The organism is Nocardia iowensis, from assembly GCF_019222765.1.
In the GTDB taxonomy this organism is placed as follows: Bacteria; Actinomycetota; Actinomycetes; order Mycobacteriales; family Mycobacteriaceae; genus Nocardia; species Nocardia iowensis.
In genome coordinates this window covers 1-115343 of the sequence record NZ_CP078145.1, presented here as the reverse complement: position 1 = coordinate 115343, position 115343 = coordinate 1, and the positions used below count along the sequence as shown (strand labels likewise).

Below are 115343 nucleotides of genomic sequence, written 5' to 3'. Positions count from 1 at the left end.
CGCGCGCTGCGGCGCGGTGTCGTCGCCGACGAACAGGCCACCCGCGGCGGGGATGAGGGCCTGAGCCAGGCGCTGGGAGTCCGCGTCGGGGATGAATTCGGTGTCGGCGAGAATCCAGAAGGCGCGCCAAGTGTCGGTCTCACAGGTCGGCAGGATCTCCGGGTCGACGCCGAGCAGGAAGCCGACGTAGCGCCAGAGCTGGAACACCGCGTCCTTCTCCTTGGCCGAGAATTGCAGGCCGAGCGCTTGCGCGCCGACGAGATTCGCCATGGAGAACAGGCCGAGGGTGCCGACGGTGAGCACCTGGTTGACCGGATGGTCCCAGGCCTCGTAGTCCCAGTCGGGGCGCCGGTTCATGCCCGCCCGCACCAGCGCGTGCATCAACCGCACCCGCAGCACACTCTTGTAGCCGACGGCATTGCGGTCCAGGCCGCCGGGTGTCGTCACGTCCAACCACCACTGGGTGGTTTCGGCGAGCCTGCGCGGTGCCATCGCGTCGAGGTCGCCGGTGCCGACCAGGGTCTTGTCCGCGCGGGAAGCGAGATAGCCGCCCATCAGGGCGAACATGCCCATCGCGATGCCACCCCAGACGCTGGTGCGGCCGACGACGCGGGCGCCACGGTCGATCTTGGCGCGGTCCAGCCAGTACGGGTCCGCCTCCACCTGTGCGAAGAACGCGGTCAACTCCGGCGGTGCGTCGGGCACGGCGTCGATGCCGCGTTCGACCGCGACCTCGAACATGCGGCGGCCCTCGCCGACGGGCAGTCGCTTGAACATCGCGACCATCTCGTCCGCGAGCGGATCACCCACCTGGGTGAACCGGCGGAACGAATCGCGCTGCGCGGCGGTGCAGCTCAGGTCGCCCGGCGCCATCACCGGCACGGCGTACTTGAAGGGAAACTCCGTGAACAACTGCGGAGTGGGGAGTTTCTGGTTGTCATGCGCCATTGCACTTCGCCCATCGGATCGAGGTTCGCGGTCGGCTCGACGTCGAGCACATTCTGACAAGACCGTCCCACAAAATCAGATATCTGGCAAGGATGTATGCCAGAATGACTCGGATGGCTACCACCTCGCGGTCCTACGGCGGCGTACCGATCGAGCAGCGCAGGGCGCGCCGTCGCGCCGCACTCCTCGACGCCGCGCAGGAAATCATCGGCACCTCGGGTTTCGCCAAGCTGACCGTCTCAAGACTGTGCACCGAGGCCAAGCTGTCCGAGCGGTACTACTACGAGAGCTTCGGCGATCTCGACACAGTGTTCAGCGAAGTGTTCGATCGGATCGTCGACGAGATCGGCCAGGCGGCGGTCACCGCGTTCGTCACGACACCCACCGACATCCGCGCCAAGACCAGGGCCGCCATCGCCGCCGCCATCGACCTGATCGCCGACGACCCGCGCAAGGCACGCATCGCCACCGTCGAAGCGCAACTGAACCCGGCGCTGCTGATGCGCCGAGCCGAAGTGATGCGCTCCTTCGCGGGCATCATGATGGCGGTATGCGCCGACGAGGTGGGCGCCGACATCGTCGAAAGTGCCGGCGACCAAGCCGAATTCGCCGCAACCCACCTCCTCGGCGGCCTCTGGGAAACCACCAACAGCTGGCTGACCGGCACCCTCCCCATCACCCGCGCCACCCTCATCGACCGCTCCACCGACCAATTCCTCCTCACCGCAAGCCATCTCATCGGCGTCCCCCTCGCCTAGCTCCGCCTTGGCCACCGACATCACTGCGGCGTTGACCGAGAAACGGCTCCGTGGTGTCCCGCTCGGCCGGTCGGACGGCTGGGGTGGTTTGGGCGGCGGTAGGCAGGGGCGTTGTTACTTCTGGTCCGCCGACTCGGCGGCTCTCGGGGGTAGCCAGGAGGGGGTCAACAGGGCGATCGGGAGCATGGTGGCGCCTAGTAGGGCGAGGATGGTGGGCATCGACCACCAGAGGGTGGCCAGGGCGGCGAAGGCGAATACGGCGAGGGAGACGACCTCGCCGAGTAGGCCGGATACCGAGGTGACGGTGGCTCGGGCCTGGCCCTCGATCGCGTCCTGGAGGCGGGCTCCGGCGACTACACCGGCGTTGTAGACGATGCCGTAGGAGATGCCGATCGCGGTGAATCCGAGGGTGGTGAGCACATAGACGGCGCTGGAACGGTGGGCGGCCAGACCTGCGATCATGGCACCACCGAGGAACAGGATCGCGCCGATGCCGACGGCGATCGCCATGGTGCGAGCGGACATGCGCTCGGTGCGACCGGCCAGCACCGAGCCCACCAGGGAGCCGAGCACGGTCAGGCCGACGAGCAGCGGCACCACCGCCGTCGCCACCCCTACCGACTCGGCGAGCAGCGCGAAGTACTCGTCGAAGGCCGTGATGCCGAACAGCAACGCACCGAGGAACACACCATTGCGCACCGCTCGCACTCGAATCGCTTCCGCAACACCGGTTTTCAACATGCTGAGGTATCGATCGAACGGGCCGGACCCGGTCACCGGGCCGGAGGGGCCGCTCAACTGGCCATGGAAACCGGTGGATAGTGCGTGGTCGCACGCCGAGACGGCTTCTCGCGACATGGCCGAGGAGCCGACTCCGGCAGCTCCGTGCCCCGTCGACAGGAACGAATCGCCCTCCCCTGCAACCTCTTCCAACTCATCGACGTCCACGGCGGATACCGCCTTCGGCGCACTGGGCAACGACATCGCGATCACCGTGTGCAACGCGGCGAAACCCACACTGCTCCAACCGATCAGCGCGTACCCGCCCCAGAGGTACAGCGGCGTACCGGCAACGATGCCGACGACGATGGCGGTTTCCGAGGCAGCCCGGGTGTAGCCGAGGATGCGGGCGTAGGCGCCCTGCTCGCCGCGGGCGACGAGGTCGTCGTAGAGGAGTGCCTCGAAGGTGCCGGACACCAAAGCGCCTGCCGTGCCCCACAGTACGAATCCGAGGGCGAAGCCGAGATAGGTCGGGGCAAGCGTCCACAGGGCGAATCCGCCCGTCAGCAGGACACCACTGAGGATCAGCAGAGCGCGCCGCGATACCGTGTCCGCCCAGGCACCGGAGGGCACCTCGAGCAGGAACGCGGTGGTCGACCAGATTGCGAACAGCGAGGAAATCTGCCCGGTGCTCAGCCCGTGATCGGCGAACAGCAGGGAGTAGAGCCCGTAGAACGGAATCAGGTCGCCGATGCTCTTAAAGAGCACCGCGCGAACCGTGAGGGAACGCAGCGAGTGAACTGTGCCGGTGTTACCCGTCAGCCGGGTGAACAGCCGTCTGACAGATCAATAGGCGTAGATGAGCAAGCGCATGTGGATCAGCATGCGCAGCCGCGCGGGCGGCGTCAAGCGTTTATCCGAGCGGCAGCCAGCCATTTGCGGCGTGCCTGGAATCGCCGTCGTCGAGCTCCCGGTCCGCGGCGCCTGGGCCGACCCGGCCGTGGTTCTCGTTGAGGTCGCTGATCAGGTCCGCGACCGGGTGCGAGTCGCTGTAGTGATAGCCCTGGGCGAGGGCGAAGCCGAGCTCGGTGAGCACCGCGGCCTGGTATTCGGTTTCCACGCCCTCGGCGATCACTTGGAGGTCGAGTGCGCTGCTCAACGCCGCGATCACGCCGAGCAGCGGCGGTGCCGGGGAGTCGGAGCGGATCGCGGCGACGAAGGACTGGTCGACCTTGAGGATGTCGCTCGGCAGCGTGGCCAGCCTGCTGAGCGAGGAGTATCCGGTGCCGAAGTCGTCGATGGCGATGCGCACGCCTCGGTCGCGCAGCGTGTGCAGGTTCGCGATGGCGGTGTGCGATTCGGCGGCCAGTTCGCTCTCGGTCACCTCGAGTACCAGTTGTTCGGCCGGCCAGCCGGTGCTGGCGAGGATGTTCGCGACCCGGTCGGCATAGCCCGCTTCGGCCAGTTCCAAGCCGCTGACGTTGACGTTCAGCGTCAGATCGAGCTGGGCGAAGGTCTCCTGCAGCCGGGCCGCGTCGGCACAGGCCCGGCGCAACACCAGCTCGTCCAGATCGGAGATGAGATCGTATTCCTCGGCGACCCGGATCAGTCCCTCGGTGGTGACATCCGGCTGCGCACTCGACGACCAGCGCAGCAGCGCCTCCACCCCGACCGCCTTGCCGCCGCCCTCGCTGAGGCTGACGATCGGCTGGTAGTGCACGTCGAGCAGGCCGCGGTCGATGGCTTCGCGCAACTCCACCGCAAGCGGGAGTTGCCGCGACGACTCGAGCACCGTCCGGTTGCGTCCGGCCTGCTTGGCCCGGTACAGCCCGACGTCCGCGCGACTCACCAGCAGCGAGCCGGATTCGCCTGGCTGCCATGAGGTCACGCCCGCGGAACAGCCGGTGGTGACCGCGGCGCGTAGTTGCTCGGTCAGCAAAATGGCGGCCTGCTCGGTGGTGTTCGGCAACAGCATCGCGAACGCGTCACCGCCGTAGCGGGCCAGCCGCTGGTCCGGCGCAAGCAGTTTCGACCAGGTGTCGGCGACCCGCTGCAACACGGCGTCGCCCGCGCGGTGGCCGAGGTGATCGTTGATCTTCTGGAAGCGGTCGAGATCGACCAGCACCAGTGCGAGTCCCTGGCCGGTGCGGGTCGCCTGCTCGATCGCCGAGTTGAGCGCGCGATCGAAGCCGCGCCGGTTCAAAAGCCCGGTCAGCACGTCGATGTCGGCTTCGGACGCCATCCTGGTCAGGATGCCGACGACCACGCCGACGCCGAAGGTCACGCCGGCCGGGATCAACCCGGACCACCACGGCAAGGCGGGATGCACGGGTCGCGCGGGGAGCACCCACATGCACAACGCCATGGCGAAGGTGATGTGCGCGGCGGCCTGCGACCAGGCGAAGAACAGTGCGGCGTCACAGGCGACGAACACATAGAACGCCGCGAGGCTGATGGCGCCGACGGTGTTCGGGAAGGCGTAGACCGCGATCGTCACCAGCACCGTCGCGACGGCGACGTACCCGTGGTGCACAGAGTGCGGCAGTCTGGGCCCCCAGGCGAGCAGGGTGAGCCCGAGCGCCAGCGCAATCGCCGCAGCCGTGCCGACCAGTGGCCGATTACCTTCGTCGCCCGGGGCGATCGCAGTAATCAGCAGACCCAGCACACCACCCATGACGTAGAACGCCCCGGTGGTCCGAGCCATGACCATAGCTGTCGCCAGCGCCGATGCCGCCCGCACCCGGGTTCGGGTATCGCCGCGCGCCCCGATTCCTCGCACGGGGAATAGCCTAGACACAACAAATCCCGGCGGTTGCCACATCCCGTGAATCCGGCATGGCGAACCGTTAGCTATTCACCAGCGCGAAACATTCGGGTTGCCAACGCGACTTGGCCACGGGTGCCCACATTCGACATTCGCGGGCAGCACCGCACCTTGTCCACAGGCGAAGCGCGGGTGCTTCGGACGCGCGGATGTCCGCCCACCGCCGGATGCGGTGCCGGAGGAAAACGCGGCCGAAGCGAAGGCCTACCGCGGCGGTGTCAGGACCTCGGTACCGACGAACGGCACCAGCGCGGCGGGCACGCGCACGGACCCGTCGGCCTGCTGATGGTTCTCCAGAATCGCCACGATCCAGCGGGTGGTCGCCAGCGTGCCGTTCAAAGTGGCTGCGATCTGGGGCTTTCCGTTCTCGTCGCGGTAGCGCACGGCGAGGCGACGGGCCTGGAAGGTGGTGCAGTTCGAGGTCGAGGTGAGTTCCCGGTAGGTCTGCTGGGTCGGCACCCATGCCTCGCAGTCGAACTTGCGCGCGGCCGAGCTGCCGAGATCGCCTGCGGCGACGTCGATGACCCGATACGGCACCTCGATGGCCGCGAGCATGTCCTGCTCCCAGCCCAGCAGCCGCTTGTGCTCGGCGTCGGCCTGCTCGGGGGTGGTGAAGACGAACATCTCGACCTTGTCGAACTGGTGCACCCGGATGATGCCGCGGGTGTCCTTGCCGTAGCTGCCCGCCTCGCGCCGGAAGCACGATGACCAGCCCGCGTACCGCTTCGGGCCGTTGCTCAGGTCGAGGATCTCGTCCGAGTGGTAACCGGCCAGCGGCACCTCCGAGGTGCCGACCAGGTACAGGTCTTCCTCGGCGAGGCGGTAGACCTCCGCGGCGTGCTGGCCGAGGAACCCGGTGCCCGCCATGATCTCCGGGCGCACCAGCACCGGCGGAATCATCATGGTGAAGCCGTTGGCCACCGCTTTCTGCGCCGCCAGCTGCAGCAGACCGAGCTGCAGCAGTGCGCCGTAGCCGGTCATGAAGTAGAAACGGGCGCCGGAGACCTTCGCACCGCGTTCCATGTCGATCAGGCCGAGCGATTCACCGAGTTCCAGGTGATCCTTCGGCTCGAAGTCGAATTCCGGTGGCGTGCCGATGGTTTCCAGCACGACATAGTCGGCCTCGCCGCCCGCGGGCGCGCCGTCCTGCACCACGTTCGAGATGGCGCGGTGCGCGGCATCCAGGTCAGCGTCGGCGGCGCTCTGCGCGGCCTCGGCCTCCTTGACCTTGACCGACATCTCCTGCGCCTGCGCGAGCAGCGCGGAGCGCTCGTCTTTGCTCGCCTTACCGATCAGCTTGCCCATCGCCTTGTGCTCGGCGCGCAGGTTGTCGGCGGTGGCCACCGCCGCGCGGCGGGCCGCGTCCGCCTCTAGCAGGGCGTCGACGAGGGCGGGGTCTTCGCCACGGGCGCGCTGCGAGGCGCGGACCGCGTCGGGGTTGTCCCGCAGGAATCGGAGGTCGATCATGGGCACTCAGCCTAATGGTCCGGGTATTGCCGTTTCACGCCGATATCCCAGGATGCGGGCCACGCGGCCGTCGGCGCGCGCATAGTTGGCTTGTGGGTACGACTTTCGACGAATCAGCTATCGACGACGCACTGGCCGAGCTGACCGCGGGCGAGAAGGTGTGGGCCCAGACCCCGCTGCGCCGCCGCCGTGAGCTGCTCGACGACATCCACACCCGAACCGGGCGCTTCGCCGGCGACTGGGTGCGGGCCGCGCAGACCATCAAGGGACTGGACGAGGACTCGCCGCTGGTCGGCGAGGAATGGATGTCCGGGCCACTGGCCGTGCTGCAGGCCACGACCGCGCTCGCCGCGACGTTGACCGCGTTGGAGAACGGGCGCAGCCCACTCGACGGTGTCGCGGTGCAGGAGGCGCCCGGCAATCGCGTCGCGGTGCCGATTCTGCCGGTGGATACCTATGACCGGCTGCTGCTCAACGGTTTTCACGGCGAGGTGTGGTTGCGTCCCGGTGTCGACGCCGATACCGCGCGGCGGCGGGCCGGGCTCGCTCAGCTCGATCCGAGCGCGACCGGCGGGATCGGCGTGGTGCTCGGGGCAGGCAATATCACCTCGATTCCACCGCTGGACCTGCTCTACGAGCTGTATGCGCACAACCGGGTTGTAGTGCTGAAGCTGAACCCGATCACCGATCCGCTCTTCACGGTGTTCGAGATGGTGTTCGCGCCGCTGTGCCGGCTCGGTGTGCTGCGGATCGTGACCGGTGGCGCGGACACGGGCCGCTACCTGGTGCACCACCCCGACGTCGCACACGTGCACATGACCGGCAGCGCGCACACCCACGACACGATCGTCTGGGGACCGGGCCCGGAAGGGCTGGAACGGAAGAAGGACAAGCGCCCGCTGCTGAGCAAGCCGATCACCAGCGAGCTCGGCGGGGTGTCGCCGACCATCGTTGTGCCCGGCGACTGGTCCGACGCGGACCTGCGCTACCAGGCCGAACACGTGGCGACCCAGCGGCTGCACAACGGCGGATACAACTGCATCGCCGCGCAGGCGGTGGTGGTGAGCAAGGAATGGGATCGCAAGGACAGGTTCCTTGCCGAGCTGCGCACGGCGCTCACGAACGCGCCGCGGCGGGCCGCGTATTACCCGGGCAGCGAAGCGCGGGTCGCGGATGCGCTGGCGGCCTATCCCGATGCCGACCAGGTCGGTGCGGGTCGGGTGCTGATCGAGCAGCTGCCGCTCACCGACACACCGCTGTTGCGTACCGAATACTTCTCGCCGGTGCTCGGCGTGGTCGAACTGCCCTACGAAGGGGGCGAATTCCTGCAGCGGGCGGTCGATTTCGCGAATGCCGAACTCACCGGAACGCTCGGCGCCAATGTGCTCGCCCATCCGAGAACCATCCGCAGGCTCGGCATCGCCTTCGACCGCGCCATCGAGCGGCTGCGCTACGGCGCGATCGCGGTGAACGCGTGGACCGGGCTCGCCTTCCTCGCCCCGCGCGCCGCGTGGGGTGCGTTCCCCGGCCACACCCTCGACGACGTGCAGAGCGGAATCGGTGTGGTGCACAACGCTTTCCTGCTCGCCGATGTGGAGCGCACGGTGGTGCACGGACCGTTCCGGCCCGCGCCGCGCTCGGTGCTGCACGGCGAGCCGGCATTGTCACCGAAGCCGCCATGGTTCGTCGGCAATGCCGCCGCGGCGACGACCGCACGCAAGCTGACCGAGTTCTACGCCAGCCGCAATCCGGCCCGGATCCCCGGCATCTTCCTCTCGGCGCTCCGCGGTTAACCGCACGGCTCCGGCGAAAACCGCAGGTCGGAACGGGTCGTGGCACCGCGGCTCGGAGACTGCCATGATGGATCGCGATGTCCCCCTCCGATCGTGCACCCGAGCCCGAGCCGTCGAGCCGGCTACCCAAACGCGGTATGCCGTCGCGCACCGGTTCGGTGCGGCGTGTGTACGACACGGTTCGGGGCGTATTCACCGGCGACACGGCCCTGCCCGCGCCGACCCTGCGCTGGGGGCTGCTGCTGGTGGCCGCGGGTGCGGTGATCGCCGCCTTGGTGACGCTGTTCGTGACCGGGTTCGAAACCGACAAGAAACTCGAGGCGCACAATCCCGGCTCGCCGAGCGCGCCGGTGGTCGACCGGGAGTTCGGCACCGCGGTCAAGGGTGACTGTCTGAGCTGGTCCAAGCCGGACCACTCGGATCTGGTCAAGGTGCGCTGCGAAAGCAAGCACATGTTCGAGGTCGCGGCGGACGTCGACATGAGCAAGTACCCGGGCAAGGAATTCGGGCCCGGGTCCCGGTTCCCCGACTCGCTGCGGCTCACCGAGCTGAAGGAAGAGCACTGCGTCCCCGCGGTGCAGCAGTACCTGGGCGGGAAGTTCGATCCGCGCGGGCGCTACATCGTCGGGTTGATGTACCCGAGCCCCGACGGCTGGCAGCACGGCGACCGCACCCTGCGCTGCGGGTTGCAGTACGCGGCGAGCGCGGGCACGCCGCCCTCGGTGGGCAGCGCCGCCGAACATGATCAGTCGAAGGTGTACGGGCCCGGCGTGTGCCTCGGCATCAACCAGAACCTGCCCACCGACCCGGTGGATTGCGCGCAGGCGCACGCGGTCGAGATCGTTTCCACCATCGACCTGAGCCAGCGGTTCCAGGGCGGGCCGCCCGCCAAGGAGGAGCAGGACAAGTTCGTCGAGGAAGAGTGCGCGCGGACCGCGGCGGATTACCTCGGCGGGCCGGATGTGGTGCGTAACAAGACGCTGACGCTGTTCTTCGACTATCTGGACGCGCGAAGCTGGCTGGCGGGCAGTCGCAAACTGGACTGCATGATCGGAAAGGGGGCGGACCGGGAAGGGTTCGCGCCGATCACCGGTTCCGCGCGGGGAGACATCCTGATCGACGGCCAAGCGCCGGTGCCGCCGCCGAACACCGGTCGTTCGACACCGACTCCGCTGCCCGGTGCGGCGCCGCTGCCGCCGCAGCCCCAGCCGAGGTAGACCGCGACGATGTCGGTCTCCATGTCCGAGGACCGGTTCGAGGAATTGGTCGGTGATGCGCTCGATCAGATTCCGCCGGAGCTGGCGCAGGCCATCGATAATGTCGTGGTGCTGATCGAACCGAGCAATCCGAAGGATCCACATTTGCTCGGGCTGTATCAAGGAATCGCACTTACCGAACGCGACAGCCACTACGGCGGGGCGCTGCCGGACACCGTGACGATCTATCGCGATGCCATCCTCGCCATCTGCGCTGACGAGAGCGAAGTGGTGGAAGAGGTGGCAATCACCGTGATCCATGAGATCGCACACTATTTCGGGATTGACGAAGACCGTCTACATCAGCTGGGATGGGGCTAGTCTTTACTCCAGCTGTATGAGTGCGGTTGCAGTTGGGGTGAGATCGGAAGAAACTTGGGGATTCGATGGAACCGATGGCCTGGCTGTCGCGTCCTATCACTCGAAGGGGGAATTCTCGTGGTTCCGCCCCATAGCCGCCACTAGAAGGAGTCGAGTCATGGTTGGCCACGTCCTAGTACAACCCGAAGTCGTCCTTGCTGCTGCCGCCGAGCTGGATCTACTCGCCGAACGGCTCGCCGCTGCCGCCGCGGTGACCGCGCCCGCGACGCACGTCGTCCCGTCCGGCATCGATGAGGTTTCGTTGCATGCCGCGAACCACCTCAACAGGGCCGCGATGACGCACGACCAGGCAGTCGCTCAGGGGATCCTGGAACTGCACCACGCCGCCGCAACGCTGCGCAGCCAGCTCATCACCCATGTCGGGGAGGATGTCGTCCGGGCTACCGGCATCAACGCCGTCGGCTCGACAATCGTTTAACGCCTGCGGGCATAGCAAAAACAAGCAAGGGGAGAAAGCATGACCGCAGGAATCACCGGGGTGTTCTGGCTGCCCCGTATGGCAGAGGGAAATTCCATCGCGCTGAACTCGGGCGCGCACGCCGTGCCCATCTCGGCCGCCGCCACCGCGTGGGGCGGGCTGACCGCGGCCTGGGTCGACGCCACCGCGACCGTCGCCCGCGTCATGGCGGAGCTGGGTGTCGGCATGCAGGGCATCAACGGCATCTCGGCACTGTCCAAGCTCACCGGCTTCATCGGCTGGGCCGAGCAGCAGGGTGTAATGGCGGCCACCATGGGCTCCAAGGCGGCGTCCAACGCGATCGCGTACACCGTTGCCTCGCTGGCCATGCCGAGCCTCCCGGAGATCGCGGCCGTCAACGCGGCGCGGGTCGCGGCGCACTCGACCGGCGGCGTGCTGAACGGCACCTCGGAAATCGCCGAGGCGGCCAAGGCCGCGCTCGACCTGCGCGCCGCGCTGACCATGGAGACCTACGAGGCGGCAACCAGCGCGATGGTGGTGACGCCCGGCGAGTTCGTCAACCCGCCCACGATCGCCAAAGGTGCGGGCACCGCTGATGCGGGTCAGGCCGATCAGACGTTCCAGAGTGCCAACGCCGATCCGGTGCAGTCCGCGATCGCGGCGGCAGGTGCGTTCGTGAACAACCCCGCCGTGGTCGGCGCCGCGACGCAGGCGGCGAATATCGCGGGTTCGGTGGCGACCACCGGTGTGTCCACGGTGGGCACCATCGGTTCGCAGGCGGTCGCGGCCGTCACCTCCGCGGCGGCACCCGGAATCACCAGTGCGGCACCGGCTGCCATGGTCGGCGGTGCCGGCCTCGCGTCCGCGGCCGCATCGGCGGCAACGCGGTCCGCGTCGTTCGGCCCCGGTGCCTCGGTGTCGGTCGGCAACGGCTCGCTCAAGCTTCCCGACGGCTGGGGCGCCGGGACGCCGGGCGGCGCGCCCGCCGCCGCTCCGGTCGTGGAGAACGTCTCGGTCAACCAGTCCAGTGCGGCGCCCGTGCGCGGCACCAGCACGCCGGGTAGTCCGTTGCTGGGCAACCAGGTTCGCGACGAGGACGACGAGTCCGAGCACAAGAGCCAGGACTACCTGCGCTCGACCGAGTACTTCAACGACGGCCGCTACGCCGCCGACGGTGTGATCGGCGCGGACCCCATCGGGACGGCTAAGTGACGGTGCTGGGTGCGGGCCGCGGCCCGTCGATGCTCGCGTCGGTTGTGCTGTCGCTCGACGAGATGCAGTTTCTCCTGGAGAAGCTGGAGATCGACGAGGTGCCCGTCGTGCTGGACGCACGCGGGCAATATGACAACGTGACCGATCACGATGCGGCGATGGCCGTGGCCGCTCAGTCACTCACCGATCGGGAACTCCTGATCGGTGACATGGTCCACCAGGAACTCGAAGACCGCCTGCGCGCGCTGTACCGACCACACTGGGTGGTCGCACTACGGCTGTTCGTAGAAGGTCACGCGAGCCGCATGTGTCTCGCGAAGGGCGACGATCTTGTCACCGTCGCTCTGCGCGGGCCGCAGTCCTACGTGATCGACGAGGCCGAGGACGACCTGCCCGGCCCGTTGATCGCGGCACTCGGCCCAGCCGAGCCACTCGATCTGACCGGCATGAACGCGCCGACCGAGCAACTGGTCCCGATCTTCGACGACACCGGCGACGCGGCCGCGACCGCCACCCGGCTGGCCAAGGTCGGCACCCCGCCGCGCGACGCGCAAACCCTTGCCTCGGCCATGGTGCAGATCCACTCGCACGCCGAGATAGTCGGCGTGGTGTACGGCGACGGCACCCGCGACGTCACCGACAACCACATCGCCGTGTTCAACACGCGTGCGGGACGCTTCATCGCCACCGCGAGCAAGTCCGACGACGGCGTGAAGTGGACGTCACTCAGCACCGGAACGACGGCACGGTTGCGAACGGCGTTGCAGGATCTGATCAGTGGGTTGCCGGAGCGGGAAGAGTTTCCGCGCAAGCCTGAACAGGTTTAGTACCGGCCTCGGCGCCCGCCTTCTCCGAAGAGCTCTTGCAAGGCAACCACAGCCAGTCGAGGACGCTGGAACTCTCACATCGGCTACCAAGCTGCGGAAGAGAAAATCGGGTACGGCACCCGACGTGCCCAGCATTATCAGGGAACACCTTCGGTAGCTACACCTTTCAGGGTTGGCCGTGGTAGGTGAACGATGGTGAGTGGAGACTTTCGGGACGGGCTCGAGTGGTCGCGCGGAGGCTGAGACCTTGGCTGGCGGGGCCTTTCGATCTCACAGAGTCTTTGTAAGGCACACAGAGGGCCTACGCCCTGTGAGGGGTCGGCACGCTCTGTGAGATCAACTGCGCGAAGCAGATAGAGGGCTGGCTGGGCCACCGGCGGTGCACTCGCGCGCTGAGGGTCGCTTGGGGTGGGGCGGGATGGGTTGGTGCTAGCCCATGGGGTCGTCGGAGGTGGGGGCTACGTCGTAGCCGAAGGGTGGGGTGAAGCGGCCCCAGCGGGTGCAGTCCCAGGTGCCGTCGGGGAGGGGGACCAGTTCGATGGTTTCGGTGTTGTCCAGGTGGTTGTTGGTGGTGAAGGGCGGGAGCACGTCGGCGAGGAAGCGGGAGACGAGGCGCATGGCGGCGCCGTGGTTGACCAGTAGGACGTCGCCGGTGCTCGACTCGGGAGCGAGGTAGGTGTCGCGGAGTTCTTCGATGACGGGTAGGAAACGGTCGAGCACGTCTTGGCCGGATTCGCCGCCGGGGATCCGCTGGTCCAGGTCGCCGTTGTGCCAGGCCCGGTAGACCCGCTGGAAGTAGCCGTGTGCCTCTTCGCTGTGCTGCCCTTCCAGGTCGCCGACCTGCACCTCGTGCAGGTTGTCGAGCACGGTGGCGGGCACGCCGGTTGCGGCCTCGATGTAGGAGGCGGTCTGCCGGGCCCGCAGCGCGGCGGAGCAGAACAGGACCCGCGGCGGGTTGAGCAGCGTTTCGCCGAACGTCTTCGCCTGTGCCGCACCACGTTCGGTGAGCGGCAAGCCAGGAACCTGGGTGTCGAGGAGTTTCGCGACGTTGCCTTCGGTCTCCCCGTGCCGGACGAGAACCAACTTGCCCGGGCCGATTTTTCCCTCGGTCACAGGTCCGCTACCCCCTTTCGAAGCTGGGTCAGCCACTCCACGGCGGCTTCGTCCGATGGCGGCGGCGTGCCGGTCGCCGAGGTCGCGGGCCACGAGCCGAGGAAGCGGATCCGTGCGGTGCGATGCAATGCCTTGAGCGCCTCGGCGACCGCTGTGTCGTCGATGTGCCCCACGCAGTCGAGATAAAAGCGATAGGTGCCCATGCCCGTACGGGTGGGCCGGGATTCGATCCTGGTCAAATCGATGCCGCGGGTAGCGAACTCGGCGAACGCGCGCATCAGGGAGCCGGGCTCGTTCGGCAGCTCCAGCACGATCGAGGTGCGATCCGCACCGGTCGCCGATGGCGCCACGCGCGGTCGGGTGACCAGCACGAAACGGGTGATCGCCTGCTCGTGGTCGGCCACACCGGACGCTAACGCCGCCAGCCCGAGCCGCGCACCGGCCAACGCGGTGGAGACCGCGGCATCGGCCTTGCCCGCCACCACATCCTCGGCCGCGGCGGCATTCGACGCCGAGGTGTAGGGCTGTGCGTGCGGCAGCTCCCGCGACACCCATTCCCGCACCTGGGCGGCGGCCACCGGGTACGCGGCCAGCGAGCGCACATCGGCCAGGCTGGTGCCAGGGCGACCCAGAATCGTGAAGGTCACCTCCAGCTCGGTTTCCGCCACGATCTGCAGCCGCGGGCCGATGGCAAGGGAATCGAGGGTCGCGGAGATCGAGCCCTCGACCGAACTCTCGATCGGCACCACCGCCCCCTCGACGTCCCCGGACCGGATCAATTCGAGCGCGGCCCCTTGACTGGGCGCGGCAACGCGCTCGACGGCCCCTTCGAAGGCCCCCGAGGATTCGAGTTCGGCAAGGGCCATCTCGGTGAAGGTTCCGGAAGGCCCGAAGTACGCGATTCGCGGCACGGTTACGACCTTACTTGCGTCCGCGACCGGCGCCCCCGGTATTAACCCGCCTCCCCCGCTCCACCCCACATTTCAGCGCCCGCCGTTTGCTTCGGCCCGCTGACGAACCAATCCTCGCGGGGCGGCATTGCCTAGCCGACTGCCGCTTTGGCGCGGGCCGGAGTCCACGTAGCCATCCCGTCTCGGAGGCACCACCCCACTCCGCCGACCCGAGGCAGCCGCGTCCCCTCTGCTGCGCGGCAATCAGGTGACTCCACGCCACGAGGGCACACCTCGGCTCAAATTAGCTGTGGGCTAGGGGGTTCAAACCACAGGTCAGTTCGTCCACGTTGTCGGTTTCGATGGCGAGGAGGACGGTGCGGAGGGCTTCTATCGCAGGCGGTTTCAGGGAGTTCAGGAAGGCGATGTCGGGGGTGGTCAGGGCGGTGTGGATGTCTTCGCCGCAGAGGGCGGCGGCGGTGGCGGCGACGATGGCCAGGGCGCGCTCGCCTGAGGAGGTGCGGGCGATGAAGCCGGTGTCGGCGTGGACGATGCCTGCGAGGAAGTCCGCGATGTGTTGGTCCGGCGCGTCGGCGTCGAGGATGGGCGCGGAATTGCTGGGGTTCGGGGGGCGCAGGAGGCCGTCGACGATGCTGCGCCGGGCGGGGGTCGTCAACGCTATGAGTACCGGTTCTCCGGCTGGTTCCGCTGCGTGCGCCACCGATCCACCGTAACAAGCGGGGGCGCTGTGGGGTTCAGCCGTGCAATGGGTGGCGAATTCTCAGGATCAAGGTGGTGTGAACGCTTGCGCTTGTTCTTCTCGTCACTTAGCTTAGGGTAACCTAATCGAGCGCCGAGCGAGGCGAACAGGGCCCGACCACGGAGGTTTGTATGCCGCGTCCGACACCCACCGTCGCACCGTCCACCGCTGAGCGGGTGCGCAGTGCGTGCGCGCACGCGGAACAGGCGGTGCTCGCGCTGCCGGGCATCGATCCGACGCCCGTCTCGGTGCATCACGTGCGTCAGTGCGGTGACGCGGTGATCGCGGTGCCGACCACGTCGGTGGCTGCGATCGTGACGGGGAACTCCCCGGACGCGGGCGCACCGGCGGTCCTGGAGCTCACCGATCACGCGCCGCTGCCGTTGCGCGAGCCGGTCCGCGCGCTGGTGTGGCTGCGCGGCTGGGTGCGGGCGGTACCGGCACAGGCGCAGCGCGCGCTGGCCGGCGAGGTCGCCAAGGAAAACCCGGATCCCGCCCTGCTCGACGTGGGACACACGGCGACCCTGCTCCGGCTGGTGATCAACTCCGCGGTGGTCGCCGACTCGACCGGCGCCGAATCGGTGAGCATCGACGAACTGCGATCGGCCCAGCCGGATCCGTTCTGCACCTTGGAATCCGCCTGGTTGCAGCACATGGACGCCGACCACGCGGACGTCGTCGCGCAACTGGCCCGCCACCTGCCGCCGCGCCTCCAGCACGGCATCGTGCACCCGCTCGCCATCGACCGCTACGGCCTCACCCTGCGCATCGAAGGCCGCGACGGCGACCACGACTTCCGCCTCCCGTTCAACGCCCCCGCCGACGACATCGAATCCCTCAGCCGCGCAGTGCGCCTGCTGGCCGGATGTCCCTTCCTCAACGGCCTGCGCCGCATCTGACACGCTCCAGAACTTGTGGTTCCCGCTCTGGCGATGATGTCACCGCAGATGAACGGCTTGCGCCACACCTGAGCACGCCGAACTTGTGGGCACCACCGGTGTGGGCAGCTCGGCTCAACGGCCCCACCAGCGTCCGCCATCCCATTCGTCCGACCGGCCGTCCGCCATCCCGTCCGCCTCGACCGGCCCGGCGTGCACCCGTCGCGCGCGACCGCAGCGGTCGGCCAGCACCGTTCAACTGCCTGCGGCCGGCGCGGTGCGCCAGCGGCCCTGGCGTTGCTGCGCCCAGCGGGGCACGGCGGATTTCAGCACTCCGCGGGTGGTGCGCGTGGTGGGGGCGAGCAGGGGCAATAGATTCGAGCTCATGCGTGGTGAGTCCGGGGCCGAGCGGGGCGAGGCCGAGGTGACGGAGCGGGAGCGGTTCGGGATCAAGCTCGAGATCGCGGTCGTGCTGGCGGTCACGTTCGGGTTGAGTGGGCTCAATGCGGCGCTGTCGTTGGTGGAGAGTGCGCTGGCGCCGGGTGGGGTCGGCGGGCGCACCGTCGCGCTGAATCCGTCTCGGTCGACGCAGTCCACCATCGATCTGCTGTTCCAGTTGCTGAGTGTGGCGCGGCTGGTCGGGTGGGCGGCGCTCGGTCTGTACCTGTTGTGGCGCAGTGGAATCGGGCCGCGGTTGATCGGCCTCGCGGCGCGACTCAGGTGGCGCGCGGATGTGCTGCCCGGACTGATTCTCGCGGCCATCATCGGGCTGCCCGGTCTCGGTCTGTACCTGGTCGCACACGCGATGGGGGTGAGCGTGACGATCGTGCCCGCGTCGCTCGGTGACCACTGGTGGCGATTGCCCGCGTTGATCCTGTCCGCCTGCGCGAACGCGGTGGCCGAGGAAATCATCGTGGTCGCGTACCTGATCACCCGGCTGCGCAAGCTCGGCTGGTCGGAGAACTCGTCGCTGGTCGCGTCGGCCCTGCTGCGCGGCAGCTACCACCTGTATCAGGGGCTCGGGGGCGGCCTCGGAAACCTGGTGATGGGCTTGATCTTCGGGCGCTACTGGCAGCGGACGAACAAACTGTGGCCACTGATTCTCGCCCACGCCACCATCGACACGGTCGCTTACCTCGGCTATACCGCCCTGCGCGGACACGTATCCTGGCTGCCGTAACTCCTGCAGGGGTACACCGCCTCACCTGCACTGATACCCGTCGGCCGCCGCCGACAAATCCCCGTGACACAACTGTTCCCCGCCGCGCGATAACAGCGGCGCAGCACAGGCGAATTCATAGCGAGTGCTCCGACGGATCGGCACCACGACCGGCGTACACGGCATTCGACGTACGCATGGCAAATGGGGATGACGGGTAGAGGCAGATCCGCCGCACGAGCACCCCGAACGACGACTGATAAGTAGAGTCTCAGTGATGAATGGCGACGACCCCCAGTACCGCGCGCGAATGCGCCGGGTGCCGCCGCCCGGCCCGCCGCCGGTGCAGCGTCCCGGGCCGCACCGGGCCGGTCCGCCCGGTGACCCGCAGTCGCCGTACATCGAGCCGACCCAGGTGCTGCGCCGCCGCGGTCCACAGCCACCGCTCGCGTACTCGCAGGTTCCGCCGGAAAACGTCGCCGCCCGCAGGCCGCCGCCACTCGACAAACCACGGCAGACCCATGCGCCGACGCAACAGCCGGTCCCCTACCGCGAAGGTCCGCCACCGCAGCAGCGGCGACCGTCGCGAGGTGCCCCACCTCCGCCGCCGCCCGGTCCCCCGCGCGGCGAACGTCCGGCCCGTGCCCCTCGGCCGCGCCGCAAGCGCCACTACTTCCGCTGGTTCCTGGTCTTGCTGCTGGTACTCGTGCTGGCCGCGGTCGGTGCGGTCATCCAACTCGATCGCTCGCTGACCCGCATCCCCGCTCTAGCCGATTACGCCGAACGCGTTGGCGATACGCCGGGCACCAACTGGCTGCTCGTCGGTTCGGACGGCCGCGCGGGACTGACTCCGGAGCAGGAACAGGAACTCGCCACCGGCGGCGAGGTCGGTCCGGAACGCACCGACACGATCATGCTGGTGCACGTCCCCAAATCGGGTAAGACCACGCTGGTCAGCCTGCCGCGCGACTCGTACGTCAGCATTCCCGGCAACGGCAGGGACAAGCTCAACGCCGCCTTCGCCATCGGCGGGCCGCAACTGCTGGTGCAGACCGTCGAGATCGCAACCGGCGTGCACATCGACCACTACGCGCAGATCGGCTTCAGCGGTTTCGCCGGTGTCGTCGACGCGCTCGGCGGCATCGATGTCTGCCTGCCTGCTCCCATCGACGATCCGCTGGCCGGGATCAACCTACCCGCGGGCTGCCAGAAGCTGAGCGGACCCGAGGCGCTCGGCTTCGTCCGCACCCGCGCGACCGCGCTCGCCGACCTGGACCGGGTGAACAATCAGCGCATCTTCATGGCCGCCCTGGTGAAGAAGGCGACCAGCACCGCGACTTTGGTGAACCCGTTCAAGCTGTGGCCGCTGGCCACCGGAACGGTGAAATCGCTGAAGGTCGACAAGGGCGACCACATCTGGCATCTCGCGCAGCTCGGCTGGGCGCTGCGCGGTGACACGGTGGCGACAACGGTGCCGATCGGCGGGTTCGACGATACCGCCAGCGGCAACGTGCTGGTGTGGGACAAGAACAAGGCGAGCCAGTTCTTCGACGCACTCGCTTCGGACCGACCGATTCCGGAGGACCTGCTGACGAGGTAGCGTCGGTCACATGCCGGACACCGATGCTCAGCCGTTCCCCCGTCTGCTGCGCGCACAGATTCGTCACGGATTCACCGCCGCCCAGCAGTATCTGGCGGCCGCCGTGTACTTCGACTCGAATCGGTTGCCGCAGTTGGCGAAACACTGCTACGACAAGTCGGGCGAGCAGCGCGGACACGCCTTGCGGATGGTCCAGTATCTACTCGACCGCGACCTCGACGTGCAGATCGCCGGGCTGGACGAGATCCAGTCGACCTTCGAATCCCCCGGTGCCGCAATAGCTTTCCTGCTGGAGACCGAGCAGAACCGCAGTAAGCAGATCTCCGGGCTCGCGCGCGCGGCCCGCGAATCGAACGACTATCTCGGCGAGCGCTTCATCCAATGGTTCCTGAAGGAACAGGTCGAAGACGTCGCCAGGATGACCACCGTGCTGGCCGTGATCGAGCGCTCGGCGGGCAACCTGTTCGACGTCGAGGACTTCCTCGCGCGGGAACTTCGCGCCCCGCGGCGCATCGACAACGCGACCCCGAGAATGGCTGGGGCGGCGAAGAATTAATTAGGCAATACTAGCCTCAATAAGGTTGCACTTGGATGACAGGCGCCTTGACCAGGGCTAATGTCACCTTTATGTCCAGCCATCCGGAGTCCCCACGCAGCAAATTCCACAGCCTGCTCCACGATCAGATCAGGCATGAATTCAATGCCGAGCATCAATACATCGCCATCGCGGTGTGGTTCGACAATGCGGACCTGCCCCAGTTGGCCAAGCGTTTCTATGCGCAGGCGGTCGAAGAACGTAACCACGCGATGATGATCGTGCAGTACTTCCTCGACCGGGATATCAGTGTCGAGCTTTCCGGCATCGACGCGGCCAAATCCAAGTTCGAGAATGTGCGCGAGCCGATCGCGCTCGCCCTCTCCCAGGAGAAGACGGTCACCGACCAGATCATCCAGCTGGCGAGCACCGCCCGCGAAGAGGGCGACTACCTGGGCGAACAGTTCATGCAGTGGTTCCTGAAGGAGCAGGTCGAGGAGGTCGCCAACATGACCACCCTGCTCACCATCGCCGATCGCGCCGGTTCCAACCTGTTCGATCTGGAAGAGTTCATCGCCCGGGAAATGAGTGGTCCCAGCGATGCTTCCGGTGCCCCGTCGACAGCGGGCGGATCCATCTGATCGGCATTGCCGATGGCAACAAACAGGCCCAGCTCTCTGATGAGCTGGGCCTGCTGCCGTTTATAAGAGTGCTTACTTAGCACTCATCGAACTGAACAGTGATGTAAGCATCGCGATCAGATCGGTCACGGTTTCCTCTTCCCTCGACGGTCGGTGAGACTGCCCTCACCGGCACCAGCTGTGGTGTCGCAGAGAACCTAGCCGAGCCGGGATTCGAGAGAAGTATTTTTCGCGAAATCCATCCGAGGAATTCTGCGCTCAGCGCAGGGTCACCTGACGCGACCGAAGGCCGTCCCGCGAGCGACGCTCGTCGGCGGTCAGCGGCGCGTCCGTAGCCAGTGCCTCGACCAGCCGGACGCCGAACTCCTTGGCGGGCTTGGTCCATTCCTCGGCGTGCTGTTCCGGATCCAGGTCGAAGACCGGAACCAGCACACCGTGCGTGCGGAACGAGCCCGCGAACCGGGAACCCTCGCCGAGGTGCAGACCACCGGCGGCGTGCAGGCGGGCCAGTGCCAGCATCAGGTCGTCCTCGTTTTCCGGACGGACCCAACGGATGTGTGCCTTCTCGCCGGCGTCCACCCACCACGCCGCGCCGACCGAATCCGGGCCGAGCGCGAGCCGCGCCGAGGGCATGATCGCCTGCTTGGCCTGCTCGATGGTCGCGGCGACCTGCGGGTCGGGCTGCACGCCCTCGGGCACCCACCAGTCGAAGTCCTGGTGCACCGTGAGATCCAGCTGCGCGCCCGCGTCGATCACGTCGGCCAGCCGCGGGCCGCCCGCCACGCTCTCCACCGACGACAGCGAGTCGCCCGGTTCGGCGGACTGCGTCCACAGGATGGCGGCGGCGAGGTCGGCACCCGGATCGGCGCCATGGAACTGCATCTGCGCGCCGACGAAGCCACTCGGCTGATCGCCCGCCCGCACCAGCGCGGCCACCGCACCAGGAAGCACCGTCGCGAGCACGACCTGGCGCTCGGCCGCGACGCCGGGTGCCAGCTTCAGCTCGGCGGTGGCCGACGGCACGAACTCGCGCAGCGCGACCAGATCGCACTCCGCGGCCAGCCCCTCGAAGGGACGCGAAACGGACTGGGCCGCCTGCTCCAGCGCCGCCTTCCGCTCGGCGAGACGCTGTGCCCGGTTCCCTCCGGGCTTAGGACTATTGCGCTTGCTCTTACCCACGGGGGGTCAACCTACATGGTGTGCTCGGCGGCACACCGCGCGCCACGGCGCCGAACCCGGCCGAAGGGTACTGCGGGGCAAGGTGACCGGGCGCGAACTCAGGCGGCGGCGAGCAGCGCCTTGGTGCGGCCCGGGTGATTCGTGGCGACCCAGCTGACGCCGAGGTCGGCGCACAGGCGTACGTCGTCGGGATCGTCCACGGTCCAGCAGTAGGTCGCGCGGCCCGCGGCGGCGGCCTTGTCGACCAGTTCGGGGTGGTCGCGCAGGGTCTTCACCGACGGACCGACGGCGGTGGCGCCGACCGTTGTCGCGGCGCCGCCACCGAGGTATCGCGATGATTCACCGAGCAGCACCGTCGGCAGCAACGGCGCGGCGCGGCGGATCCGCCAGACCGCGGTGGCCGCGAAAGACATGACCACCGCACGGGAGTGGTCGGCCGAGGCGGGGGTGGCGATGCCGAACCGTTGCAGTTCGGCGAGCAGCTTGTTCTCCACCAGCGCGCCGTACCGGACCGGATGCTTGGTCTCGATGAACAGCTTGGTCGGCCTGCTGCGCCAGTCGAGCACCAGGCTGATCAGTTCGCTGAGGGTGAGCACTTTGGCGTGCTCGCCGTCCGCGCCGAAGTCGAGGTCCTCGAGTTCGTCCAGGGTCATCTCGCTGACCAGCCCGGTGCCCGAGGAGGTCCGGTCGACGGTGCGGTCGTGCACGCACACCAGGTGCCCGTCCCTGGTCAGCCGGACGTCGCACTCGACGCCGTCCGCGCCCTCCTGTAGCGCCAATTCGTATGCGGCGAGCGTGTGTTCGGGGCGCGCCGCCGAAGCACCTCGGTGCGCCACGACGAACGGTGCGCGACTGCCCTGGCTCACTTGGCCATAACCTCCTCGTGCTCACGGTCCACTGCACCGTTGGAATCATCCGCGGCCCGCGCCTGCTCGCTGTCCGCGCGCGCCGCCCGGCCACCGGGCTGCACCGGCTCGATCACCGGCACGGCCGGGTCGACGGCGATCAACCAGCGCCGCGCGATCCTGCTGCGGCCGAGCACGTCTCGTTCCTCGATCGCGCGCATCATGGCGAGGGTGAGCAGCGCGACCGCGGCGGCGACCAGGTCGGTGAACGCGGTGAACAGCACCCCGTCCGCCTTGACCTGCAAGGACTCCGCGGTCCGCCACAGCAGCGCGGCCACCGCGACCACGCCGCCGAACACCCAGGCGGCCCACCAGATCCGGATCGCCCGCAGCGCGCGCGGATCACTGCGCTCGGCGACGATCTCGGTCAGGAACACCCCGGGCCACACCAGATTGACCACCGGAACCAGACAACCGAGCACCAGTGCCCGCACCGATCGGGGATCATCGCGACCGATCTTCCGGAAGGCGACCCGGCGCGTCTCGATCAACCAGCCGACCACCGCCAGCGCGGTCACCACTGCCAGCACCAGGGCGACCAGCGCGGCACCGATGACCAGCGCGTCGGAGCCGATCAGCACGGCGGGATGGATCAGCCGCGTGCGGTTGCGCAGCAGGAGCAGATAGCGCAGTAGTTCGGCGACGGCCGCGACCGCGAATACCGCGGCGGTGGCGATCAGCAACCGGGATGTCCACTGGGTCAGCCTGCCGAGCGGACGAGGAGCCTCGGCGGCGGGTCTGGGCGGCGGGTCGAGCAGCCCCCAGCGCGGAATCTGGGTGTAGCGCGGAGTTTCGCTGCCGACGACAGGCGGGGTGCTGACCGGGGACCTGCGCGCGCGATGGTCGGGCCTGCGCGCCACCCAGCGGTAGTTGCGCCGTTCGGCGGGTGCGTCGATGGGCGCGGGCGACAGCAATACGCCGCGGCAGCGCGGGCACCAGTGCATCGGGCTCGACTGCACGGCCCAGCGCGCGCCACAACGCGCACAAGGTTGTACGACCGTGCTCACCGTGCCTCCTTTGCGGCGTTCGCTAGTAGATCTTCGCCTGCTGGTCGCCGTCCGCGATCAGCGGGCGTCCCGCCTGCTGCCACGCAACCATGCCACCGTGGACCTGGATCGCGTCGAAGCCGATGTGCGTGAGGTATTCGACCACCTGGAGGGAACGACCGCCTTGCCGGCAGATGACGTACAGATCGACGTCGTAGTCCAACTCGTCCACCCGGGCGGGCACGTCGACCATCGGGATGTGCATCGCGCCCGGCGCGTGCCCGAGCTGCCATTCGTCGTCCTCGCGCACATCGAGCAGGATCGCCCGCGCGGCGTCGGCCGTGGTCGGCTCGCTGCTGTCGAATTCGCTCGGCACCGCGTCCACCGAGACCGAGGGAACATGGGGGCTCGTCACAGTTTCGATCCTGCCATGGGTGCCAGGGTGGGGTGCAGTTCCGGCCCGTGCTGCGGGCTTCGGCAGCTCGACATCGAGCCGGTACTTCAGGTATGTTCTGCGTCCCGGAACCCTGATCGGCGCCCCGCTCAGGGTCGGGATGTGCATATCTCCGACAGAGTTATCCACATAATCCACAACTTCATCCACAGGCTGCAGCTATCGGACAGCGCACCATTTTCAGGGTTTGACTATCAAAGTTACCCATCGGCTAACGGCATCCCGTGCCCCGCACCCGTTTTAAGGGTAGCTAACAGGCCGCAGGCAGATTTTCGGCGTGATCATGCGGCGCGAACGACCGATCCGAGACTCCCCTCCATCCATCCCGGAGCGGTCATTCGCCGCCGACCTCGAAACTCGCGGTGGTAGCGGGTTCCGATACCTACTTGGACGGCGCTGGGTCCCAATCGGTTCCATATAAAACGAGAACACTAGCGAAAAACTGAAATACTGGGCTCCACCGGTAGCTGTCGGTAGCCTGTGGCCATGAACGTGAGCAGGGGGCTACTCGACGGAATGGATACGGCCGGCCTCAATGTCGCTCTGTCCGAGGCCACGTGCCTCGGGCTGGAGGTCGACGCGGCGGCCGGGCAACTACGACTCGACCTAGAGGTGCTGACGCTTCCGGAGAACGGAACGCCCACCGAGGACCGCAGGGTCCAGGTCACCTTCACCGGGGTCGGCCGCGTTGCGGCGTCCCTGCGCATGCAGAACTGGGACGATATCGATCCGCAGGTCCTGCCCCTGCAACTGGACGGCCTGGACGAGGCGATCCGCAGCTTCGGCGGCGGCCGGCTGCACGGCTGGGAGTTCGTCGATATCGATGACAGCGGCTGGGCACTGTGGAGCGAGCTGCTCAGCTTCGACACCAAATTCGACGAGCACATCTGCGCGCACGTACTGGAGTTCTCCCAGGAGGAGGGCATCGACCCGCGCGAGCTCGACGTTCGCGTCTGGTTCGACAACGTGCTCATCCACGACTCGAAGGGGCGGGAGATCTCGCTGGCGGAGTTCATCGCGGGCGGGGCGCGCTGGTGGGCGGCGCACGACGCCGGCGACCCGCGGGCTACTCGACCGGGCGTCGCACCACCACTCTGAGCACGGACACCGATACCGCACAGCCGGGCCGACCGGATGTGCGGTATTTCTGTGTGTCAGGCGCCAAGGCCCGCCGGGCAGCTAACCCCGGTCGCGTGCACCGGACAGTAGCCACCGGGGTTCTTGGCCAGGTACTGCTGGTGATAACCCTCGGCGTAGTAGAACGCCGAAAGATCGGGCTGGCCGAGCGGTACTGGGTCCCCCGGTCGTTGCCCTGCCGCATGCCCTGGGTCGGGTCGTGGTTCTCCCAGAAGTGCCGCAGCACGCCCGGGTAGTCGATCACCGCGGGATCGAAGACGATCAGCACGGATTCGGTGTGGCCGGTCTGCCCGCTACACACCTCTTCGTAGGTGGGGTTCGGCGTGTAGCCGCCGACGTACCCGACCGCGGTCGTGTACACGCCGTCGAGCTGCCAGAATTCCTGCTCCGCGCCCCAGAAACAGCCCATCGCCAGCACGGCGACCCGCATGCTTTCGGGGAAAGGGGGATGGATCGAATGGCCGTTGACGTAGTGGGTATCCGGAACCAGGATCGGTTCTGCCCGGCCGGGTAGCGCTCGATCCCGCGCAACCATGACGGGCTTGGGGAGACGCAACCGCCCCACTAGTTCGTCGTACCACGACATGGTTCGATGCTACGCGTGAGGTTCGCGCCGGTGCCGAGGAAAGTTGGTGCGACGGCGCACCACCCACCAGGGTGAGCGCCCGCGCCGGAATGCGGGGGCATCAGGCCCGGTTGGAACCGAGCGGGTGTACGAATGATGGTTGGGTGTGCTCGAGACGGGCGCACACAGCCCGACATAGGAAGGGACATCGTGGCTGAGTACACGCTGCCAGATCTGGATTACGACTACAGCGCCCTGGAGCCCCACATCTCCGGGCAGATCAACGAGCTGCATCATTCCAAGCACCACGCCGCTTACGTCGCAGGCGCGAACACCGCGCTCGAGAAGCTGGAAGCCGCCCGCGAGAGCGGCGACCACGGCGCCATTTTCCTGTACGAGAAGAACCTGGCCTTCCACCTCGGTGGGCACGTCAACCACTCCATCTGGTGGAAGAACCTGTCCCCCAACGGTGGCGACAAGCCGGTCGGCGACCTCGCCGCCGCGATCGACGACCAGTTCGGTTCGTTCGACAAGTTCCGTGCCCAGTTCACCGCCGCGGCCAACGGCCTGCAGGGCTCCGGCTGGGCGGTGCTCGGCTACGACACCCTCGGCCAGAAGCTGCTGACCTTCCAGCTGTACGACCAGCAGGCCAACGTCCCGCTTGGCATCATCCCGCTGCTGCAGGTCGACATGTGGGAGCACGCCTTCTACCTGCAGTACAAGAACGTCAAGGCGGATTACGTCACGGCATTCTGGAACGTCGTCAACTGGGAAGACGTGCAGGATCGCTTCCAGCGCGCCGTCGGCCAGGGCAAGGGCCTGATCTTCGGCTGATCGCCCCGGGGCCGAACGGGCCCGCGCTCCCCGCCGCGATTCGGCGGTTCGGGGGCGCGGGCCCGTCGCATATCTACCGATCGTGCTCGACATCCCGACTCGGTCGGGACACGCCCGGGCCGCAAACCGGTCTCGGACCGTCCGCCCGACGATCCGCTGCGGGCCTGTGGGCAGGAACAACCGATAATCAGCCCATTTCCGCCGACCGACTGGCACTCTTTGGTACTTGTGTGCCAGGTGATTCGTGGTTCATCCTCGGAATCCACAGCGCGAGGACGGGCAATACCGCCCCCGGTTAGCCCACGGGAGGCACGATGCGGACGAATGGACCGATCGGCATCACGCCGTTCCATGCCCGCGGCTCGCTGCGCGGCTTCGTCGTCTCCGGCCGCTGGCCGGACACCACCAAGGAATGGGCGCAGGTACTGGTGCTCGCCGTCCGGGTGGCCACGCTGCCGGGACTGCTGTCCACCTCGACGGTGTTCGGAGTGCGCGAAGAGCTGCCGGACGATCCCGAACCCGGCACGGTCGGCTTGGTGCTGGCCGAAGGAACCGTGCTCGGTGACGAGGCGCTCGCGCCAGGGCGGTTTGCCGACCATGTGCCCGCCGCCCTGCTGATGCTGCATCCACCCTCGGAAACCCGGCCGTCGCTGCCGGAATGCGCGGGCGCCGCATCCGGGTGCGTGCTGCTGCCCGGTGTGCCCCATCTCGGCCTCGAGCACCGGGCCGCGTGGGCCGAGGCCGAATCCGACGGCACGGTCACCTCGCTGGTCAGCCGGGTGGGCCTGGACCCGATCAGCGATCCCGACACCGCGGTTCTGGCCATGCTGCTGGCCGCGTGAGGGTACCCGAAACTCTCGGCGCGGATCGCCAAACTTATTGTGCGCATTGCGATTTCGACAACACTCGGTTGGCACACCGAGCGCGGGCCGGGTAGAGTCGGTCGCAGCGAAGGGGAGTAGCCCCCAATTGCGCAGTCGACATACTGATCCGCCCTACCAGGGCTCGGGTCCGGCTGTGTGAACCGGAGCGATCCGGTGGGCGAGACCTTCGGCCGAGACAACTATTTCGTTGTCGGCCGGAGGCATACCCAGACTCCGACCGGCAGGCCGGAGACCCGGGAGAGCCGCGCACGTCATGATCGCCACCGTTTTGCTGAGTATCGGCATCGTCTTCCTCGCCGAGCTGGGCGACAAATCCCAGCTGATGGCGTTGACGTTCGCGCTGCGCTACCGGTGGTGGGTGGTGCTCGGCGGCATCGCGACCGCCACCGCCGCGGTGCATCTGATCTCGGTCGGCGTCGGCTATTTTCTCGGCTCCGCTCTCCCGACCCGAGCCATCTCGCTGGTCGCCGCACTTACCTTCCTGGCCGTCGGCCTCTGGACGCTGCGCGAACACTTCGGCGCGGACGACGAAGACCCCGCACCGAAAACGTTGCGCGCGAGCACCGCGCCGTTCTTCGTGGTGCTGTCCGCCTTCCTGCTCGCCGAACTCGGCGACCGGACCATGTTCGCGACCGCCGCGCTGGCCACCGACTACAGCTGGGTCGGCGTGTGGGTCGGCTCGACCATCGGCATGGTGGCCGCCGACGCGCTGGCCATCGGCATCGGCATCTTGGTCGGCAAGCACCTGCCGGAACGGGCCATCGGCATCGGGTCGGGCCTGCTGTTCCTCTACTTCGGCGCCGCGACGCTGCTGTCCACCGCCGCGCCGACGCTGAGCGGGCCGGTTGTGGCCGCGCTCGCCACCGTCGCACCAGCCCTGGGTGGGGCGGCACTGCTGCTCATCCGCGCACTCCGGGCGGGGCGTCCGGAAGTACAGACCGTCGGGGCACCGGACCGGCCGTCGTCGGTCGCGGCTGCTGGTTCGGAGCCTGGAGCTCGGCAGTAGTCCGCGCGACGGCGTCGTTGGGCACGGCTCCGCGACGACGTCCTTACGGGCTCCGATGAATTCGACCAGCAGCACGCGCTCGTCGCGCGGCCGACAACTGATCCACGGACGGCCTCTGTGAGCTTCGATCAGGTGAGCGGGTTCCCCTGTACCAACACGATCAGGCCGGGTCGGTCAGCGCATCCCCGTACAGTTCTCCGCCCCGGCGCACCAGATTCAGCAGCGGCGCCCGCAGCGCGAGCAGACCCTCCAGATCATCGGCCGCGATCCGGCCGGTCACCATGGCGCTGATCGCGGCGGCCAGGGTCTGGCAGGCGAAGCGCTGCTCGTCCGACTTCGCGCCGAGCACGTCGGCGATCAGGCCGACGAACAGTTCTTGCAGTTGCGCCCTGCGCGAGATGGCCGCCGACCCCACCGCGTACACCTCGACCAGGAACAGCCGCGCGCTGGCCGGATCGTCGACGAGGTGCTGGAGATAGGCCTGGAAGATCCGGTCCATCCTGGCCATACTGTCCAGCTCGGAACCCTCGGCGTGCCGCGCCGCGTCACTGGAGGCATCCGCGATGCGGCCGAGCAGGTTCTGCACGGCCCGCTCGTAGGCAGCCTCGAAACAGGCCTCCTTGGAACGGAATTGCTCGTAGAAGGTCTCCCTCGACACCCCGGCGCGTTTCAGGATCGCCGCGACCGACGTTCCGACATAACCGTTCTCGACCATCGCATCGGCCATCGCGATCAGGATGCGCTCGCGCTGCGAGGCGACCACTTGCTCGCGCGGCAGGCCGTGCCTACCGCGCGGGAGTTGGCGTGCGCTGGTGGCCGATTCAGTCATTCGTAGCTCCGCCTTCGCTAAGCTGGCCGCTCCATTTTGCGGGGTCGAGTCGGTTGGTCTGTTGTAAAGGGTGCCTCTTCACTCCGCGCGATCTCCAAGGCGCGCCGTACACCTCGGCGCAACGCGAAGCCGATCACCCGCTGAGCGATCGGCCGGAACGGCAGCACGACGGCCACCCACCAGGGCGAAACGACCTGGCGGCGGCGCCGGGCAATGGCCTTTTCCACCGAGTCGATGGCCGGTCCGAGCGGCGCGACGCCAGATACAGTGGCGCGGCCGATGATCGCGCGGGCCGCGGCGGTACCGAACCCGCGTGAGGTCATGTCGGTGTCGAGTTCGGCGAAGTACGCGACGCCGACCTTGGCGCCGGTGTGTTTCAGCTCGATGCGCAACGTGTGGCCGAGCACCTCCACTGCCGCCTTCGACGCACTGTAAGCGCCGACCAGTGGCAGGTTCACCGCGGCGGCGAGCGAAGAGACCAGCAGCGCATAACCGTTCGAATGACTGATGTGCGGTCCGGCCGCGCGCACCGTGTAGTACACGCCGAGCACATTGACCGCCAGCGTCTCCTCCAGCACCGCCGGATCGCCCCCGATCAACGGCAACTGCCGCGCCACGCCCGCGTTCGCCACCACCACATCGAGCCCGCCCAGCTCCCCCACCAACATCTCGACCACCCGATCCACCTGTGCCGCATCCCCCACATCGCAGTACCGCCAGGGCGCATCCCCACAATCGCGCGCCACCTCCCCCAGCAACTCCTCCTCCAACCCCAGCAACGCCACCTCGGCCCCACTGTCGTGCAACTGCCGAGCCAACGCCGCCCCGATCCCCCGAGCCGCCCCAGTGATCAACACCTTCCGCCCAGCCACCGACGCCCCCGAAAACAGCTTCATGCAGCGACGGTACCACCCAAGAACAAGTTCGTTCGCAAATACTTGCGCACTGCTCCGAACCACGGCGCGGGCCCGCCGAAATGGCCAGCTGCCTGCACGTTTTCAGATATAGCAAAGAGGGTTGACATGTAACGCAGATCACAGCGCGTCGATAGAGCCGTCATCAGCTAGATCACTTCTCGAAGAAGGCAACAAGATGACGCCACCGCAGGGTGAATACCCACCCCAGCAACCTCAGAACCCGATCTGGGCCAACCAACCACCGCCCGCAGGCGGACAACAGCCAACCCAACCCGGTCAGTTTCCGGCGGCCCCCGGGGCCGGATATGGGCCACCGCAAAAGAAGTCCAACGGCCGAAGGGTCGCACTGATCGTGCTTGCTGTCATTGTCGGGCTTTGCGGATTCAGCGCGGTCCTCTCCGCAGTAAACGGCGGAGACGACAAGAACACAGACAAACCATCCAGCACAGCGGCGGCTGTCCCCGGCACCAACGCACCCGGCGCACCTGCCGCTCCTCCGGCCGAGAACACTCCCGAGGCGCAGCCCGGACTCAATACGCCCGTCCGTGACGGCAAATTCGAGTTCGTTGTCACCGACGTCCAGACCGGGCTCAGCGAAGTGGGCGACAACCCGTATCTGCAGCGAAAGGCCCAGGGCGCGTACACGATCGTATCGCTCACCGTGAAGAACACTTCGAACAAGCCGCAGGGATTCAGCCCCAGCGACCAGTACCTGTTCGACGCGGAGAACCGCAAATTCGAGAACGACATGGCGGCCGCGATCAACCTACAGCCCGACACCAGCATGTATGCCGGCGTCAACCCGGGCAATACGGTTACGGCGCAGGTGGTCTTCGACCTGCCACCCGATGCGGTGCCGAGCTATATCGTGCTGCACGATTCGATGTTCTCCGACGGGGCGAAAGTCACGCTCCAGTAAGTGGCAGCGGGGGCGGGGCGGTGGTTCTCTCCGCGGTGAGAGGGAGGCCTCATGGGGTTCGTGGGTTGTACCCGTTAGGGTGCAATTGACAAAGGGCCAACTGGCTGTCACGAACGAGAGGACCATCGTGGAGATTTCGGGTTCCGCCGCCATTGTCACCGGAGGCGCATCCGGCCTCGGCGCCGCCACCGCCAAGCGTTTCGCCGAGCTGGGGGCCACTGTCTTCGGACTGGATGTGCCGCAGTCGATCGAGCGCGCGGGCGACAACGTGCCCGCCGGGGTCACCCTCATTCCGGCCGATGTCACCAGCAATGACGAGGTCAGCGCCGCCGTCGCGAAGGTCGTCGAGTCGGGCGCGCCGCTGCGCATCGTGGTCAACTGCGCCGGTGTCGGCTGGGCCGGACGCATCCTGTCCAAGAACGGCCCGCACGATCTGGAGCTGTTCCGCACCGTCATCACCGTGAACCTGCTCGGCACCTTCAACGTCATGCGCCTGGCCGCCGACGCGATCGCCAAGACCGACGCCGTCGACGAGTACGGCCAGCGCGGCGTCATCATCAACACCGCCTCGGTCGCCGCGTTCGAGGGCCAGATCGGCCAGATCGCGTACTCGGCCTCCAAGGGTGGCGTGCACGGCATGACCGTGCCCGCCGCGCGCGACCTGGCCCAATTCGGCATCCGCGTCAACACCATCGCCCCCGGCATCATCGACACCCCGATGCTGGCCGGTGTCACCGAGGAGTACCGCAAGGGCCTCGAGGCGGGCGTGCCGTTCCCGTCCCGGCTCGGCCGCCCCGACGAGTACGCCCAGTTGTCGCAGTACATCGTCGAGCACGACTACCTCAACGGCGAGACCATCCGCATGGACGGCGCGCTCCGTATGGCCCCGCGCTAAAAGCACGCGCTACGCACCGCGCCCCGTCAGCCGCATGCACCGGCTCGACGGGGCGCAGTGCGTTCAAACCTGGGGCTTGTGGCCGATGCCGAGGAAGGCTGTCGTCGACAGCGGGTGGTTCGGCCGGTAATGCTCGGCGAGGTAGGACTTCATCACGGCCACCCGCTCGCCCCAAACCCGCTCGCCGACGCTGCGACGCATGAGCACCAGGGGTGCGCTGCTGCGCACCATGGTTTCCCACATCTGCTCCGCGCTGCCGAAGGTGACGGCGGTCGAATGACGTTGGATGGACACGGCTTCGAATCCAGCCCGGCGCATCTCGGTCTGGAAGACCTCCGGGTTCTCCAAGCTGAGGTAATTGGGTTGCGGCTCTTGAATGCTCGGGTCGGCGGCGCGGAGGGCGCCGAACATCATCCGCATCAGCGGTGATTCGGCGACCGGCGCCCAACTGGACACCACGGCCGTGCCACCGGGACGCAGCACCCGGAACAGCTCGGCGAAACCCTTGATCCGCTCCGGGAAGAACATCAGCCCGAACATGGAGAAACCGGCGTCGAACCGGTCGCTGTCGAACGGCAGGGCTTGCCCGTCCGCCACGCGCGCCTCGATATTGGTCAACCCGGCGGCCTTCGCCGCGGTGGTGAGCCGCTCGATCATCGGACCGGAGAAGTCGATGGCCTGCACCTGCGCCACCTGCGGCGCGGCCAGCAGGCTCAGCATGCCCGTCCCCGCCGCGACATCGATGACCTGGGAAGACGCTGTCAGCGAGGCGAATTCGATGGCGCGATCGGAGAACGGCTGCATGATCGCGGGCGCGAATTCGGCGTAGCCGTCGGCGACGAGATCCCATGGCTCGGCGACGGCAAGGGGGTTTCCGGACATAAGCTGGCGATCCTTTCGATCGCCCAAATGTAACCGGTCCCTACCCCACCGGACCACCAACTCCGACGAATAACGCTGTGCGCGAAGACATTAGCAGCGCATGCCAGAAGGTAGCGAAGACCGAAGGCCACCCACTCATCGCTGAATGGGTGGCCTTCGATACGAACCTCAGAGCGTGCGGGTGAGCCGATCGGTCAGGATGTGCGCGAAACGCGCCGGATCCTTCAGCTCGCCACCCTCGGCCAAGACCGCTGTGCCGTAGAGCAACTCGGCGGTCTCGGTGAGCTCGGGCACCTTGCCCGCGTCGGCGTCTTCCTTACGCGTGTCGTAGGCGTCGCGCAGCCCGGTGACCAGCGGATGGGTCGGGTTGAGCTCGAGAATCCGCTTGGTTTCCGGCATCAGCTGACCGGAGGCCCGGTACATCCGCTCCAGCATCGGGGTGAAGTCGAAGACGTCACCGACCAGGCAGGCAGGCGAGGTGGTGAGCCGGTTGGTCAGGCGCACCTCCTTGACGCTCTCGTCCAGGGTCTTGCCGAGCCAGGTCAGCAGCTCGGCGAAGTCCTTGTCCTGCTGTTCGCGCAGCGCCTCGGAGGCCTTCTTCTCCTCCTCGGATTCCAGGTCGACCTCGCCCTTGGCGATGGACTTGAACGGCTTGCCGTCGAACTCGGGCACCGAGCCGACCCACATCTCGTCCACCGGATCGGTGAGGATCAGCACCTCGCGGCCCTTGGCCTTGAAAGCCTCCATGTGCGGCGAGCTTTCGACCTGCTGGCGGGACTCGCCGGTCATGTAGTAGATGGCGTCCTGGCCGTCCGGCATGCGCTCCACGTACTGGGCGAGCGTGGTGAGCTCGGACTCGGAGTGCGTCGAGGCGAACGAGGAAACCTGCAGAATGGTCTCGCGGTTGTCGAAGTCGCCGAGCAGGCCCTCCTTGAGGACGCGCCCGAATTCCTTCCAGAAGGTCTGGTACTTCTGCTGGTCCTCGGCGCCCTGCAGGTCCTTGATCGTCGACAGAACCTTCTTGACCAGCCGCTTGCGGATCATCTGGATCTGCCGGTCCTGCTGCAGGATCTCGCGGGACACGTTGAGCGACAGGTCCTGCGCGTCCACCACGCCCTTGACGAAGCGCAGGTACTCCGGCATCAGCTCTTCGCAGTTGTCCATGATGAACACCCGCTTGACGTAGAGCTGCACGCCGCGCTTGTGCTCGCGGGTGAACAGATCGAACGGCGCCTGCGAGGGCAGGAACAGCAGCGCCTGGTATTCGAAGGTGCCCTCCGCCTTCAGCGGGATGATCTCCAGCGGATCGTCCCAGGCGTGGCTGACGTGCTTGTAGAACTCCTTGTACTCCTCGTCGCTGACCTCGCTCTTGGGGCGGGTCCACAGCGCCTTCATGGAGTTGAGGGTCTGCTCCTCGAGGACGGTCTTTTCCTTCTTGTCCTCGCCCTCCCCCTCGGTGACCGTCCGCTCGACCTGCATGCGGATCGGCCAGGCGATGAAGTCGGAGTACTTCTTGACGATCTCCCGGAGCTTCCACTCCTGGGTGTAATCGAAGAGGTGGTCCTCTTCGTCGGCGGGCTTGAGGTGCAGTGAGACGGCGGTGCCCTGCGGCGCCTGGTCGAGGGTTTCGATGGTGTAGGTGGAGCTGCCCGCGGCCGATTCCCAGCGGGTGCCCTCGGTCTCGCCCGCGCGCCGGGTGGTCAGGGTGACCTTGTCGGCGACCATGAAGGTCGAGTAGAAGCCGATGCCGAACTGGCCGATCAGTTCCTCGGCGGCCGCCTCGGACTTGGCCTCGTTCAGCTTCTTGCGCAGCTCGGCGGTGCCGGATTTGGCGAGGGTGCCGATCAGGTCCACCACCTCGGCACGGGACATGCCGATGCCGTTGTCCCGCACGGTCAGGATCCGGTTGTCCTTGTCGACTTCCAGCTCGATGTGGAGGTCGGACGTGTCGACATGCAGATCCTTGTCCCGGAAGGACTCCAGCCGCAGCTTGTCCAGCGCGTCGGAGGAGTTCGAGATCAGCTCCCGCAGGAAGGTGTCCTTGTTGGAGTAGACCGAATGGATCATCAGCTCGAGCAGCTGATGCGTCTCTGCCTGAAACTCGAGTTGTTCGACGTGCTCTGTCACGACGCGATAGTACGTCGCCCGAAATCGGCTAGGCCAGGAACCTCGAGGTCGGCCCGGTCCGACATCCAGTCACGCAGCACCTGGGTGGCCCGCACGTCGTCCTCGTTGTACTCCAGCAACCGGGTGCGCTGGGACATATCGGGCGCGCCCTCGTAGCCGACGGCCAGCCGATACCAGCTCATCGATGCCTCGCCGCCCGCCTCGGCGTCGCGCCAGGCGAAGCCGGCTACCGGGGCGATCTTCTTGAGCCCCTTGCCGTTCGGGCAGATGAACTGATCGGAGACGGCCTGGAACATGTCCACCCACTGCGGCCCGTCGACGAACGCGCGCACCTGGTCGACCGTCGGCACCCCGGGTCGCCCGGCGAACCGGCGCGCCGACTCGTACAGCCACTTGTCCTCGGCGGTGCGCGAATAGCAGTAGGCGGCAAAGGTTTTCCCGCTCGCGGCAGCCTCGGCCCTGACCGTCATCAGCCAGGTCCAGAACTCACCGAAGGAGCGGCCCTCGTCCTCGGTGGGCAGCGGATCCCAGGTGACGAACGGGCGGTACACCCCGTCGAGCAGCGTGCCCCACAGGTAGGCGCCGTACTCCTGGAAACTCTCCAGGTCCACGTCCACTTCGACGTCGGCCCGCTGCACCTGGACCGGCGTCACCCGGCGGACCAGCGGCGCGCCCGCGATCCAGGCCCGCGCGGTGACCACAGCCTCGTCGAACGGGCCGTGCTGCCAGTCGTCGGGGTCGTCGCCCGCCCATTCGGCCAGGTCGTCGATGGTCTGCACACCGTGCCTGCGCAGCACGTCGGCCCGCGAGCCGGGCGCGACCAGGCTGACGTCGCGGTGCTCGATGAGCCAGGCTTCACAGCTCGGTCCCTCGATGCCGCGGGTCCACCACGGGCACTGCCGGCATTCGGGCACCTTCGACGGCACCGTCGGCAGCTCGCCGCGGACCACCGCGACCCGGTCCGCGTAGCGCTGGTCGTAATCGGCGAGCACCGGCCCGAGGTCGTGCACCAGGATGCAGTCGAAGTGATAGCCGATCACGCCGCCGACCAGTGCCGGGCTCGCCATGCCGTGGCGCTGCAGCATCCGGTACAGGTGCGCGAGGCGCTGCTGGTCGCGCGGCTGCTGGCGCAGCTTGCGGTGCCGGTCCGGTTTGGGGTTCCAGTGGAACGGGTCCGAGGTGGTCGGGTGGAAGTCGGCGGGTTCCGGGTGACGCGGGTCGGTCACCTTGTGGTTCACCACGATCACCGGGATGTACCCGCCGCGATCGAGGTCGCGCAGCAGGATTTCCGAGCCGCCGCGCCTGCCGGTTTCCGGTTCCTGTGGCAGCAGCCCGCCCCAGATGTGTTGCACGCCAGCCGCACACGCCCGCATGGTGGCCTCGGCCCGCTCGGCCGCGCGCAGCGTGGGATCGATCACCACCCAGCCGTCCGGATCCGCCGCGATCAACGCGTCGCGCACCCGCAGCCGGTGCGCGGTGGCCGCCTCCCGGCGCTGCCGCACCCCGGGATCCTCGGTGACGCCGAGCAACGCCCCCGGATGGGCCGCGTCCAAGTGCAGCCGATGACGGCAACCGATCAACGCCCTGGCATCGATGAAAGGGGTCGGCGCATCCGCGACGCCGGCCGGCCGTTCGACGGCCATGCCGTTGTGCTTGCGACCTTCCCGGTCACCGATGCCCGAATCCACGCTATGCAGTATGGTCCCTCCCCCCGACAAACCCACGAACCCCGTGGGCACGGCCGGGTTCGCTCGCTGGTGTCACGGTCCACCCGATAGGGTAAGGACAAACCGTGTGACATGGGCGGACGGGCTTTCCCCGGCGTCGTACTGCCATGGCAAACCAGCATGACGGAGGGCCTTCGATGGGGTTGTTCACGAAGCGCAAGCGGCGTCCGAGCCGCAGGGCCGAGGCGAAAGCCCTCAAGCACAAGGCCGCTTTGGAGGCCAAACTGGTCGCCAAGAACGACCGCAAGGCCCGCCGCGCGGAGGCCCGCACCCAGCGCAAGGTGGCCAAGGCGCAGATCTCGGCTTTGCAGGCGGAGGAGAAGGCCGCGCTGAAGCTGGCCGCCAAGGCCGAGCGTGACCTGTTCAGCGCGGGCCAGGTGAAGAAGTATCTCGGCGTGGCCCGGGTGCTGATCCCGGTGCTCGCGCCGCTGGCCTACCGCGGTGCGACCTACCTGCGCGCGCAGCTCGACACCCGCAAGGCCCAGCAGCTCGGCATCGGTATCGAGCAGCTCGGCGACTTCAGCGGCCACGGTGCCAAGCTGCAGGCCCGGATCGCGAATACCGAAGCGGCCCTTGCCAAGGTCGGTGCGCAGGACGGCAAGGACAAGGGCGAGACGCAGAAGTTCGTCACCGCCACCCAGGCTCGCTTGTCCAGCCTGGCCGCCGCGGTGCAGACCGCCGAGCAGATGCCCGCGCCGCGCCGCCGCGCCGTGCACGCGTCGATCTCGGAGGAGCTGTCCGGGGTCGAGGCGGACGTCCTGGCCCGCCTCGGCGTGCGCTGACCTTTTCGCGTGATGCCCCCCTCGCCGAGTACCGGCCACCTGCGCGGTGGCCTGGTCGGCGTGCTGGTGGGGGTCCTCGCCGTCGCCGCGCACGGTGTCGCGGGCGGTGGCTTACCCAGTTCCGCGGAGCTGACGCTGGTGCTGTTGGTCGCCGCGGCGGCCGGTTGTGCGGCGAATGTGGTTGCCGCCGGGCGTGGTTCGGTCCTCGGACTACTCGCATTCGGGCAGCTGGCCGGTCATAGTGCGCTGTCCGGCCTGCTCGGGCACGAACATGCCACGACCGCACCGACCGCGGCGCTGCCCACCGGCTGGATGCTGGTCGCGCACGTCGTCGCCACCTTCACCTGCGCGGCACTGATCTCGGTTGCCGAGCGGCTGTACGCCGTGGCATCCGGCGCCGTCCGCGCGGTGCTCGCGGCACCACATCCGCCGCGCGTCGTCGGGTCGACGCACTGGCCCAATCCTGGTCTCCCGCAGTACCGCTGTCCGCCGAACGGTGCGATCGGCCCGCGCGCGCCGCCGGTGCCCGCCTGACCCGCCGCACCACTCCCCTTCGGACAGAAAGCCTTTCCCATGCACCGTTCGATTTCGCGCGCCACCGGCACGGCCGCGGCCGCCGCCACCCTCGGGCTGCTCGCCTGCGGCACCGCCGCCGCACACGTCAGCGTCGACGCGCCGGGCGCCCAGCAGGGCAAATACTCGGTGGCCACCTTCCGAGTCCCCACCGAATCCGACACCGCGAGCACCACCGCCCTCACCGTCACCGTGCCCAACCTGAAAAGCGCACGGACCGAGCCGATTCCGGGCTGGTCGGCCAAGGTGGACCGGAACGACAAGTCGGAGATCACCACGATCACCTGGACCGCCGAGCCGGGCAACCCTGGTGTCGGTCCCGGCCAGTTCCAACGTTTCGCGGTCTCGCTCGGCCCGCTGCCCAAGCAGGAGACGGTCAGCTTCCCGGCCAAGCAGACCTACAGCGACGGCAAGGTCGTCAGCTGGGATCAGCCCGAAGGCAAAGACGGTGCGGAGCCCGAACATCCGGCACCGTCGCTCACCCTGGCCGAGGGCAAGCCCGACGCCGCCGACGCCCACAAGGTCGGCAACGAATCCGCCGACAAGTCGAGCGATGACACCGACAACACCGCCCGCTGGCTCGGCGGCATCGGCCTCGCCCTCGGCCTGCTCGGCGTCGCGCTCGGCCTCGGCAATGTGATCCGGGCGCGGCAGTCATGACCCGGCGCCTGCTCACCGCGCTGGTCGCGGGGCTGTTCTTAGTCGGATTCGGGATCGCCGCAACCGGTACCGCCGCCGCGCACTCCGCGCCGACCGCCAGCGTGCCGGACGACGGCGCGACGATCGAGGCGGGACCGGCACGGGCGAGCATCACCTTCAACGAGGATCTGCAGCCCAATTTCCCCTCGCTCACCGTGGTCGGCCCGGATGGCAACCTGTGGTCGAAGGGCGCGCCGGTGGTCGACGGCAAGACGGTCAGCGTCGAGGTCGGCGAGCTCGGCCCGGTCGGCCAGTACACGGTCGCCTACCGGGTGACCTCCGCCGACGGCCATCCGGTCAGCGGCACCCGGCATTTCACGCTGAGCAAGCCGGGCAATGGCGTCGCCGGGCCCAAGCCGACGGCCAAGAACGGTAGTTCCGAGGAGGACAGCTCCGGCGGAGTTCCGTTGTGGGTCTTCATCGTCGGCGCCGTCGTGCTCTTCGGTGGCGGGCTGGCGTTCGCCCTGTTCGGCGGCAGGAGCCGGAAACCGAAGTCGTGACGGGCGCGACGATCGGCGGCCGAGGCGGTGCGCGGCGGGGCACCGCACGCGCACCGTGGTCGGTGTTGCTGATCGTCCCGGCCGGACTGCTCGGGGTGCTGCTCGCCTGGGCGCTTGCCCTGCCCGCGGGCTTCGCCGCCGAGGCGACCGTCCGAGTGATCGCGGACGGCGTCGGCGCGACGGTTCTCGGGCTCGCGGCGCTGCCCCGGCTGCGGGAACGACTGGTGCCGCCGTGGCGGTTGCTCGCCGTGCTCGCCGGATTCTGGTGCGGCACCGAGTTCGCGGTGCTGGTGTTCGAGGCGGCCGAGGTGGTGGGCGTGCCGGTCACCGGGTTGGGCGCCGGACAGTTCGGCAGCTATCTGGTGGACATCAGCGGCGGACAGGTCGGGATCGCCATCCTGGTCGGCGTCGGCGCGGTCGCCTGCTATTCGGCGGTGGCCTTCCGGCGGCCCGATATCGCCTCGGCCGACCTGGTCCTCGTGTTCGCCGCGGTCGCGCTGGCGCTGCGGCCGATCACCGGGCACATGTCACAGCAGGCGTTCGGTTCCGTGCTCGCCGCGGTGCATGCGCTGGCGGCGGCGGTCTGGTTCGGGCTGCTGGTCGCGCTCGCACTGGTGGTGCGCACCCGCGGCGAGTGGGCCGTGGTGTTGCCCAGGTATTCGGCGGTGGCGTTGCCGCTGGTCGCGACGGTGGCGGTGACCGGACTGCTGAACGGAGTGGTGCGGGTCGGCGGGATCACGCCGTTCGTCAGCACCGGCTACGGCCGCATCCTGCTCGCGAAAACCGTTGTGCTGGTCGGCTTGCTGGCGCTGGGCTGGTGGTGGCGACGCAGCTGGGTGCACCGGGCCGCGGACCATCGGATAACCGCCGAGGCGTCGCTGCGCCGGGCAACCATCGAGGTGGTCGTGATGGCGCTGGCCTTCGGCCTGGCCGCCACCCTCGCCGTCACCGCGTGACGCCCCCAGCGGCCCGGTCGCCCAGGTTCGGCAGGAGCGTGTGCAGTCAGCTCGGTCGGCCCGCCTGACCAGGCGACCTAGATCGAAACCGGTTACTGTTTTCGCATGACCGAAGTGAAGATCGTCGAGGATTGTGCCGCGTCGGCGGAGTCCGCGTTCGCCTACGTGAACGACTACCAGAATCTGCCGCGCTTCCTGCACGGGATCCAGTCCTTCACCCCGGTCGGCGCGCAGACGGTCGGCGTCGGCGCCGCGTTCGACGGCCACATCAAGCTCGGACCCGCCTCGCTGAAGTCGCGCATCGAGGTGGTGCGCTGGGAAGAGAACGCCGCCATCGCGGTGAAGTCGATCAAGGGCTTCGAGGTCGAGTCGACCTTCCTGTTCCATGCCAAGGGTGCCGCCTCGTGCACCGTCGACGCGATCGTCGACTTCCGGGTTGGCGGCGGCCTGGCCGGACGCGCGCTCGGCAAGACCATCGAGCCGTTCGTGAAGATCGCGGTCCAGCACACCACGCACAATCTGATCACTCAGATCGCGGCCTTCCACGCCAGTCGCGCGGCCGAATCGGATGAGCCCGTTCATTGATCGGTGTCGTGGGGGATGCTTGATCGATGAGCGCGGCACCAACCTTCGTCCAGCGGATCGGCTATCTGCGGCCGCACCTTGCCCGCGTCGATGACCGACTGGGTGCGCGAGGACCTGGTCGGCGCCGGTGCCACCCGCCGCTATCTGCTGCGGATTCTGCTGCCGCTGATTCCGGTGCTCATGCTGTTCCTGCTGCTACCGGGCCCGCTGTGGATGGGTCTGGCGATGATGGCGTTGCTGTATCTGCCGCTGATCTATTTCACGGTGGCGTTGATGTACGTGTATCGGCGGCATCGGCTGATCAAGCACGGCCTCGATCCGGCGCTGGCCGACGCCGATGCCCGGCGGCGAGCCGAGCCGGAACGCCTCGCTTACGAGCGTCGGCATGGGCGAGGTTAGTGGCTCAGCAACCTAGCGGTGACCCTTGACACAGGCATAGCCTTTAGGTATGAAAACCCCCACTATTCGGCAGCGGATCGCCTACGATCTGGGCCGCGAGCTCCCCGAGGAGCTGCACGAGTGGGTCACCCACGACCTCGTCGGACACGGGGCCATGGAGCGATATCTCGTCCGGTTCCTCGGTCCCGTCATTCCGTTCTTCGCGCTGGTACTGCTGTTTCCCGGCCCGATGCTGCTGAAGATCGGCTTGATCGTGATGATGATCGTCCCGCTGGTCATCTTCACCGTGGCGCTCAGCTACGTCTGGCGCCGCTTCCGGCTCGCCCAGCACGGTCTGAACCCGGCGCTGGTCGACCAGGCCAAGTTCTCCGAACACGATCGGGACATGTACGAACTGCACTACGGGCATCGATAGGTAGTGCTCAAACGCGACGCGCATACCCAAAGCAACCACCACGCGCGAGTTTTGCGAGCGCCGTTCGCGGCCCGTCTCGCGTCCGAGTGGACGAAGCGCATGCGCCGTAGGCGCGAGTCTCGGCCGCTCGGACGCGAGACTCCGGGGGCCGCGAACACGCCGGGCCGCAGGCACGGCAAAATCAACACAGTGACCGACGCACAGGACTTTGTTGCCACTGCCGACCTGGCCGACGAGATCGGCCCCGAGATCCGCAGCTGCGACACGCAGTTCATCCAGTTCGGTGGCCGCGCGGCGTTCGCGGGCCGCATCACCACCATCCGCTGCTTCCAGGACAACCTGCTGGTCAAGCAGACGCTCGGCGAACCGGGCAACGGCAAGGTGCTGGTCGTCGATGGCGGCGCGAGCGTGCACACCGCGCTGGTCGGCGACATCATCGCCGGACGCGGCGTGGACAACGGCTGGGCGGGTGTGATCGTCAATGGCGCGGTGCGCGACTCGGCGATCCTGCGCACCCTCGACATCGGCATCAAGGCCCTTGGTACCAATCCGCGCAAGAGCACTCAGACCGGTGCGGGCGACCGCGACGTACCGGTCGAATTCGGTGGTGTCACCTTCGTGCCGGGCGACATGCTCTACAGCGACCACGACGGTGTCGTGGTACGCGCCGAGGACTGAACCAGCTGATCAGACCGACACTCTGGCCTGGTGACCGGCCAGGGTGACGACATCGCCGACCTGTAGCTGCCGCCCGCGCCGTAGCTCCACCTCGTCGTTCACCCGCACCAGACCGGAGGCGATGACAGTCTTGGCCTCCGAACCGGATTCGATCAGGTTGGCCAGTTTCAAGAACTGACCGAGCCGGATGACGTCGTCATCGATCGGTACATCGACTGGTTCTGCCATGGGATACATCCTTACCTTGCACCCGGAATCGGCAAACGCCAGCCCCCGCGCGCGTTGCCGATGAAACACTGACACGCGTATGCGACGCGCCGAGAACCGACATGCCCGGGTGGTCTTCGAGCACCGGGACGGCGGCACCGTACACACTGGTTCAGTGACCACCACGCAAGCCCGGCAACACCTGATCGAACCGCCCGCGGACAGACCGACCCCGCCCGTCCCGCATCGGGGGCATGGACGACTGACCGAGGTCCCGCACATCGCGGGTCTGGTGCTCGGGGTTTCCGCGCTGGCGTGCTTTCTCTGGAGCCTTTCGCCGGCCCTGCGCTATGTGACCCAGGTGCCGCGTCGCTACATCGACAGCTACTACTTCGACGCGCCGGACACGAACCTGATGTGGGCGCTCATCATCGGCCTGCTGGCCGGCGCGCTCGCCAGCCGCAAGCGCATCGCCTGGTGGCTGCTGATCGGCTATCTGTCCTTGTACGCACTGGCCAACGCGCTGGATTTCGCGGATACCGGCAATGTCAACGCGTTGGTGGCGATGATCGTCCAGCTGGCGGTGATCGGTGTGCTCATCGCCGCATGGCGGGAGTTCTACACCAAGGTGCGCCGCGGCGCGGGCTGGAAGGCGCTCGGCGTCCTGGTCGGCGGCCTGACCGTCGGCTGTCTGCTCGGCTGGGGTCTGGTCGAGGTGTTCCCCGGCACGCTGCCGAGCGGCGCGCAGCGGCCCGGCTGGGCGATCTATCGGGTGACCGCCGCGATACTGGTGGACAACGAACACTTCGACGGTCACCCGCGCCCGTTCGTCAACTTCCTGCTCGGTCTGTTCGGCGCCATCGCGCTGCTGGCCGCAGTGATCATTCTGCTGCGGTCGCAGCGGGCCGCGAACGCGATGACCGGCACCGACGAATCCGCCATCCGCGGCCTGCTGGAACGGTCCGATCTGGAGGACTCGCTCGGCTACTTCGCGACCCGGCGCGACAAGGCGGTGGTGTTCGCGCCGAGCGGCAAGGCGGCGGTCACTTATCGGGTGGAATTGGGCGTCTGCCTGGCCAGCGGTGACCCGATCGGCATCCGCGAGGCGTGGCCGCAGGCGATCGACGCGTGGTTGCGGATGGCCGACCAATTCGGCTGGGCGCCCGCGGTGATGGGGGCCAGCGAAGTCGGCGCGACCGCCTACCGCAGGGCCGGACTTTCCGCGATCCGGCTCGGTGACGAGGCCATCCTGGACACCAGAACGTTCTCCCTCGCGGGCCCCGAGATGAAACCGGTCCGCCAGGCGGCGAATCGATTGCGCAAGCACGGCATCACCGTCCGGATCCGGCGGCACCGCGACATCCCGGCCGAGGAATTCCAGCAGGTGATCGCCCGCGCGGACGCCTGGCGCGATACCGAGACCGAACGCGGCTTCTCGATGGCGCTCGGCCGGCTCGGCGATCCGCTGGACGCGGACTGTCTACTGGTCGAGGCGGTGAACGGACAGGATCGGGTGCTCGGCATGCTGTCGCTGGTGCCGTGGGGCCGCACCGGCGTCTCGCTGGAGTTGATGCGCCGCGACCCGCACGGGCCGAACGGCGTGATGGAGCTGATGATTTCGCAGCTCGCACTCAATTCCGAGCAGTACGGCATCACCAAGGTCTCGCTGAATTTCGCGGTGTTCCGCTCGGTGTTCGAGGAGGGCGCGCGGATCGGCGCCGGTCCGGTGCTGCGGTTGTGGCGCGGTGTGCTGCTGTTCTTTTCGCGCTGGTGGCAGCTGGAGGCGCTGTATCGCTCCAACGTGAAGTACCAGCCGCATTGGGTGCCAAGGTTTTTCCTGTTCGAGGAGCGCAGGCAGCTGCCGAGGGCCGCGGTGGCCAGCGCGCTCGCCGAGGGCTTCCTACCGCGATTCGGCAAGGAACCGGACACGATCACGCACACCGGTGTGCACAGCGCGGTGCCCGCGACGATGACCGGGCTGCACGCCGACGGCAGTCCGCCCGACTTCGGTCATGTCGAGGGCACGGAGCAGCTGCCGCGGCGCCCCGAGCAGGTGCGGGTGCGGATGGACAAGTTGGCCCGGCTCACCGATTCCGGCGTCGAGGCGTATCCGGTCGCCTACCCGCCGACGCACACCGTCGCGGGCGCCAGGCAGTCGCCGCGCGGCACCACGGTCCGGGTCTGCGGCAGGCTGCTGCGCATCCGCGACTACGGCGGCGTGATCTTCGCGGTGGTGCGCGACTGGACCGACGACATCCAGCTGGTCATCGATCGCGACCGGGTCGGCGCCGACCGCAGTGCCGAGTTCACCGAGTTCTTCGACCTCGGCGACCTGATCGAGGTCAGTGGTCAGATCGGCCGCAGCAGGCGCGGCGAGCTCTCGCTGCTGGCGGCGGACTGGCGGATGCTCGGCAAGTGCCTGCACCCGCTGCCGGACAAGTGGAAAGGCCTATCCGATCCCGAGGCGCGAGTGCGGCAGCGCTACGTCGACATGGCGATCAACGCCGAGACGCGCGAGGTGCTGGCCAAGCGCAGTGCGGTGGTCCGCTCGCTGCGAGATTCGTTGAACGCCTGGGGATATCTGGAGGTGGAGACGCCGATCCTGCAGCAGGTGCACGGCGGCGCCAACGCCACCCCGTTCCACACCCACATCAACGCCTACGACCTGGATCTGTACCTGCGGATCGCGCCCGAGCTGTATCTCAAGCGGCTCTGCGTCGGCGGCATGGAGAAGGTGTTCGAGATCGGCCGGACCTTCCGCAACGAGGGCGTCGACTTCAGCCACAACCCCGAGTTCACCATTCTCGAGGCGTACGAGGCGCACAGCGACTACGAGCGGATGATGCACGTCTGCCGCCAACTCATCCAGGAAGCCGCGGTCGCGGCCAACGGCGCGATGGTCGCGTTGCGGCCGACCGGCGACGGCTCCTACGAGCAGGTGGACATCTCCGGCGAGTGGGCGGTGAAGACGGTGCACGGCGCGGTGTCCGAGGCGCTCGGCACCGAGATCACCCCGGAGACCGGCCTGGACCACCTGCGCGAGTTGTGCGAGAAGGCCGAGGTGCCCTACCAGCACGGCTGGGACGAGGGCCAGGTGGTGCTGGAAATGTATGAGCACCTGGTTGAATCCCGCACCGAGGAACCGACTTTCTACATCAACTTCCCCACCTCGGTGTCGCCGCTGACGCGGGCACACCGCTCGATCGCGGGCGTGACGGAACGCTGGGACCTGGTCGCCTGGGGTGTCGAACTCGGCACCGCCTACAGCGAACTCACCGATCCGGTCGAGCAGCGCCGCAGGCTCACCGAACAATCGCTACTCGCCGCCAACGGTGACCCGGAGGCGATGGAGCTCGACGAGGACTTCTTGCAGGCCTTGGAGCACGCGATGCCGCCGACCGGCGGGCTCGGCATGGGCGTCGACCGGGTGGTCATGTTGATCACCGGCCGCAGTATCCGCGAGACGTTGCCCTTCCCGTTGGTGAAACCGCGCTAGGTGTACTGACCAGCTAGGCGAGCCGACGTTCGCGAAGAGTTCACTCGGGACGAATCGGACAGCTACGCTGGGTTATTCGGTCCGGGCGGCCGGATACTCGGGTTGAACGGCCGGTGATTCGGCCGGGCGGTGAGTGGTATTCGGCCCGGGAGGAGACCGAGACACGAGATGGGGTTCGGAAAATGTACCTTGACCTGCTGACCAGCGCGAGTCTGCTGGACCACAGCGTATGGGCGAGCTCGGACGTGTGGGCTTCCGCACTCGAGTTGTCGGCCAAGAAGAAACGCAGGAGCAGCGGCGGACTGATCGTCGGCGGCATCTGCTGTCTGCTGGTCGTCGCGGCGATCGTCGGCGGCATCTACCTGCTGCGGCGGAAGAAGAAGCAGTCGAACCAGCAACCGCCCAACCAGCCGCCCTACGGCGAGCAGCCCCCGTACGGGCAGCAGCCGCCGCCACCCTTCACCCCCTGAACGGTGAATGGCCCGGCTCGCTTCGCGCGAGCCGGGCCATTCGTTTGTCCGGGCGATCCGTCAGATCGCGGTGCGCTCGGACGCCACTTCCGCCTCGAGCAACAGCTCGTCGTCGAGGTCGGGACCACCCGCGGGCACCGACTTCAAGATGACGACCGCCGCCACCAGCGCGGCCACCACCAGCGCCGCACCGATCCAGAACGCGAGCTGGAACCCGCTGGTCAGTGCCTCGTTCGCCGGGGTGCCCGCCGCCATCAGGTCGGCCGTCTTGCTTGCCGACAAGGTGGCGAGGACGGCCAGCCCGAGCGCGCCACCCACCTGCATGGTGGTGTTGGCCAGGCCGGACGCCAGACCCGCTTCGTCCGGCTCCACGCCCGACATCGCCAGGTTCATCAGCGCCGGAAAGGCAAGTCCCGCACCGGTTCCGAACAGCACCATCGGGCCGAAGATGTGCAGCAAGTAGCTGCCGTCCACCGGCGCCTGGGTCAGCCAGAGTAGCGCCGCCAGGATCAGCGACAGGCCAGGGATGAGCACCTTGCGCGGGCCGAACTTCATCACCAGGCCCTCGGAGTAGCGCACCGACAGCAGACCCATGATCGCGGCGACCGGGAAGAACGCCAGACCCAGCTGCATCGGCTCGTACCCGAGCACCTGCTTCAGGTACAGCGAGCCCATGAAGAACATGCCGAACATGCCCGCCACGGTCACCACCTGGATCACGTTGGCGCCGGACAGGTTCCGGGATCGGAAGATCTTCAACGGCATCAGCGGCGTCTTCGCCGTAGCTTCCCTGGCAACGAACCCGGCGAGCAGCACCAGCGAGGCCACCCCGAGGCCGAGCGTGACCGGATCGGTCCAGCCGTACTCGGCGGCGGGCTTGACGATGGTGTACACGCCCAGCATCAGCGCGGCCGTAATGAGCACGGCGCCGGGCACATCCGCACCGTCCTTCAGGCCTGCGCCCTGATCCTTGTCGAGGATCTTCAGCGCGCCGAAACCGACCAGGACACCGATCGGCAGGTTGACCAGGAAGATCAGTCGCCAGTCCAGCGCGGTGAGCAGACCGCCGAGCAGCAACCCGATCGCGCCGCCCGCCGACGCGACGAACGCGTAGCGGCCGATCGCCTTGGCCTGCTCACGCGGGTCCGGGAACATCGCGAAGATCATGCCGAGGATGACCGCTGAGGTCATCGCGCCGCCGACGCCCTGCAGGAACCTGGCCGCGATGAGGGTGACCTCGTTGATCGCCAGACCACACAGCACCGATGCCACGGTGAAGACCACCAGGCCGGACAGGAACATTGTGCGGCGACCGATCAGGTCACCGAGCCTGCCCGCCAGCATCAGCAGGCCACCGAACGAGATCAGGTATCCGTTCACCACCCAGGCCAGGCCGGCCGAGGTGAACCCGAGGTCCTGCTGGATATCCGCGAGCGCGACGTTCACGATCGTGGCGTCCAGCACGATCATCAGCATTCCGCCACACAACACATACAACGCGAGCCAGCGTTTGCGATCCGGGATGGCCGCCGTCGCCTCGCTCGCTCGTTCTCTTGCTTCAGCCACTAGCTATGCCTTCCACCCAACGATCGTTACTGTGGCACGCTAGCAGTCGTTAGTCCTAAAAGACAACTACCTAATTCGCTTGCAGTATCTACTGATATGATGTATTTCATGACTGTTGCTCCGGAGCACCGCAACAAGCGCAGCTATCACGACGCGTGTGGTGCCGCCCGCGCGCTCGATCTGGTCGGCGAGCGGTGGACCCTGCTCGTGGTGCGTGAACTGCTGCTCGGCCCCAAGCGATTCACCGATCTGCGCGCCGGCCTACCCGCGATCAGCCCGAATGTGCTGTCTCAGCGACTCGACGAACTGGTGCAGGCCGGGGTGGTGGTCAAGCGCAAGCTGCCGCCGCCGGTCAGCACCGCGGTCTACGACCTCACCGAGTGGGGCAAGGAACTGGACACGGTGGTGATCGCGCTCAGCCGCTGGGGTGCGCGCACCCCCAACACGCACCGCTGCGCCGAGGTGAGCACCGACGCGCTCATCGTCGCGCTGCGCACCCACTTCAAGCCGGAGCGGGCCGCGGGCGTGCGGGCCGACTACGACCTGCACTTCACCGGACCCGATTCCGGCACCGACGAATTCCACGCGGTCGTCGCCGATGGCGTCCTCACCATCACGCGTGGCGCCAGCGGCACCGCGCCGACCGCCATCCACACCACCGTTGCCGCCTTCGTCGCGGTGGTCTACGACGGACGTTCCATGGCCGATGCCCTCACCGCGGGGTTCACGACGATCGTCGGTGATACCGCCGCCGCCGAGCAGTTCACCACCTTCTTCGAGTTGCCACGGGAGTGCACCGGAGTCTCGTCCTAGGTCTTCGCCGAAGGCGTAGTCCGGCGGCAGGGGCCGACGGCGCGCGGTCTGTTCCGCCCGGATCGAGGCCTCGCCATCGATGCGGCAGAGTAGGCATTGTGCAGCTGATTCTCGTTCGCCATGCCCAGCCGGTCCGGATCATGAACTCCGACGGGCCCGCCGACCCTGAACTCGCTCCCGTGGGACTCGAGCAGGCCGAGCGGGTGCCCGCGGCCCTGAGCCAGCATCGGATCGCCCGCGTGGTGAGCAGCCCGCAGCGCCGCGCACGCGAGACCGCGGCGCCGACCGCCGCCAAGCTCGGCCTCAACGTGGACATCATCGACGACCTCGCCGAATACGATCGCGACCTGCCGGCCTACATCCCGATCGAGGACGCCAAGGTGGAGTTCCAGGATGTCTACGACCGGATCAAGGCGGGGCATTTCCCGGTGCAGATCGACGGCAAGGCGTTCAAGTCCCGGGTGCTCGACGCCGTCACCGAGATCGCGGCGGGCACCGACCCGGCCGACACGGTGGTGGCATTCACGCACGGTGGCGTGGTCAACGTGCTGCTGCAGGAAATACTGGGGCTGGAACGGCCGCTGACCTTCCCGATCGACTACTGCTCGATCACCCGAATCCTGTTCTCCCGCACCGGAAGGCGCACCGCGGCGACGGTCAACGAGAACGGGCACGTCTGGGATCTGTTGCCGCGCAATATCAAATCCTGAGCGGCCATTCACAGGTGATTGGCAGGGACGTCGCACCGTCGTCCCAGCGACGGAACCTTCTATGGAGCCGGTGAGCCGCCACCCCCGTGGTTCACGGTTCGAGAGAAAGGATTTCCGTGTTGCTCTCCAGAACATCGACGTCGACGCGGCGTCGGCTCAGCAGGGTCGCCGTGGCAGGAGCCTTGATCGCGCTGCCGCTCGGCGCGCTCGCCGCGACCGCTTCCGCGACGACGACCGACGCTGTTCCGCTGACGCAGGCGACCGCCGACATCAGCGCGCATCCACACGGCGGTACGAACTGGCTGCCCGGCGGCCAAGGGCACGACGGACCGCGAATCCAGTACCGCGAGGGTCCGGGCCATCGCGACGGCCCGCGGATCCACCAGGATGATCCCGGTGCCCGGTTCTTCCACCAGGGCCGACCGTCCACCGGTTCCGCTGGCAGCAGCTGACCGCCGGTCCTAGTGGCTGATCAATGACCGAAGGCCCACTCCCGGAGCGGGAGTGGGCCTTCGGTTCGATCGACTGCGGATCAGGCCATGCCCGCGATCCAGTTGTGCATCCAGGAGACGGCGGTCTGGCCGCCACCGACCGGGTAGCTGCCGTACAGGGTGTGCGCCTGCGACTTGTAGAACCGCTCCAGGTCCTTGGCGCGCTGCTCGTTCGCCGACTCGGTCAGCTGCGCCTGCAGTGTCGGCACGCCACCGTGCGCGAACAGGTCGGTCATGATGTTTCCGGCTTCGATCTGGTAGCGCCACATGTTGGCCGGGTTCGCGTCCGAGGCCTGCGCCAGGAAGCCGGCGAACCGGGTGACGAAGTCGTCCGGCGCGGTCGCGCAGTACAGGTCGTCCACCGCGCAGATGCTGCGGGTGCGGTCGCTGATCCAGCCGAAGCCGCCGACCCGGGGACCACCGGCGCCCGCGCCGGGAGCCGGAGCGCCGACCTGGACGTCGGTCGGGGAACGGCGCGGGTCGGAGATGAGGCCGACACCGGCGATCCGGTCCGGCGCAACGACACTGAGGCCGGTGCCGATTTCGGCGGCGAGGTCACCGGCCGCGTCGGCACCCTGGCTGTAGCCGACGAGCGCGATCTTCGTCGCACCGCAGGAGTGCGCCATGTCCGAGATCAGGCCGCGCGCCTTGTCGACGGCTTCCTTCTTCGAGTTGCCGTAGACCTCGCCCTCCCAGGGGAACGCGGTCGCGGCGTAGGTCACGTAGTCGACATCGGCCGACCGAGGCAAATTGTTGGTGACGCCGGCCAGCATGCCGGGCTGCGGCTTCTTGTCCTTGCCGGTCTCCCAGGTACCGGGGATCGCCACCACGTACAGGCTCGGGCAACCCGGCTCGGCACTCACCGAGCCGCTGCCGAACATCAAGCCGGACAGCACCGTCGCGGACGCACCGAGAGCCGCGACAACCTTCTTCAACTGCATACCGCTCCAGTCCAAAACCATGCCTCTCGCGAGTACGTCCTCGACAAGTTGCGCCCCAATACTGAACCTGACGGATGACCTTCCAGTGCACGCTGGGTTAACACCGACCACCCACCGACGTGCCGGCTCCGATCACAACCCGCATCCCAAGATCAGCAGCACGACGGGATCACAATAAAGGTACAGACGCCGCCGCGCCATTCGAAACTCCGACGTTGTCCGATTTCCGTCAACTCGCCCAAAGACGCAGGTCCACACTGCAACCCGGCACCAACCCCGAACTCCGACCAATCCGGCACCCCGACCCGCTACCGAAATGTACGCAACCCCACGGTAATCAACCCAGAACAAAGGCGCCTGTGGACAGTGTGTCCACAGGCGCCTTTTCCGCTCCGGTAAGAGAGGGGTTCAGTTCATCGTTGCGCGACCATGGTGGGGGTGATAGGCGCGGGCAGCGCCGTTTCCCCTTCCAGGAAGCGGTCCACCGCGGCGGCCGCGGCGCGGCCTTCGGCGATGGCCCAGACGATGAGAGATTGACCGCGGCCCATGTCGCCCGCGACGAAGACGCCGGGGATGTTGGTCGCCCAGTTCTTGTCACGCTGGACATTGCCGCGCTGGTCGTAGCCGACGCCGAGCTCTTCGAGCAGGCCCGGCTTTTCCGGTCCGGTGAAGCCCATGGCGAGCAGAACGAGGTCGGCGTCGAGGGTGAAGTCGGTGCCGTCGACCTTCTCGAAGCGGCCGTTGACCATCGTGACCTCGTGCGCCTGCAGGCCGGTGACCTTGCCGTCCGCGCCGACGAAACGCTCGGTGTTCACCGAGAACACCCGCTCGCCGCCTTCTTCGTGCGCCGAGGACACCCGGTACATGAGCGGGTAGGTCGGCCACGGGGTGGAGGCGGCACGCTCTTCCGGCGGGCGCGGCATGATCTCGAACTGGTGGACGCTCGCGGCGCCCTGCCGGTGCGAGGTGCCGAGGCAGTCGGCGCCGGTGTCGCCGCCGCCGATGATGATGACCTTCTTGCCCTTGGCATGGATGGGCGGCAGGCCGTTCTCATCGGTGACGTCGTCGCCGAGCTGCACCCGATTGGCCCACGGCAGGAACTCCATGGCCTGGTGGATGCCGTCGAGTTCGCGGCCCGGGATCGGCAGGTCGCGCGCCAGGGTGGCGCCGCCGGACAGCACGACCGCGTCGTAGGTTTCGCGCAGCTGCTCGGCGGAGATGTCGACACCGACGTTGACACCGGTCTTGAAGATGGTGCCCTCGGCCTCCATCTGCGCGAGACGGCGGTCGATGAAGCGCTTCTCCATCTTGAATTCCGGGATGCCGTAGCGCAGCAGCCCGCCGATGCGGTCGGCCCGCTCGAACACGGTGACGGTGTGGCCGGCCCGGGTGAGCTGCTGTGCCGCGGCGAGTCCGGCGGGACCGGAGCCGACGACGGCGACCCGCTTGCCGGTCAGGCGGGTCGGGTAGACCGGGGTCACCCAGCCCTCGTCGAAGGCGTTCTCGATCAGGTCGACCTCGACCTGCTTGATGGTCACCGGGTCCTGGTTGATGCCGAGGACACAGGACGCCTCGCACGGCGCCGGGCACAACCGCCCGGTGAACTCCGGGAAGTTGTTGGTCGCGTGCAGCCGGTCGATGCCTTCGCGCCACTGCCCCTTGTAGACCAGGTCGTTCCACTCGGGGATCAGGTTGCCCAGCGGACAGCCGTTGTGGCAGAACGGGATACCGCAGTCCATGCACCGGCTGGCCTGACGCTGCAGGGTCTCCTTCGGATACCCCTGCTCGTAGACCTCTTTCCAGTCCATCAGCCGCAGCGGAACCGGCCGACGGGTCGGCAGCTCTCGGGTGGTGTGCTTCAAAAATCCCTGTGGGTCAGCCACGAGCGGCCTCCATAATCGCCTCGTCCACGTCCTTGCCGCTCTTCTCAGCTTCGGAGATGGCGAGCAAAACCTTCTTGTATTCGCGCGGCATGACCTTGACGAAGTGGTTCACCTGCTGCGACCAATCGCCCAGAATGCGTTCGGCGACAGCGGAACCCGTCTGATCACGGTGCTGGGTGATGATGTCGCGCAGCCAGGTGAAGTCGTCACCGGACAGCTGCTCGACGGCATCGGCCTGCTCGGGGTTGAGCTTGGCCTCGAAGGTGCCGTTCGGGTTGTAGACGAACGCGACACCGCCGGACATACCGGCACCGAAGTTACGGCCGGTCTCACCGAGGATGACGACCCGGCCACCGGTCATGTACTCCAGACCGTGGTCGCCGACACCCTCGACCACCGCGAGGGCGCCCGAGTTGCGGACGGCGAAGCGCTCGCCGACCACGCCGCGGATGAACGCCTTGCCGTTGGTGGCGCCGAACAGGATCACGTTGCCCGCGATGATGTTCTCTTCCGCCACGAACTCGGCCGGTGCGTTCAGCGACGGGCGCACCACCAGGTGGCCGCCGGAAAGCCCCTTGCCGACATAGTCGTTCGCGTCACCCTGCACCCGCAGCGTGATGCCAGCGGGCACGAAGGCGCCGAAGCTGTTGCCCGCCGAGCCGGTGAAGGTGATGTCGATGGTGTCGTCGGGCAGGCCCGCGCCACCGTAGAGCTTGGTCACCTCGTGACCGAGCATGGTGCCGACGGTGCGGTTCACGTTCGTGATCTTGGTTTCGAACTTCACCGCCTGGCCCCGCTCGAGCGCGTCCCGGCTCTGCGTGATCAGCTGCTGGTCCAGCGCCTTGTCCAGGCCATGGTCCTGCGTCTTGGTACAGCGCCGGTCCTGGTACATGAACGCGGTCTCGACATCGTCGAGGATCGGCGACAGGTCCAGCTTGCTGGCCTTCCAGTGCTGCTTGGCCTTGGCGGTGTCGAGCAGGTCGACCCGGCCGATGGCCTCGTCCAGCGTGCGGAAACCCAACTGCGCCAGCAGTTCCCGGACCTCTTCGGCGATGAACAGCATGAAGTTCTCGACGAATTCCGGCTTGCCGGTGAAGCGTTCGCGCAGCACCGGGTTCTGCGTCGCGACACCGACGGGGCAGGTGTCGAGGTGGCAGACCCGCATCATGATGCAGCCCGAGACCACCAAAGGCGCGGTGGCGAAACCGAATTCCTCGGCGCCGAGCAGCGCGGCGACCATCACGTCGCGGCCGGTCTTCATCTGACCGTCCACCTGCACGACGATGCGGTCACGAAGTCCGTTGAGCAGCAACGTCTGCTGGGTCTCGGCCAGGCCGAGCTCCCACGGACCACCCGCGTGCTTGAGCGAGGTCAGCGGCGAGGCACCGGTGCCGCCGTCGTGACCGGAGATCAGCACCACGTCCGCGTGCGCCTTGGACACACCGGCCGCGACCGTGCCGACACCGGGCTCCGCAACAAGTTTCACGTGAATCCGCGCCTGCGGGTTCGCGTTCTTCAGGTCGTGGATCAGCTGCGCCAGATCCTCGATGGAGTAGATGTCGTGGTGCGGCGGCGGCGAGATCAGGCCGACACCCGGCGTCGAGTGCCGCACCTCGGCGACCCACGGGTACACCTTGTGCGCCGGAAGTTGGCCGCCCTCACCGGGCTTCGCCCCCTGCGCCATCTTGATCTGGATGTCGGTGCAGTTGGTCAGGTAGTGCGCGGTCACGCCGAAGCGGCCGGAGGCCACCTGCTTGATCGCGCTGCGCCGCCAGTCGCCGTTCTCCTCCGGCTCGAAACGCGCCGGGGATTCGCCGCCCTCACCCGAGTTCGACCGTCCGCCGAGGCGGTTCATCGCGACGGCAAGGGTTTCGTGCGCCTCGGCCGAGATGGAGCCGTAGCTCATCGCGCCGGTGGAGAACCGCTTCACGATCTCCGAGGCGGGCTCGACCTCGTCGATCGGGATGGACGCGCGCTCCTTCTTGAACTTGAACAGGCCGCGCAGCGAGGCGAGCCGCTCGGTCTGGTCGTCGACCATCTTGGTGTACTCCTTGAAGATGGAGTACTGACCGGTGCGGGTCGCGTGCTGCAGCTTGAACACGGTGTCCGGGTTGAACAGGTGGTACTCACCCTCGCGCCGCCACTGGTACTCGCCGCCGACCTCGAGCTCGCGATGCGCGCGCTCGTTGCGGTTCTCCAGGAACGCGACCCGGTGCCGCTCGGCGACGTCGGCGGCGATGTCCTCGAGGCCGATGCCGTCCAGGTGCGAGCGCAGGCCGGTGAAGTACTCGTCGGCCAGTTCCTGGGACAGGCCGATCACCTGGAACAGCTGCGCGCCGGTGTAGGAGGCCAGCGTGGAGATGCCCATCTTGGACATCACCTTCAGCACGCCCTTGCTGGCGGCCTTGTTGTAGTTGGCGACCGCCTTGCGGAAGTCCTCGGCGTGATCGCCGGTGCTGCCCGGCATTTCGAGCGCGCCGCGCTCGAGCATGTCCTCGATGGTCTCGAAGGCCATGTACGGGTTGATCGCGGCCGCGCCGAAGCCGACCAGCATGGCCATGTGGTGCACCTCGCGGGCGTCACCGGCCTCGACGACCAGGCCGACCATGGTGCGGGTGCGCTCGCGGACGAGGTGGTGGTGCACCGACGCGGTCAGCAGTAGCGACGGAATCGGCGCCAGCTTCTCGTTGGACTCCCGATCGGACAGCACGACGATCCGCGCGCCGCCGTCGATGGCGGCCGACACCTGGGTGTTGATCGCCTTGAGCGCCTTGCGAAGTCCCTTGCCGCCCTTGGCAACCGGGTACAGGCCGCGCACGATCACCGAACGCAGCTCGGGCTGCGAGCCGTCGTCGTTGATGTGCACCAGCTTGGCCAGCTGGTCGTTGTCGATGATCGGCGATTCGATCGCGATCTGCTTGCACGACTCGGGGCCGGGGTGCATCAGGTCGGCCTCGGGGCCGATGGCCCGGCGCAGGCTGGTCACCACTTCTTCCCGGATCGCGTCCAGCGGCGGGTTGGTGACCTGCGCGAACAACTGGGAGAAGTAGTCGAACAACAACCGGGGCCGCGACGAGAGCACCGCGATCGGGGTGTCGGTGCCCATCGAGCCGAGCGCTTCGCCGCCGGTCTTGGCCATCGGCGAGATCAGCAGGTTCAGTTCTTCGTTGGTGTATCCGAAAATCTGCTGGCGGATCAGCACCCGGTCGTGCGACATGTGCACGTGCGGGCGGTCGGGCAGATCCTCGAGCTTGGTCACACCCGCGTCCAGCCATTCCTGGTACGGGTGCTCGGCCGCAAGTTGGGTCTTCAGCTCGTCATCGCCGACGATGCGGCCCTGCGAGGTGTCGACCAGGAACATGCGGCCGGGTTGTAGTCGAACCTTGCGGACCACCTTGGACGGATCGATGTCGAGCACGCCGACCTCGGACGCCATCACGACGAGGCCGTCGTCGGTGATCCAGATGCGGCTCGGGCGCAGGCCGTTGCGGTCGAGCACGGCGCCGACGACGGTGCCGTCGGAGAAGCACACCGAAGCGGGGCCGTCCCACGGCTCCATCAGCATCGAGTGGTACTCGTAGAAGGCGCGACGCCGCTGATCCATCGTCTCGTTGCGTTCCCACGCCTCGGGGATCATCATCAGCACCGCGTGCGGCAAGCTGCGCCCGCCCAGGTGCAGCAGTTCCAGCACCTCGTCGAAGCGCGCGGTATCGCTCGCCCCCGGGGTACAGACCGGGAAGATCTTCTCCAGCCGGTTGTTGCCCGCGGAGTCGGTGCCGAAGATGTCCGAACGCAGCAGCGCCTCGCGGGCCCGCATCCAGTTCTCGTTGCCGGTGACGGTGTTGATCTCACCGTTGTGCGCGACCCGGCGGAACGGATGCGCCAGCGGCCAGGACGGGAAAGTGTTGGTGGAGAAGCGCGAGTGCACGATGCCGAGGGCGGACTCCACCCGGCCGTCCTGCAGGTCCAGGTAGAACGCGCGCAGCTGGGGCGTGGTGAACATGCCCTTGTAGACGAAGGTCTGGCCGGACAGGCTCGGGAAGTACACCGACTCCTTGCCGACCGTGCCCTCGCCGGGGCCCGCCTTGCCGAGCTCGTGCTCGACCCGCTTGCGGATGACGTACGCGCGGCGCTCCAGGTCCAGTCCGGACAGTTCCTCGGCCGCACCCCTCGGAGAGCCGATGAAGATCTGCCGGAATGTCGGCATGGCGTCGCGGGCCAGCGCGCCGAGCGATGACTCGTCGATCGGCACATCACGCCAGCCGTAGACCTCGAGGCCCTCTTCCTTGACGATCTTCTCCACGCCGTAGGCGGCGCGAGCGGCCTCGCGCCTGGCCTGCGGCAAGAAGGCGATACCGGTGGCGTAGGAGCCTTCCGGCGGCAACTCGAAGTCCACGATGGCGCGGAAGAACCGGTCCGGGACCTGGATCAGGATGCCCGCGCCGTCGCCACTGTTGGGTTCGGCACCTGCGGCACCACGGTGCTCCAGGTTCAACAGAGCCGTAATAGCCTTGTCGACGATGTCGCGGCTGCGGCGGCCGTGCATGTCGACGACGAAGGCGACGCCGCAGGCGTCGTGTTCGTTCGCCGGGTCGTAGAGCCCGATGGGTCCAGGTGACCTGTGGCCAGGAAGTTGCGTCATGCCTCTGCCTTCAAGAAGTGGCGTTCGAAGAAAAAGAAGAACTGCCTTTCGTTCGAATGCCTCCGTACAAGACTGCGCCCGTACGTTCCGAAACCAGCCGCGCTGATGGTCTTCGGCGTGCAGTCACGTGTCCAGTTGTTTCACCCGCTTCAGTGACGTAGTGGGTGCTCGTCGGTAACAGATCCCTAACGAGATCCTTACCTCCGTGCGGGTTCTCGCCAGCTACGCTGAGCACCGGTCCAGGAGCTGCCCGAGCGGGCGAGGGTGCCGATCATTCTGTGTTCGGCGTAAGAGCAAACGATAAGTCAGGTCCGGGGCCCAACCAACTTAGGCTGCACTAATAACTAGGTCTAGCTGGGCTTCTTCATTCGGTCCTCCACGTGTGCGCGTCGTCCAGTGTAAGGCAGCGGGCACCGCGCGATCGAGCAGTCGACGCCGGATGTGACCCATTGGTAGCCAACACGCGACAGCGGCGCCGAACCTCACGAAACGGTCAAGAAACCGCCCTCACCTGCATCGAAGGTGGTTTCCCATGCTCAGCACCTGGCAAACCATTCGGCGGCGGCTAACTCCGGAGTGGGCAGTTTGAGAGATTTCCGACAGCCTCCTGACGAGCCTGAGCTGTGAGCCGACCGTCCGGATTCTTTTGTCCGCTGTGGTCTTCAGCACATATTCAGCAAACCATCGAGAGTGGTATTCGACACATTCTGTCGGCCGAAATCTATACGCCGTCAGGGCGGAATAGGTGCGACTTATTGCGGGGCGGCACGCCTTTCACCGAATATTCGCCGCCGGAAGAGACATTCCGCTTGAAGTCCGCGCTTAAGAAAGGGTTAAGCAGCGGCGCGGAAATCGTTCAGCGGGGAGCACACAGCGTTCAGTGAGAGCACATCGCGTTCAGCGTGGCGCACACAGCGCGGCCGCGGCTCGCACGAGCGCGAGTTGATGCAAGGCGTCGGTATTACCGGCGGTGAATACACCGAAGACACTGTGCGCCACTCTTTCCGCGCAGTCCGGCGCGGTCAGCTCGGATCGTCTGGCGGCGAGTTGGTCGACGATCTCGACATTCACCCGGTCGATCACCGGGCGCACCGACGCCAGATTCGGCGGTGAGCTGGGCACGGCGGACGGGTCGAAGCGCCAGCGGGTGATCAAGCCGCGCTGCACCGTCTTGTTGGCCTCGATCTGACCTGCGAACACCTGCCGCACCCAGTTCTCCGGCAGGTCGAGACCGGCGCCGAGCCGGGCCATCGCGTCGTAGACCACGGCCTCCCGGGCCGGGTCGTCGATGGTCGGCTCAGTACCGGTTTCGGCAGCCGACGCCCACTTCGCCGCCGCCACCGCGTCGCCCGTGTCGAGTCGTTCGAGCACCAGCGCGACCAGCCGATCCAGCGACCGGTCCTGGTCGCTACCGGGATCCGCGCCCGCGCTAACCGGCGACATGATCAGTGCCGCCGACATGACGATCAGCATGACAAGGCGCATGACCTGACCTCCTGAGATGACCTCCGCGGAAACGGATCATCGAGTCAGAGTAAGCGTGTTCCGACACCCATACCCGCACGCCATGCCTGGTTTTGTGAGCCTGGCCACATACACCCGCCCGTACTCGGTGTGTCGAGTTCGGTCCTGTCACGCTGTGACCACGAAACCGTGACGGTTTCGCCGAACTTGCGAAATCGACTGGGACCAAGAGGATGTGAGTTCCCATGACCGTCACCGGCTTGTTCACCTGGCTCGGCGGAGGTCTGCACAGCGAAGTCGCCTACCGCCACGAGCACACGGGATATGCCGTCACCGGAGCAGTAGTTCTGTTGTTCGCGACCGTGTCCGGTGTGGTGACCGCGCTCGCCCTGGCCTCGACCGGCGCCTGGGCGCTGTTCGCGGTTGTCGCGGTGGCGCTGCTCGTCGCGGTGCTCGCGGGCGCGCTCGCGCGGGCGCTGGCGACCGCGCGACCCGGCGGTGCGCCCGACCGGCTCGGCCTGCTCGCCCGTATCGCGGTTGCCGTGCTGGCCGGTGGGTTGCTCGCCGAACTGGCCGCCATCGTCGTCTTCGGCGGCAGCGTCGATCGGACCCTCGACGAAAGAGCCCAGCGCTCGGTCGCCTCGGCGCCGCAGGTCGTCACCGCCCGCGCCGATCTCGACAGGGCCCGCGCCGACCGGACCGCATTGGATCAGTCGATCGCCAAGGCGCAGGCCGATATCGACCGTTGGCTGGTGATCGCCCGCTGCGAATTCAACCCGAGCCCCGAGTGCCCGCAGACCCGGATCACCGGGGTGCCGGGGCGAGGACCAGAAGCTCTGACCGCCAACGACATGCTCGACGACGCCCGTAAGCAATTGGCCGCGACGCAGGGCCGGGCCGACGGGCTGGACCAGCGGATCGCCGACGAGGAAAAGGCGGTGGCCGCAGCCGAATCCGCGGCTTTCACGGGCGCCGACCGCGGTCTCGGCGCGCGCTGGCAGGCCATGAACGACTACACCACGCACCACTCCGGCGCGCTGCCGCTGCGCATCCTGACGATCGTCGCCTCGATCGCGCTCGCGCTGCTGCCATTGCTGCTGCGCTGGTGGCGCGGACGGACCTCGTTCGACCGGCGGATCGCCGCCCTGCAGGTGCAGGATCAGGCCGAACGCGAGGCCGACGCCGCCATCGCCGTCAAGCGGGCCGAGGTGCGCGCCGAGGCGGAAGCCCTGCGCGCCGAACAACAACTCACCGCCGCTCGCCTCGCCGTCGAGGCGGACACCGCCATCGACAGGGAGCGGCAGCGCACCAGGATCGTCGCGGCCATCGGCGGCTTGGAAATCGGGATCACCGAACCGCCGCCCCGCCCCGAACTACCAGCCGGAACGGCTGACGACCGAAAGGACAGCACCGTGTCTGCCGAAGGATTCGCGACGCCGAACCTGCCCGCCCCAGTGACCACGCACGCGCTCGCGCCGAGCACCGGTGCGCCGACGCCCAGGCCCGGCGGCGGCCTGGAACTGCCGCTGATCGGCACCGTGCCGTTCACCGACACCGCGGCCCGGTTGATCCGTCCGCTGGTCCCGTCGTTCGTGGCCAACGCGATCGACAACGCCACCCACCCGCTGCGCACGGCGCGGCAGGCGTTCGAAGAGGTCGAGGAGATCACTTTCACGCTGCGCCGCACCCGCAAGGTCACCGTCGACACCCAGGGCTCGCCCGGCCAGGCGCAGACGGGTTACCAGCTTCCGCCCGGCTCGCCTGACGAATGGCACGCCCAGCGCGTGGCCGCGACGGTGGTCGACGCCGACTATCAGCAGCAGGATCCGCAATACTCGGCCCTGCCGCACGGTTCGGGCGCCCAGCCGCACGGGCTGTCGGCCGCCGATAGTCACGACGAGCTGACCGGGCGTCGGCAATCCGAACTGCCCGGCCGGGGCCGGCGCCAACTGCCGCGCGGCAACTGATTGCCGACCGTGCGGACCCTTCGAGGTAGTCGATCGAACCGGAGACGCACGGTCTCGCAAACACACCCGCAGGTCAGGGCCTCGCGGTGCCGGATGCGTCGCGGTCGCGCACACCCTGTGCGCCGCTTGTCCACCCCGACCGCACCAGCCGATGAGGGTGCCCGAGCACGACCGATGCTCGAGGCCCTTGGTCGATCTTGGGCGTCGGGACCGGCTCTGCGCGGGTGGTCCGGCCTAGGCTTGCATCTCATGGCCCACAGTGACGTGTCGACAGCAGCGTTCGGGTCGCGGCTGCTGGGACCGGTGGACGAGTCCTCGGGCATGCGGCGGATCCGGGTCCAGCTGTTGCTGACCGTGCCGCTGGTCGGCGCGAACCTCACCGGCATGGCCGTCACTTTCGCACTCATCGGGTTCGTGTTGCCCGGGCCGACGGTGTTCACCCGGGACCTGCTACTGCTCGACGTCATCGCGACGCCGTTGTACGCGGCACTGGCGTTGCTGGTCGGCATGTGGTGGGGCACCGTGCGGGGTCTGCGCACCCTGCGCTGGGCGATTCAGCCGGACCAGGTGCCCACCGAGGCGGAACAGATCGCCGCCGCCGCGGTGCCGCGGCACCTGGTGTTGCAGCAGGCGGTGCTGTGGTCGGGGGCCGCGGCGGTGCTGACGCCGCTCTACGGCTTGATGGAGCCGGCACTCATTCCCAAGATCCTGCTCGGCATCGGTTTCAGTGCCATCGTGGTCTGCGCCAACGGCTATCTGATCGCCGAATTCGCATTGCGGGCGGTGACCGCGCGGGTCTTGGACGCGGCACCGTCGCGGCGGCGGCGCGGGATGGGTGTCTTCTCCCGTTCGATGGTGGCCTGGATGCTGGGTGCCGGTGTGCCGGTGACCCTTTCGATGATCGTGGCGGGCTGGGCGCTGGTCGACTCCTCGGTCAGCACGGCCCGGCTGGCGGTCTGCGTGTTGTCGCTGGGCGGTGCCACCCTGGTGTTCGGTCTGCTGCTGATGATGCAGACGGTGTCGGCGATCATCGCACCGATTCGCGGCGTACGGCGCGCGCTGCGTCAGGTCGAGGACGGCGACCTCGACGTGGCGATCACCGTCTACGACGGCACCGAATTGGGTGAGCTGCAAAGCGGTTTCAACCACATGGTGGAGGGCCTGCGGGAACGCGAGCAGATCAGGGACCTGTTCGGCAGGCACGTCGGGCGCGACGTCGCCGACGCGGCGCTGGCCGGAAATCCGACGCTCGGTGGCGTGGAAACCGAGGCGGCGGCGCTGTTCATCGACATCGTCGGATCGACGACCATGGCCGCGACGTTGCCAGCCGCCGAGATGGTCGCCATCCTCAATCGCTTCTTCGGCATCGTGGTGGACGAGGTCGAGGAGCACGGTGGACTGCTCAACAAGTTCGAGGGCGATGCCGCGCTGGCCGTGTTCGGCACGCCCGCAGCCCTTTCCGACGCATCGGGGGCGGCGCTGGCCTGCGCCAGGGCGATCCGGCGGCGACTCGACGCGACCGCAACCGACTTCATCGCCGCGATCGGCGTCGCCGCGGGCCGGGTGGTCGCGGGCAATGTCGGCGCCAGGCAGCGCTACGAGTTCACCGTCATCGGCGACGCGGTCAACGAGGCCGCCCGGCTGTGTGAACTCGCCAAGCAGGACGACCTACTGCTGGCCTCCGCCAACACCATTGCCGCCGCGGACGCCACCGAAGCCGCCCACTGGCAGCTCGGCGAATCCGTCACCCTCCGCGGCCGCCTCGCCCCCACCCAGCTCGCCCGGCCGCGTACTTGAAACTCGTGCCGATTACGGCGCAAGCGACTGAGTGATCCCGCGCTACAACAGAACTCGCGCCCGCCCCGGTTACCGGAGCGGGCGCGAGTTCGCTGAGCGGTACTGATTACGGACGGGCCGTACGCAATCGGAACGCCACTACCGCGGCAATGAGCAGGATCGACGCCGTGCCGACCGCCGCGAAGTGGATGCCAGAGACGAACGACTCCTGCACCGAGGTGAGGAAGGCACCCGACACCGTCTCCGGTAGTTGCCGCGCGAAACCGGTAGCCGCGCCGAGTGATTCCGTCGCGACACCGACCTGGTCGCCGGGCACGCCGGTCAGATCGATGCCGTTGCGGAAGATCGCCATGACCACGCTGCCGAGGATGGCGACGCCGAGCGCGATGCCGGTTTCATAGGCGGTTTCCGAGACCGCCGCGGCCGCACCGGCCCGCTCGGCCGGCGCCGAGCTGATCACCAGGTCCGACGAAACCGTCAGGGCGATACCGACACCCGCGCCGACGAACAGGAAGCCGAGGATGAACGGCGTCGTGCTGGTCGCGCCGTTCGGGCTGAGCCAGAGAAACAACGCCGAACCGAATGCGGCGACGATCAGCGCACCGCCGAGCACCAGACCGGGCCGCACCCGCTGCACCAGCCACGCCGAGGCGAGCGCCGCGACAACGCTTGCGGCCAGACCGGGCAGCAACAGCAATCCGGCTTCCAGCGGCGAGTGACCGAGCACCAGCTGCAGGTATTGCGAGCCGAAGAACAGCACGCCGGCCAGCGCGAACACCGCCAGCAGATTGGTGAGCACCGCGGTGCGGAACCTGGGCAGCGCGAACAACTTCAGGTCGAGCATCGGATTCGCCAGCGTCCGCTGCCTGCGTACGAACACCACACCCGCGATCACACCGACCGCGGCGATCGCCGCCAGGCGCAGGCTGATTCCGTGGGCCGCCGACTCCTTCACCGCGTACACGATCGGCACCAGCGCGAGCATCGACAGCCCCGCACTCGGGAGGTCGAATCGACCAGGGTTCGGGTCGCGCGATTCCGGAACGAGGAACGGGCCCAAGGCGATCAGTACCAGCATCACCGGCAGGTTCACCAGGAACACCGAGCCCCACCAGTAGTGCTCGAGCAGCCAGCCGCCGAGCAGCGGACCCGCCGCGGCACCGCCACCGGCCATCGCACTCCACACCGCGACGGCCACGGTCCGCTGGCGCGGATCGAGGAACATCGAGCGGATCAGGCCGAGGGTCGCGGGCATCAGCGTCGCACCGGCGACACCCTGCAGCACCCGCGCGCCGATCAGCATTTCCGGCGAGACGGCCCACGCGGCGAGCACCGAGGCGACGCCGAAACCGGCCGCGCCGATGAGCAGCAGCCTGCGGCGGCCGATCCGGTCGCCCAGGTTGCCCATCATCACCAGCAGACCGGCCAGCACGAACGAGTACACATCGATGATCCACAGCAGCTGCGGCGTGGTCGGCGCCAGATCGGCGCTGATCGCGGGCACGGCGAGGTCGAGCACCGTCGCGTCGACGGCGAGCAGCAGCAGGGCAAGGGCGAGCACGCCGAGACCCGCCCACTCGCGCGCGGTGGCGCGCGGCGGGGTCTCGGCTGCGAGCCCGGGGGTCCGGGGGTTCTTCGCGGTCTGTGTGGTCATTGACTTTCTCGACTTCCGTCGCATTCTTCTTACCGTCCAGACGGTACAGTATCAAACATTACCGTCCAGCCGGTATAGTGGGCCGGGTGACGGCAAACACCCGCGACCGGATCCTGGACGCGCTCGAATCCCTGCTCCTGGAAAAAGGCATGTCGCATGTGACGCTGGAGAATGTCGCGGCCAACGCTGGCGTCTCCAAGGGCGGCCTGCTCTATCACTTCAAGAGCAAGGACACGCTGCTCGCCGGACTGGTCCGGCGGCTCGCCGAACGCGCGAACCAGCAATTGACCGATGCCACCGAGCGCGGCCAGTCCGTCGCCGAGTGGTACTTGCAGACCCCGAATCCGGACAATGCCACCGACGCGGTGGAACTCGAGCTCTACCGCTCCATGCTGGCCACCATGCGCACCATCGACGCCGCGACCGACACGGAGACCGACGAGGTGCAGCAGGCGCTGGTCGACATGATGGGCTCCTGGTCGGACGGCTTGGACAAGGAGATCGCCGACCCGGTCCAGGCCGATATCGTCCAACTGGTCGGTGACGGCGTTTATCTGCGCGCCCTGCTCGGTCTGCCGCAGATCGCCCCGGACCGCTACCGCCAAGTGGTGGACCGCCTGCTCGACCGCTGACCGCCGGTCCACAGCCGGACTCCGGCCGGTAGCGCCGGTTACACTCGCCCCGTGCTACCAGCCGCCGACCCGGCCGGTGCCGTCGGGGCGGGAGACGATCCGGTACCAGTGTCCCCTGGAACGACGGTGCCGATCCGTCCGATGACCTTCCGCGAACTGCTGGACGTGCCGTTCGCGCTGATCCAGGCGAACTTGCTCGCGCTGGCCTGGTTGAGCTTGTCGACGCTGGTCGTCGCGGAGATCGTGGTCGTCGCGGTCACCGCGGGCATCTCGCACCTGACCGACGGCTCGGACCAGGGCACCGCGTTGGCGGCAATACTGTCCACGGCAGCGGGTGTGTGGCTGATGCGATTTCTGCTCCGCGGTACGACCGTCGCCATCGGGCTGGCGAGTGTCGCGGGCGTGCCGATCGGCTGGCGCACGGCGCTGCGCAGGTTCGGCGCGGCGGCGGGGTCTTTGCTGCTATTCCAGGTGCTCTACACCCTCGTCGGGGTGGGCGTGCTCGCGCTGTCCAGTCTGCTCATCGTCAGCTTTCCGTTGGGTGTGATCTGGCTGGCCTGGCTGCGGGCCAAGCGTTTCGTCGCGGTGCCGGTGATATTCGTCGAACGGGCCTCGTATCGAGCGGCCGTCGCGCGCTCGAAAATGCTTGCCGCCGGGGCGGATTGGCAAACGGCGGGGCTGTGGCTCTATCAGCGCTGCCTGCTCGTCCTGTTGTGTGTGCCGCTGCTGGGGATTCCCTGGTATCTGCGGGATTTCTCCGGCACCCAGCGGTGGGCGGTGATCGTGCTGCTCACCGGCGGCGTGCTGTTGATCGCCGCGTTCGGGGAGGTCGTCGAGTCGGCCACCCGGGTGGTGTCGTATGTCGACCGACGCTGCCGCCGAGAAGGCATGGACATTCGCATCCCGGGTCACGAGGCGCGATGAGCGAGCCCGACGAAGCGCAGCAACACAACTCGGTCGACACCGCTGGTGAGCCGCCGAGTCCGCCGCGCCTCGGTGCCGCGGCCGACCATCGTGCGGCCGCCGAAAATGCCGCGCAGCGCCGTGATTTCGACAACGCGCTGCGGGAACGGTTTCGTGCCGTACTGCGTGGGCTGGAGCAGCGCGGCGTGCTGGAGGTGCGGCGGTCCCGCACGGCACGGGAAACTGCGGACGAAGTGACGACCGCATTGCCACTCGACGAAGCGTCCGAATTGGACCCGGCCGCACGCAGTTTCGACGAAGTCGTCTACGGCGGCCGGCGCGCGACCGAGGACGAGTACCGCAGACTCGAATACGCCGACCGGTTCTCCGCGGCGGCACCGCCACCCGCGCTGGAACCCGCCGAAACCACCGCCACAGAGAAGGCGCCGCGTTCCCGCCTGGGACTGGCACCGCTACCGGACCTGTTGCGCAATCCCAAGTTCTGGGCCGCCCTCGCCAGTGCCGCCGTGCTGCTGCTCCTGCTGTACGCGGCACTGCAGTCGTGCGGTGCGCCGAACGCACCGTCACCCCAGCAACCGCCGGATATGCCGCGCTCCAGGCCACCACGAGACTCGGGCGGCGGCTCCGGCTTGGGCGCCGGTGACGAGCCGATCTGGGAGCGGTTACCCGCACCGGTCTTCTTCGGCGGACTGCAATTCCTGGTCGCCGCCGCCCTGGTGGTGTGGTGGCGGGCCCGGCGGCGCGGCGCGCTGGTGCGCGAACCCCGCCCGGTGGAGGTCGCGGCCAACGAACTGCTGGCCGGGCAGGCCGCGCTGTACCGACGCTCGAAGGACCACGAGCACGTCGCGGGCAAGCTGCGCGCGGCGACGCTGCGCCGCATCCGCCCGACGCTCGGGATGACCGCGGACACTCCACCGGACCGCCTCGTCGCCGCCGTCGTTGCCCGCACCGGCGCCGACCCGAATCAGGTCGGCCTCGCCCTGTTCGGCGCGGTACCCGACGCGGACACCTTGGAACTTGTTGCTACCCAACTCGAGTGGATCGAAGCGGAGGTCGGATGAGACGTCGTCGCGCAGTGCCCGACCGGCCGACCGGAGGCGGGAACTCCCGCATGACATTGGAGGTCGGATGACCATCCCTACGGACACCAACCACACGCCCACCGCGGCGCAGGCGGGTGCCGCGTTCGCGGCATTGCGCGCCGAGATCGGCAAGGCGGTGGTCGGCAACGACAACGCGATCATGTACCTGGTGCTCGCCCTGCTGTGCCGTGGGCACGTGCTGCTCGAAGGCGTTCCCGGCGTGGCGAAGACGCTGCTGGTGCGGGCGTTGGCGACGGCACTGGATCTGGACCATGCCAGGGTGCAGTTCACCCCCGACTTGATGCCGGGCGATGTCACCGGCTCGCAGATCTACGACCCGCACTCCGCGGAGTTCACCTTCCGGCACGGGCCGGTGTTCACCAACCTGCTGCTCGCCGACGAAATCAACCGCACGCCACCGAAAACCCAATCGGCGCTGCTGGAATCGATGGAGGAGCGCCAGGTTTCGGTCGACGGCAAACCGCGCCCGCTACCCGATCCGTTCGTCGTGGTCGCCACCCAGAACCCGATCGAGCAGGAGGGCACCTATCCGCTGCCGGAGGCGCAGCTGGACCGGTTCCTGTTCAAGGTCGACATCCAATTGCCCGGCCGCGACGACGAATTCCGCATCTTGCAGCGGCACGCCGCGGGCTTCGATCCGCGCGATCTTGCGGCGGCCGGATTGCGTCCGGTGGCGGGCCCCGCGCACATCGCGGCGGGACGGGTGGCGGTCGGCCAGGTGACGATCAGCCCCGAAGTGCTCGCGTACACCGTCGACGTCTGCCGGGCCACCCGGATGTCCCCCGCCGTGCAGCACGGTGCGTCCACTCGCGGCGCCACCGCGCTGATGGCGGTCTCGCGCGCGTTCGCCTGGCTGAACGGCCGCGGTTTCGTCACCCCGGACGACGTCAAATCCGTTGCCGTCGCGGTGCTCCGGCATCGGCTGCAACTGCGGCCGGAGGCAGAGCTGGACGGCGTGACCACCGAGGGTGTCATGTCGTCGCTGCTGCTTTCGGTCCCGGTTCCGGTGTAGTCCGTGGTCGTCACCGGTCGGCTGGCCGCCGCGGCGGGCGTGCTCGCGCTGTTCGTCACCTTCGCCGCTCCCTCGTGGGTCGGCGTGCTGGTCGCGACGGGTGCGCTGGCCGCCGCGCTGCTGTTCGACCTCGGTTCGGTCGGCCGGGCGCGCGATCTGACGCTGTCCAGGGAACCGTTGACCACGGTCCGGCTCGGCCGCGCCACCCAGGTGGAGCTCGTCGCGGTGAACAACGGCTCCCGCGTCCTGCGTGGCACCGTGTGGGACGACTGGCCGGACAGCGCGCACGCCGAAAACCGCACGCATCGACTGGATTTGCCGCCCGCCACCCTGGTCCGGTTTCGAACGACACTCACCCCGACTTATCGCGGCGACCGGGCGGCGGGCCCGGTGACCGTGCGGTTGATCGGCCCGCTCGGGCTGGCGGGTCGACAGACACGCCGCGACGTTCCGGCCCGGGTTCGTGCGCTGCCACCGTTCCGGAGTGAGCGGCTGCTGCGCTCGAAAGTCAAACGGCTGCAACAGCTCGAGGGCCGGAACGTGGCCAACCTGCGCGGGCAGGGCACCGAGTTCGATTCGTTCCGCGAATACGTCGCGGGCGACGACGTGCGCGCCATCGATTGGCGGGCCACCGCCCGCGCCACCGACGTGCTGGTGCGCACCTGGCGGCCGGAACGCCACCGGCACATGCTGATGCTGCTTGACACCGGCCGGGTCAGCGCGGGCCGGGTCGGTGACGGCACCCGCCTGGACGCGAGCATCGAGGCCGCACTGCTGCTCGGCGGGCTGGCCGCCGCCGCGGGCGACTCGGTCGACCTGCTCGCCTATGACCGGTCCCCACGCGCCGAGGTCCGCGGCATCAGCGGAAAGAGCTTACAGCTGAAGCTGATGCACGCGCTGGCTGGTATCAGCCCCGCCCTGGTCGACACCGACAGCGCGGGCCTGGTGCGCGCCGCCATCCAGCGCACCCGCCGCCGCAGCCTGGTCGTCTGGTTCACCGGTCTCGACGGTGCCGCCGTCGAGGAAAACCTGCTGCCCGTGCTGCCGACCCTCGCCCAGCGCCACCGCGTGCTGATCGTCTCGGTCACCGACCCCGATGTCGCCGCGGCCGCCACCCGTCGCGACTCCCGCGCCGACCTGTACCCCGCCGCCGTCGCCGAAACCATCCTCGCCGAACGGGCCCTGGTGCAGGAGTCTCTGCGCCGCAAGGGAATCGCGGTCGTCGCCGCCGCCCCCGCCCACCTGCCCGAAGCCCTCGCCGACGAATACCTGGAACTGAAACAGTCCGGCACGATGTAGCCGTCTCCCGCATCCGGCGCGAGGGGAGCATCATGGATCCCATGGCTGATCTTGCTGCGTTTATCCGAGGGCTGCCGAAGGCCGAGTTGCATCTGCATCTGGAGGGGACGCTGGAGCCGGAATTGAAGTTCCGGTTGGCCCGGCGCAATGGGATGCAGTTGGCGGAGCAGACCGTGGACGAGGTCAAGCAGACCTACCAGTTCCACGATCTGACCTCGTTTCTGCAGGTGTACTACCCCGCCATGCAGGTGCTGCAAGAGGCCGCTGACTTTCACGAGCTGGCCTTCGACTACCTGACGCGGGCGCACGACCAGGGCATCCGGCATGTGGAAATGTTCTTCGACCCGCAGGCGCACACCGGCCGCGGCGTCGCGTTCGCCACCGTGATCGACGGATACCGCTCGGCCATCGTGCGAGCGCGGCGCGAATTCGGGATCTCCGCCGAGCTGATCCTGTGTTTCCTGCGCGACTACTCCGCCGAGTACGCGATGGCGACGCTGCTCGAGGCGCTGCCGTACCGCGACTGGATCATCGGCGTCGGGCTGGACTCGGACGAACGCGGCAACCCGCCGAGCAAGTTCGCGGCCGTCTTCGCCCGCGCCCGCCGCGAGGGCTTCCTGCTGACGATGCACTGCGATATCGACCAGCCGGACTCGATCGAACACATCAGGCAGGCGCTGGAGGACATCGGCGTCGACCGCCTCGACCACGGCACCAATATCGTCGAGGACGATCGGCTGGTCGAGCTGGCCAAAGCCAAGGGGATCGGCCTGACCTGCTGCCCGGTCTCGAATTCGTTCGTCACCAGCCAGATGAAGTCCGATGAGATCGTCGGACTGTTGCACCGCGGGCTCACCGTGACGGTGAACAGCGACGATCCCGCGTACTTCGGCGCGTACGCGGCGCAGAACTATGTGGCGCTCGCCGAACACGCCGGTCTCGACATCGATCAGGTGGTGACGCTGGCGAAGAACTCTTTCCGCGCCTCGTGGATCACCCCCGCGCGGCTGGACCACTTCCTCCGCGAGATCGACGACTACGTCGCGGCCAACCGGTAAGCGACTACCGACCCGCTCCAATGGGTACCGGTCCCGGCGGTAAGACCGGGAACATCGGCGGCGGCAGCGCCCGGCGTTGCCGCTCGGCAATGACCGCACCAAGAATCTGCAACGGCGGGTATCCCTGCGGGACCGGGACTTGCAGTCGCGCGCACACCGCGTCCACAAGGGCACAGCCCAGCTCGTGTTGCGCGGCGGGTGTGAGGGTGCGGAACCTGCTCAGATACTGACGCACCGCGAGCGCCAGCTCCTCCGGCAGCATGGCCAGCTGCAGCGGCGCGACCCACCCCGCCAGCCACGGCGGTGCGATCGCGAGCAGCGGCACCGGCAGCGGCCGCTCCGCGTGCACGACCACGGTGCCCGCGAGCACGTCACCGATCCGGCGCGCGTTCGGTGAGCACAGCGAGGTGAGCACCGCGACGGCACCGAACAGGCCGAGCATCCAGAAGTCGACGATCGCGCCGGCCAGCCCGCGGGTGAGCGCGTGCCGGAAGTCGATCGGGCCGCCGTCGGCGCGCACCACCCGCAAGCCGACCAGCAGCTTGCCCAATGTGCGCCCCCGCCAAGCGGTTTCGCAGGCCACCGGATACCCGACCAGTACACCGACGATGCTGACCAGCACGACCACCTGCAGCCACGCCGAATCCGCACCCGAAGGCAGCAGCACCGTGACGGCGAGCACGAGCAGGATGCAGCCCAGCACGAACTGCACCACCACGTCGACGAGGAACGCGGTGGCTCTGGTGGGGATCCGGGCGATCGGCAGCTCGAGGGCGACCGCTTCGCCGGTGGTGAATTCAGCCATGTCGATAGCATTCTTCCGACCGGTGGTAGCGGGAGGCAACCGATGGATGTAGACGCGTACAGCTACGCACACCGAAGGACCTGGGAGCGGCTCGACTATCTGGCCAAGCGGGGCGGGCTCACCGGGGCCGAGGCGGACGAACTCGTCACGCTGTACCGGCGCACGTCGCAGCAGTTGGCGCGGCTGCAATCGCACAGCCCGGATCCGGAACTGATCGCCGGATTGAGCGCACTGCTGGCCAGGGCCCGCGGCAAGGTGATCGGTACCAGGACCGACACCTGGCAGGAGATCGGCCGGTTCGTCACCAACGGCTTTCCCGCCGCCCTGTATCGGGCGTGGCCGTGGTGGGTCAGTGTGGCCGCGGTGTTCCTGCTGGTGTCCGCCGGGTTGGCCAGTTGGGTGGACCGGTCCGATTCGGCCCGTACGGTTCTCGGCATTCCGGAGGACACCCGCGCGCTGACGGAGCGTGGCGGCGCGTTCGAGACCTACTACTCCGAACATCCCCAGGGGGCGTTCGCCGCGCAGGTGTGGACGAACAACGCGTGGGTGGCGGCGATCGCGTTGTTCACCGGGGTGCTGGTCCTGCCCGCGGTGTATCTGCTGTTCATGAACGCGCTCAATCTCGGCGTTTCGGCGGGGTTGATGGCCGAGGCGGGGCGGCTCGATGCGTTCTTCGGGTTCATCCTGCCGCACGGCACGCTGGAGCTGACCGCGATTTTCGTGGCGGGTGGTGCGGGGCTGAAACTCGGTTGGACGCTGATAGATCCGGGTCGGCTCAGCCGGGTGGCGGCGGTGGCGCGACAGGGCAGGGCGACCGCGACGGTGGCGCTCGGGTTGGTCGGAGTGCTGCTGGTGTGCGGTGGCATCGAGGGTTTCGTGACGCCGAGTGCGCTGCCTGCTCCGGTGCGCGTCGCGATCGGGTTCGCCGCCGAGGCGTTGTTCCTGGTCTATGTGTTCGTCGTGGGTCGGCGGGCGGTGCTGGCGAAGGCCGAGCGTGCGCTGAATGAGTCCGGTGACGGGTCAACTGCGGGGCGGTAGACAACCTCGGGCACACGTTGAGCGAAGCGGGTTCGGACAATCGGTAGCAACGCCGGGTCACGGCTCGGTTTCGATGTCCCCCATTTGAGTTCCGCTGGCCGCAGCGAGTCGAGCTCAGCTGCGGCCAGCGTTGCCGTTGACTCTACACAATCGTTATGCCGATGCAACCCTCGTCGCTCGTGTCAAGCGTATAAAGCAGCACGCCAGCAAACCCAGGTGAGGACGCCGTTTTTCACACTTCCAGCTAACTTGTGGCTGCCTCTGCGGCGACCCTTTCGGTGGGCTCACAAGTCACCGATCAGGGGAATCCGCAGGTCCGCCTATATCCACAATTGTCGCGGTACAAACATTCTTCACACGATTAGCTAAGCCGTCGGCATAGACCGCTCGATGTCGGGGCCGTACGCCAGGTGACCTGCGCGTTCCCCACGGAAGATCGGGATAGCTGGACAGTGGATGAACAGAAAGCGACCGTAGGTTTGTTTACAGCGTAATTAACACGATGCATACCTGGTTGAACTACCCGTGGACATGCATGTGTCTTGTCAAGATCAGGAATAACCAGACACCGAAAGGTGTCTACCCACCTGTGCTGACAAGGGCCGTTCAGCACCTCGGCCGCAACCTCGAGCGGCTATGTGATCTTCGCCTCACCCACCGCACCAGACCCGGAGAAATCGGCGAAATCGACACGGCGGCAAGCGTTCCCCGGCACAGATCAGGCGGTGGCCGGGTGGCGCCGACTTCGGCCGTCAACGATGCACAACCGTGGGCAAGCCGTGCCCCGCGACTGCACAACGTTCCCACTCGTCCACAGGCTGGGGGTCGCGCCGAGTCCACCGCTGTGGACAGGATCGGCACGCCCCGTTGCCACTCCGGTTGCCGCCCATCGATTCGATCGATGTGCACACCCCGGCTGCTCGGCGTCATCCACAATGCCGGCGCTGCATCAACAGTTTTCGCCGCCGGTTTTCCGCCCGACCCGGACAGTCATCCACAGCCACGAGCCAGGCTCTTCTGAGTCGATCGCCCCGCAATGCTCGAGCTCAGGCAGGCGAAGCGAAGGTGAACACCACTGGGCCATCCCGAAACAACACACAGCCTCATCCACAGCCCCGCCGCACCGCCGCCAAACCTGGTGCACCGCAATATCGCGCCCAGGAGCCGCCACATCGAGGATGGCCCCCGGTCGACCATCCTCGAGCAGCACACAGATCTATCCACAGGAAAATCGTTAACCCTCGGTATGTGCACAAACCTCGAACCCGGCTGAGCGGCAGCGGCATCCGTACCCAGCGGCAGGAGATACCGGCGCCCCCACCGAGACTCGAAACCGGGCTCAGCCGACGCGCAGTACCCCGGTGACCGTGCCCTGCAGAAGCTGACGTCCGTGCGTGATCAACGGCGACATCTGCAGCGGATCATCGACAGTGGTGCCGGGCAGTGGACGACGGGCGGTCACCGCTCCGGTGTCCGGGTCGAGCACGGTGAACGCGTAACCGTCCAACGGTGTGGTGGTGTCGAGTCCGACCCGGGTCACTGTGTACACAGCCCCATCGGCTGTGGACAAGTGCGGGACGGCCGCGCTGCGCACCGTGTTCTCCCACACGGTGTGGCATCCGTTGTCCGCTACATCCACCCGCGTCATACCGCCGGTGAACGGCGCGGTCGGCGGGACGGCGGGTCCCGCGCCTTCGGGCACGGCCGGATACGGATACCCGTACGTGCTCGCGACGAACAGCGAACGACCGAGGCCGATCGGTGAATTCTCGCTGCCCGCACCGCCCTTCGTCAGGACAGGTTGTGCGCACACCAATTGTCCGGTTCCCGAACGGAATACCAGCGCATTGACCTGGCCGTCGGCGTTGTCGACGATGGTCAGGTAGTCGGCGCCGGTGTTCGGCCCGAAATAGGTGGGTGTGGATCCGGTGCCCCAGCTGAGCTGTCCGGGCTTGCGCGCCGAGCCCCGTTCATAGGCCGCGCGCCACAGCACCTCGGGCCGCCCCGACGAGTCGGCCCGCAGTTCGTACAGTGCGTGCGTGGTCGCGATCGCGATCCGCCCGCTCGGTGCCGCCGAAATGCTGTTCGCCACTTGCTCGCCGACCGGCAATGTCACCGTCGCCACCGCACCGGCGGCCGCGACCAGGCCGACCACTCCCTTGCCGGTCGCGAACCAGACATTCCCGGACCAATCCGGCACCAGCCCGGTCACGTTGTCCCCCACCGGAATCACCGCCGACAGATCGGCGACCTGCTCACTCGTCAGCCGCCATCGGCCCGTCGCGTCCCGCGCATGACCGATGCGGAGCATACGGTTCTCGCCGTCCACCACAACCAGCCGGTCGTTGTTGTCCAGATACGCGTAGACGCCGCCGAGCAGACTGCCTTTGGCAAGCGGAAAAGCGGCCAGCGAGTGCCCGATCGGACCGGGGGCCGCGGGATCGATCAGATGCACCGTCGGCGTCCGGTCGACGATGGCCGTGCACAGCGCGACCACCAGATTGTCCGACCCTTCCAGCAGGGTCGGGCACGCCGAAGCCAACGGGTAGGCCGAAACCGACACGGGACCGGCGCCGGGTCCGGCGAGCGGCGTGGCGTCCGACGAGCCCGCGTCCCCGTGCATCGTCGCGGTGCCGAGCGGTCCGAGAAACGGGTTGGGCGGGGCCAGCGGACCCAACGGGCCGGTCGCCGTCGCAGGTCCGGTTGCCAGCAACGCCATCGAGCAGGCGGCAAGGAGGATCAGCGGTACGCGCATCGCGGTCTTTCGGGTCGGTGACACTGCGTCCGATCGAACCGAAGTGAACGCCATCGGCACAGTATTCGAAACGTCGATGATCCAAATATCGGTCGGCCGACGCCTACGATGACGCCATGAATCTGCGTGCCCGCGTGTTGTCCACCCTGGCCGGTCAGCTCGGCAATCCACACGGTGTGCTCGGCAAGGGCGTGGCCTTCATCCTCAACCGCGGCAACAAACGCGCCATCGCCGCTGCGGTGGACGCTGCCGCGATCGCCGAGGGCCAGACCGTCGCCGACCTCGGATTCGGCGGCGGCGCCGGGCTTTCCCTGCTGCTGGACCAGGTCGGCGCCGACGGCACCGTGCACGGCATCGAGATCTCCCCGGACATGCTCGCCCGCGCCAGCGCGGGCCACCCGAGCGAAATCGCCGCGGGCCGACTGCGACTTGGCGAGGGCTCGCTCACCGCGCTGCCGCTGGCCGACAACAGCCTCGACGCCGCGATCACGGTCAATACTCTTTATTTCGTGCCGGAGTTGGACGCCGTCTGCGCGGAGCTCACCCGCGTCGTCCGGCCCGGCGGCAGGCTAGTGATCGGCATCGGCGACCCGGATGCCATGGCGAAGCTGCCGTTCACGGCCTACGGCTTCACCCTCCGCCCGGTCGCCGACGTCATTGCCGCGCTGGAGAAGTCGGGCTGCGCCGTCACCCACCGGCAGCTTCCGAATCCGCCGATCCCGCATCATCTGTTGATCGCCACGCCCGCCTAGCTCGCTTACATCAACGCGCCGCCGTCGATCCGGATCTCCGTTCCGGTCATGTAGCGGCCGTCGTCCGAGGCGACCATCGCGACCACACCCGCGATGTCCTCCGGGCTGCCGAGCGCGCCACCGTTGAGCCAGCCGGTCATCCGGGAGAACAGCTTGGGATCGAAGCCCTCCGGCTGGTCCAGAATCGATTTCGTGGTGATGCCACTGGTGATGCCCGCGGGCACGATGTTCACCGCGCGCAGTCCCTGCTTGGCGTATTCGAGCGCGATCGCGTGGGTGAAGGCGTTGACGCCGCCCTTGGACGCCGCATAGGCCGCGAGATACGGCGCGGCGCTGAAGGCCGCGGTCGAGGAAATGTTCACCACCACCCCGTGCCCGGATTCCACCAGCGCGGGCAGCACGGCCTGCGTCATCAGGAAGGTGCCGGTGAGGTTCACCGAGATCACCTGATTCCAGGCGTCGAGCGGCATCTCGTGGGTGCGCGCCGGGCGCAGGATGCCCGCGCCGTTCACCAGGACGTCGAGTCCGCCGAGGAACTCCAGGGCCGTCTCGGCGGCCGCGCGGACCGAGGCCGGGTCCGCGACATTCACCGCGACCGTCCGCAGTCGATCGGCGGCGTCGCCCGCCTTCTCGGCCGTTGCCGCCAGACCGGGCTCATCGATATCGGCGGCGACCAGCTGGGCCCCCTCGTCCAACAGCCTGAGGGCGATGCCCTGCCCGATGCCGGAGCCGGCTCCCGTCACCACCACGCGGCGGCCGTCATATCTGCGCATGCCAAGAATTAGAACAGGTTCTCATTGTGAGTCAAGACACTTCCGTCGGCTCATTCCGCGGGCACCGAACTGAAACACGTTCTAGTGTGAGTAGATGCCGCACGACGCGTTCCAGCCGGCCGAGCTAGGGCCGGTCCAGCTGCGCAACCGCATCATCAAGGCAGCGACGTTCGAGGGGCGCACGCCGGACGCGTTGGTCACCGACGAGCTGATCGACTTCCACCGCGCGGTGGCGGCGGGCGGCGCCGGGATGACCACGGTCGCCTACTGCGCGGTCGCGCCCGAGGGCAGGACCGACCGGCATCAGATCTGGATGCGTCCCGAGGCGGTGCCCGGATTACGCAGGCTCACCGACGCGGTGCACAGCGCGGGCGGTGCGGTCTCGGCCCAACTCGGTCACGCGGGTCCCGTCGCGAACGCCGCCTCGAACCGCGCGACCGCACTCGCGCCGAGCACACAATTCAGTCCGATCAGCCTGCGGCGCACACACGCGGCGACGTCGGCGGACATCCGGCGGATCGTCGCCGCGCACGCTCGCGCCGCCCGCCTGGCGGCGCGGTCCGGATTCGACGCGGTGGAACTGCATTTCGGGCACAACTATCTGATCAGCTCCTTTCTCAGCCCGGCACTGAACAGACGCTCGGACGAATACGGCGGCAGCCTGGTCAACCGGGCCAGGCTGGCGAGGCAGACCGCCGACGCGGTGCGCCAGGAAGTCGGCGGCGAGATCGCGGTGCTCGCGAAGTTCAACATGGACGACGGTGTGCGCGGCGGTTTCGGCGGCGACGAAAGCCGGTCCGTCGCACGGTGGCTCGCCCAGGACGGCAACCTGGACGCCCTCGAACTCACCGTCGGCAGTTCGCTGCGCAATCCGATGTACCTGTTCCGCGGTGACGTACCGCTGCGCGAATTCGCCGACCAGTTCCCGCCGCCGCAGCGCTGGGGTATTCGCCTGGCGGGCCGCCGATTCCTGCGTACCTACCCGTATCACGAGACCTACCTGCTCGACGACGCGTTGCGTTTCCGCGCCGAACTCGGTATCCCGCTGGTGCTGCTCGGCGGGATCGCCTCGCGCGCGGCGATCGACACCGCGATGTCGCATGGATTCGAGTTCGTCGCCATGGCTCGCGCGCTGCTGCACGACCCCGGACTGATCAACCGCATGCGGGATGAGGCGGCGACGGTATCGCAGTGCACCCATTGCAATCGCTGTATGCCGACGATCTATCGGGGCACGCACTGTGTATTGACTTCTCCGGTACCAGATCCGGCGGCGACAACCTAGTCCGGCGTCCTGGTCATGGATAGTCAAAGGCCCGGTCCTGGTGGACCGGGCCTTCTCTCAACCGACTGCGTCGGGCTGGTGCCGACTATTCCGTTCTCGACCTTCGGTCAGGGTTTGGCTGCCGCCGCGGTCAGTTCCGGCCCGACGATCGATACCCATTCCGTCATCTCGGGGGAATCATCCTTGGCGATTGCCGCGACGTCTTGCCTAGTGCAGCCATTTGCCACCGGGACTCCATCGAACCGTTCCTGGAGCCATTGATACGTTCCCGGCACCGACAAGAAGGCCTGCGAGTAGGCCTCACCGACGGTGATGCGGTTGTACGTGATGCGCCCGTCGTTCTGGCAATAGGTGTCCACCAGACGGTCGGTCGCATAGGCGGGCATAATCCAGTCGCCCATCGACTGGAAGATATACATCGGTCGGTCCGGAGTTGCATTCCCCATCTTGACCATGTCCAAATACTTGCTCGGCAGCGGCTCGCGCGTCACATCCGGAACGTCGAAGAGCCCCTTTATGTTCAGGTTGGGAAAGGTCGAAACCGACCAGCCCTGGCACACATTGCTGTGTACGGACCGAAGTCCCTGACCAAGCGGATTCATGTGCTGATCGATGTAGGCCTGCAGTTCCGGGTATTCGCGCGTCAGGCCGATGATGCCCGCGAAAACCGTTCCGGCAGCGGGCCCGTTGTTCTGGTAGTCGACCAGGTCGCGGAGATCTGCTGCGGTGGAGCCGGAAACAGCACCGACAACATTGACGTCCGGGGCGTAGGTGGCGCGCAGTTCGGCGGCGTGCACGGTCGGGATGGAGCCACCCGAGTCACCCCACAGGCCGACCTTCGTGTCGCGGCCGGGAAGTCCCATCGGCTTGAAATTTTCCGTCGCCCTGATGCCATCCAGGGTGATCCGGCCAGCCAATGGGCCCGCCGCGAACGCGGAGAGCAAGCCTTCGTGGTCGGGAATGGAGACAGCCCATCCCTTGGTGACCGCGTAAAGGGCCATCGGGAGCATGAAGTTGGGGCCCATCGTGCCCGCGTAGTTCGGGGGCAGCGCCAACAGCTGGCTGGTGTACGACGGCGCGCAGTGCGCCGCGACAGCGTCCTCCGGTATTTGGACCGACAACAAGTTCGACGGGCTGCTGCCGCGCGGCTTCATGACTGTCGTCACCGCGGCAATCGGCTCATCGCGGCTGTTCGTCGAACGGTACGACAGCTGCCATGCGTCGACGTCGGGCTGAATAATCGACTGGAACGCCGGATGCACTTCGCGAGCGGCAATGATCTCGCCCGGTTGCTTGGCCTCGACCACGTCGCGCGGCGGATTCAGGAACACCTGATCATCCGCGGGCAGTGCGGGCGGAGTCAGGGCAGGCTGAATCGGTACATAGTCGTCCGCACTGGCGAAGCCGGCGCCTGCCACTTGAATCACGGCCGCCGCACTGGCGGCCAACATCGTTGTTGTCCGCCCATATCGGCGGTGCCGTGTTTTGAACATGTTCATACCTGATCCTTCAGCTGAGGGAAAGGTGCATGACAAGCTGCGACCGGGAGTAGCAGCACCAAATCCCTGGCGAATGCAGGTTTTTGCGAAAGTGACCACTCCGGTGTGAGCCGCCGCAAGCGTAGATGAACATTTGAATAATCCAGTGCGAAACACCGATAGAAACGCAATTGAACCGAACTACGTGACGCAGGCGTTGTCTCGGTCGGCGGAATTACTACCTGGCGGAATCATTTCCGCGTCAAGTGAAGTCCGGATTGTCCGATGTGTTACGCAGGCTCCGCGGCCTTTTCGGCCGTCGGCTCAGCCGGCGCGGGCCAGAAATGTCGCGATGTCGGCAGCGATGCGTTCAGGATATTCGCCGTTGAGGGCGTGGGATGCGTTGTCGTAGACGAGGATTGTGCCATCACGGAGAGTGCGCCGGGCATGGTCGGCGGCCTTCGCGCTGTCGTGCATGACCGACCGGCCCGCCATGATCACCAGAAACGGCATTGCCGGCCGACGCAATTCGGCATCGTCGAACTGCGTCGGCGCGGGTAAAGCGAGGGCGTAATGGCGCATACCCGCTTCGATCATGTCCGCCGTCGGCACCTGTTCGACGGGTGCCCCGCCCGCCACCCAGCTGTTGAAGTCGTCGCGCCAGCTCTTCGGAAACCAGCGCACCGAAGCCGGAATCGACCGGACAATGGCGCGCCAGGACATCGAGGCGAAGGTCATGACCGGATCGAGAACGACGACACCGGCGACCTTCTGCGGTTGGCGGATAGCAAGATTGGTAGCGGTCCAGCCGCCGATGGACAGTCCGACAAGAACTATCTCCCGGTCGGGAAGTTGCTCGATGGCCTGATGTAGCCACGCGGCCTGCGCCTCGTCGTCCCCGACCGGCTTGCTCTGCACGCTCGCACCCGGCTCGCCGAGCAGATCAACCAGATACACCGTTCGCAGGGCCGTAAGCGAGGCCAGATTGTCGGCCCACATCGGTGCCGCAGCCGCCCGCCCAGGGAGCAAAAGCAGCGGGGCCGCTGTCGGATTCGCGCCATCGAACCGATACATCCGGACCACGCCGTACTCGGTACGCAAGTCCAGCGTCGCGCTCGGCGGCGGCAATTCCGCGAACGCCCGGTGGTAGGCGGCGAAGAATTCGTCATATCCCGCAGCAGAGGTGAAGTGACCAACCGGCGAGTTGTCACGCACCGCGAGCCAAGCGATCAGCGCGGCAACGAGCACAGCGCCCACCACACTGGCCACAATGCGACGCCGTGCACGACGCGGTCGTCCGGCCGACTGCTTGTCGTCCGAAACCTCAGTCTGCTGCATCGCGACTCCCCGGATTGGACACCAAAGCCGTCACCATCCTGCTCGAATCGCTGCCGACAGGACAGAGGAGCGAGCCCACAGACAGAGGAGCGAGCCCACAGGAGCGCAGCCCCGGCACGGGGTCCGGGGGGCAACGCCCCGCCGGGCGGGGCGTGGGGGCTGCGCCCCCACAAAACACTGAACGAAACGAGAAAAGCCCGCGCTCTCTGCGAGCACGAGCTTCCCCGAGTGAAGTGGGCGAAGGGGGACTTGAACCCCCACGTCCCGAAGGACACTGGCACCTGAAGCCAGCGCGTCTGCCATTCCGCCACTCGCCCGAGCGACTCGGAGACAGTATCACGCACCCTGCGCCGACACGAAATCGCCCGTGGGGGCCCGTGACGCGGGGGCTGGACAAGCGTGGGAACCCGCTGATCTTTCCAAGAGTTACAGGTGTGGACGATCGTGGATATCATGCAATGAACGTGCTCGATACGCGACACGCCATATACGCGTGTCGTTGTTACGAATCAGAAGAAGAGACGCTCACCGAAGGGAGGCCGAGATGGGCATCGTTTCACGGTTCGAGCGTCGTCTTCAGGGCGCCGTCGGTGATGTGTTCGCCAGGGTCTTCGGCGGCAACGTCGTGCCCCAGGAGGTGGAGGCGGCGCTGCAACGGGAGGCCGCTGATCATGTCCAAGAGCTCGGTGGCGGACACCTGTTGGCGCCCAACAGCTATGTGATCACTATCAATTCTTCCGATCACCAGCAGTTGGACGCCGACCACGACCTCACCACCCGCGCGTTCGCCAAACACCTGCAGGATTACATCCGCGAGCAAGGCTGGCAGACCTACGGCGAAGTACACGTGGCGTTCGAGGCATCCCCTACGCTGCACACCGGACAGTTCAGGGCAAGCGGCCGGGTCGATCCGGACGTCGGTCGCCGAGCTACACCAGCTCACAGCCCCGAACCCCCGCCACAACGACCTGAAAACCCGCAACCAGGAGCTGGCCCCATGACGCAGAACTCAGGCTACGACCCGAGTCGTGAGCCCGCGGAGTCCGATCCACGCAACCGCGGGTACGCCCCACCGCCTGCCGGTCGCGGCGGTGCGCAGAACGGCGCGTACCGCGAGGACTACGGTCGCGGCGCGGCGCCCTACGCCGCCGACTATCAGGCGCCGGACGGTCAGCAGGGTTACGGCGACTATCAGAACGGCTACGACTACCAGCAGGGCGGCCAGGCCTACGGCCAGCCGGGGTATCAGGAGCCGGGGTACGGCCAGCAGCCGGGTTACGCCGATCGCGCCTACGGTCAGCCGGGTTACCAGGAGCCGCCTGCTTACGGTCAGCCGGGTTATCAGGAACCCGCGGCGTACGGCCAGCCGGGTTACCAGGAGCCGGGGTACGGCCAGCCGGGGTATGCCCAGCAAGGCTACGGCGATCAGGCTTACGCGGACCCGGCCTACGGCCAGCAAGGCCAGAGCTACGCCCAGCCCGGCTACGGCCAGCAGGGCTACGCCGACCCGGCCTACGCGGACCCGAGCTACCCCGACCAGAGCGGCTACGCCCAGGAGGAGCAGCCCGGTTACGGCCAGGCCTACTCGCAGCAGCCCGGCTATGCGGGACAGCCCGGCTACCCCGCCGCGCCCGCGTACGGCGCTGCCCCGCAGGCGGGTTCGGGCTACTCCGCGACCCTGCAGCTCGATGACGGTAGCGGTCGCACGTACCAGCTGCGCGAGGGTAGCAACATCATCGGCCGCGGCCAGGACGCGCACTTCCGGCTGCCCGATACCGGTGTCTCGCGCAGGCACATCGAGGTCCGCTGGGACGGGCAGACCGCGATGCTCTCGGATCTGGGTTCCACCAACGGCACGCTGGTCAACGGTTCCCCCGTGCAAGACTGGCAGCTCGCCGACGGGGATGTGATCCGCGCCGGGCACTCCGAGATCCTGATCCGTATCGTCTGATCCCGTAAGCTCGCGATGCAGGTCACGACATGGCCATCAGGGATTCGTCGGTCGTATCGTGATCGAATTCGACCTACGGCCCTATGATGCTGCCAACACACGCACGGCACCGGAACCGGGGTCGGCAAGGCCAGCACGCCGGTGGGGGTGGTCGAACCGCACCTACGGCACCGACATACACGGTCGAACAGGAGGTGGAACGCCGTGCAGGGACTGATCCTGCAATTGACCCGGGCGGGGTTCCTGCTGCTGTTGTGGTTGTTCGTGTGGGCGGTGCTGCGCACCTTGCGCAGCGACATCTACGCGGCATCCGGCATACGGATACAGCCCAGGGCCGCACGCGGTTCCGCGGTGCTGCCCTCCTTCAGCCGGGGCCAGAAGGGCGCCAAATTTCTTGTGGTGACTCAAGGTTCACTCGCCGGCACCCGCATCTCGCTCGGCACCCAACCGGTGCTGATCGGGCGTGCGGACGACTCCACGCTGGTGCTCACCGATGATTACGCCTCGACCAGACATGCGCGACTGTCCCCGCGTGGCGATGATTGGTACGTCGAAGATCTCGGCTCGACGAACGGCACCTACCTCGATCGCGCGAAAGTCACCACCGCCGTGCGGGTTCCGCTCGGCACCCCTGTCCGTGTCGGCAAAACAGTGATCGAGCTGCGATCGTGACACTCGTTCTCCGCTACGCAGCACGTAGCGACCGCGGTCTCGTCCGTGGCAACAACGAAGACTCCGTCTATGCCGGTGCGCGATTACTCGCGCTGGCCGACGGTATGGGTGGCCATGCCGCGGGCGAGGTGGCGTCGCAGTTGATGATCGCCGCGCTGGCCCATCTGGACGACGACGAGCCGGGCGACGATCTGCTCGGCAAGCTCGACGCGGCGACCCGAGAGGGCAACGCCGCCATCGCCGATCAGGTCGAGGAGGAGCCCGAACTCGACGGGATGGGCACCACGCTCACCGCGGTCCTGTTCGCGGGCAAGAAGCTCGGCCTTGTGCACATCGGTGATTCCCGCGCCTATCTGCTGCGCGGCGGCGAACTCGCCCAGATCACCAGGGACGACACCTTCGTCCAGTCGCTGGTGGACGAGGGCAGGATCACGCCCGAGCAGGCGCACACGCACCCGCAGCGCTCGCTGATCATGCGCGCGCTCACCGGCAACGAGATCGAGCCGACGCTGATCATGCGCGAGGCGCGCGCCGGCGACCGCTACCTGCTGTGCTCCGACGGCCTCTCCGATGTGGTGAGCGACGAGACCATCGCGAACACCCTGCGCGAGGGCAGCACCGACGAATGCGCCGACCGGCTCATCGAACTCGCGTTGCGCAGCGGCGGACCGGACAATGTGACCGTCGTCGTGGCCGATGTCATCGATCTCGACTACGGCCAGAGCCATCCGATCGTGGCCGGTGCCGCATCCGGTGTGGACGAGGACACGCCGCCGCCGAACACCGCGGCCGGACGTGCGGCGGCCATGCGCCCGCCGCGGGCCGCACCGCGCCGCGCCGCCGCGACACCCGAGCCGGAGCCGGAGGGCAAGTCACGCAAACTGCGCTGGCTCGTGCTCGCGTTCGCGCTGGTCGTCGCCGTCGGTGTCGGACTGCTGGTCGGCTACAAGATGATTCGCAGCAACTACTACGTCGGCGCCGACAACGGCTCGGTGGTGATCCTGCGCGGGTTGCCCGGGTCGGTGCTCGGTTACTCGATCCACGACGTGAACCTGGTCGGCTGTGTCACCAAGACGGGTGAGCTGTCCCTGGTCGATCCCGGCGCCGAGTTGCCGTCGTCGTGCCGGATGCTGAAGGTCACCGATCTCAAGCAGACCGGCCGCGAACAGGTCGGTAAGGGACTGCCGCCCGGCTCGCTGGATCGAGCCAAAGACCAGATGCGGTCCATCGCGCAGGGCGAACTGCTCCCGCCGTGCCCGCCGAAGCAGTCGGTGCCGCAGCCGGGTGTGCTGCCGCCGCCGACCGAGCCCCCGCCGTCCGGCCCGCCCGCACCGAGCACCGCCGTTCCGCCGCCCTCCGAGCCCGCGCCGCCGCCGGGCAACGGTGACACCAGGGGCACCGAGATCAAGACGCCGACGAAGTCGGAGGCACCGGTTCCGCCATCGTCCGCGTCGCCGAACCCCCAGATCGCGGGGGAGAACTGCCGGGTGACGGACTGATGTCCGCACCCGCACCGCCGTCCGCAGGGGCTTTTCCCAGTCCCCCCGGCGGCTTCGCTCCCGCGCCACCGCCGAGCACCCGACGCAATGCCGAACTGTTGTTGCTGGCCGGTGCGACGGTGATCACGACGGCATCGCTGTTTCTGGTCGAGGCCAGTCAGGAGCAGTCGGTCACCTGGGATATCGCCAAATACGGCCTGGCCTTTCTGGCATTGTTCGGGATAGCGCACCTCGCGGTGCGCCGGTTCGCGCCGTTCGCCGATCCGCTGCTGTTACCGATCGTCGCGCTGCTCAACGGACTCGGGTTGGTACTGATCCATCGGCTCGACCTCGCCGACGAGCAGAATGCGGCGTACAACTCGTGGCCGGTGCCCTCCCCCGACGCCAACCAGCAGATCCTGTGGACCGCACTGGGCATGATCGTGTTCATCGGGCTGCTCATCGTGTTGCGCGACTACCGCACACTGGCCCGCTACGGCTACACGCTCGGTCTGGTCGGGCTGATCGCGCTGGCCCTGCCCGCGGTGCTGCCCAGCCGATTCTCCGAGATCAACGGCTCCAAGAACTGGATCAAGATCACCGGATTCAGCATCCAGCCCGCCGAATTCGCGAAGATCCTGCTGATCATCTTCTTCGCGTCGGTGCTGGTGGCCAAGCGTGATCTGTTCACCGCCGCCGGACGGCACCTGCTCGGCATGGAATTCCCCCGCGCCCGCGACCTCGGCCCGATCGTGGTGGTCTGGATCGTCTGCGTCGGCGTGCTGGTCTTCGAAAAGGACCTCGGCACTTCGCTGTTGATCTTCAGCACGGTGCTGGTGATGCTCTACATCGCCACCGAGCGGGTCGGCTGGCTGATCATCGGCGGCGCGCTGCTCAGTCTCGGGTTCTTCTTCGCCTATCAGACTTTCGGCCACGTCAAGATCCGGACCCAGACCTGGTTGCACCCGTTCGACGATTACAACAACACCGGCTACCAGATCTCGCAGTCGCTGTTCGGGCTCGCCACCGGTGGTCTCGCGGGCACCGGACTCGGCAGCGGACGCCCCAACCAGGTGCCGTTCGCCAAGACCGACTTCATCATCACCACGATCGGTGAGGAACTCGGCCTGATCGGACTCACCGCGGTGCTGGTGCTGTTCCTGGTGCTCATCGTGCGCGGCCTGCGCACCGCGCTCGCCGTGCGCGACAGCTTCGGCAAGCTGCTGGCGGCCGGGCTGGCGTTCACCGTCGCGATCCAGTTGTTCGTCGTCGTCGGCGGTGTCACCAAACTGATTCCACTGACCGGCCTTACCACGCCGTTCATGTCCTACGGCGGCTCGTCGCTGCTGGCCAACTACGCATTGCTCGCGTTGCTCATCAAGGTTTCCGACGCGGCGCGCGCGCCCGCGCCGGTCCGCAAGAGTGCGCCCGCGGCCCCGATCGCGGACGCGACCACCGAACTGTTGCGCAAGCCGGACGCGGGCCGACCGGAAGCGGGGCCCGCCACATGAACACTCCCCTACGCCGGGTCGCGATCGCCGTGATGCTGATGATCGTCGCGCTGCTGATGAACGCCACCTACGTCCAGGTGATCAAGGCAGACGACTACCGCACCGATCCGCGCAACTCCCGGGTGCTGCTCGACGAGTACTCGCGCCAGCGCGGCCAGATCTCCGCCGGCGGCACCGTGCTGGCCAACTCGGTGGCCACCGAGGACCGCTACAAGTACCTGCGCACCTACCCGAACACCCCCGAGGCCTACTCACCCGTCACCGGCTTCTATTCGATGCAGTACGGCAGCAACGGACTGGAACGGGCCGAGGATTCGGTGCTCAACGGCTCCGACAGCCACCTGTTCGGCTCGCGTCTGGTCGACATGGTGTCCGGTCGCGATCCGCGCGGCGGCAACGTGCTCACCACCATCGACCCGGCCATGCAGCAGGTCGCCTACGACGAGCTGACCAGCAAGGGCTACACCGGCTCGGTGGTGGCGATCGAGCCGAGCACCGGCAAGATTCTCACCATGGTGTCCACGCCGAGCTACGACCCGAACCAGCTGTCCGGGCACGACGGCGCGCGCGGCACCCAGGCCTGGGAGGCGCTCAGCGCGGACCCGCGCCAGCCGATGCTCAATCGTGCTGTCTCGCAGACCTATCCGCCCGGTTCCACGTTCAAGGTGGTGGTCACCGCGGCCGCGCTGGCGAACAACATCGCGACACCGGAGGATCAGTTCACCGCGGCGCCGAACATCACGCTGCCCGGCACCAGCACGCCGCTGGAGAACTACAACGGCTCCAACTGCGGCTCGGGCCAGACCGCCTCGCTGTATGAGGCGTTCCGGCTGTCCTGCAATACCGCGTTCGCCGAACTGGGCGTCAAGGTGGGCGCCGCCAGACTCAAGGACCAGGCGGCGAACTTCGGCATCGGCGAGCACCGCAGCATCCCGATCCCGGTGGCCGAGAGCACCGTCGGCCCGATCTCGGACAACGCCGCGCTGTCGCAGAGCAGCATCGGCCAGCGTGACGTGGCGTTGACCCCGCTGGACAACGCGGTGATCGCGGCGACCGTCGCCAACGGCGGTGTCCGGATGCAGCCCTACCTGATCGACCAACTGCAGGGGCCCGACCTCAGTGAGTTGTCCAAGACAAAGCCGGTCTCGCTCGGCCAAGCGTTCAACGCCCAGGTAGCGTCGTCGCTGACGAATCTGATGGTCGCGTCGGAGGGCAACACCCCCGGCGGCAAGTCCTCCCGCTATCAGATCGCGTCCAAGACCGGTACCGCCGAACACGGCAGCGATCCACGCAACACCCCACCGCACGCCTGGTACATCGCTTTCGCACCCGCTCAGAATCCGAAGATCGCCATCGCGGTGATCGTGGAGAACGGCGGTGACCGGGCGCTGGGCGCGACGGGTGGCAAGGTGGCCGCGCCGGTCGCACGTGCGGTCTTGGACGCCGGTCTGCGAGGGGGCTGAACGATATGGATGTGCGAGTGAAGGTACGGGGATGCTGAACAACGGTGCGATGATCGCCGACCGGTACCGGCTGCAGCGCCTGATCGCAACCGGCGGCATGGGCCAGGTCTGGGAGGCGCTGGACACTCGGCTCGATCGCCGGGTCGCGGTCAAGGTGCTCAAGGCGGAGTTCTCCGCAGACCCGACGTTCCGGCATCGGTTCCGCACCGAGGCCAAGACCACCGCCCAGTTGAATCACCCCGGCATCGCCGGAATCTACGACTACGGCGAGACCACCGACCCGCAAGGCAGCGAAACCGCCTACCTGGTCATGGAACTGGTCCAGGGTGAGCCGCTGAACACGGTGCTGAACCGGCTCGGCAGGCTGTCCGTCGGGCAAGGCCTGGACATGCTCGAGCAGACCGGCCGGGCGCTGGACGTGGCGCATCGGGCCGGGGTGGTGCACCGGGATGTGAAGCCGGGCAACATCATGGTGACGCCGACCGGTCAGGTGAAGATCACCGACTTCGGCATCGCCAAGGCGGTCGACGCCTCCCCGGTGACCAAGACCGGCATGGTGATGGGCACCGCCCAATACATCGCGCCGGAGCAGGCGATCGGCGAGGACGCCACCGCGGCCAGTGATGTCTACTCGCTCGGCGTTGTCGGCTACGAGGCGCTCGCCGGGCAGCGGCCGTTCAGCGGCGACGGCGCGATCACCGTCGCGATGAAGCACGTCCGCGAGACGCCGCCGCCGATGCCTGCCGATCTGCCCGCCAATGTGCGCGAGCTGATCGAGATCACCATGGGCAAGGACCCGAAGGGTCGCTACTCGCGCGGCGGCGAGTTCGCCGATGCCGTCGCCGCGGTGCGCGCGGGCCGCAGGCCACCGCCGCCGAGCGGCACCAATCCCGCGGTGCCACTGACCGGTGCCACCCGGGTGCTCCCGCCCGGACCGACCGTCGTGCTGCCTTCCACGCCATCGGATTTCGATGGTGCGACGGTGCACTATTCCACGCCCGCCGGTGCGGCGATCGGCGCCCATGGCCAGGCCACCGGGCAGGCTCCCGCGACGATGCTGAACACCGGCACCGGCGGTCATCAGACGCCGCCCGGTGACGACAAGCGGTTCACCTCGACGCAGAAGTGGCTGGCCGGACTCGGCGCCGGTGCGGTGCTGTTGGTCGCCGCGACGCTGTACCTGCTGTTCGGTGGCAACACGAACCCCGATTCGACACCACCCGCGACCAGCACCTCCACGCCTGCTCCGAAACCGCCACCGCCGCCGGTGACCAGCACGACGACCCCCAAACCGCTGCCGCCACCGCCACCGACCAGCAGCGCGCCGACCACCACCGAGCCGCCGACCACGACGCCGGAACCGACGACGACCACGCCGCCGCCGAGCAGCACGACACCGCCGAGCACCACCAAGCCGACGCTCACCGCACCGACCACCACTCGGCCGCGAGTGCCGACTATGGACTTACCATTTCCGGAGATTCCCGGTGCCCGAGGGCCCTCGGCCACTCCCAGTACTCCTTCGCAAGGACAACAATGACGACCCCGAAGAATCTCTCCTCCCGCTACGAGCTGGGCGAGATCATCGGGTTCGGCGGGATGTCCGAAGTACACAAGGCGCGCGATCTACGGCTGAGCCGGGACGTGGCGATCAAGGTGCTGCGGGCCGATCTGGCCCGCGACCCCACGTTCTATCTGCGGTTCAAGCGCGAGGCACAGAACGCCGCCGCGCTGAATCATCCGGCCATCGTCGCGGTCTACGACACCGGCGAGGCGAAGGTCGACGACGGCCCGCTGCCCTATATCGTGATGGAGTACGTCGAGGGCGATACGCTGCGCGACATCGTGCGCGGCCAGGGTCCGCTGCCGCCGCGCCGGGCCATGGAAGTGGTCGCGGATGTCTGTGCCGCACTGGATTTCAGTCACAAGGCCGGCATCGTGCACCGCGACATGAAGCCGGCCAACATCATGATCAACCGGGCCGGTGCGGTGAAGGTGATGGACTTCGGCATCGCCAGGGCGATCGCCGACAGCTCCAACCCGATGACGCAGACGGCCGCGGTGATCGGTACCGCGCAATATCTTTCGCCCGAGCAGGCGCGCGGCGAGACGGTCGACGCCCGTTCGGACGTGTACTCCGTCGGGTGTGTGCTGTTCGAAATCCTCACCGGTGAGCCGCCTTTCACCGGTGACTCGCCGGTCGCGGTGGCCTACCAGCATGTCCGGGAAGATCCGCGGCTGCCTTCGCATGTGCATCCGGGGGTGCCGCGTGAGCTCGACTCGGTGATCCTCAAGGCGATGAGCAAGAACCCGGCCAACCGCTATCAGAGCGCGGCCGAGATGCGCGCCGACCTCATCCGGGTGCTCGGCGGGCAGAAGCCGATCGCCCCGATGGTGATGACCGACGAGGATCGCACCACCGTCTTCGGCGCCGACGAACCCGCGCCGCGCAGCTACCGCACCGTCGAGCGCAGCGACGACACCGCCGAGCAAGCACCCGCGGAGCCGTCCGGCCCACGCCGGACCCTCTATCTCGCCATCGCCGCGGCCGCCGGTGTCGCCGTGCTGCTCGCGTTGTTCTGGGTGCTGATCGGTCCGGGCAGCAAGCCGGAACAGGTTGCCGTGCCCGACCTTTCGGGCCGACCGGCACAGCAGGCGCAGGAGGCGCTGCAGAAGGCCGGATTCAACGTTTCCATCCAGCAGAAGCCGGACAGCAAGGTAGCGACCGGCAATGTCATCTCCACCGCGCCGCTCGGCGGTTCCCGGGCGGACAAGGGCAGCGTTGTCACCATGCAGGTGTCCACCGGCCCGGCGCAGGTCCAGGTGCCGAAGCTCGACGGCCTGACGCTGCAGGAGGCCGAGGTGGCGTTGAAGAACGCCAACCTGCAGATGGATCCGAACGTCCAGCACAAACCCTCCAGCGTCCAGGAGAAGGACAAGGTCATCGCGATAGACCCGTCCGCGGGCTCCCGGGTGGACGTCGACAAGGCCATCGTGGTCACCATCGGCAGTGGCCCGGAATCGGTTCGGGTGCCGAACGTGATCGGGCAGGACATCGATGTCGCCCGGCCGAACCTGGTGGACAGCGCCGGATTCAAGATCACGATCCAGGAGGTCCCGTCCGCCAAGCCCAAGGGCGAGGTGCTCTCGACCAGTCCAGCGGGCGGCACTACCGCGGAAAAGGGCTCAACGATCACCGTGCAGGTGGCGGGTGACCAGATCAAGATGCCGTCGCTGATCGGCCTCACGGTCGCCCAGGCGGCGGACAAGCTGCGCGCGGAGGGCTGGACCGGCGGGCAGAGCCAGATCAGTCAGTCACCGCAGGGCACCTTCGACACCAGCAGCGTCGGCCGGATCCTCACTCAGCAGCCGTCGGCGGGCGGGTCGATCCCGAAGAACGGCACGGTGTCCGTCGGCGTGGGTGTGCTCGGCCCGCCCTGAACCTGATCCGTCAAAACACCGACCGGTTGGTGTGGTCAGGGGCAGAATCGGTCTTGCTCCATCCGAATCAGCAGCGCTGAGTAACGAGGAGGAAGCCCAATGACCACTGCCAGGGACATCATGAAACCCGGTGCCCAGTGGATCTCCAAGGACGAGACCGTCGGGAAGGCCGCCCGGGTGATGGCCGAGCTCGGCGTCGGATCGCTGGTCATCGCCGACGACAACGATCGCATGTGCGGGATCATCACCGACCGCGACATCGTCGTGAAATGCATTGCGCAGGGCCTGTCCCCCGCCAACGCGCGGGCCGCCGAGCTCTGTGAGTCGACGCCGCGCTGGGTCGCGGCCGACGCCGATGTCGAGGACGTGCTGGACCAGATGGAAAGTCACCGGATCAAGCGGATGCCGGTGATCGACAACAAGCGCCTGGTCGGCATGATCAGCGAGGCCGACCTGGCCAGGCACCTCGACGACAATCAGCTCGGCGAGTTCGTCACGGCGATCTACGGCCGCCCTTAGGTCAGCTTCAAGTGGCGGTTCATCGACATCGCTTCCGCCGCCAACTCGGTCAGCTCGCGCACCTCGACGCCGTGCTGCCGTAGCTTCTCCACGCCGACGCAATTGGTCACGAAGGTCGCGGGTTCGCGCCAGGCCAGGACGACCCTGGGTATCCCGGCCCGCAGGATCCGGTCGGTGCACGGCAGCCGCGTCGCGGTGCCGCGCTGCGAGCACGGTTCGAGCGTGCTGTAGATCGTTGCCCTGGCCAGTCGTGGGTCGTCCGCGTCGAGCTTGTCCAATGCGGACTCCTCGGCGTGCACCTTCGCGTCGGTCTCCCGCGAGTAGCCGGTGGCGATCTCCACGCCGTCGGCCACGATCACCGCGCCGACGGAGAATGCCGTTTCGCTCGGCGGGCACAGCCACGCGAGCTCGATCGCCCGGCGCAGGAAAACCATGTCCTGGTCCGCGTGTTCCGCGCCCGGCCGATTGCCTCGCGGGAGATAGCGCAGCACCGCGACGTCACCGACCTGGGTGACGTCGGCCAGGTGCATCCTGCGGTGGGGAGCGCCGGGATAGGTTGCGGCGTCGAGGAATCGGGGGGCTTCGGGGTCGCCGACCAACAGGGGAGTGACGGCCAGCTGTAGTTCGTCCGCGAGGTCGGCGGCGAGGAAGGCGGTGTGGATGCGGGTGCCGCCCTCGACCATGAGGCGGGCGATGCCGCGGCGTCCGAGATCGTCGAGGAGGACGCCGAAGTCGAGTTCGGCCCCGAGCGGGACGACGTCGGCGAGGCCGGACAAGCTGTCGGCGAGCCGGGCCGCGCCCGCATCGGTGGTGTAGACGAGTTTGCCGCCGCCGTGATGCCAGAACCGCAGGCCCGGGTCCAAGTCGCCGCTCGCCGTGACGGTGACCTTCAGCGGGAACTCCGGTTTGCCCGCCGCGATCCGCGTCGTCCTGCGGTCGGCGCTATCGACGAGCAGCCGAGGATTGTCCCGGCGCAGGGTTTGCGCGCCGATCAGGATCGCGTCGGAATCCGCGCGCACCTGATCGACCCGATCGAAATCCGCCGCATCGGACAACCGCAGTCGCTCGGGGCTCGCGTCATCGATATATCCGTCGATGCTCATCGCGACCGACAGCAGCACGTGCGGACGCGTCACAGCCGACCCTCGCCGATGCTCCGCTGCGCGCCGGACCGAAGAGCTGGCTCACCGCACATGTGCACCGCCGCACGTCGCTCTGCGCACGCACGCCCACATTCGCTCACTGCAGCACCAGCGCGGCGACCTCCGCCTCCAGCGTTTGCACGAGCCCCTCGGCCGGGCGCTCGCCGCAGACGCCGAGCCAGTTGGCCAACATCCGATGTCCGCCCTGGGTCAGCACCGATTCGGGATGGAACTGCACGCCGTGGATGGGCAGGGTGCGGTGCCGCATGGCCATCACGATCCCGGTCTCGGTGCGGCCGAGTACCTCGATCTCCTCGGGCAGTGTGTCCTCTAGAACGGTGAGCGAGTGATACCGCGTCGCTGTGAACGGGTCGGGCAGGTCGGCCAGCACGCCGGAGCCGAGATGGAACACCGAACTGGTCTTGCCGTGCAGCAGCTCGGGCGCGCGGGTCACCGTCGCACCGAAGGCCTCGCCGATGGCTTGGTGGCCGAGGCACACGCCGAGCAGCGGAACGGTGTGCCGGGTGCAGGCGCGCACCAGGTCGATGCTGGCGCCCGCGCGATCGGGAGTGCCGGGTCCCGGGCTGATCAGAATGCCGTCGAATTCGGCCACCACGGCGTCCACGTCGGCCAGGTTCGGGTCGTCGTTGCGCCACACCACGGCCTCGGTCCCCAGCTGGCCGAGGTACTGAACCAGGTTGAACACGAAGCTGTCGTAATTGTCGACGACCAGAACACGCATGGTCCGAGATTACGTCCCCGCACGGCACCGCGGCGCATCCATTACCAGTTGGGATAGCCTAGAGACACACCGGAGGGCGCCAGAGCCTCGTCCACTGCGGCGAGCGAGCTCGGCCCAACCCACACCGCGCCTGCCCCGCCGGTACCGACCTGCACGCCGAATACGAGGACGTCATGCCCAAGTCGAAGGTCCGGAAGAAGACCGACTACACGATCAACCCTGCCAGCCGCACGCCGGTGAAGGTGAAGGCCGGGCCGTCTCCGGTCTGGTACGTCACCATCATGCTCGGCTTCATGCTCGCCGGATTGCTGTGGCTGCTCGTTTACTACCTCGCCGCCGACCACATCAGCTGGATGGGCGACCTGAACGCATGGAACTTCCTGATCGGATTCGGCCTCATGGTGGTCGGCCTGATCATGACCATGCGGTGGCGTTGACACCACATCTGGGTTGCCGCGGGTAACGCGGACACCACATCTGGATTACAGACGTGTCATTCATGCACACCTGTGGATGAACCTGTGGACAACTCGAGGACCGATTGGGGAAAGTGACGCGTGACACCGGATTCTCCAGATCCCCAGGCGCCCGATCCCCAGCCTCGCGCGGCCGATCCGCGTCTCGCCTGGACCACGCCGACCCCCGCTCTCATCGCGGTCACCGGCGGCGGAATCATCCTGGCGGTCGCCGCCGTCCTGGCCAACGACGGTGCCAGCCGCTTGCTCATCGGACTGGCCGCGGTCGGACTGTTGGTGCTGGCCGGCCTCGGCTTCCGGCAACGGCCGCGACTGTCCGTCGTCCCCGGCGCCGACCCGCGGATGGTGGTGCGCAATCTGCTCGGCGCCGACGAATACACCCGCGACCAGATCATTCGAGCCCGGGTGGTCAGCTATCGCCGCCTCGGCCGCAAGATGCCGATGCTGGAGATCGACGTCGACCGCCACGGCACCGAACGACTGTTGATCTTCGGCCGCTGGGACCTGGGGACGCGCCCCGACGACGTGTACGACGAACTGGTCCGCGTCCTCCGGCTGTCGGGCAAGACCACGCGCTGAGCCACCACCCGGCCCGGCCACCGTGTTTCACGTGAAGCCGCGCCGAATGTCGAATCAGGCCAGCGACATTGCGGTAGCGCCGACCACCACGAGCGACACGACCGCGACAACCGCCACCGAGACCCAGCCGATCAGGCGAGCGGTCTCTTGCGATTTCGCGCCCAGCCACTGGGGCAGGAACAGGATGCCCAGCGTCGCGAGCGTGCCCGCGGCCAAGCCGCCGAGATGCCCCCACAGCGAGATACCCGGCAACGAGAAGCTGATGAACACGTTGATGCCGATCAGGATCAGCATCTGATTCGGGTTCTGCCGCAACCGGATCAGAATCACGGTAATCGCACCGAACAGGCCGTATACCGCTCCCGAGGCACCGGCGGTCGCGCTGTCCTGCGCGAACACCATGACGGCGGCGGAACCACCGAGCAGTGACACCAGATAGACCGCGAGATAACGCAGCCGCCCGAGCACCAGCTCGGCATCACGGCCGATCACATACAGCGCGAACATGTTCAGCAGCAGATGGATCGGACCGTAGTGCAGGAAGCCGGAGCCGATCACCCGCCACCACTGGCCGTCGGCGACCGCGGGCGGATACAACACCCAGTCGATGAACAGCTCCGAGGTGCGGTTCTCCAGCAGGCTCTTTGTCTGCGCCGCGGTGATCGCGAAGATGGCGACGTTGACGGCGATCAGCGCATAGGAGACGTACGGCAGCGATGCCCTGGCCGCCGGTGCACCCGCGACGGTGCGCACCGGTGCGACGGTGCGCTGCTCCTGCCGCAGGCAGTCGACACAGTGCTGGCCGACCGCCGCGGGACGCAGGCATTCCGGGCAGGATGGCCGCCCGCAGCGCGTGCACGCCAGGCCGGTCGGACGATTGGGATGGCGAACGCACGTCGGCGCAGGCGGCTGAGCGGTCATAATCTCATTCGATCGTGATCTTGGTGATTTCGACGGGTTCCAGGGGGCGGTCGTTGCGATCGGTCGCCGTCTTGGCGATGGCGTCGACGACCTTCCGTGACTCCGGGTCGACGACCTCGCCGAAGATGCTGTGCTTGCGGTTGAGGTGCGGCTGCGGGCCGACCGTGATGAAGAACTGCGACCCGTTGGTGCCCGGTCCCGCATTGGCCATCGCCAACAGGTAGCCGCGGTCGAAGCGCAGTTCCGGGTGGAATTCGTCGCCGAACTCGTATCCCGGTCCGCCGCGCCCGGTGCCGGTCGGATCCCCGCCCTGAATCATGAATCCGTCCATCACCCGATGGAACACCGCGCCGTCGTAGAACGGGCCGCTGCTGCCGCCGCTCGCGTTCGCGGTGGTGTACGGCGCCGAACCGTCGGCGAGGCCGATGAAATTCCGGACCGTCTTGGGAGCGTGGTTACCGAAGAGCGAGATCTTGATGTCGCCGCGATTCGTGTGGAGCGTCGCCACAGCGGTCTGATTCGGTGAGGTCACGCCGCAATGCTACGGTCCCGCCGCCGCGGAACTTCAGCGCACCGGTCGGTGCCACCCGTGTCGCGTCGTGGCCCGCGCTGGGGCGAGTAGTCGATCTCGACGGCTCGGCGAGGCGCTGAGCTGGAGCTACTGCGGGAAAGGCGCGGTTGTGCCAGCATAGGCCAATGACTTTGGGGCGCCTACATGTATCCGCACGTACTCGTAACCGGCTCCTTGTCGGGACGGCCGTCGCGTTGGCGGGTGGCGTGGCCTGGCTGGTACGCAGCAAGCGGCCGCAGCCGCCCGCGCCCGCCCCGGCGCCGCCGCGCATCGGCTACTCACGCAACGGTTCCGCACCAACTCCCGTGGCGGGGGCCAACGCCGAGAACGGGCGCTGACCCGGTCATCGAGTCTTTTCTTCGGCCTTGTCGAGTCGATCGGCCGCGGCGCGCCCGTTGTCGTTGAGCAATTCCTCGGCCTCATGTCCGGTGAGGGTGAGGAAGACATCATCGAGCGAAGGTCTGCGCAGGCCGACATCGTGCAGTCGCACGTCGTGCTCGGCGAGCTTGCCGATCGCCGCGACCAGTGCCTGCGAGCCGTCGGACACCGGGACGGTGATTCGGCGCAACCCCGGCTCGACGTGAATCTCGCCGTCGGCCAGGCCTTTCAGCGCCTGCATCGCGGCACCTAGATTGTCCGCGTGGTCGACGGTCAGCTCGATCCGGTCGCCGCCCACCATGGTCTTGAGCTCGTCGGCGGTGCCGCGGGCGATCACTTTGCCGTGGTCGATCACCGCGATCGCGTCGGCCAGCCGATCGGCCTCGTCCATGTACTGCGTGGTGAGCAGCAGCGTGGTGCCGCCCGCCACCAACTCCTCGATGACGTCCCACAGACCCAGCCTGGCCCGGGGATCCAGGCCGGTGGTCGGCTCGTCGAGGAACAGCACGGGCGGGTTTGCCACCAACGCGCCGGCCAGGTCGAGACGCCTGCGCATACCGCCGGAATACGTTTTGACCGGACGGTCGGCGGCATCGCTGAGCCGGAACCGGTCGAGCAGTTCGCGTGCTCGCTCCTTACTGCGCTGCACACCCAGGTGATACAGCCGCCCCACCATTTCCAAATTCTCGAAGCCGGTCAGGTATTCGTCCACTGCGGCGTACTGGCCGGACGCGCCGATGCGGGAGCGCAACGTCCGCGGATCACGCAACACGTCGATGCCCGCAACGGTGGCCCGTCCGGCATCGGGCACCAGGAGGGTGCTGAGCACCCGAACCGTGGTGGTCTTACCTGCGCCGTTGGGTCCGAGTAGCGCGGTGACGGTCCCCTCGGGGACCGAAAGGTCGAGTCCGTCGAGGGCGATTACATCGCCGTATCGTTTGACCAGACCCTCGGCGACTATTGCGTCGGGCATGATTCTCCTGAGTTCGTCAGTTTTCGTGGGATGTATTTGCGCGACGCCAGGGATCTGGTGTCGACCGAATTCGCTGGATCGGGCCGGCTGGCCGATACTCGAGTCAGTATTGCGCCACCCACTGACAATTTCATCCGTTTTGTTCGCTATCTCCGGGCGTCGACCATTCGGGACTTGCACGCGAGACGGACCCGTCCGCCGAGAGGGCCGCAAAGAGCGGCCGCACCCCGATCCAGGCGGTGCTCGGGGGTGCCGGATCGAGGTGCGACCAGTTAGATAATCCCGCGGGCCGCCCCGCCGAGTCGTGCGTAGCGCACTACCCGATTCGACATCATGCGGTACTCGGGCCGATTCGCGCCGCCGTGAAAACAGCCGAGCGACTTGATCGCTCGGTCGACGCGACTAACCGTGCCGCCGATCGGTGCGAACAAATGTTCGCACCGGGTGCGAGGCATTGCGACGGCACCGACATGCCGACGAAGGAGACACGACGCTTATGCAGCGTCACCGAAGCCCGAAATGGCACATAACCGACAGCGATCCGCACCACACAGCGACCGGTCGGCATGTTTCCGCGGCCACGTTCCGACCCCGGATCCACTTCGCCAAAGGCCAGGTATCAACCAGCGCAACAGCTGTTTTGGCAAACACCAGGCCACCATCGAACAGTGGCGCAGAAGGGCGCTTCACCTACTCGAAACGACCTCGAACTATCAAAACGTAAGCCGACCCAAAAAATCTTCGAAAAGTGGCACTCCCCACGCGCACACAATCGGGGATCATCGCGTAGGATCATTCAAGTCGGCCCCTCCCCCCCGGGCCGACCTTACGCGGGCCTCGGCTAACTCCCCCCCTTCGCCGAGGCCCGCTCCCCATTTCTGGACCAGGTCAGGCGACCTGGTCGTCGCCGGGTAGCACCGATCGCCAGGCCGTAGCCAGCCGCTGATCCCGCACCCGTCCGGCAACCGCGAGCAACGGACGATCTCGCTCCCACCGTTGCCTGGTGACCGAATCCACGGACTCCCACAGGGAATCCGACTCCGCCGACAATCTGCGGAAATACTCGAACGCGCCACCGAGCGCGATATGCACACCGGGCGAGCTCGGCGCATCGATATCCAGCCCGCGCACCGCCGCGAGCACGGTCAGCAGTTGCTCCAGCACGGCCCGCGGCCACGCCGAAGCCCGCGCCACCCGAACCAGCCAGCCCAGCGTGGCCGCGAGCACGTGAATGTCCTCGATCGTGCGGAACGGCTTGAGGTAGTCCAGGTAGCCGTCGCCAGCGCCGCAACATCTGTCAGCGTGACCGTGGCGTGCGGGATCTCCGGGGCAAATGGAGTCGCGGGCAGATTCGTCACGTGCACCCCCGGGTCACCCACATCGACCATGGTGGCCCGCAACCGGTTCCGGCCGTCCTCGGCCGTGCCGACACTGGCGATCACCACCAGCCGCTGCGCCAGCATGCCCAGCGTGGCAAAGGATTTGGTTCCGTTGAGCTGGTACCGGCCCAGCTCCTCGGTGAGCGTCGTGCGGATCGCCGACGGGTGGCCGCCGCCCGCCTCGGTCGCGCACAACGCCACCAGTTCGTCAGCCGGTAGATCGGGAATCAGCGTCCGCAGCGCCTCCTGGTAACCGGACAGGAACGCGAAACCGAGCCGGTCGGCGCCGAATCCGCCGGCGATGGCGACATCGACCGGCTTGCCGAATCGGTTCGCGGCCACCCGATGTCGCGTCCAGGCCGCGCCGACGTCGTCCAACGGTGTCGTGGCGAGGGGTTCGGTCAGCAGAAAATCGAGCACTGAATCCACTCGTGCACGGTAACCGGCGGTGGGTGGCCACGTCGCTACGTCACACCGCGACGCGTTCCGCACCGGCCGGTGCCTGCCAGATCCGGCTGCGCAGATCCGTGCCGCGAATCACCTGGATCCGCCACGGGTCCAGCCGCAGGATCTGCAGTTTCGGGTCCTGCGGCGAGTGCCAGAACTGGCCGAGGTCGTACCCGGCACCGGGCGGGCTGGTCTGCCGATAGAGCTGCCAAACCCGCTGCCTGATCTCGGGCGCGTCGACCCACTCAGCAGTGGCGTCCACCGCCACCGAATGGTTGCCCGGTGCCCAGTAGGAGAAGTTCACATGCGGATTGGCCGCGATATGCGCCGCCTTGATCGGCGTCTTATAGGTCGCCAGCCAGCCGAGCGGGCTGCCGTCGACGTTCTCCCAGACCGGAATCAGCACCCTGGTCCGCGGCCGATTCCGCTGATCCACGGTCACCATGGTGGCGTAGTTGATCCGTCCGACGAACGTGTTGAATTCACCCTCGATGTCAGCGAACGAGGCGACTTTGCCGGTCATGCCACCGCTCCCGCCTCGGTAACGCCGAGCCCCCGACCCCAGTCTCCGTCGACTGCCGACTCGACGCCGGTAGTAAAGGTGACCGGACCCATGCCGTGCGTGCCGCCTGTCACAACGGCCTTCCTACTTTCGGTCGCGTTCACGATCCGCCGCCTCTTTTCTCAGCTGGTCATCTCGGTTACTGCTAGTAACCGACAGCATCATCCGTCACTGGCACTGACCACGGAAGACGGCACTTCAGAGTCACTCGGTTACCGCGGAGATACCGACTTCGTGAACACAATGGCGAGGGCCCAACCGATCAAGCGGAGGCCGGTGACCGACTAGCAACCCGCGGCGCTGCACATGCGCGTTCTGCCGTCGAGCAGTAACACTGAGGAGTCACATTCGCTTCGGAAGGAGCCTGACCTGTGCCGAAACCAGACGAAGCACGCAAGAGGGCACTTTTCGACAACGAGGCCAGACTGTCCTGGGTGCTGGCCGGATTGGCCGGTTTGATCGGAGCGGCGGCGTTCATGCACACCGCTGGCTACTTCGTCACGTTCATGACCGGCAATACCGAACGCGCCATCCTCGGGCATTTCAGCGACCAGAAGGACACCGCGGTCGCGGCGGCGGCCCTGCTCGCGTCGTTCGTTGGTGGCGTGGTGGTGGCGTCCTGGTGCCGCAGGCACTACTGGTCCGGGCATCCGCATGGGCCGACGCTGCTGACCACGCTGAGCCTGGCGGCGGCGTCGCTCATCGATGGCGTTCGGTTTCAGGACCCCGACACCGCCACCATCGACTTCGTGCCGATTCTGTTCGTCGCGTTCGGTGTCGGCGCGCTGAACACCTCGTTCGTGAAGGACGGTGAGGTGTCGGTGCCGCTGAGTTACGTCACCGGCACCCTGGTCAAGCTGGCGCAGGGCATCGAGCGCCATATCAGCGGCGGCGACTACGCGGACTGGCTCGGATACTTCCTGCTCTACCTGAGTTTCGCGCTGGGCGCCCTGCTCGGCGGCTTGTTGAGCATGCTCGTCGCCGGGTGGGCCATGCTCATCACCGCGACGGTCGTCTGCCTGATCGTGACCGGCTATACCTACCTGCATCTGGATCGGCACGGACCGCTCTCCGGCCGCTGAGCCCGACAGCTCCCCGTGCGTTTGTCGGTTTGTCCGGTTACGGTGGCCGCGTGGTGGAGAATATCGGGGTCGATGCCGACCAGTTCGCGGCGCTGGTCCTGCAACAGCTGAACGACATCGGTGAGCAGGACGCGCAATACAACCCGGACGAGTTCGAGATCGTCGTCGGCAGTTGGAATCTGTACCTGGGCAATATTTTCCGGGAGACCACCGGCCTCCCCGCCGCCGAACGCGACGCACGGATCGCCCGCTTCGTCACCACCCTCCGCGACAACGACGAGCCGGACGCCTGGCCCGAGGCGCGGGCCGCGCTCCGACCCATCCTGCGCCCCAACGCCTTCGGACTGGATTCGCCGTCCGAGGACATGCGGCCGATCACGCGTCCCGCGTTCCCCTTCGTCGACGAGCTGGTCGCGATCGACCGGCCCAACTCCCGCTCGATCGTCTCGGTCGCGACCCTCGACCGCTGGGGCATCAGCGCCGACGAGGTATTCGACGCGGCCCGCGAAAACCTCAGAGCCATGGTGGGTTCCAGCGGCATCAAGGAGGCGGGCCTGCTCCATTTCGGCGACAACGGCGACGGCTACTGCACCTCGTGGCCATTGATCCCCGGCTGGCTCGCCGGCTCCGGCGACGGACAGCACCGCTCGATCGCCTTCATGCCCGACGTCGACACCTTGATCATCACCCCCGACACCGGCGACCTCGCCCCACTTTTCGAGCACGTCGAGAAGCACTACCGGGAAGCCGTCCGCCCCATCTCCCCCCAGGGCTACACAGTCGACGACCACGGCACCGTGATCCCCCTCGACCAGTCCCCCCGACACCGCCACCTCCCCTTCGTCCAACGCGCCCGATGTGGTTTGGCCGTAACCGAATACGACGCCCAAACCCAGGCCCTCAACGAGGCGATGGAACGCGACTACACCTACCCCCACCACGAAGACCTGGCCCCCGCCTTCATAGGTTCGGTCCTCTACGTCGGCAGCGACAACGGCCCCTACACCGCCACAGTCTGGGGCGAAGACGTCGAATACCTCCTCCCCGAAGCAGATTTCATAGTCTTCTGCACCGAACAAAACGGCGAAATGATCACCCTCTTCGAAACCCCCTTCGCCGCAGTAGCCGAAATCACCGGCCTCACCCCAATTCCCGACATGTCCCCCCGCCGCTACGAAATCCGCCACTGGCCAAACCCCGAAACCCTCGCCCGACTAGAGGCCGCCGCAGTCTCCCGCTGACCAGCAGCACCTGGGCAAGACGATTTGGATGGGAGGCTGCACAACCAGCATTTCTGGCGGGCGAGCCGTAGCGATCGAGCTCTGGCGGATTTCCAGGCGACAAACCAGGCAATGGTCAGTCCCGGCTTCGAGGGCCGCAAACCTGGGGCCCTCCGGGGCAAGCATCGCAGGAAAGCGATCCCGAGTGGGCTCCGAGGGTAGGCATCTGTGGCATCCCGAACCGCGGCGGACGACCGGAGCGGGCATTCCAGGACTGCAAACCGAAGTCGGGGGTCCGGGGGGCGAAGCCCCGCCGGGCGGGGCGTGGGGGCTGCGCCCCCACAAAACACGCGAAACGAGACCCGGCGAGCGCTCTTCGCGAGCACTCGCCGGCTATCGAGTGGAGCCTAGGGGAATCGAACCCCTAACCCCTGCCTTGCAAAGGCAGTGCTCTGCCAATTGAGCTAAGGCCCCGTGTCAGCGGGTGGTGACCTCGTGCCACAGGTCCGCGTCGTTGCGCTGGCGCAGCTTGGAGATGCCGATGAGAACCGCGATCACGGCGCCTGCCGTGATTAGAAACTTCATGGTTCCCACCCTACTGTCGTGTTCGGGAGTGGGCCTAGGAGGACTTGAACCTCCGACCTCTTCGTTATCAGCGAAGCGCTCTAACCGCCTGAGCTATAGGCCCGTACGGCTCTTGTGCGGGTAGCACCTGAGCCGAGAGTAGAGACTACCCGACTGGTCATCGGACAACCAAAACGGCTGGTAGTAGCGTTGCATCGGGCTCACGCCCTCATACGTGCCCGACCCTCCGCCAGAAACCGAAGCGGCCGGTACGGCCCCGATCGGGGCGAGTACCGGCCGTCTGGCGACCGAGTTCTAGTCGGGATCGGCGAGTGTCACCTGGATGCCGCCGACCAGATCACAGCACTGGTTGTAGATGAACGTGCCGACGGTGCCGAGCGCGGTGAACAGCACCACATTGATCAGGCCGATGACGCCCGCGTAGCCGAAGACCGTGCCCGCGTCGATGAGCCCGACCGACCCGCTGTCCTGGGACACCATGTCGGTGAAGGTGTTGTTCAACCGTTCCCACACGCCCATGCCCTCGAGCACGATGTACAGCAGGCCGACCGCGAGCATCCAGACGAAGAACATGGCGACGCTGATCACCAGCGAGATCTTGAGGGTCGACCACGGATCGATCCGGCGGATCTGCACGGTGGCCCGCAGCGGCTCTCCGGTGGCGACGGCCGCGGCGACGGCGACCGGCACCGCGGGCGAGATCGGTGTCTGCGGACCGGTGTGTTCGGCGGACGGTGGCAGCGGGTGCCGGATCTCCGAGAGGTCCGGCATGTCCTTGATCAGCTCGGGACGCGCGATGCTGCGGGTGGGTCCGTCGATGCCGACGGACTTCACCATCGCCGCTTCCTTGCGGGCCGCCTTCGCGGCGAGGTCGGCGGTGGTGCGCGCGTTGGTCACGCCACCACCGAGACCGCCACCACCACCGCCGCCAGGGCCACCGGAGCCACCGGAGCCGCTCGGGCGTCCGGTGACCGGTGCCTGGCCGGGCCGGTACAGGTTGGACTGTGGCTCCCGCTGCGGCAGTTGCGCCCAGCCGTCCTGGAACGGCGAGTGGCCACCGCCGTTGCCGCCGGACTGATCCCCCGATTCGGGTGCGCCGGGCTCAGAGTTGTTCATCCGGACAGTCTGGTCGACCGACTCCGGCCCGCCTTGACCGGGAGCCTGCTCCGGTGCGGACTGTCTGCCCGCGAAATCGCCTTGCTTGTCTTGCATTTCGCGTTGTTGCCCGTGCTGGGCGGACGCGGTTTGCGCACCGTGCTGCTGGCCACCGCCCGGCTGGCCACCGTGCTGCTGCTGGCCACCGTGCTGTTGTCCGCCCTGCTGGCCACCGGCGGACTGGCCACCACCCTGTTGGCCGCCGTTCGGCTGACCGGCACCCTGCTGGCCGCCGCCCGGCTGACCGTTCTCGGCCGGCGAGGCCGGCCGCGGAATCGGCCGCGGCGGAATCGGTGACGGTGCGATCCGTTCGGTCACACCGTTCGTCTGGTGCCGCTCGTCATTCGGCTGATTCGGAGTGGTCAATGGGAATCCTTAGATCCGTTCGTTGCCGCCGCTGTTGGGTTACTACTCAGAGGAACCGGTGTCGCTGTCTTCGCCTGCGAGCAGATCGGGATCGGGCTCGTCGGCATTGCGCGCGATAGCAAGCAACGTATCGCCCTCGCCGAGGTTCATCAATCGCACGCCCTTGGTCTGTCGTCCAGCCTTGCGAACCTGCTTGGCCACCGTCCGGATGACACCACCACCGGATGTGATCGCGTACAACTCATCCTCGTCTTCGACGATGAGCGCACCGACAAGGGTGCCACGCTTGGGGTCGTACTGGATGGTCAATACGCCTTTACCACCGCGACCCTGTGCGGTGTACTCCTCGATCGCGGTGCGCTTAGCGTAACCGCCGGCGGTGGCCACCAGCAGATATGTATCCGGCCGCACAACGTTCAGCGACAAGAGTTCATCGGAGGCGTTGAACCGCATGCCCTGCACACCGGAGGTGGCGCGGCCCATCGGACGCAGCGCCTCGTCGGTCGCGGAGAACCGGATCGACTGACCGAGCGCCGACACCAGCAGCAGGTCGTCGTCGGACGAGCAGAGCACCGCGCCGACCAGTTCGTCCTCGTCGCGCAGGTTCACCGCGACGATGCCGCCGGTGCGGTTGGAATCGAAGTCCGACAGCTTCGACTTCTTCACGAGGCCATTCTTGGTGGCGAGCACCAGATAGGGAGCGACTTCGTAGTTTTTGATCTGGATGATCTGGGCGATCTTCTCGTCCGGCTGGAAGGCGAGCAGGTTCGCCACGTGCTGACCGCGTGCGGTGCGGTTGGCCTCGGGCAGCTCGTACGCTTTGGCGCGGTAGACCCGGCCCTTGTTGGTGAAGAACAGCAACCAGTCGTGCGTCGACGAGATGAAGAAGTGCCGGACCAGGTCGTCCTGCTTGAGGCCAGCGCCCTGCACACCCTTGCCGCCGCGCTTCTGGCTGCGGTAGAGGTCGGTCTTGGTGCGCTTGGCGTAGCCGGTCTCGGTGATGGTGACGACCACGTCCTCGCGGGCGATCAGGTCCTCGTCGGCCACGTCGCCGTCAGCGGCGATGATCTTGGTGCGCCGATCGTCGCCGTACTTGTCGACGATCTCGGCCAGCTCGTCGCGCACGATGGCGCGCTGGCGCTCCGGCTTGGCGAGAATGTCCTTCAAATCGGCGATTTCGAGTTCGATCTTGGCCAACTCGTCGACGATCTTCTGCCGCTCCAACGCCGAGAGGCGGCGCAGCTGCATGTCGAGGATGGCGGTCGCCTGGATCTCGTCGATGTCGAGCAACTGCATCAGGCCGGTGCGCGCGGTGTCGGTGTTGGCCGAGCGCCGGATCAACGCGATGACCTCGTCGAGCGCGTCGAGCGCCTTGACCAGGCCGCGCAGGATGTGCGCCCGCTCCTCGGCCTTGCGCAGCAAGTACTTGGTGCGCCGGACGATGACGTCCAACTGGTGCTTGACGTAGTACCGGATCATCTGGTCGAGCCGCAGCGTGCGCGGCACACCATCGACGATCGACAGCATGTTGGCGCCGAAGCTGGTCTGCAGCTGGGTGTGCTTGTACAGGTTGTTCAGCACGACCTTGGCGACGGCGTCCCGCTTGACGGTGACGACGATCCGCATGCCCGCGCGGTCCGAGGACTCGTCGTGGATGTCGGAGATGCCCGCGATCTTGCCGTCGCGCACCTGCTCGGCGATCGAGTTGATGAAGTTGTCGGTATTGACCTGGTACGGCAACTCGGTGATGACCAGGGTGGTCCGGCCCTTGTTGTCTTCCTCGATCTCGACGACGCCGCGCATCCGGATGGAGCCGCGACCGGTGGTGTAGGCGTCATGGATGCCCTGGCCACCGACGATCAGGCCGTAGGTCGGGAAGTCCGGGCCCTTGACCCGCTCCATCACAGCGGCCAGCGTGGACTCTTCGTCCGCGTCGAAATTGTCCAGTGCCCAGTAGATCGCCTCGGCCAGCTCCCGGAGGTTGTGCGGCGGGATGTTGGTCGCCATGCCGACCGCGATGCCGTTGCTGCCGTTCATCAGCAGCGCGGGCACCCGGCTCGGCAGCACGGTCGGTTCCTGCGAGCGACCGTCGTAGTTCGGTACGAAATCGACCGTCTCGTGGTCGATCTCGCGCAGCATCTCCATCGCGAGCGGGGTCAACCGGCATTCGGTGTACCGCATGGCGGCCGCGCCGTCGTTGCCGCGGGAGCCGAAGTTGCCCTGGCCGTCGACCAGCGGGTAGCGCAGCGACCATGGCTGCGCCATGCGCACGAGGGTGTCGTAGATCGACGAGTCGCCGTGCGGGTGGTAGTTACCCATGGTCTCGGCGACCGGGCGGGCGGACTTCACATAGCCGCGGTCGGGGCGATACCCGTTGTCGTACATCGCGTACAGCACGCGCCGGTGCACCGGCTTGAGGCCGTCGCGCACCTCGGGCAGCGCGCGGCCGACGATCACGCTCATCGCGTAATCGATGTAGCTGTTCTGCATTTCCTGCTGGATGTCGACCGGGTCGATCCGGTCGCCGCCGGCGCCTCCGTACGGAGGCAGCGTCGTGTCGGTCATCAAGTCTCCTTAGCGGGCGGTGCGGTTGCGGTTCGGGCTCACGCCCGGGAACTGGCGCACCGGCTTATACGTCGAGGAAGCGAACGTCCTTGGCATTACGGGTGATGAAGCTGCGGCGGGCCTCCACGTCCTCGCCCATCAGCACGCTGAACAGCTCGTCGGCCGCGGCGGCATCGTCCAAGGTGACCAGCTTGAGCACGCGCGCCGACGGGTCCATGGTGGTCTCCCACAGCTCCTTGGCGTTCATCTCGCCGAGGCCCTTGTAGCGCTGGACGCCGTCGTCCTTGTTGATCTTCTTGCCCGCCGCGAGACCGGCTTCGAGCAGACCGTCGCGTTCGCGGTCGGAGTAGGCGAACTCCGGATCGCTGCGCTGCCACTTGAGCTTGTACAACGGCGGCTGGGCCAGATACACGTGGCCCTGTTCGACCAGCGGGCGCATGAACCGGAACAACAACGTCAGCAGTAGCGTCGCGATGTGCTGGCCATCGACATCGGCATCGGCCATCAACACGATCTTGTGATACCGCAACTTCGCGATATCGAACTCGTCATGGATACCGGTACCGAACGCGGTGATGATCGACTGCACCTCGTTGTTCTTCAACACCCGATCGATACGAGCCTTCTCGACGTTGATGATCTTTCCCCGCAACGGCAAGATCGCCTGATACATCGAATCACGCCCGGACTTGGCCGACCCACCGGCCGAATCACCCTCGACGATGTAGATCTCGGACCGACTCGGATCCTTGGACCGGCAATCAGCCAACTTACCCGGCAACCCACCCAGATCCGTCGCCGACTTACGCCGCACCAACTCCCGCGCCTTACGCGCGGCCACCCGCGCCTGGGCCGAGGACACCGCCTTGTTCACGATCGTCTTGGCATCGGCGGGGTTGGCTTCGAACCAATGCGACAGATGCTCGTTACACGCCTTCTGCACAAACGACTTGACCTCGGTATTACCCAACTTGGTCTTGGTCTGGCCCTCGAACTGCGGCTCGGAAACCTTCACACTCACAATCGCGGCCAAACCCTCACGGATGTCATCACCGGTGAGGTTGCCGTCTTTTTCCTTGAGCAGCTTCTTGTCCTTGGCGTACTTGTTGACCACCGTGGTCAACGCCGCCCGAAACCCCTCCTCATGGGTGCCACCCTCATGAGTGTTGATCGTGTTGGCGAAGGTATGCACAGACTCCGAATACCCCGAGTTCCACTGCATCGCCACCTCGAGCTCATGCCCGGTGCCCTTACCGGTGAACCCCACCACCGAATTATGAATCGGCTGCTTGGTCCGATTGATATGACGCACAAAATCCTCCAGACCACCGGGATAGTGGTAGGTCCGGGTCTTGACCTTGTGCTCGACCGGTGCGGCGTTGCCGTCCTCGGCGTGCTTGGGCGCCTCGGCGGTCTCACTGACCACATCATCGGTGATCTCGGCGTCGGTGACCCGCTCGTCGGTCAAGGTGATGGTCAGGCCCTTGTTCAGAAACGCCATCTCCTGCAACCGGCGGGCCACGGTCTCGAAGTTGTAGGTGGTGGTCTCGAAGATGTTCGGATCGGCCCAGAACCGGATCGTGGTGCCGGTCTGCTTGGACGGTTCACCCTTGACCAGCTTGCCCGGAATCGAGTCCTTGTAGGTCTGGCTCCAGTGATAGCCGTCGCGGTCGATCTCCGCCTCCAACTGGGAGGACAGCGCGTTCACCACGGAGATACCGACGCCGTGCAGACCGCCGGACACCGCATAGGAGTCGGAGTCGAACTTGCCGCCCGCGTGCAGCTGCGTCATGACCACCTCGATGGTCGGGACGCCCTGCGCGTGCATGGCCACCGGGATGCCGCGGCCGTCGTCGACCACCTCGACGCCGCCGTCGGCGAGCAGGGTGACCTCGACCTTGGACGCGTACCCGGCCATCGCCTCGTCGACGGAGTTGTCGACGACCTCCCAGATCAGGTGGTGCAGACCGCGCTCACCGGTGGAACCGATGTACATGCCGGGACGCTTACGGACCGCCTCGAGCCCCTCGAGGACCGTGATGGACGAGGCACCGTAGTCCGCCTTGCCCGAGGTAGCGTTGGTCGAGCCCGATGCATTGGAGTCGTTGGCAGCCACTGGTCGGTAGCTCTCCTTACTTGCTGATCCTCCTGGCGGGGCACTGCACAGCACGCGTTGGCCCCTGGACTGTGTGTCGAGAAATACGGGGCCGCGCGGGCGGTACGGAACGCGCCGAAGGTGATCGCCGCTAGTTACGTCACCATCCTACTGGTACAGCCAACCTACAGTGCACCTACGACACCCCTGACAGCTCCGTGAATGCGAGAAATCGGATTGTCGCGAGTCTGTTCCGCCCTTCGACCCTTTGGCTCGCCCCTGGGAGGAATCGGGCGGTGCCCATCGGGGGCGGTCCGAGAAGCGTGCGACGGTGGGGCGGAATGCCCGTATTTTCGGGCCCGTCGCGGTAGCCGACGGATTACTCCTTCGCCTCGGCAGATGGGCTCACGGCGTCGCTCTTATGGCAAAGGCGTCCTGGCCTGAACTCGACCGACCGCAGCCGAAGGCACGGCATCAGTCGAGGTCCAGACGGTGTGGCAGTGATGGCGGAGCCGGTAGACCACCCGGGCTCGGACGAAATCGCTTGTCGCATCGGGCGATACCGAGGAGCGTTTCACGTGGAACGCCGCTGCGGCTATCCGTAGGTATCGCGGGGCCCGCGTCCCTTCACGTGACGGTCACCCTTGCGCCAACTGGGTGCCGCGGGGCCGGTGATCTTCAGCGATGTCACGATGCCGGGCCCGACCGCTGCGTTGATCTTCGCCAGAATCTGACTTTGCAACATGCGCAATTGGGTTGCCCACGCGGTGGATTCGGCAGCGATGCTCAGCACGTTGTCCTTCAAGGTCAACGGGGTGGCATGCGAGGCGATGTCCTCGCCGACGACACCGGCCCAGCGACCGAACACCATTCCTTCGGCGACCTTGGTGGACCAGCCGCGATTCTTCGCGAGCGAGCCGGTCAGCTTTCCGAAGGGTTGGGGATCGCGTTGGTCCGGACCGGCACCCGACCAACCGCTGCGCCGCCGCGCCCCGGTCCGGAGCTTCCGCTGTGGTGAGGATCGGCCCTGCCCGACCGACTTGCCGCTGGCCTTCGCCGCCGCGCGGGCCTCCTCGAGCGCCCGCCTGGCCAGATCGATGCCGCGCAGTTCCGGCTCCTGTCCCGCCGGTTCGGCACCCTGCGGCTGCTGATCGGTCACCCGGGCTTCCTCTCGTCTCGCGCGGCCAGAGGGTCACTCTACGACAGGGCGCCGACGAAACGGCCGCCTCGGGCGGGCGGGAAGACGGTCGAGTTCTCCACAGGACCTGTTGATAAGCATGCTCTTCTGTGCATAAGAAGGCGTCGCCGGACCCAGTCCGGTCGCGAATGCGACTGTCACAGTGGTGGTGTGGCGGCCTCGGCGATCCGCGAGGTCCGGCCGTCCGGTCCGCCGGTGGTCTCCACCCGCATCGGCACGGCGGCAAGCTCGGCCGGGACGTCCTCCGGTACGGCGGCGGTGATCAACACCTGTTCCGCGCCCGCTGCCACGGCGGCAAGGGCGGTGCGACGGCGGCGGTCGAGTTCGGCGAAGACATCGTCGAGCAACAGGACCGGCTCGGATCCGGTGGCGCGCAACAATTCGAACGCGCCGAGGCGCAGAGCCAGTGCGAAGGACCATGATTCGCCGTGACTGGCGAAACCCTTGGCCGGTGCGTCGCCGAGGTTCAGCTCGAGCTCGTCGCGGTGCGGGCCGACCAGGCACACGCCGCGTTCCAGTTCCTTCGGCCGGGCCGCGGCGAGTTCGCGCAGCATGATGGCCTCCAGCGCCTCGGTGTCGTCCGGCTGGGGTTCCCTTGCGGGGTCGAGGAATTCGGGTGGCAGGTTGGCGCTGCGGTAAGCGATTGCGGCGGGCCGTGATTCGGGGGCGATCGCGGCGTACGACTGGGCCAGATACGGATACAGGTCGTGTACCAGGCGCAGCCGGTAGGTCAGCAGCACCGAGGCGTGAGTGGCCAGATGGCCGTCCCATACGTCGAGGGTGCCCAGCTCCGTCTTCGATCGGGCTTGCCGCCCAGCGGATTTCAGCAATGCCGAGCGCTGGCGCAGCACCCGGTCGTAATCGCTGCGGACCGCGGCGAGCCTGGGCAGGCGGGCTGTACACAACTCGTCCATGAACCTGCGCCGCTCACCCGGATCGCCGCGAACCAGGGCGAGGTCCTCGGGTGCGAACAGCACCGTCTGCAGGATGCCGAGGATTTCCCGCGGCCGACGGGCCGGTGACCGGTTGATCTGCGCACGGTTGGCCGCGCCTTGGTTCAGCTCGATGTCGATCCGCAGCTCGCGCCCGCTGTTGACGACGGACGCACCGATCCGCGCCCGGTCGGCGCCCATCCTGATCAGCGGGGCATCGGCGGCGACGCGATGGGAACCGAGCGTGGCCAGGTAACCGATCGCCTCGAGCAGGTTCGTCTTGCCGTTGCCGTTCGAGCCGAGGAAAACTGTTCGGCCTGGGGATAATTCGAGCTCCGCGTGGTCCCAGGAGCGGAAGTCACGCAGTGACAGTGTTCGGATGAACATCCGCTACCGGACCCCTGCCTGCCCGAGTTCCACCATGCCGACCTGCCCGCTGCGTACCGAATCGCACAGCGTCGCTATCGGTTTCGCAGCGCCCGAGGCAGTGACCGAACTCGGATTGCGATCATGCACAGGTGCTCAGCCCGGGAGCCGGACCGGCATCAACAGGTAGGTGTACGGGCTGTCCAGCGCCGCGAACGCACCCGATTCGAGCACCTTCGGCTCGTCCTCGACGGCGGGCAGCAGTACCGCGGGACGGCTCGGCGTGGTGAACCCGAAGGTGACCCGCTCGGCGTGCAGTGCGGACAGACCGTCGATGAGGTAGCCGGGGTTGAACGCGATGGTCAGCGATTCGCCGCGGAAGTCGGCCTCCAGCCATTCCTCGGCGCGACCGGCGTCGTCACCGCCCGCGGACAGCAGCAGGCCCTCGGTGGAGAACTCCAGCCGCACCTGGGCGCCGCGCTCGGCGACCAGCGCGACACGCTTGATCGCCTCGGTCAGCACGGACACCTGGAGGGTGGCGATCGAGGTGTGTTCCTTCGGCAGCAGCTGACGGAACTTGGGGAATTCGGCATCGAGCAAGCGAGTGGTAGTGCGGCGGCCCGCGTTCACGATGCCGAGCAGGCCGTCCGAACCAGCGCCGGTGCCGAGCGAGAGCTGCACGGGGGCGTCGGACGTACCGAGCGTCTTGGCGGCCTCGGACAGCGTCCTGGCCGGAATGAGCACGGCGGTCTCGATATCGGCGTTGGCGGGCGACCATTCGATGTGCCGGACCGCGAGCCGGAACCGGTCGGTGGCCGCGAGCACCACCTTCGAGCCCTCGATCTCGACGCGGATACCGGTGAGCATCGGCAGCGTGTCGTCCCGGCCCGCCGCGACGGCGACCTGGCCGACCGCATTGGCGAACACCTCGACACTCAGTTCGCCGGACTGCTGCGGCACCTCGGGAAGCTGGGGATAGTCCTCGACCGGCATGGTCGGCAGCGAGAACTTCGCACTGCCACAGCTGATCAGCACGCGAGTGCCGTCGACCGACACATCGACCGGCTTGTTCGACAGCGCCTTGGTGATGTCGGCGAGCAGGCGGCCGGAGACGAGTACCTCGCCGGGACCGGCGACCTCGGCGGCGACGCGCATCTGCGCGGAGACCTCGTAGTCGAAGCCGGAGACGGTGAGCCCGCCCTCGTCGGCAACGAGTAGCACCCCACCGAGCACGGGAACGGGCGGCCGGGACGGGAGGCTACGTGCCACCCAGGCAACCGATTCCGCGAAGTCCTCTCGGGCGACCCGAAACTTCATGCTTGCAAGCTCCATCGCCCGATCTGTCCTCTCCCAGTTCCGTGAGCTGTTGTGCGGTGGCCGGACATTCGTCCTCCAAGCCTGTCGGCTCGTCAACGTTGGTTCGCGAAGGGTGCTGGATCGGCCGCCACCAAAAGTGTGGCACAGGCGACCGACACCAAACCGTACCCGCGAGTGGAGCTGTGGCCTAGCCCGACCCTCCGGGGAGGGCGCACAGGTGTGGATCAGTCGGCGCGGGTGGGTTTGAGTTCGTGTCGGCGAGCTATTCGTGCGAGGACGGGCATCAGTCGGTTCGGCTCGTCTCCTTGCCTGGGGACGGGAGTGGTTCGGGGCGTGACCCTCTTCGACCGACTTTCCACACAACCTGTTTTCAAGAGAGTTCTTCTAGGAGAAGAACTGAAGTAGTAGTAGGCACTGTGGAATCTGTGTACTGCGGCCGAAACCGCTGGTCGGCGGGCGTGGTGCCGTGGGGATGACCGGAGCGTGTCTCGAGGATGAACGAGGGGCGTCTGTGGAGTTCCGAAGTTGTCCCACATTCATCCTCGAGTGCTCCTCGAGTTGTTCCACCGAATTCACCCGGTTGTTCACACGTGTGTACCGATTCGTGGACAACTCGAGGAATCCTCGAGGACTCCACACGGACTCCTCGAGGATTCCCCAACCCCTCGACCGACTGCCGTGCTGGTCACTGCCTGTGCGCAAGCTCTGCTGGGGAAGCTGTGGATGAAGGCCTGTTAGCGGACGTCGCACGGCCCATCCCCACACCTGTTAGCGATCCGGTGCACAACTCGGTGTTTCCTCGAGGACTCCACAAGGATTCCTCGAGGAATCCACAGGCCACAAAAAAGCACCGCCCCAGGTCAGGGGCGGTGCGGGGGTGTTAGTGAAACTCAGCGCGAGCGTTGCTTGATTCGGGCTGTTAGTTCTTGCACCTGGTCATACACCCGGCGCCGCTCGGTCATCTCCTTGCGAATCTTTTTCTCCGCGTACATGACCGTGGTGTGGTCGCGGCCGAACGCCTGACCGATCTTCGGCAGGGACAGATCGGTCAGCTCACGGCACAGATACATGGCGATCTGCCGCGCCTGCGCCAGCGGTCGCGCCTTGCCGGGTCCGGTCAGTTCCTCGAGGGTGGTGTTGAAGTACTCGGCGGTGACGGCCATGATCGTCGCCGCGTTGATCTCCAGCGCCGCGGTATCCGGCATCAGATCGCGCAGCACCACTTCTGCCAGGGGCAGATCCAGCGGCTGCCCGTTCAGCGACGCGAACGCGGTCACCCGGATCAGCGCGCCCTCCAGCTCGCGAATGTTGCGTTCGACCCGGGTGGCGATCAGTTCCATCACGTCGTGCGGCACGTCGAGGCGGTCCATCCGCGCCTTCTTGCGCAGGATGGCGATGCGGGTCTCCAGCTCGGGCGGCTGCACGTCGGTGATCAGGCCCCACTCGAACCGCGTCCGCAACCGTTCCTCCAGCGTGGCCAGCTGTTTGGGCGGGCGGTCCGAGGAGACGACGATCTGTTTGTTGGCGTTGTGCAGGGTATTGAAGGTGTGGAAGAACTCCTCCTGGATACCTTCCTTGCCCTCGATGAACTGGATGTCGTCGACGAGCAGGATGTCGGTCTCGCGGTAGCGGCGTTTGAACGCCACCTTCCGGTCGTCACGCAGGCTGTTGATGAAGTCGTTGGTGAATTCCTCGGTCGAGACGTACTTCACCCGCATGCCGGGAAACAGGCGCTGGGCGTAGTGGCCGGCCGCGTGTAGCAGGTGCGTCTTACCCAAACCCGAAGCGCCCCAGACGAATAGCGGGTTGTAGGCGCGGGCGGGGGCCTCCGCGATGGCGACCGCGGCGGCGTGTGCGAACCGGTTGGACGCGCCGATGACGAACGTTTCGAAGGTGTACTTCGCGTTCAGACTGGCCGAGGAGCTCGACGGCGCCGAGCTCTCCTGCGACTTGGTGAAGTAGGTCGGCCAGGAATTGCGGGCGTTGACCACGGGCTCGTCGTCGCGGTCGGCGCGTGGGCTCTCCGACTCGCGGACCGACTCGTGCGCGGCCGCCAGCTCGTGGTCGTCGGACTCCGCCGCCTGGCGCACGGGCGCGCGGACCGGACCGCGCACAGCGGCGGGGCCTGGATCGGGTGTGAACAACGACTCCTGGCCGGGCGGGATCGATTCGCGGCGCGGCGGAAGGCCTTGTTCGCGGCGCTGCGCCGGCGTGGGTTCGTGTCTGGGGGCGGACTGCGGCTCGGCCTGGGGAGCGTATTCGTCGTGGCCCGGGTATTCGTCGTGCGCGTAGTCCGGCCGGTCGTACTCGCCCGCGTATTCCGGCGCGTACTCGTTGTCGGCGTAGCCGGATCCACTGTTGTAGCTGGGAGCCTGGTCGTACTCGTTGGACTGGGCATAACGCGGTTGCTGGTAGTCGTCGCGGCCCTGGTATTCGCCACCTGGGTAACCGGCCTGGCCGCGTCCGGTGTCGCGGGGGCCACTATCTCGGGGGCGGTTGTCGCGATGTCCGTTGTCGCGAGGTCCGGTGTCCCTGGAACGTTCGGGCGTGCTCGTCATCCTGGCGTGCCTGGGGTTGTTGCCGGGCCGCTCGGTGGCGGGGGTGGCCGGCGCGGCGATGCGCACGCCGAGGCCTTCCACCTGGGGGCCGAGGCGCCGGGCCAGCGACCGCAGGATCGGTTCGCGCAGATCGCGTTCGATGGCCTCCTGAGCCAACGAGGAAGGCACCGAGAGCAGGGCGAACCCCTGCGCCACCGTCAGCGGCTTGACCAGTTTCAGCCAGGCCTGCTGCGCTCGGGTCACCGGCGGAATGGCACCGTCCGGTGAGCCGGTGGTCAGCTCGGCAACTACCTCGGGCCACACCGTGGCCAACACGTTCTGCTCGTCGTCCAT

102 protein-coding genes, 3 tRNA genes and 1 pseudogene (1 of these 106 running past the window's edge) are annotated in these 115343 nt (G+C 67.3%); 57 read left to right on the top strand and 49 right to left on the bottom strand.

The genetic code is table 11. The features are described 5' to 3' along the window. Nucleotides 1-948 carry the 5' portion of an oxygenase MpaB family protein gene (locus tag KV110_RS00520; protein WP_218472584.1) on the bottom strand. It extends 306 nt beyond the left edge of the window, so 948 of the gene's 1254 nt are visible here — the first part of the coding sequence; it begins with the start codon at nucleotides 946-948; its stop codon lies beyond the left edge, outside the window. 113 nt (nucleotides 949-1061) lie between these two features. On the opposite strand from KV110_RS00520, the gene KV110_RS00515 reads away from it, so the two are divergent. Beyond that, nucleotides 1062-1706, top strand: a complete 645-nt coding sequence (locus KV110_RS00515; RefSeq protein ID WP_218472583.1) for a TetR/AcrR family transcriptional regulator — start codon at nucleotides 1062-1064, stop codon at nucleotides 1704-1706. A gap of 114 nt (nucleotides 1707-1820) precedes the next feature. On the opposite strand, the gene KV110_RS00510 is transcribed toward KV110_RS00515, so the two are convergent. The 3 genes from KV110_RS00510 to serS all read right to left on the bottom strand — a co-directional run bounded on the left by KV110_RS00510 (nucleotide 1821) and on the right by serS (nucleotide 6717). Beyond that, nucleotides 1821-3194 carry an MFS transporter gene (locus KV110_RS00510; protein ID WP_246634283.1) on the bottom strand — a complete coding sequence of 458 codons (1374 nt, stop codon included), beginning with the start codon at nucleotides 3192-3194 and terminating at the stop codon, nucleotides 1821-1823. Nucleotides 3195-3339: 145 nt separating this feature from the next. After that, nucleotides 3340-5205 carry a putative bifunctional diguanylate cyclase/phosphodiesterase gene (locus KV110_RS00505; RefSeq protein WP_246634282.1) on the bottom strand — a complete coding sequence of 622 codons (1866 nt, stop codon included), beginning with the start codon at nucleotides 5203-5205 and terminating at the stop codon, nucleotides 3340-3342. 249 nt (nucleotides 5206-5454) lie between these two features. Next, nucleotides 5455-6717 carry a serine--tRNA ligase gene (gene serS / locus KV110_RS00500; RefSeq protein WP_218472582.1) on the bottom strand — a complete coding sequence of 421 codons (1263 nt, stop codon included), beginning with the start codon at nucleotides 6715-6717 and terminating at the stop codon, nucleotides 5455-5457. 92 nt (nucleotides 6718-6809) lie between these two features. Between serS and KV110_RS00495 the strand changes: the two genes are divergently transcribed. The 6 genes from KV110_RS00495 to KV110_RS00470 all read left to right on the top strand — a co-directional run bounded on the left by KV110_RS00495 (nucleotide 6810) and on the right by KV110_RS00470 (nucleotide 12604). Next, nucleotides 6810-8510, top strand: coding sequence for an aldehyde dehydrogenase family protein (locus KV110_RS00495; protein WP_246634281.1), 1701 nt, complete (start codon nucleotides 6810-6812; stop codon nucleotides 8508-8510). Nucleotides 8511-8587: 77 nt separating this feature from the next. Next, on the top strand, nucleotides 8588-9727 hold the full coding sequence (locus tag KV110_RS00490; RefSeq protein ID WP_246634280.1) for a septum formation family protein: 1140 nt from the start codon (nucleotides 8588-8590) through the stop codon (nucleotides 9725-9727). Nucleotides 9728-9736: 9 nt separating this feature from the next. After that, nucleotides 9737-10087: a metallopeptidase family protein gene (locus tag KV110_RS00485; protein WP_218472580.1), complete on the top strand. Its 351-nt coding sequence runs from the start codon at nucleotides 9737-9739 to the stop codon at nucleotides 10085-10087. Between the two features lie 157 nt (nucleotides 10088-10244). Continuing rightward, complete coding sequence (locus KV110_RS00480) at nucleotides 10245-10565, top strand: PE domain-containing protein (protein WP_218472579.1); 321 nt, start codon at nucleotides 10245-10247, stop codon at nucleotides 10563-10565. Between the two features lie 39 nt (nucleotides 10566-10604). Beyond that, nucleotides 10605-11777 carry a PPE domain-containing protein gene (locus tag KV110_RS00475; RefSeq protein ID WP_218472578.1) on the top strand — a complete coding sequence of 391 codons (1173 nt, stop codon included), beginning with the start codon at nucleotides 10605-10607 and terminating at the stop codon, nucleotides 11775-11777. Further along, nucleotides 11774-12604, top strand: a complete 831-nt coding sequence (locus KV110_RS00470) for an ESX secretion-associated protein EspG (protein WP_218472577.1) — start codon at nucleotides 11774-11776, stop codon at nucleotides 12602-12604. Before KV110_RS00475 ends, KV110_RS00470 begins: the two co-directional genes overlap by 4 nt. A gap of 429 nt (nucleotides 12605-13033) precedes the next feature. On the opposite strand, the gene KV110_RS00465 is transcribed toward KV110_RS00470, so the two are convergent. The 3 genes from KV110_RS00465 to KV110_RS00455 all read right to left on the bottom strand — a co-directional run bounded on the left by KV110_RS00465 (nucleotide 13034) and on the right by KV110_RS00455 (nucleotide 15328). After that, the gene (locus KV110_RS00465; protein WP_246634279.1) at nucleotides 13034-13717 is read right to left on the bottom strand and encodes a histidine phosphatase family protein; all 684 of its coding nucleotides are present in this window, start codon (nucleotides 13715-13717) and stop codon (nucleotides 13034-13036) included. Next, nucleotides 13714-14628 (bottom strand): prephenate dehydratase, encoded by a 915-nt coding sequence (gene pheA, locus KV110_RS00460; RefSeq protein ID WP_218472576.1) that lies wholly within the window; start codon nucleotides 14626-14628, stop codon nucleotides 13714-13716. Before pheA ends, KV110_RS00465 begins: the two co-directional genes overlap by 4 nt. Nucleotides 14629-14911: 283 nt before the next feature. After that, nucleotides 14912-15328: a hypothetical protein gene (locus tag KV110_RS00455; protein ID WP_218472575.1), complete on the bottom strand. Its 417-nt coding sequence runs from the start codon at nucleotides 15326-15328 to the stop codon at nucleotides 14912-14914. A 170-nt stretch (nucleotides 15329-15498) separates the two neighbouring features. Here KV110_RS00455 and KV110_RS00450 point away from each other — a divergent pair, with 170 nt between their 5' ends. Continuing rightward, entirely contained in the window at nucleotides 15499-16266 is a 768-nt protein-coding gene (locus KV110_RS00450) for a DUF2470 domain-containing protein (protein ID WP_218472574.1), read from the top strand. 234 nt (nucleotides 16267-16500) lie between these two features. On the opposite strand, the gene KV110_RS41750 is transcribed toward KV110_RS00450, so the two are convergent. Continuing rightward, nucleotides 16501-16632: a hypothetical protein gene (locus KV110_RS41750; protein ID WP_281427731.1), complete on the bottom strand. Its 132-nt coding sequence runs from the start codon at nucleotides 16630-16632 to the stop codon at nucleotides 16501-16503. Here KV110_RS41750 and KV110_RS00445 point away from each other — a divergent pair. The 4 genes from KV110_RS00445 to KV110_RS00430 all read left to right on the top strand — a co-directional run bounded on the left by KV110_RS00445 (nucleotide 16631) and on the right by KV110_RS00430 (nucleotide 20180). Beyond that, nucleotides 16631-17425 (top strand): CPBP family intramembrane glutamic endopeptidase, encoded by a 795-nt coding sequence (locus KV110_RS00445; protein ID WP_218472573.1) that lies wholly within the window; start codon nucleotides 16631-16633, stop codon nucleotides 17423-17425. The genes KV110_RS41750 and KV110_RS00445 overlap by 2 nt on opposite strands. A 256-nt stretch (nucleotides 17426-17681) precedes the next feature. Then, entirely contained in the window at nucleotides 17682-19004 is a 1323-nt protein-coding gene (locus KV110_RS00440; RefSeq protein WP_218472572.1) for an LCP family protein, read from the top strand. Between the two features lie 10 nt (nucleotides 19005-19014). Then, nucleotides 19015-19560, top strand: coding sequence for a ferritin (locus KV110_RS00435; RefSeq protein ID WP_218472571.1), 546 nt, complete (start codon nucleotides 19015-19017; stop codon nucleotides 19558-19560). A gap of 71 nt (nucleotides 19561-19631) precedes the next feature. Continuing rightward, nucleotides 19632-20180, top strand: coding sequence for a ferritin (locus KV110_RS00430; RefSeq protein ID WP_218472570.1), 549 nt, complete (start codon nucleotides 19632-19634; stop codon nucleotides 20178-20180). A 258-nt stretch (nucleotides 20181-20438) separates the two neighbouring features. Here the strand turns inward: KV110_RS00430 and KV110_RS00425 are convergent, their stop codons facing one another. From KV110_RS00425 to KV110_RS00410, 4 genes are all read right to left on the bottom strand, one after another. Further along, nucleotides 20439-21359: a DUF5926 family protein gene (locus KV110_RS00425; RefSeq protein ID WP_218472569.1), complete on the bottom strand. Its 921-nt coding sequence runs from the start codon at nucleotides 21357-21359 to the stop codon at nucleotides 20439-20441. Between the two features lie 98 nt (nucleotides 21360-21457). Continuing rightward, nucleotides 21458-22225, bottom strand: coding sequence for a glycerophosphodiester phosphodiesterase (locus KV110_RS00420; RefSeq protein WP_218472568.1), 768 nt, complete (start codon nucleotides 22223-22225; stop codon nucleotides 21458-21460). Continuing rightward, a complete protein-coding gene (locus tag KV110_RS00415) occupies nucleotides 22222-23271 on the bottom strand; it encodes a DUF4328 domain-containing protein (RefSeq protein ID WP_218472567.1) in 1050 nt (349 codons plus the stop codon). Before KV110_RS00415 ends, KV110_RS00420 begins: the two co-directional genes overlap by 4 nt. A 22-nt stretch (nucleotides 23272-23293) precedes the next feature. Next, on the bottom strand, nucleotides 23294-23665 hold the full coding sequence (locus KV110_RS00410; RefSeq protein ID WP_218472566.1) for a rhodanese-like domain-containing protein: 372 nt from the start codon (nucleotides 23663-23665) through the stop codon (nucleotides 23294-23296). Between the two features lie 525 nt (nucleotides 23666-24190). On the opposite strand from KV110_RS00410, the gene KV110_RS00405 reads away from it, so the two are divergent. Continuing rightward, the gene (locus KV110_RS00405; protein WP_218472565.1) at nucleotides 24191-24802 is read left to right on the top strand and encodes a hypothetical protein; all 612 of its coding nucleotides are present in this window, start codon (nucleotides 24191-24193) and stop codon (nucleotides 24800-24802) included. 56 nt (nucleotides 24803-24858) lie between these two features. On the opposite strand, the pseudogene msrA reads toward KV110_RS00405, so the two are convergent. Beyond that, nucleotides 24859-25427: pseudogene (msrA, locus tag KV110_RS00400) on the bottom strand (peptide-methionine (S)-S-oxide reductase MsrA). 189 nt (nucleotides 25428-25616) lie between these two features. Between msrA and KV110_RS00395 the strand changes: the two are divergent. The 3 genes from KV110_RS00395 to KV110_RS00385 all read left to right on the top strand — a co-directional run bounded on the left by KV110_RS00395 (nucleotide 25617) and on the right by KV110_RS00385 (nucleotide 28130). After that, nucleotides 25617-26240: a superoxide dismutase gene (locus KV110_RS00395; protein ID WP_218472564.1), complete on the top strand. Its 624-nt coding sequence runs from the start codon at nucleotides 25617-25619 to the stop codon at nucleotides 26238-26240. Nucleotides 26241-26554: 314 nt separating this feature from the next. Beyond that, nucleotides 26555-27082: a peptidase gene (locus tag KV110_RS00390; protein WP_218472563.1), complete on the top strand. Its 528-nt coding sequence runs from the start codon at nucleotides 26555-26557 to the stop codon at nucleotides 27080-27082. Between the two features lie 295 nt (nucleotides 27083-27377). Further along, nucleotides 27378-28130, top strand: coding sequence for a TMEM165/GDT1 family protein (locus tag KV110_RS00385; RefSeq protein ID WP_218472562.1), 753 nt, complete (start codon nucleotides 27378-27380; stop codon nucleotides 28128-28130). Between the two features lie 160 nt (nucleotides 28131-28290). Here the strand turns inward: KV110_RS00385 and KV110_RS00380 are convergent, their stop codons facing one another. Together KV110_RS00380 and KV110_RS00375 are read right to left on the bottom strand one after the other, a co-directional pair. Further along, complete coding sequence (locus KV110_RS00380; RefSeq protein WP_218472561.1) at nucleotides 28291-28959, bottom strand: TetR/AcrR family transcriptional regulator; 669 nt, start codon at nucleotides 28957-28959, stop codon at nucleotides 28291-28293. Nucleotides 28960-28976: 17 nt separating this feature from the next. Beyond that, the gene (locus KV110_RS00375) at nucleotides 28977-29855 is read right to left on the bottom strand and encodes an SDR family NAD(P)-dependent oxidoreductase (protein ID WP_218472560.1); all 879 of its coding nucleotides are present in this window, start codon (nucleotides 29853-29855) and stop codon (nucleotides 28977-28979) included. 196 nt (nucleotides 29856-30051) lie between these two features. On the opposite strand from KV110_RS00375, the gene KV110_RS00370 reads away from it, so the two are divergent. Further along, nucleotides 30052-30795: a DUF4352 domain-containing protein gene (locus KV110_RS00370; protein WP_218472559.1), complete on the top strand. Its 744-nt coding sequence runs from the start codon at nucleotides 30052-30054 to the stop codon at nucleotides 30793-30795. A 127-nt stretch (nucleotides 30796-30922) separates the two neighbouring features. Continuing rightward, a complete protein-coding gene (locus KV110_RS00365) occupies nucleotides 30923-31690 on the top strand; it encodes an SDR family NAD(P)-dependent oxidoreductase (protein WP_218472558.1) in 768 nt (255 codons plus the stop codon). Between the two features lie 63 nt (nucleotides 31691-31753). Here KV110_RS00365 and KV110_RS00360 read toward each other — a convergent pair whose 3' ends face one another. From KV110_RS00360 to KV110_RS00350, 3 genes are all read right to left on the bottom strand, one after another. Further along, nucleotides 31754-32572, bottom strand: coding sequence for a class I SAM-dependent methyltransferase (locus KV110_RS00360; RefSeq protein WP_218472557.1), 819 nt, complete (start codon nucleotides 32570-32572; stop codon nucleotides 31754-31756). Between the two features lie 168 nt (nucleotides 32573-32740). Then, a complete protein-coding gene (htpG, locus tag KV110_RS00355; protein ID WP_218472556.1) occupies nucleotides 32741-34699 on the bottom strand; it encodes a molecular chaperone HtpG in 1959 nt (652 codons plus the stop codon). After that, complete coding sequence (locus tag KV110_RS00350; RefSeq protein ID WP_218478058.1) at nucleotides 34696-36342, bottom strand: TM0106 family RecB-like putative nuclease; 1647 nt, start codon at nucleotides 36340-36342, stop codon at nucleotides 34696-34698. Before KV110_RS00350 ends, htpG begins: the two co-directional genes overlap by 4 nt. A gap of 221 nt (nucleotides 36343-36563) precedes the next feature. Here KV110_RS00350 and KV110_RS00345 point away from each other — a divergent pair, with 221 nt between their 5' ends. The 9 genes from KV110_RS00345 (at nucleotide 36564) to rraA (ending at nucleotide 42013) form a co-directional block, all read left to right on the top strand. After that, on the top strand, nucleotides 36564-37208 hold the full coding sequence (locus tag KV110_RS00345) for a DUF6474 family protein (protein ID WP_218472555.1): 645 nt from the start codon (nucleotides 36564-36566) through the stop codon (nucleotides 37206-37208). Between the two features lie 9 nt (nucleotides 37209-37217). Next, the gene (locus tag KV110_RS00340; RefSeq protein WP_218472554.1) at nucleotides 37218-37742 is read left to right on the top strand and encodes a hypothetical protein; all 525 of its coding nucleotides are present in this window, start codon (nucleotides 37218-37220) and stop codon (nucleotides 37740-37742) included. Between the two features lie 39 nt (nucleotides 37743-37781). Then, nucleotides 37782-38441 carry a YcnI family copper-binding membrane protein gene (locus KV110_RS00335; protein WP_218472553.1) on the top strand — a complete coding sequence of 220 codons (660 nt, stop codon included), beginning with the start codon at nucleotides 37782-37784 and terminating at the stop codon, nucleotides 38439-38441. Further along, the gene (locus KV110_RS00330) at nucleotides 38438-38980 is read left to right on the top strand and encodes a copper resistance CopC family protein (protein WP_218472552.1); all 543 of its coding nucleotides are present in this window, start codon (nucleotides 38438-38440) and stop codon (nucleotides 38978-38980) included. The genes KV110_RS00335 and KV110_RS00330 overlap by 4 nt, the downstream gene beginning before the upstream one ends. Continuing rightward, nucleotides 38977-39936 (top strand): copper resistance D family protein, encoded by a 960-nt coding sequence (locus tag KV110_RS00325; protein ID WP_218472551.1) that lies wholly within the window; start codon nucleotides 38977-38979, stop codon nucleotides 39934-39936. Before KV110_RS00330 ends, KV110_RS00325 begins: the two co-directional genes overlap by 4 nt. A gap of 105 nt (nucleotides 39937-40041) precedes the next feature. Next, complete coding sequence (locus KV110_RS00320; RefSeq protein WP_218472550.1) at nucleotides 40042-40521, top strand: SRPBCC family protein; 480 nt, start codon at nucleotides 40042-40044, stop codon at nucleotides 40519-40521. A gap of 90 nt (nucleotides 40522-40611) precedes the next feature. Further along, the gene (locus KV110_RS00315) at nucleotides 40612-40920 is read left to right on the top strand and encodes a DUF5313 family protein (RefSeq protein ID WP_218472549.1); all 309 of its coding nucleotides are present in this window, start codon (nucleotides 40612-40614) and stop codon (nucleotides 40918-40920) included. Between the two features lie 49 nt (nucleotides 40921-40969). Further along, nucleotides 40970-41335, top strand: coding sequence for a DUF5313 family protein (locus KV110_RS00310; RefSeq protein ID WP_218472548.1), 366 nt, complete (start codon nucleotides 40970-40972; stop codon nucleotides 41333-41335). Nucleotides 41336-41524: 189 nt separating this feature from the next. Next, nucleotides 41525-42013: a ribonuclease E activity regulator RraA gene (gene rraA / locus KV110_RS00305; protein WP_218472547.1), complete on the top strand. Its 489-nt coding sequence runs from the start codon at nucleotides 41525-41527 to the stop codon at nucleotides 42011-42013. A 9-nt stretch (nucleotides 42014-42022) separates the two neighbouring features. On the opposite strand, the gene KV110_RS00300 is transcribed toward rraA, so the two are convergent. Continuing rightward, nucleotides 42023-42241, bottom strand: a complete 219-nt coding sequence (locus KV110_RS00300; RefSeq protein WP_218472546.1) for an RNA-binding S4 domain-containing protein — start codon at nucleotides 42239-42241, stop codon at nucleotides 42023-42025. A 154-nt stretch (nucleotides 42242-42395) separates the two neighbouring features. Here KV110_RS00300 and lysX point away from each other — a divergent pair, with 154 nt between their 5' ends. After that, a complete protein-coding gene (gene lysX / locus KV110_RS00295) occupies nucleotides 42396-45716 on the top strand; it encodes a bifunctional lysylphosphatidylglycerol synthetase/lysine--tRNA ligase LysX (protein ID WP_218472545.1) in 3321 nt (1106 codons plus the stop codon). A gap of 182 nt (nucleotides 45717-45898) precedes the next feature. After that, nucleotides 45899-46186: a hypothetical protein gene (locus KV110_RS00290; RefSeq protein ID WP_218472544.1), complete on the top strand. Its 288-nt coding sequence runs from the start codon at nucleotides 45899-45901 to the stop codon at nucleotides 46184-46186. 60 nt (nucleotides 46187-46246) lie between these two features. Here the strand turns inward: KV110_RS00290 and KV110_RS00285 are convergent, their stop codons facing one another. Then, entirely contained in the window at nucleotides 46247-47752 is a 1506-nt protein-coding gene (locus KV110_RS00285) for an MFS transporter (RefSeq protein ID WP_281427730.1), read from the bottom strand. A gap of 108 nt (nucleotides 47753-47860) precedes the next feature. Here KV110_RS00285 and KV110_RS00280 point away from each other — a divergent pair, with 108 nt between their 5' ends. From KV110_RS00280 to KV110_RS00270, 3 genes are all read left to right on the top strand, one after another. Next, nucleotides 47861-48565 (top strand): winged helix-turn-helix transcriptional regulator, encoded by a 705-nt coding sequence (locus KV110_RS00280; protein WP_218472543.1) that lies wholly within the window; start codon nucleotides 47861-47863, stop codon nucleotides 48563-48565. Nucleotides 48566-48663: 98 nt separating this feature from the next. After that, nucleotides 48664-49275, top strand: a complete 612-nt coding sequence (locus KV110_RS00275) for a histidine phosphatase family protein (protein WP_218472542.1) — start codon at nucleotides 48664-48666, stop codon at nucleotides 49273-49275. A gap of 170 nt (nucleotides 49276-49445) precedes the next feature. After that, nucleotides 49446-49727 carry a hypothetical protein gene (locus KV110_RS00270; RefSeq protein ID WP_218472541.1) on the top strand — a complete coding sequence of 94 codons (282 nt, stop codon included), beginning with the start codon at nucleotides 49446-49448 and terminating at the stop codon, nucleotides 49725-49727. An 80-nt stretch (nucleotides 49728-49807) separates the two neighbouring features. On the opposite strand, the gene KV110_RS00265 is transcribed toward KV110_RS00270, so the two are convergent. From KV110_RS00265 to aroQ, 4 genes are all read right to left on the bottom strand, one after another. After that, entirely contained in the window at nucleotides 49808-50707 is a 900-nt protein-coding gene (locus KV110_RS00265) for a cutinase family protein (protein ID WP_218472540.1), read from the bottom strand. A 413-nt stretch (nucleotides 50708-51120) separates the two neighbouring features. Further along, entirely contained in the window at nucleotides 51121-52590 is a 1470-nt protein-coding gene (locus KV110_RS00260) for a glutamate synthase subunit beta (RefSeq protein ID WP_218472539.1), read from the bottom strand. Further along, entirely contained in the window at nucleotides 52583-57232 is a 4650-nt protein-coding gene (gltB, locus tag KV110_RS00255; protein ID WP_218472538.1) for a glutamate synthase large subunit, read from the bottom strand. Before gltB ends, KV110_RS00260 begins: the two co-directional genes overlap by 8 nt. A gap of 897 nt (nucleotides 57233-58129) precedes the next feature. Further along, the gene (gene aroQ, locus KV110_RS00250) at nucleotides 58130-58717 is read right to left on the bottom strand and encodes a gamma subclass chorismate mutase AroQ (RefSeq protein WP_218472537.1); all 588 of its coding nucleotides are present in this window, start codon (nucleotides 58715-58717) and stop codon (nucleotides 58130-58132) included. A 224-nt stretch (nucleotides 58718-58941) separates the two neighbouring features. Here aroQ and KV110_RS00245 point away from each other — a divergent pair, with 224 nt between their 5' ends. Both KV110_RS00245 and KV110_RS00240 read left to right on the top strand, forming a co-directional pair. Continuing rightward, nucleotides 58942-60663, top strand: a complete 1722-nt coding sequence (locus KV110_RS00245; protein WP_218472536.1) for a DUF4407 domain-containing protein — start codon at nucleotides 58942-58944, stop codon at nucleotides 60661-60663. Nucleotides 60664-60912: 249 nt separating this feature from the next. After that, nucleotides 60913-62460 carry an adenylate/guanylate cyclase domain-containing protein gene (locus KV110_RS00240; protein ID WP_218472535.1) on the top strand — a complete coding sequence of 516 codons (1548 nt, stop codon included), beginning with the start codon at nucleotides 60913-60915 and terminating at the stop codon, nucleotides 62458-62460. A 106-nt stretch (nucleotides 62461-62566) separates the two neighbouring features. Here the strand turns inward: KV110_RS00240 and KV110_RS00235 are convergent, their stop codons facing one another. Continuing rightward, nucleotides 62567-64114, bottom strand: coding sequence for an MFS transporter (locus KV110_RS00235; RefSeq protein WP_218472534.1), 1548 nt, complete (start codon nucleotides 64112-64114; stop codon nucleotides 62567-62569). Nucleotides 64115-64200: 86 nt separating this feature from the next. Here KV110_RS00235 and KV110_RS00230 point away from each other — a divergent pair, with 86 nt between their 5' ends. From KV110_RS00230 to add, 6 genes are all read left to right on the top strand, one after another. Then, nucleotides 64201-64746 (top strand): TetR/AcrR family transcriptional regulator, encoded by a 546-nt coding sequence (locus KV110_RS00230; RefSeq protein WP_218472533.1) that lies wholly within the window; start codon nucleotides 64201-64203, stop codon nucleotides 64744-64746. A 51-nt stretch (nucleotides 64747-64797) separates the two neighbouring features. Continuing rightward, complete coding sequence (locus KV110_RS00225) at nucleotides 64798-65670, top strand: hypothetical protein (RefSeq protein WP_246634278.1); 873 nt, start codon at nucleotides 64798-64800, stop codon at nucleotides 65668-65670. Beyond that, entirely contained in the window at nucleotides 65667-66731 is a 1065-nt protein-coding gene (locus tag KV110_RS00220) for a DUF4129 domain-containing protein (RefSeq protein ID WP_218472532.1), read from the top strand. The genes KV110_RS00225 and KV110_RS00220 overlap by 4 nt, the downstream gene beginning before the upstream one ends. 67 nt (nucleotides 66732-66798) lie before the next feature. Next, nucleotides 66799-67785 (top strand): AAA family ATPase, encoded by a 987-nt coding sequence (locus tag KV110_RS00215; protein ID WP_218472531.1) that lies wholly within the window; start codon nucleotides 66799-66801, stop codon nucleotides 67783-67785. 3 nt (nucleotides 67786-67788) lie between these two features. Beyond that, nucleotides 67789-69084 carry a DUF58 domain-containing protein gene (locus KV110_RS00210; RefSeq protein WP_218472530.1) on the top strand — a complete coding sequence of 432 codons (1296 nt, stop codon included), beginning with the start codon at nucleotides 67789-67791 and terminating at the stop codon, nucleotides 69082-69084. A 41-nt stretch (nucleotides 69085-69125) separates the two neighbouring features. Continuing rightward, a complete protein-coding gene (gene add, locus KV110_RS00205; protein WP_218472529.1) occupies nucleotides 69126-70142 on the top strand; it encodes an adenosine deaminase in 1017 nt (338 codons plus the stop codon). Between the two features lie 4 nt (nucleotides 70143-70146). Here add and KV110_RS00200 read toward each other — a convergent pair whose 3' ends face one another. Then, entirely contained in the window at nucleotides 70147-70947 is an 801-nt protein-coding gene (locus KV110_RS00200; RefSeq protein WP_218472528.1) for an RDD family protein, read from the bottom strand. Nucleotides 70948-70989: 42 nt separating this feature from the next. On the opposite strand from KV110_RS00200, the gene KV110_RS00195 reads away from it, so the two are divergent. Continuing rightward, on the top strand, nucleotides 70990-71985 hold the full coding sequence (locus KV110_RS00195; RefSeq protein WP_218472527.1) for a stage II sporulation protein M: 996 nt from the start codon (nucleotides 70990-70992) through the stop codon (nucleotides 71983-71985). Nucleotides 71986-73324: 1339 nt separating this feature from the next. Here the strand turns inward: KV110_RS00195 and KV110_RS00190 are convergent. Then, on the bottom strand, nucleotides 73325-74794 hold the full coding sequence (locus KV110_RS00190; protein ID WP_393537468.1) for a hypothetical protein: 1470 nt from the start codon (nucleotides 74792-74794) through the stop codon (nucleotides 73325-73327). A gap of 62 nt (nucleotides 74795-74856) precedes the next feature. Between KV110_RS00190 and KV110_RS00185 the strand changes: the two genes are divergently transcribed. Next, nucleotides 74857-75492, top strand: coding sequence for a class I SAM-dependent methyltransferase (locus KV110_RS00185; RefSeq protein WP_218472526.1), 636 nt, complete (start codon nucleotides 74857-74859; stop codon nucleotides 75490-75492). A gap of 5 nt (nucleotides 75493-75497) precedes the next feature. Here the strand turns inward: KV110_RS00185 and KV110_RS00180 are convergent, their stop codons facing one another. Next, nucleotides 75498-76265: an SDR family NAD(P)-dependent oxidoreductase gene (locus tag KV110_RS00180; protein WP_218472525.1), complete on the bottom strand. Its 768-nt coding sequence runs from the start codon at nucleotides 76263-76265 to the stop codon at nucleotides 75498-75500. Nucleotides 76266-76359: 94 nt separating this feature from the next. Between KV110_RS00180 and KV110_RS00175 the strand changes: the two genes are divergently transcribed. Further along, on the top strand, nucleotides 76360-77550 hold the full coding sequence (locus tag KV110_RS00175) for an NADH:flavin oxidoreductase (protein ID WP_218472524.1): 1191 nt from the start codon (nucleotides 76360-76362) through the stop codon (nucleotides 77548-77550). 107 nt (nucleotides 77551-77657) lie between these two features. On the opposite strand, the gene KV110_RS00170 is transcribed toward KV110_RS00175, so the two are convergent. The 3 genes from KV110_RS00170 to KV110_RS00160 form a co-directional block, all read right to left on the bottom strand. Continuing rightward, entirely contained in the window at nucleotides 77658-78998 is a 1341-nt protein-coding gene (locus tag KV110_RS00170; RefSeq protein WP_246634277.1) for a lipase family protein, read from the bottom strand. A gap of 354 nt (nucleotides 78999-79352) precedes the next feature. Continuing rightward, nucleotides 79353-80366 (bottom strand): alpha/beta fold hydrolase, encoded by a 1014-nt coding sequence (locus KV110_RS00165; protein WP_218472523.1) that lies wholly within the window; start codon nucleotides 80364-80366, stop codon nucleotides 79353-79355. Nucleotides 80367-80600: 234 nt separating this feature from the next. Then, nucleotides 80601-80683, bottom strand: a tRNA-Leu gene (locus KV110_RS00160). A gap of 227 nt (nucleotides 80684-80910) precedes the next feature. Between KV110_RS00160 and KV110_RS00155 the strand changes: the two genes are divergently transcribed. The 8 genes from KV110_RS00155 to KV110_RS00120 all read left to right on the top strand — a co-directional run bounded on the left by KV110_RS00155 (nucleotide 80911) and on the right by KV110_RS00120 (nucleotide 91401). Further along, complete coding sequence (locus KV110_RS00155; protein WP_218472522.1) at nucleotides 80911-82317, top strand: FHA domain-containing protein; 1407 nt, start codon at nucleotides 80911-80913, stop codon at nucleotides 82315-82317. Between the two features lie 204 nt (nucleotides 82318-82521). Continuing rightward, nucleotides 82522-82989, top strand: coding sequence for an FHA domain-containing protein FhaB/FipA (locus KV110_RS00150; RefSeq protein WP_014980860.1), 468 nt, complete (start codon nucleotides 82522-82524; stop codon nucleotides 82987-82989). Further along, nucleotides 82986-84488: a PP2C family protein-serine/threonine phosphatase gene (locus KV110_RS00145; RefSeq protein ID WP_218472521.1), complete on the top strand. Its 1503-nt coding sequence runs from the start codon at nucleotides 82986-82988 to the stop codon at nucleotides 84486-84488. The genes KV110_RS00150 and KV110_RS00145 overlap by 4 nt, the downstream gene beginning before the upstream one ends. Next, a complete protein-coding gene (locus KV110_RS00140) occupies nucleotides 84488-85978 on the top strand; it encodes an FtsW/RodA/SpoVE family cell cycle protein (RefSeq protein ID WP_218472520.1) in 1491 nt (496 codons plus the stop codon). The genes KV110_RS00145 and KV110_RS00140 overlap by 1 nt, the downstream gene beginning before the upstream one ends. Continuing rightward, nucleotides 85975-87441 carry a peptidoglycan D,D-transpeptidase FtsI family protein gene (locus tag KV110_RS00135; protein WP_218472519.1) on the top strand — a complete coding sequence of 489 codons (1467 nt, stop codon included), beginning with the start codon at nucleotides 85975-85977 and terminating at the stop codon, nucleotides 87439-87441. The genes KV110_RS00140 and KV110_RS00135 overlap by 4 nt, the downstream gene beginning before the upstream one ends. A gap of 31 nt (nucleotides 87442-87472) precedes the next feature. After that, nucleotides 87473-88981 carry a protein kinase domain-containing protein gene (locus KV110_RS00130; protein ID WP_218472518.1) on the top strand — a complete coding sequence of 503 codons (1509 nt, stop codon included), beginning with the start codon at nucleotides 87473-87475 and terminating at the stop codon, nucleotides 88979-88981. Then, on the top strand, nucleotides 88978-90882 hold the full coding sequence (gene pknB, locus KV110_RS00125; RefSeq protein ID WP_218472517.1) for a Stk1 family PASTA domain-containing Ser/Thr kinase: 1905 nt from the start codon (nucleotides 88978-88980) through the stop codon (nucleotides 90880-90882). The genes KV110_RS00130 and pknB overlap by 4 nt, the downstream gene beginning before the upstream one ends. A 99-nt stretch (nucleotides 90883-90981) precedes the next feature. Then, nucleotides 90982-91401, top strand: a complete 420-nt coding sequence (locus KV110_RS00120) for a CBS domain-containing protein (protein ID WP_218472516.1) — start codon at nucleotides 90982-90984, stop codon at nucleotides 91399-91401. On the opposite strand, the gene KV110_RS00115 is transcribed toward KV110_RS00120, so the two are convergent. Then, entirely contained in the window at nucleotides 91398-92537 is a 1140-nt protein-coding gene (locus KV110_RS00115) for a dihydrofolate reductase family protein (RefSeq protein ID WP_246634276.1), read from the bottom strand. The genes KV110_RS00120 and KV110_RS00115 overlap by 4 nt on opposite strands. 103 nt (nucleotides 92538-92640) lie before the next feature. Continuing rightward, complete coding sequence (locus KV110_RS00110) at nucleotides 92641-93285, bottom strand: aminodeoxychorismate/anthranilate synthase component II (protein WP_218472515.1); 645 nt, start codon at nucleotides 93283-93285, stop codon at nucleotides 92641-92643. Nucleotides 93286-93458: 173 nt separating this feature from the next. Here KV110_RS00110 and crgA point away from each other — a divergent pair, with 173 nt between their 5' ends. Together crgA and KV110_RS00100 are read left to right on the top strand one after the other, a co-directional pair. Then, the gene (gene crgA / locus KV110_RS00105) at nucleotides 93459-93722 is read left to right on the top strand and encodes a cell division protein CrgA (RefSeq protein WP_218472514.1); all 264 of its coding nucleotides are present in this window, start codon (nucleotides 93459-93461) and stop codon (nucleotides 93720-93722) included. A gap of 120 nt (nucleotides 93723-93842) precedes the next feature. Then, nucleotides 93843-94340, top strand: coding sequence for a PH domain-containing protein (locus KV110_RS00100; protein ID WP_218472513.1), 498 nt, complete (start codon nucleotides 93843-93845; stop codon nucleotides 94338-94340). A 54-nt stretch (nucleotides 94341-94394) separates the two neighbouring features. Here the strand turns inward: KV110_RS00100 and KV110_RS00095 are convergent, their stop codons facing one another. Together KV110_RS00095 and KV110_RS00090 are read right to left on the bottom strand one after the other, a co-directional pair. Next, entirely contained in the window at nucleotides 94395-95261 is an 867-nt protein-coding gene (locus KV110_RS00095) for a rhomboid family intramembrane serine protease (protein ID WP_218472512.1), read from the bottom strand. Nucleotides 95262-95265: 4 nt separating this feature from the next. Continuing rightward, a complete protein-coding gene (locus KV110_RS00090; protein ID WP_218472511.1) occupies nucleotides 95266-95793 on the bottom strand; it encodes a peptidylprolyl isomerase in 528 nt (175 codons plus the stop codon). Between the two features lie 164 nt (nucleotides 95794-95957). On the opposite strand from KV110_RS00090, the gene KV110_RS00085 reads away from it, so the two are divergent. After that, nucleotides 95958-96170: a hypothetical protein gene (locus KV110_RS00085; RefSeq protein ID WP_218472510.1), complete on the top strand. Its 213-nt coding sequence runs from the start codon at nucleotides 95958-95960 to the stop codon at nucleotides 96168-96170. A 5-nt stretch (nucleotides 96171-96175) separates the two neighbouring features. Here KV110_RS00085 and KV110_RS00080 read toward each other — a convergent pair whose 3' ends face one another. From KV110_RS00080 to KV110_RS00070, 4 genes are all read right to left on the bottom strand, one after another. Further along, on the bottom strand, nucleotides 96176-97183 hold the full coding sequence (locus tag KV110_RS00080; RefSeq protein WP_218472509.1) for an ATP-binding cassette domain-containing protein: 1008 nt from the start codon (nucleotides 97181-97183) through the stop codon (nucleotides 96176-96178). A gap of 888 nt (nucleotides 97184-98071) precedes the next feature. Further along, complete coding sequence (locus KV110_RS41295; RefSeq protein ID WP_246634275.1) at nucleotides 98072-98347, bottom strand: hypothetical protein; 276 nt, start codon at nucleotides 98345-98347, stop codon at nucleotides 98072-98074. Further along, nucleotides 98329-98991 (bottom strand): acyl-CoA dehydrogenase family protein, encoded by a 663-nt coding sequence (locus tag KV110_RS41745; protein ID WP_281427729.1) that lies wholly within the window; start codon nucleotides 98989-98991, stop codon nucleotides 98329-98331. The genes KV110_RS41295 and KV110_RS41745 overlap by 19 nt, the downstream gene beginning before the upstream one ends. A gap of 40 nt (nucleotides 98992-99031) precedes the next feature. After that, nucleotides 99032-99532 carry a pyridoxamine 5'-phosphate oxidase family protein gene (locus KV110_RS00070; RefSeq protein WP_218472508.1) on the bottom strand — a complete coding sequence of 167 codons (501 nt, stop codon included), beginning with the start codon at nucleotides 99530-99532 and terminating at the stop codon, nucleotides 99032-99034. A gap of 410 nt (nucleotides 99533-99942) precedes the next feature. On the opposite strand from KV110_RS00070, the gene KV110_RS00065 reads away from it, so the two are divergent. Together KV110_RS00065 and KV110_RS00060 are read left to right on the top strand one after the other, a co-directional pair. Then, a complete protein-coding gene (locus tag KV110_RS00065) occupies nucleotides 99943-100653 on the top strand; it encodes a YoaK family protein (RefSeq protein WP_218472507.1) in 711 nt (236 codons plus the stop codon). A gap of 50 nt (nucleotides 100654-100703) precedes the next feature. Then, nucleotides 100704-101894, top strand: a complete 1191-nt coding sequence (locus KV110_RS00060; RefSeq protein ID WP_218472506.1) for a DUF1444 domain-containing protein — start codon at nucleotides 100704-100706, stop codon at nucleotides 101892-101894. Between the two features lie 380 nt (nucleotides 101895-102274). Here the strand turns inward: KV110_RS00060 and KV110_RS00055 are convergent. The 4 genes from KV110_RS00055 to KV110_RS00040 form a co-directional block, all read right to left on the bottom strand. Further along, a tRNA-Ala gene (locus KV110_RS00055) sits at nucleotides 102275-102347 on the bottom strand. Between the two features lie 3 nt (nucleotides 102348-102350). After that, entirely contained in the window at nucleotides 102351-102458 is a 108-nt protein-coding gene (locus KV110_RS00050) for a DLW-39 family protein (protein WP_218472505.1), read from the bottom strand. A 29-nt stretch (nucleotides 102459-102487) separates the two neighbouring features. Beyond that, nucleotides 102488-102561: transfer RNA gene (locus KV110_RS00045), tRNA-Ile, on the bottom strand. A gap of 191 nt (nucleotides 102562-102752) precedes the next feature. Continuing rightward, a complete protein-coding gene (locus KV110_RS00040) occupies nucleotides 102753-103670 on the bottom strand; it encodes a DUF3566 domain-containing protein (protein WP_218472504.1) in 918 nt (305 codons plus the stop codon). On the opposite strand from KV110_RS00040, the gene KV110_RS41980 reads away from it, so the two are divergent. Further along, complete coding sequence (locus KV110_RS41980; RefSeq protein WP_218472503.1) at nucleotides 103665-103910, top strand: hypothetical protein; 246 nt, start codon at nucleotides 103665-103667, stop codon at nucleotides 103908-103910. The two genes, KV110_RS00040 and KV110_RS41980, sit on opposite strands and share 6 nt — an antisense overlap. 111 nt (nucleotides 103911-104021) lie before the next feature. Here the strand turns inward: KV110_RS41980 and gyrA are convergent, their stop codons facing one another. The 6 genes from gyrA to dnaA form a co-directional block, all read right to left on the bottom strand. Then, nucleotides 104022-106544 carry a DNA gyrase subunit A gene (gene gyrA / locus KV110_RS00030; protein ID WP_218472502.1) on the bottom strand — a complete coding sequence of 841 codons (2523 nt, stop codon included), beginning with the start codon at nucleotides 106542-106544 and terminating at the stop codon, nucleotides 104022-104024. 64 nt (nucleotides 106545-106608) lie between these two features. Further along, complete coding sequence (gene gyrB / locus KV110_RS00025; RefSeq protein ID WP_218472501.1) at nucleotides 106609-108660, bottom strand: DNA topoisomerase (ATP-hydrolyzing) subunit B; 2052 nt, start codon at nucleotides 108658-108660, stop codon at nucleotides 106609-106611. A 574-nt stretch (nucleotides 108661-109234) separates the two neighbouring features. After that, nucleotides 109235-109798, bottom strand: coding sequence for a DUF721 family protein (locus KV110_RS00020; protein WP_218472500.1), 564 nt, complete (start codon nucleotides 109796-109798; stop codon nucleotides 109235-109237). A gap of 176 nt (nucleotides 109799-109974) precedes the next feature. Further along, nucleotides 109975-111156, bottom strand: a complete 1182-nt coding sequence (gene recF, locus KV110_RS00015) for a DNA replication/repair protein RecF (protein ID WP_218472499.1) — start codon at nucleotides 111154-111156, stop codon at nucleotides 109975-109977. A 135-nt stretch (nucleotides 111157-111291) separates the two neighbouring features. Next, a complete protein-coding gene (gene dnaN / locus KV110_RS00010; protein WP_218472498.1) occupies nucleotides 111292-112467 on the bottom strand; it encodes a DNA polymerase III subunit beta in 1176 nt (391 codons plus the stop codon). Nucleotides 112468-113342: 875 nt separating this feature from the next. Next, nucleotides 113343-115343, bottom strand: a complete 2001-nt coding sequence (gene dnaA / locus KV110_RS00005; protein WP_218472497.1) for a chromosomal replication initiator protein DnaA — start codon at nucleotides 115341-115343, stop codon at nucleotides 113343-113345.

Coding starts and splice junctions, on each gene's coding strand:
- KV110_RS00480 (WP_218472579.1), top strand. CDS start 10,245: ATGGTTGGCCACGTCCTAGTACAACCCGAAGTCGTCCTTGCTGCTGCC.
- KV110_RS00430 (WP_218472570.1), top strand. CDS start 19,632: ATGTCCAGCCATCCGGAGTCCCCACGCAGCAAATTCCACAGCCTGCTC.
- KV110_RS00445 (WP_218472573.1), top strand. CDS start 16,631: ATGCGTGGTGAGTCCGGGGCCGAGCGGGGCGAGGCCGAGGTGACGGAG.
- pknB (WP_218472517.1), top strand. CDS start 88,978: ATGACGACCCCGAAGAATCTCTCCTCCCGCTACGAGCTGGGCGAGATC.
- dnaA (WP_218472497.1), bottom strand. CDS start 115,343: ATGGACGACGAGCAGAACGTGTTGGCCACGGTGTGGCCCGAGGTAGTT.
- KV110_RS00515 (WP_218472583.1), top strand. CDS start 1,062: ATGGCTACCACCTCGCGGTCCTACGGCGGCGTACCGATCGAGCAGCGC.
- KV110_RS00155 (WP_218472522.1), top strand. CDS start 80,911: ATGGGCATCGTTTCACGGTTCGAGCGTCGTCTTCAGGGCGCCGTCGGT.
- KV110_RS00330 (WP_218472552.1), top strand. CDS start 38,438: ATGACCCGGCGCCTGCTCACCGCGCTGGTCGCGGGGCTGTTCTTAGTC.
- KV110_RS00490 (WP_246634280.1), top strand. CDS start 8,588: ATGTCCCCCTCCGATCGTGCACCCGAGCCCGAGCCGTCGAGCCGGCTA.
- KV110_RS00280 (WP_218472543.1), top strand. CDS start 47,861: ATGACTGTTGCTCCGGAGCACCGCAACAAGCGCAGCTATCACGACGCG.
- KV110_RS00200 (WP_218472528.1), bottom strand. CDS start 70,947: ATGGCTGAATTCACCACCGGCGAAGCGGTCGCCCTCGAGCTGCCGATC.
- aroQ (WP_218472537.1), bottom strand. CDS start 58,717: ATGCGCCTTGTCATGCTGATCGTCATGTCGGCGGCACTGATCATGTCG.
- add (WP_218472529.1), top strand. CDS start 69,126: ATGGCTGATCTTGCTGCGTTTATCCGAGGGCTGCCGAAGGCCGAGTTG.
- KV110_RS00245 (WP_218472536.1), top strand. CDS start 58,942: ATGACCGTCACCGGCTTGTTCACCTGGCTCGGCGGAGGTCTGCACAGC.
- KV110_RS00085 (WP_218472510.1), top strand. CDS start 95,958: ATGACTTTGGGGCGCCTACATGTATCCGCACGTACTCGTAACCGGCTC.
- KV110_RS00450 (WP_218472574.1), top strand. CDS start 15,499: ATGCCGCGTCCGACACCCACCGTCGCACCGTCCACCGCTGAGCGGGTG.
- KV110_RS00370 (WP_218472559.1), top strand. CDS start 30,052: ATGACGCCACCGCAGGGTGAATACCCACCCCAGCAACCTCAGAACCCG.
- KV110_RS00190 (WP_393537468.1), bottom strand. CDS start 74,794: ATGGCGTTCACTTCGGTTCGATCGGACGCAGTGTCACCGACCCGAAAG.
- dnaN (WP_218472498.1), bottom strand. CDS start 112,467: ATGGAGCTTGCAAGCATGAAGTTTCGGGTCGCCCGAGAGGACTTCGCG.
- KV110_RS00120 (WP_218472516.1), top strand. CDS start 90,982: ATGACCACTGCCAGGGACATCATGAAACCCGGTGCCCAGTGGATCTCC.
- KV110_RS00220 (WP_218472532.1), top strand. CDS start 65,667: ATGAGCGAGCCCGACGAAGCGCAGCAACACAACTCGGTCGACACCGCT.
- KV110_RS00350 (WP_218478058.1), bottom strand. CDS start 36,342: ATGGCCGTCGAACGGCCGGCCGGCGTCGCGGATGCGCCGACCCCTTTC.
- KV110_RS00215 (WP_218472531.1), top strand. CDS start 66,799: ATGACCATCCCTACGGACACCAACCACACGCCCACCGCGGCGCAGGCG.
- KV110_RS00240 (WP_218472535.1), top strand. CDS start 60,913: ATGGCCCACAGTGACGTGTCGACAGCAGCGTTCGGGTCGCGGCTGCTG.
- KV110_RS00375 (WP_218472560.1), bottom strand. CDS start 29,855: ATGAAGCTGTTTTCGGGGGCGTCGGTGGCTGGGCGGAAGGTGTTGATC.
- KV110_RS00300 (WP_218472546.1), bottom strand. CDS start 42,241: ATGGCAGAACCAGTCGATGTACCGATCGATGACGACGTCATCCGGCTC.
- KV110_RS00195 (WP_218472527.1), top strand. CDS start 70,990: ATGGATGTAGACGCGTACAGCTACGCACACCGAAGGACCTGGGAGCGG.
- KV110_RS00080 (WP_218472509.1), bottom strand. CDS start 97,183: ATGCCCGACGCAATAGTCGCCGAGGGTCTGGTCAAACGATACGGCGAT.
- serS (WP_218472582.1), bottom strand. CDS start 6,717: ATGATCGACCTCCGATTCCTGCGGGACAACCCCGACGCGGTCCGCGCC.
- KV110_RS00235 (WP_218472534.1), bottom strand. CDS start 64,114: ATGACCACACAGACCGCGAAGAACCCCCGGACCCCCGGGCTCGCAGCC.
- KV110_RS00095 (WP_218472512.1), bottom strand. CDS start 95,261: ATGACCGCTCAGCCGCCTGCGCCGACGTGCGTTCGCCATCCCAATCGT.
- KV110_RS41750 (WP_281427731.1), bottom strand. CDS start 16,632: ATGAGCTCGAATCTATTGCCCCTGCTCGCCCCCACCACGCGCACCACC.
- KV110_RS00435 (WP_218472571.1), top strand. CDS start 19,015: ATGCCGGACACCGATGCTCAGCCGTTCCCCCGTCTGCTGCGCGCACAG.
- KV110_RS00180 (WP_218472525.1), bottom strand. CDS start 76,265: ATGCGCAGATATGACGGCCGCCGCGTGGTGGTGACGGGAGCCGGCTCC.
- KV110_RS00165 (WP_218472523.1), bottom strand. CDS start 80,366: ATGCAGCAGACTGAGGTTTCGGACGACAAGCAGTCGGCCGGACGACCG.
- KV110_RS00385 (WP_218472562.1), top strand. CDS start 27,378: ATGATCGCCACCGTTTTGCTGAGTATCGGCATCGTCTTCCTCGCCGAG.
- KV110_RS00380 (WP_218472561.1), bottom strand. CDS start 28,959: ATGACTGAATCGGCCACCAGCGCACGCCAACTCCCGCGCGGTAGGCAC.
- KV110_RS00110 (WP_218472515.1), bottom strand. CDS start 93,285: ATGCGTGTTCTGGTCGTCGACAATTACGACAGCTTCGTGTTCAACCTG.
- KV110_RS00440 (WP_218472572.1), top strand. CDS start 17,682: ATGAATGGCGACGACCCCCAGTACCGCGCGCGAATGCGCCGGGTGCCG.
- KV110_RS00345 (WP_218472555.1), top strand. CDS start 36,564: ATGGGGTTGTTCACGAAGCGCAAGCGGCGTCCGAGCCGCAGGGCCGAG.
- KV110_RS00405 (WP_218472565.1), top strand. CDS start 24,191: ATGAACGTGAGCAGGGGGCTACTCGACGGAATGGATACGGCCGGCCTC.
- KV110_RS00390 (WP_218472563.1), top strand. CDS start 26,555: ATGCGGACGAATGGACCGATCGGCATCACGCCGTTCCATGCCCGCGGC.
- KV110_RS00360 (WP_218472557.1), bottom strand. CDS start 32,572: ATGTCCGGAAACCCCCTTGCCGTCGCCGAGCCATGGGATCTCGTCGCC.
- KV110_RS00335 (WP_218472553.1), top strand. CDS start 37,782: ATGCACCGTTCGATTTCGCGCGCCACCGGCACGGCCGCGGCCGCCGCC.
- gltB (WP_218472538.1), bottom strand. CDS start 57,232: ATGACGCAACTTCCTGGCCACAGGTCACCTGGACCCATCGGGCTCTAC.
- crgA (WP_218472514.1), top strand. CDS start 93,459: ATGCCCAAGTCGAAGGTCCGGAAGAAGACCGACTACACGATCAACCCT.
- recF (WP_218472499.1), bottom strand. CDS start 111,156: ATGTTCATCCGAACACTGTCACTGCGTGACTTCCGCTCCTGGGACCAC.
- KV110_RS00070 (WP_218472508.1), bottom strand. CDS start 99,532: ATGACCGGCAAAGTCGCCTCGTTCGCTGACATCGAGGGTGAATTCAAC.
- KV110_RS00050 (WP_218472505.1), bottom strand. CDS start 102,458: ATGAAGTTTCTAATCACGGCAGGCGCCGTGATCGCGGTTCTCATCGGC.
- KV110_RS00175 (WP_218472524.1), top strand. CDS start 76,360: ATGCCGCACGACGCGTTCCAGCCGGCCGAGCTAGGGCCGGTCCAGCTG.
- KV110_RS00310 (WP_218472548.1), top strand. CDS start 40,970: ATGAAAACCCCCACTATTCGGCAGCGGATCGCCTACGATCTGGGCCGC.
- KV110_RS00290 (WP_218472544.1), top strand. CDS start 45,899: ATGTACCTTGACCTGCTGACCAGCGCGAGTCTGCTGGACCACAGCGTA.
- KV110_RS00475 (WP_218472578.1), top strand. CDS start 10,605: ATGACCGCAGGAATCACCGGGGTGTTCTGGCTGCCCCGTATGGCAGAG.
- KV110_RS00320 (WP_218472550.1), top strand. CDS start 40,042: ATGACCGAAGTGAAGATCGTCGAGGATTGTGCCGCGTCGGCGGAGTCC.
- KV110_RS00130 (WP_218472518.1), top strand. CDS start 87,473: ATGCTGAACAACGGTGCGATGATCGCCGACCGGTACCGGCTGCAGCGC.
- KV110_RS00315 (WP_218472549.1), top strand. CDS start 40,612: ATGACCGACTGGGTGCGCGAGGACCTGGTCGGCGCCGGTGCCACCCGC.
- KV110_RS00265 (WP_218472540.1), bottom strand. CDS start 50,707: ATGCAGTTGAAGAAGGTTGTCGCGGCTCTCGGTGCGTCCGCGACGGTG.
- KV110_RS00185 (WP_218472526.1), top strand. CDS start 74,857: ATGAATCTGCGTGCCCGCGTGTTGTCCACCCTGGCCGGTCAGCTCGGC.
- KV110_RS00140 (WP_218472520.1), top strand. CDS start 84,488: ATGTCCGCACCCGCACCGCCGTCCGCAGGGGCTTTTCCCAGTCCCCCC.
- gyrA (WP_218472502.1), bottom strand. CDS start 106,544: ATGACCGACACGACGCTGCCTCCGTACGGAGGCGCCGGCGGCGACCGG.
- KV110_RS00040 (WP_218472504.1), bottom strand. CDS start 103,670: ATGCAAGACAAGCAAGGCGATTTCGCGGGCAGACAGTCCGCACCGGAG.
- KV110_RS00135 (WP_218472519.1), top strand. CDS start 85,975: ATGAACACTCCCCTACGCCGGGTCGCGATCGCCGTGATGCTGATGATC.
- KV110_RS00485 (WP_218472580.1), top strand. CDS start 9,737: ATGTCGGTCTCCATGTCCGAGGACCGGTTCGAGGAATTGGTCGGTGAT.